The organism is Gaetbulibacter aestuarii (assembly GCF_039537665.1).
Taxonomy (GTDB): domain Bacteria; phylum Bacteroidota; class Bacteroidia; order Flavobacteriales; family Flavobacteriaceae; genus Gaetbulibacter_A; species Gaetbulibacter_A aestuarii.
In genome coordinates this window covers 346,028-461,370 of record NZ_BAABAY010000002.1, presented here as the reverse complement: position 1 = coordinate 461,370, position 115,343 = coordinate 346,028, and the positions used below count along the sequence as shown (strand labels likewise).

The following is a 115,343-nucleotide window of genomic DNA, read 5'->3' as shown; positions in this document are numbered from 1 at the left end:
TCGATGGAAATCATCAAATATCGAAGAGAATAAGTCTTAAGACAGGCTTGCAGCTACGCACCTTCGAGCCCCTGGACAACATCAATTTGATGTTCTATTACACCGGCGTAAACTATCATCTAAAGAACAAGTCTATGTTCACCCTGGCCTATTGTTATCTGGATATTGACAAAACATTTAGCAGCGTTGGTACCAGTCATTTATTTGAAAACCGTTTTTACGAGCAATACTACATCAAAAGTACTGCTTTACTCCCCATAAATCATCGCATTCGATTAGAACAACGGATCTTTAATTACCAACATAGTCATAATGTAAAACATAGAATGCGTTATCGCATTGGATCAAAAATTATACTGAATAAAAGTTTATTTATATCGGCATCGAATGAATTCTTTTTTAATTTCCAAGACCAGATCATGGATGAAAACCGGTTTCAAATTTGCCTAGGATTCAACATATCAAAATCCGCCAATATACAATTGGGATATTTAAATCATGAAATTCACCAAATGAATTTAAACCGGATGCTGGTAAGCTATTGCTTTAAAACCAATTGGATGTCTGATAAAAAAGAAAAATGAGCGGTTAATTTTTATCCCGAAGTGTCCTTTCAATTCTACGATCAGGTATTAACCACATGATCGCAACAGCTATGAACAAGGCACCGGAGATCCAAATATTTACAAAAGCTGTCGCAATCCCGGTGATATAGAGAATCGGCGAAGCCTTTCCTTTAAGGTCTTTACCTAAAGCCCGGGCTAAAATGGAGGTCTTTCCATGACTTTTAATAATAGTCGTTTGAAGAATAAAATAAGCCAAGGCAGCACCAAGTAATACAATGCCGTATAAAAACACAGACGCCGAAGAAAAATGATTTTCCCCCATCCAACCTGTGGTAAATGGTACTAAGGATAACCAAAACAACAAATGCATATTAGCCCAAAGTATTGTTCCGGTTACATGTTGCACGGTATGCATCATATGATGATGATTATTCCAGTAAATGGCGATGTAAATAAAGCTTAGAATATAGCTTCCAAAAACCGGAATTAGCGGTTTTAAATCTTCAAAAGCACCGCCATGAGGCACTTTTAGTTCTAAAACCATAATGGTTATAATAATCGCTAGTACACCATCTGTAAAAGCTTCTATGCGTCCTTTGGTCATCATACGAAAATTGTTCGTTCTAAAATTACAATTAAATTTTTTAATTTTTAACCATGTTATTCCTTGTAAGAACTTTGTTGTAAGAAGGTTATACAATTCCGTATCTTCGCAAAAAATTTACTATGGTTAAAGCCGTGATTTTTGATATGGACGGGGTGATCATTAACAGTGAACCGCTGCATCGCTATGCTTATAATCGCATGTTCGAGGACTTACAAATTGATGTTCCCGCGGCGCTTTATGAATCGTTCACCGGCCAATCTACCATAAACATTTGCAAACGTCTGGTGGAGCATTTTGATCTGAATGAAGATCCGGAATCTCTTGTGGCTATTAAGCGTAAGCACTTCGATTACGTTTTTGATAACGACAATGACTTTGATCTTATCGAAGGTGTTTTAGATCTTATCAAACATTATCACGACGCCGGGATCACACTGGTTTTAGGTTCTTCAGCCTCCAGGGCCGGAATCGAACGTATTTTTGAACGTTTTAACCTGAATCCCTACTTTAAAGCGAAACTTAGTGGCGCAGAGCTTAAAGCGTCCAAACCGCACCCCGAGATCTTTTTAAAGGCAGCTGATGCCTCTGGACATGCTGTTTCAGAGTGTGTGGTTATTGAAGATTCTACGAATGGTATTGTTGCAGCTCAAGCGGCCGGTATTTTCAGCATTGCCTATGATAGCTTTCATTCAAAAAATCAGGACTATTCAAAGGCCAATCTGGTAATCAAGGATTTTAAGGAGATCACTCTCGATAAACTTCAAAAGCATTTTACCAATATTTAAAATGGCTCTGTTCTTGATAACTTTTTATTAAAATATTACCGTTTTTGGATATATTTTGAAATATTACCGTTTTTGGATATATTTTAAAATATTGCCGTTTTTGGATATATTTTTTGTATATTTGTTATTCGATTTTTATTTGATTACGAATGATATGACGAGCATCATCACAGGAGATATCATAAACTCCAGGGCAGAAAACCCTGAAAAATGGCTCCCAGCTTTAAAGGAAACCTTAGCCTTTTTTGGAAAATCTCCGAAACAATGGGAAATTTATAGGGGAGATAGTTTTCAGTTGGAAGTGTCTCCAGATAAGGCACTATTGGCCTGTGCGCTGATAAAAGCCACCATCAAACAATTCAAAAACATTGATGTTCGCCTGGCCATTGGCATTGGTGATAAAAGCTATGATTCAGACAAGATTACCGAATCGAATGGCACTGCTTTTGAACATTCGGGAACTTGTTTTGAAACCATGAAGCAGTCTACACTGGCGATAAAATCTCCAAACAACACATTTGATGATACACTAAACACCATGTTTGCTCTGGCACAATTAACGATGAACAGCTGGAATACAACGGCTTCAGAAATCATCAAAATAACATTGAAACAACCTGAATTGGATCAAAATGATCTGGCTGAACTTTTAGGAAAATCACAAGGGAATATCAGTAAAGTGCTCAAGCGTGCAGGCTTCGACGAGATCTCTAAATTATTAAACTATTACAAAACACAAGTCCAAAAGTTATGATGAGTCTTTTTATAAAAATATTCCTTGCGCATATTATCGGCGATTTTATTTTCCAACCTGAGCATTGGGTAAATCATAAACAAGAACATAAACTCAGATCAAAGTATTTGTATGCTCACATGGTGGTTCACCTTTTGGCTCTTGTAATTATCCTCCAGTTTAACACAAACTACTGGCTTGGAATACTGATTATTTTATGCTCGCATTACATCATCGATGGTATAAAATTGTATCTGAATTCAAAATTTAACCCACGGTGGTTATTCGCTTTAGACCAATTGGCACATATTGCGGTTATAGCATTTGTAGTTCAAATGTACACGGATATAACCTGGAATATTCAAGCCTTATTTGCTCCGGAAATATTACTCACCATAACCGGGCTTCTTTGTGTTACCAAGGTTTCTTCTATCATCATGAAAATATTGATCTCGAAATGGGATCTAAGTGCCTTCACTAATGAAGCTTCTCTAAAAAATGCGGGTGCTTATATTGGCATGTTAGAGCGCCTGTTCGTTTTTGCTTTCATTATTACGAATCACTGGGAAGGTGTTGGCTTTTTAATTGCAGCTAAATCTGTTTTTCGATTTGGAGATCTATCAAAAGCAAAAGACCGTAAGCTCACCGAGTATATTTTAATAGGTACCCTTTTAAGCTTTGGTTTAGCTATAGCCTTTGGGTTAATCTATCTCTATGTTATAGAAATGCTATAAATTATTTTTTATAAAATTTTGCATAGCCCCGGTAAGAGACAAAACCTAAAAGCGCCACAACGGCACAGGCAATTCCTATAAATTTCAAACTTACAATTTGATCACCACTGGCGTAACTATGAAGTCCGGATAAATAAAAATTCACTCCAAAATAGGTCATCATAATACTCGAATACGCTACAATGGACATGAGATTAAAAAACCAGCGTCCGCGGAGTCCCGGAACCAAACGCATGTGCAATACGAAAGCGTAAACCATGATACTGATCAATGCCCAGGTTTCTTTCGGGTCCCAACCCCAATAACGACCCCAACTCTCATTAGCCCACATACCACCTAAAAAGTTTCCAATAGTAAGCATTACGATACCAACCGTTAAGGCCATTTCATTAATGATAGTAAGCTCCCGAATATTGAGATCCATTTTCTTTTTATTCTTTTTGCCGGTGAAGGTCATCAGTAATAAAGAAACGGCGCCCAGGATCATTCCTAAGGTAAACGGACCATAACTTGCCACAATAACTGCCACATGGATCATGAGCCAATAACTATTCAATACCGGCTGTAAATTGGCAATTGCCGGGTCCATCCAATTCCAATGGGCTACCATTAAGATCATAGAAGCAACAAAGGCTGTTGAAGCGATGGTTAGGTCACTTTTTCGGCCGAAAGCCAAACCAAAGAACATGGTTGCCCAGGCCACATAGATCATCGATTCATAAGCATCGCTCCATGGTGCATGACCAGAGATATACCACCTCGCGATCAAGCCAGCTGTATGCAATATGAACAAGCCTAAAATGATGAATTTAAACAAAGTAACACCGCCATTGATGAGTTTATTCTTGTCATTAAAGATCTGAACGATCAAAAAGATAAACATTAAACTACCGGCGTAGATGTACCAACTGAATAGCTTTTTAAAGATATCGTACTTGTTATACAATATCTCTGTGTTTATCTTTTTATCACTCAACATTACAGAACCACCATATCTGTGCTGCGTGGTTTTAAATGCTTCTAATAATTTGTTGGGTTGTGAGAAATCGCCTGTTTGCTTTGCCTGATCCAGCGTATATAAGTAGGCAGAGAATCCACTATTTATGAAATTAGCGTACAACGAATCCTTTATTTTGTAATCGCCGTTTCGATAATCGTATGTGGAAATCCATTTATTATTGTCATCATCCGGTAAAGGAAATATTTTTAAGGACATTCCTTCTATGGTATTGAACAACAAATTCACACGTTCATTAGTTTCTTTGAATTCCTTTTGAAACGCATTTGGCAATGTAGTACGATAAGCTTCATCCAGATATGGTCCTAATTTATATTGTCCGGTACTTGTGAAAAAATCTGCAAGAGTCACATACTTTTGAGATTTAGGAACCCCAATGATCGAACGAATGGAATCGTCTTTTCTGGTTTTGAGATAAACGATAGGAACACTGTACCACAATTGTGGGTTTTCCTGCATGGAAAGAAATACCTGATTGGCATTAAAGTCTTTGTAAGTATCACTTTTGCTGAGTTTTCTAAGTAACTCGGAAGCGTAAGTGTTCACAGGCATCATACGACCACTAAGATCCTGAATTACCAAATGACCAAATTCATCTGCATGTTTCGCAGGTGTCATGTTGGCTTTTAGAATGGAATCGATCTGTGCCTGAGATGCGCTCATATGATTGTGACCGTCATCAGCAGAATGGTCCTGAGCCTGAACCTGTAGGGCGAAACAAAGCACGAGTACTGAAAGCACTTTGGCTTTTTTGGATTTTACTTTTTCGAGCATCCGTTTGAGGTCGCCAAATCGAGAGCCTTTCACGAACAAGATGAGCATTAGTCCAGTATACAAAAGCATATATCCCAAATAGGTAAAGAAAGTTCCCCAGGCATCGTGATTTACCGAAAGCACGGTTCCTTGTTCATCGGGATCAAAACTCGATTGGAAAAAACGATAACCTCCGTGATCCAAAATATGATTCATGTAAATATTATAATCGAAGTCACCATCCTTTTTATCAAAAACTGTGATCTTACTGGAATACGATGAATACCCTTTTTCAGTTCCGGGATAACGCTCCGCTTCAAAATCATTCAACTTAATGGAAAACGGTAATTTCAGAATTTTGGAGCCGTAATCGAAGGTGAAATCGAGACCTCCAACGCTTACTTCTTTATAATTTCCTGCCGTACCCTGACCTCCGATAATTCCAACGGTTTTGGTCTCTCCCCCGGTTGTGATCTGAAGTTTCACACCGTCCTTATCGTTCTTAAGAATTCTTGATTTTTTAACAATATCAAATTTCCCTTTAACCACGGGTTTAGGAAAAACCAATTGGGTGTTTCCTATAATATAACGAGAGCGCAGGTGTAATGGTTGAATACTATCTTTAACCAACTTACCTTGTGTCTGGGTTGCCATAGTTAAATATTCACCTTCAAATGGCGATTGAATCGTTAATGAATCACCTTGAAACGTAATATTTACGGCACCTTCGGTAGGATTATTCAAAGTGTATAAAATGTTGTGAATACTTTGAACCGGGCCTCCAACCTTTAAAAAATGATTATGCGGGGAGCCACCACTGGATTCAACTAATTTTAAATAGGATTCGCCATTTTCATCGGGAATAATATCTTCTTCTGCTCCTTTTATAAAATCGACCAACTTGATCGTTACCGGTTGCTTATTGTAATCTGTATTAACTTCAAAATCGTTATCCAAACGTTCTGAAAAATCCACTTGACTTTCAAAAGTACGACGTTGTGCAACGCCATTAATTTCATAATTTCCATCTATAAATCCAGTCAAATAGGTTTTCTGTGAATAGAAGGTATCCTCGGTAGCACCTTCGCGAATATGCATCATGCCTTCAAAACTGATGTAACGGGTAATAAATGCCCCAAGTAAAATGAAGATAAATGCCAAATGGAAAATTAAGGTCGACCACTTTTCTTTCTTGTACAAGCGATATCGATAAATATTTCCAATAAAATTAATAACGAAGAATACCATAATGGCCTCGAACCACCAGGCATTGTAAATTAAATTTCTAGTGAAAGCTGTTGGCGACTTGTCGGCTCCCGCATCGAGAAAAGTTCCGGTAGCCATGGCCGCGGCAAAAAGAATGAATAAAACAGCTGTAAGTCGCGTAGAGAAGAGAATCTTAGCTAGTTTTTCCTGCATAATTGTAGCCCTTTTTTGGGTTCTGCAAATTTACGTATTAAACTTTACTTAATAGTGTTAAAGTAATCTAAAAAAGTATGGTTTTTATTGAAATCTGTAATTTTAAGGTTCTATACGTTTATGTCGTAATTCATTAGTATTTTAGCAGTATGATATCAGTTGTATTACTTGGGTCCGGAAATGTGGGCACCCATTTTTTTAAAGCTATTGAAAAGGCCGAAAACGTTCGGGTGGCGCAATGGTTTAGTCGTCAGATAGATAGCATCAAAGGCTATAAAAACAAGACTGCCATTACTGATAATTTATCCGAACTTATGGAGGCCGATCTTTATATTCTTGCTGTGAGCGATGACGCCATAGCTACATTATCTTCTGCCCTTCCTTTTGAAAACAGATTGGTTGTGCATACCTCGGGAAGTGTTAATGTTCATGATCTGGATAAAAAGAACAAGCGCGGAGTTCTCTACCCGTTACAGACATTCAGCAAAGGCGCAGAAATGGATTTTAAAAATGTACCTATTTGCATCGAAACTCTGGACAAAAAAAGTTATCCTATATTGAAAGAAGTGGCCACGAGTTTGGGTAGTCCTACAAAACGCGTAAATAGTAATCAGCGACGCGTTTTACATCTTTCAGCCGTTTTTGTGAATAATTTTACGAATCAGCTGTATCGCATCGGGCATGAGATCACGGAAAGTGAAGCGGCAGAGTTCGATCTTTTGAAACCACTGATCATGGAAACCGCTAAAAAAATCCAAACCCTATCACCTTATATGGCACAAACCGGACCGGCAAAACGTCACGACAAAAAGACCATTGAAAAGCATTTGGATTTGTTGAAGAATCCTGAACACAAAGCGATCTATAAACTCTTAACAAAATCAATTCAAAATACCCATGGAAGATAAAAGTTATAAAGAATATTTAGAACATATTACCACCTTTATTTTGGATATTGATGGCGTTTTAACAAACGGAAACGTTATTGTAATGACGAATGGTGATCTGGTTCGAACCATGAATATCAAAGACGGTTATGCTTTAAAAACAGCTCTGAATCACGGTTATCATATATGTGTGATTTCCGGGGGAAGTAACGAAGGCGTGCGTTTTCGATTGAATGGTCTTGGCGTTAAGGATGTGTTTTTGGGCGTTCAGGATAAGATTAGCTGTTTGGACGATTACATGAAGACCAATAAAATCAAACCTGAAAATGTATTGTATATGGGTGATGACATTCCTGATTTTGAAGTGATGCAAAAGGTTGGATTACCATGCTGTCCGCAAGATGCTGTTCCGGAAATAAAAGCCATTTCAAAATATGTTTCTCATAAAAAAGGTGGAAAAGGTGCTGTACGCGATGTGATCCAACAGGTCATGAAAGTTCAGGGTAAATGGGCCCTAGATGTGAATGCAAAATATGATTAATTAAAACTACGAGAGTTTGGCACCAGTCCGAAGAAGACATATTATGGGTTTTGGTTATGTTGGATTTAAAAACACCCTGAACGTATTTAGCCAAACCAAAAAAATTCCATTTTCTGATTTAAAAGAGAGCCTCAATCAAAAAAGTCATGTACATCACCAATGTGATTTCACGCATAAATCATTAAGCAGAAGCGCCAAAGAACATCTTAAAGAGACCATCCGAAAGGAAGAAAAAGTACGTAACAGAAAAATTTATATTGTTTTTATATTGAGTGCTATCCTGGTATTATTTATCATCTATCAATATATTTTGATGGTATTCCGGGCTCAAAACTAAATTCAAATTACAATGTCAATAAACTAAGACTATGCTTCAAGACCGACTTAAAGATTATCATATCATTTTAGCATCGGGATCGCCCAGGCGACAAGCATTTTTTAAAGATCTGGGCTTGGATTTCGAGATTCGTCTCAAGCCTGTTAAAGAAGAATTTCCTGATCGCTTAAAGCACTTTGAGATCAGTGATTATCTGGCACAATTGAAAGCCCTGCCCTATTTAGAAGAATTACAAGACAACGATATTCTTATTACAAGCGATACTATAGTATGGCATGAGAACGAGGCTTTAGGAAAACCTTGTGATGCTCGGGAAGCTTACGAGATGCTTCGATCTTTAAGCAATAAAACCCATGAGGTTATCACTTCGGTATGTTTTACGACTAAAACCTTCAATAAAACCTTAAATGAGGGTACCAAGGTGACCTTCAAAGCACTTTCAGATGACGAAATCTGGCACTATATCGAAACCGCTAAACCCTTTGATAAAGCCGGGGCTTATGGTATCCAGGAATGGATCGGTAAAATTGGAGTAATTAATTTGGAAGGTTCTTACTTTAACGTGATGGGCCTACCCACCCAACTTGTTTATAAAACGTTAAATGACATGGTAGGCCGCTGAGATGTTCGTAATTTTATCAAAAATGTTTATGAAATCGAACTACATCAAGATCAAAACTACGGTTTTGTTTTTAGCAGCGTTACCGATTATTTTAAGCTCTTGCAACCAAAAGACTTCCTCTGAAAATCAGCCTAAAAAGGAAGCATCTCAAATAGATAAATCCTCTCAGAAAAAAGACTTAAGCGAGGCATTCAAAGCCTACTGGTATCGTGGTAAAGCGGAAGTAACTTCCTATAAATTAGAACAAGCCCGATATGGTGAAATGCGCGATGGCCATGCCGTTTTGGTTTACGTTACAGAGGACTTTCTACCGAAAGAACAGGTTAAAGCCGATTATCGAAACCCTGAAAATATTTCAGTCTTAAAACTCAATAGCATAAAAAAATTCACAACGGGAATTTATCCTTATTCGATCATGCAAAGCACGTTTTATCCCGTTAATAATGAAGAGCATGCTATCAAGGTTTCTGCCTCGATTCAGGAGTGGTGCGGACAAACCTATATGCAGCTAAACAACAGAACCGACTTTGAAGCTACGATCCATTCTTATTTTCAATCCGAAGGTGATCAAAATTTTCATTTACAAAAAACGATTCTGGAAAATGAATTATGGACGCAACTTCGCATAGACCCAAAGTCGCTGCCGGTGGGTGAACTCGAGATTATTCCGTCATTTGAATATCTGCGATTAAAGCATGAAAAACTACAAGCTTTTAAAGCAAATGCCAGTTTACACCAAGGCGTTTACAGGATTTCATATCCTGATCTACAGCGTGAATTGGAGATACATTTTAGTCCGGATTTTCCCTATGATATTTTGTCCTGGGAAGAAACGTATCCGGATAATGATAAAATGTTAACCACAAAAGCCACAAAATTAAAAATGCTAAAAACAGCGTATTGGCACGAAAACAGTAATTCATATGAAAGGCTTCGAGATACCTTAGGCATTTAATAAATCCTCTTAAAATCCTGTAATTAGTTCGCTACTCTACTGTATATTTGCAGTAATTCAAATTAATTTAGGTTTATGCTAGAATTTTTCAACAACAACCAACAGCAATTAATCGTTTCAGGATTTGTATTATTAGCTTTGCTCATCATACGTTATGTCCTGCATTTTACGATTCGCAAGATTGGAAAAAAAAGTCATATTAACGACGCCCGAATTCGCCTGATCAATCGTTACATTTCGGTAGCACTTTTTCTTATCGCTATTCTTATCGAATCCTATGTGTTCGGTTCAGAATTCCAGAATCTAGCTGTGGTATTTTCAACAGTTTTTGGAGTCATAGGAATCGGACTTTTTGCCATCTGGTCCATCCTTAGCAATATTACTTCGGGTATCATAATGTTCTTCAATTTCCCATACAAAGTAGGCGATAAAATTAAAATTAATGATAGCGATTTTCCTGATGCTGCCATCATTGAAGATATTCGCGCCTTTCAAGTGCATTTGCGTTTAGAAAATGGCGATCTGGTAACCTATCCAAACAACCTTTTAATTCAAAAATCAGTGACACTTATTCAAAAAGACGCGATCGAAGATTTCGAAGTTGAGGATGAGATTTAAAAATTAAGTATCTTTAAAGCACAAAGGATACTATGGGCAAAAAAAAACATAAACGAAAGAATAAAACGGGGCTAATTCCCGGTTCCATTGTTTACACAGGACAGAAAGAAAGTCAGCAGTTATTCATCGAAGTTTTTGATTATAAAGCCGACAATTACATTGAGGAAAATTTATCGAATATTGAAGACACCTTCAAATTCAAATCTACCGATGCCATAACCTGGATCAATGTAAATGGGTTGAACCATGTTGATGCCATTGAGAAATTAGGGAATCATTATGACATTCACCCTTTGGTTCTGGAAGATATTGTAAACATTTCACAACGTCCTAAAATTGATGAGTACGAGAATTACCTTTATGTGGTTCTTAAAATGCTCTACATCGACACGAGCAATAACGATGCCGTTGTATCAGAACAAATAAATTTCGTTCTTGGCGATAATTACTTATTGTCCTTCCACGAATCTGATCTGGATATTTTCGATATGGTAAAAGACCGTATTCGTACCTCAAAAGGACGTGTTCGAGATATGGGAGCCGACTATTTGCTCTACATTCTTATGGATACCATTGTCGATCACTATGTGAATTTAGTTGACGTGTTGGGAGATACCATTGAAGATTTCGAAAGCGATATTTTGGCAGGAAATATTGCTAACGATGCGAGTAAAACGATCCTCAATCTTAAACGCGAAGTTTTAAGAGCCCGACGCATTGTGTTTCCGTCCAGAGAAGTTATTAATCGCATAGAAAAAAACGAAAATAACCTGATTGGAAAAAATGCACTCACATTTTACCGAGATATTTATGATCACCTTGTTCAGGTTTGTGAAGACATTGATGTGTATCGCGAAATGGTTTCCTCATTGATGGATATGTATATGTCGTCCATAAGTAATAAAATGAATGAAGTGATGAAGGTACTTACCATAATGGCTTCCATATTTATTCCGCTTACCTTTATTGCCGGGGTTTATGGGATGAATTTTGAATATATGCCTGAGTTAAAGTATCACAACGCCTATTATATCGTCCTTGGCATTATGGCTGTTATTTTAATTGGAATGATCTTATATTTCAAACGAAAGAAATGGCTGTAAAGCCCTGAATTTAAAGTTCTGTCCTTCAAATTTTAATAAAAATTTAGCAATTTAAAATAGACTGATTATTCTATTTTTTGGTAATTTTTTGATCGGAAATTCATGTCTCATTTAAACTTTTTTAAAAATGAAAAAAATCGTTTTAATTCACGTTTCAATACTATCTTTTCTGTTAGGCCACGCCCAGGAAAAACAAATGAAACAAACTGATTCCGTTATGCCGAAAGAGAATATTCAGGTGAATAAAGAATATGATGAAAATGGGAATCTCACGAGGTATGATTCGATCTATAGTTACAGTTATTCCAGTTCCGATAAAATGAATGATAGTTTGAAAACTGTTTTTGAACGTTATTTCAAAAATAACCACGTTATGCCCGATAACTTTTTTGACGATTTCTTTAAAAAGGATTCTATAAGTGGTAGGTATAACATGGAGGAATTATTCTCACAAAGTTTTGGACAGCAACAAGGCGAGATTAAAAACATTATGAAACAAGTTGATTCTTTGCAACGCTTGTTTTTTGAAGACAAAGGAAAAGCAATGCCTTCAGTAGCTCCGAAGACTTCAAATTAATGAAAAAACGAACCTTTAGAAACCGTTAAAGAAAGATTAAAACCAGTGCTTTTGCTGGTTTCTTTTTTATATTTGGTGAAAAGCTAACACCATTACTATGAAAAAAATCATCCTCGGTTTCTTTTCCCTGTTATTCTCATTTTCATTTTCTTACGCACAAAAACCAAAAGCACCTGCTTCAAATGACATTTATGAAGCCATTCAAAAATTAAACTTCTTAGGCACCGTTCTTTATGTTGCTGCCCATCCTGATGATGAAAATACCCGACTTATATCTTATATGTCGAATTATGAAAAAGCACGCACCGGTTATTTAGCGTTGACTCGTGGGGATGGCGGACAAAACCTTATTGGTCCGGAAATCCGTGAGCTTTTAGGTGTTATTCGAACCGAAGAATTATTAGCTGCACGACGTATTGATGGAGGCGAACAAATGTTCACCAGAGCCAATGATTTTGGCTATTCCAAGAATCCGGAAGAAACGCTACAGATCTGGGATAAAGATGAAGTTTTGAGTGATGTGGTTTTAGCTATTAGAAAATTTAAACCGGATGTGATCATTAACCGATTTGATCACAGAACGCCCGGAACAACACACGGGCATCATACAAGCTCAGCGATGTTAAGCGTCGAAGCCTTTGATCTGGCCAATGATAAATCAGCTTATCCGGATCAATTGGATCGGACCACTTTATGGCAACCCAAACGAATATTTTTTAATACCGGATGGTGGATGTATGGCAGTCGCGAAAACTTTGATAAAGCAGACAAAAGTAATATGCTCAGTTTGGATATTGGTGTTTATTACCCAACTAAAGGCATGTCGAATAACGAAATTGCATCGCTGGCGAGCAGTCAGCATTTATGTCAGGGTTTTGGACGTTTGTCACAACGTGGTTCTCAGGAGGAATATATTGAGTTTTTGAAGGGCGTTCCGCTTCAAAATAAAAATGATGTTTTTGCCGGAATCAACACCACATGGACACGCGTTAAGAATGGCGAAGCTATTGGTACCATTCTAAAGCAGGTAGAAACTCATTTCAACTTCAATAATCCTTCAGTCCATATTCCGCAGCTTTTAAATGCTTATAAACTGATTCAACAGATCGATGACGACCACTGGCGTAATTTAAAAACCAAGGAGATCAAAAACATCATTACCATGTGTGCCGGACTGTATTTAGAAGCTTCCGCAGCAACAAATTGGGCCACTCCGGGAGAAGCTGTACCGGTTTCCATTGAAGTTTTAAATCGAAGTGCTCAGAATGTCACTTTACAGAGTTATAATTTTAACAATTCAGAACCGAATTTAAAAAATCAACAACTGGCTAACAACGTAGATTATAGTTTTGATGCCACCTTACAAGTAGATCCAAACCAAAAACCAACGAGTCCTTATTGGTTAAATGAAAAAGGAACCTTGGGTATGTACAAGGTAGATGATAAAAGTTTGATCGGTTTACCGGAAACGCCTAGAGCCTATCAGGTGGATTTTAATTTGATCATCGATAATGTTCCCTTAACCATCACCAAAGATGTCGTTTACCGCTTTGCCAAACCTGATAAAGGGGAATTGTATCGTCCGTTTGAAATTATCCCTGAAGCCGCTGCAAAACTCCCTGAAAAAGTGATTATTTTCGATACCAATAAGGCTCAGGAAGTATCGGTAATCGTAAGATCAGGACGCGATAATTTAGAAGGCACTTTGGAGCTAAGACATCCTCAAGGGTGGACTGTCATTCCGGAACAGCAAAAGTTTAACATCAAGAACAAAGGAGAAGAACAAACGCTGGTTTTTTCTGTTATCCCCCCGGACTCCGAAGATGAAGGCACTATTGCTCCCCTGGTTCATGTAGGTAACAAAACGTATACCCGAGAGTTAGTTGAAATTAATTACGAACACATCCCCTTTCAAACAGTTTTATTACCAAGTGAAAGCAAAGTGGTTCGTTTGAACATCAAAAAACGTGGTGAAAAAATAGCATACATTCAAGGTGCCGGCGATGTGGTACCCGAAAGTCTGCAACAAATTGGGTACAATGTACGCATTCTAAAACCCGAAGAGATCAATCCTGAAACATTGAGTTTATTTGATGCCGTTGTTGTTGGGATTCGTGCTTACAATGTGGTAGATGCTTTAAAATACAAACAACAACAGCTCTTTGATTTTGTTAAAAATGGTGGTAACATGGTGGTTCAGTACAACAATAGTTATCGCCTTAAAGTAGATCAACTGGCGCCCTACGAGATAAATTTATCACGCGATCGGGTTACCGATGAAAATGCGAAAATAACGTTTCTCGACCCAAAAAATCCCGTATTAAATTATCCAAACAAAATTTCCGAATCCGATTTTGAAGGGTGGACACAGGAACGTGGGCTGTATTTTCCGGATTCCTGGAGTAATAAATTCACCCCGATACTTTCCATGCACGATAAGGGTGAAACGCCAAAAAACGGAAGCTTATTGGTAGCCAAATATGGAAAAGGTCATTTTGTTTATACCGGTTTGAGTTTTTTTAGAGAATTTCCCGCCGGCGTTTCAGGTGCCTATCGATTATTTGCGAATATGCTATCTTTAGGCAAAGAAGATCTGAGGAAAGAAGATAAATTGAAGCAATAACGAATAATGTCTGAGAAGGAAAACCATAGGCAGCCCTGGCAAAAATTATACACCATTGTTTTGGTGGCCAATGCTGTGTACATCATTCTGTTTTACATTTTAATGCAATTATATTAAAATGGGGGCACTTAGTTGGATAGATTGGACCATTCTCAGCATTACATTAATCGCTATCGTAGCCTATGGTACGTATCAAACAAGGGGTAGCAAAAATGTTCAGGATTATTTAAAAGGAGGTAACACCTCAAAATGGTGGACCATTGGCTTATCTGTTATGGCTACACAGGCCAGCGCCATTACCTTCTTATCTACACCGGGCCAGGCCTTTCATGATGGTATGGGCTTTGTCCAATTTTATTTTGGTCTTCCCATTGCCATGATCATTATTTGCATTGTTTTCATTCCATTATACACGCGATTAAAAGTTTATACGGCCTATGAATTCCTGGAAAATCGGTTCGATCTAAAAACAAGAACCTTAACAGCGCTCTTATTTTTAATTCAACGCGGTTTATCCGCAGGAATAACAATTTATGCCCCAGCTATTATTTTATCCGTAGTGTTGGGATGGAATTTGCTCACATTAAACATTATCATAGGTGTTTTGGTTATTATTTACACCGTTTCCGGTGGAACCCGAGCCGTTAGTGTTACCCAAAAACACCAAATGGGTGTCATCTTCGTAGGTATGGTTATTGCCTTTATTCTTATTGTTCAGGGTTTACCTCAGGACATCACTTTTACCAAAGCACTTGATATTGCCGGTGCCAGTGATAAAATGAATATTCTGGATTTTTCATTTAACCTTGATAATCGCTATACCTTTTGGAGCGGCATTATTGGAGGAACTTTTTTAATGCTTTCTTATTTCGGTACTGATCAAAGTCAGGTACAACGCTATCTTTCAGGAAAATCGGTAAAGGAAATGCAGATTGGCCTTCTGTTCAATGGCCTGTTAAAAGTCCCTATGCAGTTTTTTATTCTACTATTGGGTGTTATGGTATTCGTGTTTTATCAGTTCAATGAATCACCTTTGAACTTTAATCCTACAGCGACTGAAATGGTTATGAATTCATCGCATGCCAAAGAATATGAAGCACTTCAGAAGGAACAAGATAAGGTATTTCACGATAAACAAACGTTGATCAAAAATTTTGCGACATCAGAAAGTGCCAAATCAGCGCAGTATCTTAGAATCGCTGAAAACGTGAATAGAGAAATTCGTGAAGATGCACGGAAACTCATTGATAGAGCTGCCGAAGAAAAGGATCTAAAAGTAGAAAGTAACGATAAAGACTATGTGTTTATTCATTTTATTTTGAACAATCTTCCTCGAGGATTGATCGGCCTGTTATTGGCGGTAATTTTAAGTGCAGCTATGTCGAGTACCGCCAGTGAACTGAACGCTTTAGGCTCTACCACAACCATCGATCTTTATATTAGAAATAAAGCTGAAATCACCGAAGAACAGAAGGTAAAAGCCTCGAAATGGTTTACCTTTTTATGGGGCATAATGGCAATTCTGGTAGCAGGAATTGCGAATCTTGCTGAAAATTTAATTCAGTTGGTAAATATTATTGGTTCCATATTTTATGGCAATGTTTTAGGGATTTTTCTGTTGGCTTTCTTTTTTAAATTCGTAAAAGGCCGTGCCGTGTTCATCAGTGCGATTATCACTCAAATTGCAGTAATTGGCCTTTACTTGCTTGATCTATACGATAAAATAAATTTGCCATTTTTATGGCTTAATTTTGTAGGCTGTGCTATTGTTATTACTATTGCATGTATACTACAATTCTCTTGTAAAAATGAACAACTCAGAACAAACTAAACCGATCCAATGGGGCATTATGGGTTTAGGACATATTGCTACAAAATTTGCCAATGATCTGTTATATGTTAACGATACCGAATTATGTGCTGTAGCATCCAGAACACAAAGTAAAGCGGACGAATTCGCTGAAACCTATAAAGCAAAGAAAGCTTACGACAGCTATGAAGCTTTAGTAAAAGACCCGGATGTTGACGCTGTTTACATTGCTACCCCACATGCTTTACATCAGGAAAACACACTTTTGTGTTTGAATCATGGAAAAGCCGTTTTATGCGAAAAACCGTTTGCCATGAATGCCGAAGAGGTTGAAACCATGATCACAACAGCTCAAAATAAAAATGTGCTGCTTATGGAAGCTTTATGGACCTATTTTTTACCTCATTATCAATTCGCATTAAAAGAGATCCAAAATCCTCGTTACGGTAAATTATTAAAACTAGAAGCTAATTTTGGTTTTTTCAGAGCATTTGACGATGCCTCCCGTTTGTTTAGAAAAAATCTGGGCGGCGGTAGTTTATTAGATATTGGCATCTACCCTATTTTCGCTGCATTATCTACTTTGGGCAAGCCAAACCACATAGATGCTCAAGCTACTTTTTTTGATAATGGAGCCGATAGTTCCTGCAAGATGATCTTTAAATACGCATCCGGAGCAGAAGCCTTTTTAGAGAGTAGTTTGATTGAAGACCTTCCAACCGAGGCGACGTTTACCTTTGAAAATGGCCTGCTTAAAATTAACCGACAATTCCATACGCCAAGTTCAGTTAGTATCACCTACAATAGGAAGACAGAAACTAAAACTTTTGAAGAAGATACTTTTGGTTATTTTCATGAGATCAATCATTTTAATGCCTTATTGAGAAAGGGTAAAACTGAAAGTGATCTTATGACTTTCGAATTCAGCAGAAACCTGATCAGTTTACTGGACCAGGTTCGTAATCTCATTCAATTGGAGTATTAAAAGTCTGGTTTTATTAACTTTATGTTAAATAATTTTGTCTTTATGTAAAGTTTGTTTTACTTTTGTAATATCAATTTTAAAACAAACAGTTATGACAACATCTTATTTATTACCGCACAAATGGAAAACCCTGGGCTGGGTTCTCTTGATAATTGGTCTCATTGGCGGCGTTTATTTACTTTTTAATGATCTTGAAAGTAATTTATTAAAAGTTCCTGTTTTCAGTATTTTTGACGAACCGATCATAGGTCAAAAAGGAAACTTCCATATCATCGAAAATAGTTTTATGGACGAACTTACTTCGATTTTAATCATTATTGGCGGACTCATCGTAGGTTTTACCAAAGAAAGGATCGAAGATGAATACATTGCTAAACTTCGAACAGAGTCACTGATCTGGGCCATTGTGTTCAACTACGCTGTTCTCTTTTTGGGTATTGTATTCGTTTATGGCCTAAGTTTCTTCCAGGTTTTGGTTTTCAATATGTTTACCCCCCTGCTATTCTTCATTATAAGATTCAATTTTTTAAAATTAAAATCCAATAGCGATGAAGAATAATTTAAAAGTACAACGGGCTATTCACGATATGACTCAAGCCGATGTTGCAGAAAAGATCGGAGTGAGCAGGCAAACCATAAACGCTATGGAAAAAGGTAAATACGTACCTTCAACTGTTTTAGCTTTAAAACTTTCAAGACTTTTTGAAACGCCGGTAGAGAAACTCTTCGAATTAGAAAACAATGATTAATAAAAAAGCCACCGCAAAAGGTGGCTTTAAATTTTTATAGAAGTACGGCATTACATAGCTCCCCATTCCTTTAAGGAATCCTTGTTCATTTTTACATAATCAGCATTTCCGGCTGCTTCGGCACCGGCTAAAGATTTTTTAGCTGCATCAATGGCCGCGTTCTTATCACCGGCTTTAGCATAGATCAAGCTCATTTGACGGTAGTGCCAAAACTGGGGTTTCATCATGCTCATGGCTTTCTCCATCCATGCTTTAGACTTATTAATATCTTTATCACTGGAATAGTAATACACAGCTGCTGCGTAGTAATCGCCAGCACCCGGACCATTCATAACCTTATCAATAGCGCTTGTTACCATTTTATCTGTAGGCACTTCAAATGGAACGCCAACATAGGTATTGGCCCATTTGATACCTAAAGTTGCACCATTATTAGATAGATCATCAAAAGACAGTGTAAATGTTTCTGTGGTCATGGCATCTTCCAAGGAAGGTACATTAATCATGGCAGCTACCTTAGAATCATCCCATTCTTGCGGAGTTCCCCAATTGTTGGTATCTGTATAAAAGTACACATCCCATGAAGATTCACCCGGTTTGGTGTAAATAGCATAAGATCCAGCCTTAAGTTCTGTGCCTCCTACGGTTACCGGCTGGCTGAATGTAATTTTAGTATTACTGTTTGCACCGGTACGCCATAACACATTGTAAGGCACCAGATCTCCAAAAATAGTTCGACCGCGCATGCTTGGTCTGGAATATTCTAAAGTAACATCTGTGAGGCCCACTTCCTGTTTGATTGTAGTGGTTGGACTAGGTTGTGGGATTTCAATTTGTGCATCGACCGTTAAGGATACTGATACAACGAGTACACATAATAATAGATTTTTCATTGTCTGTCGTTTTGTTAGTTTTAAGTGAATCCTAAAATAAGGATTCCCACATTGTAAAACAATACTTTAAGAAAAATCTTGAAAATTGAGTATTTAAACTGGACCAAATAAATATTGATCCAGTTTTAAAAATTCTGTTTTACTTATATATTATTGAGAAACAGCAGTAATTGTTATTGGTGCGCATTGGTTGATATTTCCTTCGCGGTCGCTGGATTCAATTTGAACGGTGTGAACACCCTCAGACAAAACAATATTGAAAAACTCATAAAGACCGAAACTTCGTGCACTGGTTTCGGATTCTGGAGTCAGAGGAAGTTCGCTAGAGTTTGTTTTTGTTTCTACGACTACTCCATCTATTTTCAGTTTTACCCATAAGATGCCATTAAGATCGTCTAAGCCATGCTCATTGTCTTCTACTAGAAAACCGCCATCCGGATCCATACTATCAACTCCAATGTACAAGGGAGTTCCAGCTTGTACCTCATCACCGTCTTTAAGGTTAATATAGCCCTGGTATGTCGGGATAATTCCCATTTGAACATTGCCCGGTTCGTGCGCAAAATTATCGATATAAAAAATTTTTTCACTGACTATAAACTCCCCATTTTCGGTTTCCATTTCAATGCGATAATCACGCAAAGCACCACCTTTAAATCGCCTTTCGAAGTAGAAATAACCGCTCTGCGGATTGAAATCATCGGTCCAATTTTCAGCTTCGTTTTTTGCATCGATACCAACTAATCGTATTTGTTTGACACCATCCGGATGATGTACTTCAAACATCATTTCAATGTTTTCTACATCAACAGGAAAATAATCTACATCAGTATCACCTGGACGAATTATTTTGAAGACAACTTCTTCATTTTGATCAGTAGTTTCAGCAGTATTATCTGCAGGATTTTCGGGAGTACCATCCGAAGGATTTTCGGGGTTTGCTGCTACCGGGTCTTCTGGAGCAGGATTTTCAGAATTTGCAGTGCAACTTGATACAATAAGTACAATGGATAATAAAATTAATTTTTTCAAAGCAGGTCATTTTTAATAGTTAAGGGATTGCTAAAATAATGAATCATAATATGTTACCAAAGTTTTTTCGGTAAAGTTTTTTTCGATTTCTTAACAGTTCTTAGATCACGGCGATCAAAAAAATTAAAAAAATACAATATGGACTATTGGTTGATACTAAGGTCTCTTTATTATAATTAAATTTATTTTGTTTAACTTTTTAAGTATTTTGCTAAACATTTTGTATCTTTGACCTAAAATTAAAGGATATGGCAGCAAAAAAGAAAATCTCAAAAAATAAAATTATAGACCAGTTCATGGCTTATGTATTAGAGCATAATGAAGCTCCAAAATCAGTGTTTATTTTCGCAAAGAACAATGATTTTGAAGAAGCAGAATTCTACAAGTACTTCGCTTCATTTGATGCTCTGGAACGCAGCATTTTTGAAGCTTTTTTTGAAAATGCTATAAAGCTGCTTGAAAAAAATGAAGATTACACAATCTTTGATGCCCGAAATAAATTATTAAGTTTCTACTATACCTTTTTCGAAATCTTGACGGCCAACAGAAGTTATGTAGTTTACACATTGAGTAAGCATAAAAATACGTTGAAAGACCTGCGAATACTTACAGGACTTAAAACTCATTTTACAGATTACATCGAAAAACTTGGTATTCAGCTTTTAGATTTCAAACAAGACCAATTGGATAAAATTCAGGACCATTCTCTCAAGGAATCTGCCTGGTTCCAACTTTTAATCACCATGAAGTTCTGGATGGATGATACATCGCCGTCTTTTGAAAAAACAGATATTTTCATTGAAAAGTCTGTGAATACGACATTCGATGTTTTAGATGTCGCCCCGTTAAAAAGCATGATCGACCTGGGAAAATTTTTATTCAAAGAAAAAATTAAAATGAGCTAAACATTGCCAATGAAGACCATAGATAAAATACCTACTTCCAAAATTTCCCGCGCCAGCAAACTTGTTAAAACAGGTGCCAAGGTGGGCGTAAATTACCTAAAATATTACGGTGATAAAATATCAAAATCGGAACTGGAAGCGCGAGAACGCCTGAATCAAAGTAATGCCGATGATATTTATGACAGCCTGAAACAGATGAAAGGAAGTGCCTTAAAGGTGGCTCAAATGTTGAGTATGGAAAAAAGTATTTTACCTAAGGCCTATGTTGAAAAATTTTCGTTATCACAATTCTCGGTGCCACCATTGTCTGCGCCACTCGTAATCAAAACTTTTAAAAAATATTTTGGGAAACATCCCAATGAACTATACGATACTTTTAACGCAACTTCTGTTAATGCTGCCAGCATCGGTCAGGTGCATGTCGCAGAAAAAGATGGGAAAAAACTTGCTGTGAAAATCCAATATCCGGGAGTTGCGGAGAGTATTGCTTCAGATTTGGCTATGGTAAAACCTGTAGCCATGAGTATGTTCAATATCAAAGGAAAAGATTCGGATAAATACTTTAAAGAGGTAGAAAATAAACTAGTTGAAGAAACCAATTATATATTGGAAGTGCAACAAAGCAAAGAGATCGCTCAGGCTTGTAAACACATCCCTAATTTGAGATTTCCTGAATATTACGAGGAGCTTTCATCTGAACGCATTATCACCATGGATTACATGCGTGGTAAACATTTATCGGAATTTACTGCCGTGAATACCGATGAGGAAAAAGCCAATCGTCTTGGACAGGCCTTATGGGATTTTTATATGTATCAAATTCACACCTTAAGAAAAGTACATGCCGATCCGCATCCGGGAAATTTCTTAATATCTGAGGAAGGAGAACTTATTGCACTCGATTTTGGTTGCATGAAACAAGTTCCAGATGATTTTTATAAGCCCTATTTCGATTTGGCAAAGAAAGAAAATATCGAAAATGAAGCTTTCTTCAAAACCAAATTATACGAACTGGAAATTTTAAAAGAAGATGATACCGAGGAGGAAAAAACCTTCTTCACGGGTATGTTCTATGATATGTTGAGTTTATTTACGCAACCCTTCCATGCCCAAACTTTTGATTTCTCAGATCCTAAATTCTTTGGAAAAGTGGCTGAACTCGGCGAACGCTATTCCAAAAGTACAGAACTGCGTAAAATGAATGGTAACCGGGGATCGAAGCACTTTATTTATATCAATCGTACCTTCTTCGGACTGTATAACCTCATGTTCGATCTCAAAGCCAAGAACGTTAAAATAAATAATTTCATAAATCTATAATGACCTATTTTAGTGATACTGACATTGAAAATCTGGAACATATTTATAAGATCAATCTTATTAACAGTTGTTCCGGTTTTAAATCGGCCAACCTTATCGGAACCAGATCGAAAGATGGTATCGAGAATGTGGCTGTATTCAGCTCAGTAACACATTTAGGTTCCAGTCCGGCTTTATTAGGCTTTTTTCTGCGGCCAACAACCGTATTACGAAACACCTATGTTAATCTCAAAGAAACCGGCGAATACACCATAAATCCAATTCACCACGATATTATCAAAGATGCACATCATACGTCTGCAAAATACGATGCATCTATTTCAGAGTTCGACGTCACCGACCTTCAGCCAGAGTATAAAGACCCGTTTTCAGCGCCGTTCGTAAAAGAATCACCACTTCAACTAGCAATGGAATTTGTAGAAGAATATCCAATTAAAGCAAACAACACCATTCTCGTAGTTGGGAAAATTAAAGCTTTGTTTGTGAATGATGATCTTATTGAAAGTGATGGCTTCATTAATTTGGCCAAAGCTCAGATTGCCAGTATCAACGGTTTAGACGGTTATGCTATTCCGGAATTGAAAGCCCGTTTTGGCTATCAACGCCCTAAATCCTGAGCCTATGAAAATTCTTGTAACAGGAGCAACGGGTTACATAGGAAAGCGCTTAATCCCCATATTAGCAGACCAAGGACATCATATTGTTTGCGCAGTTCGTGATACACTTCGCGCAGAGAAAAGTTATATTGAGGATGAAGATATTGATGTTATTGAGGCCGATTTTTTAAATCCGGATACCTTAAAGAATATTCCCGACGATATTGATGTCGCCTTTTATTTGATCCATTCCATGTCGAATACCTCCAAAGATTTTGAGACGCTGGAGGAACGCTGTGCGATCAACTTTAAAAAGCGTTTAGAACAAACCCATGTTAAACAAGTTATCTACTTAAGTGGTATCACTAATGAGGAAGAACTTTCTAAACACCTGCGGTCCAGAAAAAATGTTGAAGAACACCTGAGCTCATCCAAATATGCGCTTACTATATTCAAAGCAGGAATCATCGTTGGTTCAGGGAGTTCCTCGTTCGAAATTATTCGTGATTTGGTTGAAAAGTTACCGTTTATGGTGGCGCCAAAATGGTTACACACTAAGTCCCAGCCTATCGCGGTGCGCGATGTTCTTAGGTTTTTAATAAGAAGCGTAGGGCGTGAAGATCTGTACAACAAATCCTTTGATATTTTCGGACCGGAAACCCTTACTTATAAAGACATGTTGCTTCAGTTTGCGGAAGTCCGCGGATTGAAACGCTACATTCTAACGGTTCCGGTAATGACGCCACGCCTTTCCTCCTATTGGCTGTATTTCGTCACATCTACCTCTTATAAATTAGCGGTTTCATTGGTGGATAGCATGAAGGTTCAGATCATTGGAAAACCTAGTGACATAAACAAAACCTTAGATGTTCAACCCATTTGCTATCAGGAAGCAGTAAAACTCGCTTTTGAAAAGATCGAACAGAACAGTATTATTTCCAGTTGGAAAGATTCCATGGTTAGCAGTGGCCGTTTGCGAACCCACATGGATCGCTACATTAACGTACCAAAATATGGTTGCTTTAAAGATTATAAGGAACGTAAGGTGACAGACATTAAAAAAACTTTGGATAAAATATGGAGTATCGGCGGAACTAATGGTTGGTATTACGGTAACTTTTTATGGAAGGTTCGCGGTTACCTGGATAAACTTTTTGGCGGTATTGGTTTACGTCGCGGGCGTACGAGTCCAACGGAACTGGATGCCGGAGATGCTCTGGATTTTTGGCGCGTCATTTTTGCCGATAAATCGAAAAAACGCCTTTTGCTTTATGCTGAAATGAGACTGCCTGGTGAAGCCTGGCTGGAATTTAAAATTGAAGACGGTCTGTTGAAACAAACCGCTACGTTTCGACCTCGTGGTTTATGGGGACGCTTATATTGGTTCAGTGTATTACCGTTTCACGGGTTTATTTTCAAGGGCATGATAAATAAACTGGTTGATGTCGCATCATAAACAACATTTACCGGAAAAGATCTGTCCGACCTGCGGATTGCCATTCAGCTGGCGTAAAAAGTGGCGCAACAATTGGGAAAATGTAAAATATTGTAGTGAAAAATGCAGACGAAACAAGACAACATCGGATTAGTTTGGTTTAGAAATGACCTCAGAACACAAGACCAGGCCGCTTTAAAACAAGCTCTGGAAAACCACACAAGCATACTGGCCCTGTATTGTTTCGATCCCAGACATTTTGAAGACACAATCTTCGGATTCAAAAAAACCGAAAAATACCGCGCCAAATTCCTTATTGAAACGGTTCAAAATTTAAAGAAGGGTTTAAAAGATCTCAATATCGAATTATTCGTTTTCTATGATCGTCCGGAAATTAAAATTCCTGATCTCATAAAAAGCTACAATATAAAAGGTATTTATGCACAAAAGGAATGGACACAGGAAGAAAAAGCGGTAGAAGACGCCTTAGTTTCCAATGTAGGCGAATCTGTAAAACTACTTACTTATTACGATCAATTTTTATTTCATCCGGATGATATTCCCTTAGCTTTTTCTCAAATTCCACAGGTGTTTACAGTTTTCAGAAAAAAACTGGAAAAAGAAGCTTCGGTTCGACCGGAACAAATAACCAAAGCTACTGAAGCCATTTCAGATATTAGAAATGATACTGAAATACCGAGCCTCGAAGATCTTGGATTTGAATCTTTTGAAACCCACCCAAATTCAGCTTTTCCATTCCAAGGTGGTGAAGAAGCAGCAGAAAAGCGACTTCAAAATTATTTTTTCAAAACAAAAAAATTAGGGGTTTACAAAAAAACACGCAACGGTTTAGTTGGAACCAATTACAGCTCCAAATTCTCAGCCTGGCTGGCTAACGGAAGTATTTCCCCCCGCCATATTTATTGGCAGATCAAAGCTTTTGAAAAAGAGCATTTTAAAAACCAGTCCACCTATTGGCTCATTTTTGAACTCATCTGGCGGGATTATTTTAAATATATCAGCCTGAAGCACGGCGATACTATTTTTTATCTGGGTGGAATTTTAAACAAGAACTATTCCTGGCGAACCAACGAAAGTGATATTAAAGCTTGGATCGAAGGTAGAACTTCCTCCGATTTTGTAAATGCTAATATGATAGAATTAGCCGAAACAGGTTGGATGAGTAATCGCGGCCGACAAAATGTAGCCTCTTATTTTGCAAAAGACCTTGAACTGGATTGGCGTATTGGTGCTGCTTATTTTGAATCGCTACTTATGGACTACGATGTTCATAGTAATTATGGCAACTGGATGTATGTTTCCGGAGTAGGCAATGATCCAAGAGATCGTAAATTCAATGTAAAACTACAGGCCGAGCGCTACGATCCGCAGGGGAAATTTCAAAATCTGTGGCTACAAAAAACCCTTTTTTAATTTGAAGACACTCCGACTCATATTAGGCGATCAGCTACATTGTAAACACTCCTGGTTCAAAACTCAGGACGACATGGTTATTTATGCCATGTTTGAAATGCGTCAGGAAACGGATTATGTAACCCATCATATTCAAAAGGTTATTGGTTTTTTTGCTGCGATGCGTCAGTTTTCAGAAGATTTGAAATCTCATGGCCATGAGGTTCAATATTACAAGATCAATGATCCCGAAAACACTCATAATCTGAACAAGAATCTCAAAAAGATCATTTCAGAAAATAACATAACGTGTTTTGAATACATCGCTCCGGATGAATATCGATTGGACCAGCAACTTTCAGAATTTTGTCAGGCACTTGATGTAGAATCAAAATGTGTTTCCGCAGAGCATTTCTACACGGAACGTAATGATCTCGCCAAATTCTTTAAAGGCAAGAAACAATACCTCATGGAAAATTTCTACCGTGATATGCGTAGAAAACATGATATTTTAATGGTTGGTGATCAACCTGAAGGTGGTAAATGGAATTATGATAAGAGCAACAGAAATAAATGGAAAGGCGACGCTCCCATTCCACCCTACAAATATTTTCAAAATGACGTCACAGAAATTGTAAAAGACATTGAAAACGCACAAATAAAAACCATTGGATCCTTTAGCTCAAAAACCTTTCACTACCCCATTACACGAGAACAAGCCCTGGATCAATTAAAATATTTTTGCGAAAACCTGCTCATCCATTTTGGGGATTATCAGGATGCCATGCATACCGATCAGGAATTTTTGTTCCACTCCAGATTATCCTTTGCGATGAACTTGAAACTCATCAGTGCGCAGGATGTCGTAAAAACGATCCTTAATTACTATCGGAAACACGGCGAACACATTGATATCTCCCAGGTTGAAGGCTTTATTCGTCAAGTTATTGGATGGCGCGAATATATGCGCGGTATGTATTGGGCGTTTATGCCGGAGTACAAAACCTTGAACGCTCTGGAAAACACCAATAAATTACCTGAATTTTTCTGGACCGGGAATACCAAAATGAACTGTTTGAAACATGCCATCACCAACTCCCTGGAAAACGGCTATGCGCATCATATCCAGCGTTTGATGGTTACAGGAAATTTCGCCTTGTTAGCACAGATCGATCCGGACGAAGTCGATGCCTGGTATTTAGGTATTTATGTGGATGCGATTGAATGGGTACAACTACCAAACACACGAGGTATGAGCCAATTTGCTGATGGCGGTAAAATAGCAACCAAACCTTATGTTTCCTCCGGATCTTACATTCATAAAATGAGTAATTACTGCTCCGGTTGCCATTATGATAAAAGTAAAAAAACAGGAAAAAATGCTTGCCCATTTAATAGTTTATATTGGAATTTTTTGGACGATAAACGACCTCAATTGGAATCTAATTTTAGAATGAAAATGATGTACAGTTTGTTGAATAAAATGGACTCCAAAAAACTTTCTGAGATCAAAGAGAAGGCAAAACATATAATTGAAAACCCCGATGACTACTAAACCGGATTTACATGTAGTATGGCTGAAACGAGATCTTCGATTGGAAGATAATGAGGCAATATACAATGCCCTGGCTTCCGGTAGTAAAGTGCTGTTGCTATACGTTTTCGAACCTTTACTTATAAATGATATTCATTACAGCCAGAGACACTGGGATTTTATCAAACAGTCTATAGTCGACATCAACGAGCAATTAAAACCATATAATTCCAAAATTCTAGCCGTGAGTTCTGATATTATCGCCGCCGTGAATCAATTACTTTCCAGTTACAACGTAAAAAATATCTATTCCCATCAGGAAACCGGTATTTTGGTAACCTATGAGCGTGATAAATCCTTCAAACGCTTTTGCAAGAATAACTGGATCAATTGGCATGAAAACATCAATAACGGCGTGCAGCGAGGTTTAAAGAACCGCGACCATTGGAAAGACCTTTGCGATACCTTTTTCAGTATGGAAACGCTTACATTCAATCCGGGAGAAGGACAATTACTTTCTATTGAAGCTGTAGCGGAATTAGAACGGTATTTCAATGTCACGAATCTGGCTACTAACATGGATTCGCCATTTCAAAAGGGAGGCCGCTCCACAGGCTTGAAATATTTAAATTCATTTTTTGAAGAGCGCCATGTGAACTATATGTTTCATATTTCAAAACCGGAATTAGCTAGAATGAGTTGCAGTCGAATTTCGCCTTACCTGGCCTGGGGAAATCTATCCGTTCGGGAGGTTTACCAATACGCCTATAGAATTAAAGATCAGGCAAAAAACACTAAAGCCATCGAATCCTTTATGTCGCGCTTGCGCTGGCAGTCCCATTTCATACAAAAGTTCGAAATGGAACACACTATGGAAAAAGCCAGTATTAATAAAGGATTTCATCGTTTGAAAAAATCCATATCTGAGCAATATCAAGAGGCATGGCGAAAAGGATTAACGGGATATCCGCTTGTTGATGCCTGTATGCGTTGCTTAAATGAAACCGGATATCTTAATTTTAGAATGCGTGCCTTGGTAGTTTCCTTCTTCACTCATAATTTATGGCAACCCTGGCAAGACGCTACAACGCATTTATCTCAAATGTTTTTAGATTTTGAACCGGGAATTCATTATCCACAGTTACAGATGCAAGCCGGTGAGACCGGCACTAATATGTTGCGTGTTTACAATCCGGTAAAAAATAGTTTAGAACACGATCCTGAAGCGAAATTCATTAAAAAATGGGTGCCTGAACTGAAAGATCTTGAAACACCTTTTGCCCATCAGCCCTACTTGATGACTGACATGGACCAGGAGTTTAATAACTTCCATCTTGGAAAAGATTACCCCTATCCAATCGTGGATATTGACGAAACCCGAAAACGTGCTACAGATGTATTATGGAAAATGCGAGAAGATCAATTGGTCAAGTCAGAAAGTAAAAGAATTCTTAAAAAGCATACTGTTTCTAAAAATCGTAAACAGCAGTAAATCAATAACTTTACTATTTTAAAAAGAGTTAAACGGCTTCAAATTGTTAATTTTGTTTAATTTTTTAGAAAAAACTTTAAACATTTTGTATCTTTGAGTAAATAAGTTCCACCATGATACTCAATAGCACATATAAAAATAAGGAAGAAAAGCAGTTACTGGAAGATCTTGTTGGAAAACCATTTTCTTTCTTAGAGTCCTTTAAAATGGGAGGCATCGGATCGAAACGCATGATCATTAGAGATGTGAGTCCGAACCTTCAAAACTTTATAAACAAAGTATCTGATATCAATTATGCTAATATAGAGCTGCGAAAAAGCGGCATATTAGTTTACATCAATAAAGGCCTTCAGAATTTTACCTGGGCCATCCCTTACTACCAGTTGGTAATGTACAAAACCAATGGAGCTAGCATTCACGCGCAGGGTCGGTTTATTCAATTTAAAAATAATAAGACGTTTAAAGAAAATAAATCGTTCTTCGAAAAAATGCTTGACCAAAAAATAAAATACGATATGCAATATAACTTCCAATACGTATGAGTTTAAGTATTGAAGATATTGACAGAATTATCGAAATGGCCTGGGAAGATCGTACCACTTTTGAAGCTATTGAATTTCAATTTGGTTTGAATGAACAAGAAGTGATCGAACTGATGCGCCGGGAAATGAAACCGAGCAGTTTTAGAATGTGGCGAAAACGCGTTCAGGGCAGAAAAACAAAACATGAAAAACTAAGAACTTTTGAAAAAGGACGGTTAAGGTGTAGCCGTCAAAAACAAATAACACACAACTCAATATCAAAACGATAACGTGCTTTGATTAAGGTTTTGAGTTCCTTAAGACAGCACATAAAAAAGACAAAAATGATTACAGAATCTTTGAAAAAGAAAAACAACGGCCACCAATTAAACGGATTTACACCTGAAGAAATTGGCGATGATCACCTTTATACCGGATTAGAAACCCCGATGAAACCTGATGCATTCAAAATCTCTGATGATGAGAAGAAAGAACGTATTGCCATTTTATTCGAGGAAATAATGGATGTTATGGGCTTAGACCTTACTGACGATTCATTACAAGGAACTCCGAAACGCGTGGCGAAAATGTTCATTGATGAGATCTATTCCGGATTAAATCCTAAAAACAAACCGAAGGTAGCCTTGTTTGACAATAAGTACAATTATAACCAAATGCTTGTTGAAAAGGATATTACCTTTTACTCTAATTGCGAACATCACTTCGTTCCAATTATTGGTAAGGCTCATGTAGCCTATATTTCCTCGGGAAAAGTAATTGGTTTATCAAAATTGAATCGTATTGTACAATACTATGCGAAGCGACCACAGGTTCAGGAGCGATTGACAAACCAAATTGCCAACGAGTTAAAAACCATTCTTGATACTGAAGATGTTGCGGTAATTATTGATGCCAAGCACTTATGTGTATCTTCCAGAGGTATCAAGGATGATACATCAGCCACGGTAACAACCTATTACGGAGGGAAATTTAATACTCCGGAAAAAATCAGAGAATTACAAAATTATTTAAATCACTAAGTTATGGATGTAATAGATAAAGCTTTAGAATTTGAAAAAACAAGTTTAAGATCGTTATCGACCAGTGACCGCGTTAAAATTTCGCGTGAAGCCAAAGCCTTGATTTTAGATTTAAATGAAATTTATAAAGAAGATCATGACGCCGATATTATGGATCTTATGAAACGCTTAACCGCAATGAAACGGAAGGTTGAAAAACGCTTAAAAGGTGCGTTAATGGTTGCTTAATCAAGGATTAAAACCTTAAAATTTCCTTAATAAATAGTCCTTAAAAAAGTAAGCGTCCTTTATTTTGTTATCTTGCAAATTGGCCAAAAAAATAACCAATTTTGGATTACAACAAACAGATAAAAAGACATACGAAATTATGGAACTTATTGAGAAGGCTTTAGAGTTTGAAAACCGAAAGCATACGTTTAAAACCACGAGCGAGCGTATAGAATCTTCTAGAGAAGTAAAAGATTTAATACTGAGTTTGAACACGATTTATAAAAAAGATAAAGATCCTGATATAATGGATCTTATGAAGCGTTTAACGGCAATTAAACAAAAAATAGAAAAAAGGCTCAAGGGCAGGCCATAATGAATTAAAAATGCCCTGACACTTTATGAAAACACTTGTAATAATAGGTGGTAGTAAGGGTATTGGCAAAGCGATCCTTGAAAAACACCTCGATCAATTTAAAATCATTAATATCAGCAGAACGTCTCCAGACATCACTCATGAGAATCTGGAACATCATTCTTGTGATGTATTGAAAGATGAGCTCCCTGAAATCGATCGTATTGATAAATTAGTCTACTGTCCGGGAAGCATCAATTTAAAACCCATAGCACGTTTAAGCACTGACGATTTCAGAGAAGATTTTGAGATTAACGTTATTGGAGCTGTTAAAGCGATTCACAAATATTTACCTACTCTAAAACAAGGCGAACATCCGGCGGTGGTACTTTTCAGTACCGTTGCCACTAAATTAGGTATGCCCTTTCACAGTAGTGTTGCAGCAGCAAAAGCCGGTGTGGAAGGATTGGCAAAATCCCTAGCAGCCGAGCTGGCACCTACCGTTCGCGTTAATGCCATTGCACCAACCGTAACGGATACGGATTTAGCATCTAAATTGTTGCGAAATGACAAGTTGGTTGATAATATGAAAGAGCGTCACCCTTTAAAAAAATATTTGGACCCTAATGAAGTAGCTGATATGGCAGCGTTTTTACTGTCCGAAAAGGCGGCAGCACTTTCGGGGCAGGTATTTGAAATGGATTGCGGTATTGTAAATCTAAAAATTTAAGAATGAATCCATTGAAAGCCTTCGTTTCAACGTTATTTTCAAAAAATACCATGGAAAAGAAATTAGACACCACCAGTATTTACGACATCGAAATTAATAGTTTGGATGGTAAGCCATTAGATTTAAAAACCTTTCAAGGTAAGTTTATGCTTATTGTAAACGTGGCCTCAAAATGCGGATTTACTTCGCAATACAAGGAACTTCAAGCGCTATCCGAAAAGTATTCAAATGACCTGGTTGTTATCGGCGTACCTTGTAATCAGTTCGGACATCAGGAACCTGGCACTGCCAGTGATATTCAATCGTTTTGCGATGTGAATTTTGGAGTGACTTTTCCGATGACCGAAAAAATAGAAGTTAAAGGCAAAAATCAACATGCTCTTTATACCTGGTTAACTCAGGAGATCAATAATGGGGTTAAAGACTCGAGTGTACAATGGAACTTTCAAAAATATTTGATTGACAGAAAGGGAAATTTAGTTGATTATTATTCCTCGGCAACAAATCCCTTAAGTAATAAAATTACGAATCATATAAGTTGATCAAACCACGTTTAGTTTACCAATTTTAAGTAAATATGAAGTTTGCAAAATACCTTACCCTATTTTTGATTATCAATTTCGGAGCTCTTGGTTTGGGTACGATCTTAATGAATAATGGTCCGCAAACCGCCTGGTATACCAATTTAAATCAAGCACCCTGGACACCACCGGGATGGTTCTTTGGTGTGGCCTGGACTACGATAATGATCTGTTTTTCAATTTACCTGGCCTTCTTATATCCCTTAGTTGACAAAACGAAATTGCTATCACTATTCGCTGTTCAATTTTTCTTTAATGTCATTTGGAATTATATTTTTTTCAATCAGCACCTCATAGGTGTCGGACTTATCAGCATCATATTGCTTACCATAGTTGTTGGAAAGTTCCTTTTCGATTATCGCCATGTTTTAAAAACTAAAACCTGGTTAATTGCTCCGTATTTTATTTGGCTTTGCATCGCCTGTTCCCTGAACGCCTATATCCTTTTTAATAATTAATTAATTTGCCTTGAAAATTTACACACTACATAAAAAACAAAATTTACCCATCAGTAAGGAAACTGCCTGGGAATTTTTATCTGATCCTAGAAACCTGAAGACCATTACACCTGATTATATGGGGTTTAATATCCTATCAGGTGCTGACAGACCGATGTTTTCCGGCCAGATCATCCAATATATCGTAACACCTGTTCTGGGTATTAAAACCAAATGGGTTACAGAGATTACCCATGTTCGCGAAGGTGAGTATTTTGTTGATGAACAACGATTTGGACCTTACGCATTATGGCATCATAAACACTTCATTAAAGAGATAGATGGCGGTATTGAAATGGAAGATATTATAGATTATAAAATACCCTTCGGCTTTATTGGTAGATTGACGCATCCAATCCTGGTTAAACCAAAGCTAGAAGAGATTTTCTCCTATCGGAAAGAAAAATTAGAAACGCTTTTCGGGAAGTACAAAAAGTAACAATACAATGACTCAAAAAGTAACTGTATTTTGGTTTCGAAGAGATTTAAGACTGGATGATAATGTTGGGTTCTACGAAGCTTTGCGAAGTGATTATCCAGTATTGCCCATATTTATTTTTGATACTGAAATATTAAATAAACTTCCGGAAAACGATGCGCGCGTGAGTTTCATTTACAAAACGCTTCAAAGCATGCGTGATACGCTTCAGAAAGAGCATGGCAGTAGCATAGCCATGTATTTTGGAAAACCTGAAACCGTTTTTAAAGATCTTATTGAAACCTACGACATTCAGGCCGTTTATACCAACCATGATTACGAACCTTATGCAAGAGAACGCGACGCAGCAATTAATGATTTATTAAATGAACACAAAATTGGCTTCAAGACTTTCAAAGATCAGGTAATTTTTGAAAAAGACGAAGTGGTAAAAAATGATGGGGATCCCTATGTGGTTTATACGCCTTACATGAGAACATGGAAAGAAAATTTCAAGTCTCATAATCTGGAAATATTCTATACAAATTCCTATCTCGACAACCTGATTCAAAATTCACGACTTCCTAATTTGTCGCTTTCCGACATGGGTTTTAAAAAATCATCTCAGGAAATTGCAGATTATGATGTAAGGCCAACACTGATCCAGGAATATGAAGCTACACGTAATTTTCCCGCTGAGAACGGCACTTCACGCTTAGGCCCGCATTTAAGATTTGGTACCGTGAGTATCCGAAAAATGATCAAAAAAGCAATCGCTGAAAAAAATGAAATCTTTTGGCAGGAATTGATCTGGCGCGAATTCTTTATGCAAATTCTTTGGCATTATCCACAAACGGCAACCAAAAGTTTTAAATCGAAATACGATCGCATTCAATGGCGAAATAATGAAGCAGAGTTTAAAGCCTGGTGTGAAGGTAAAACCGGATATCCATTAGTGGATGCAGGAATGCGCGAACTCAATGAAACAGGTTTTATGCACAACCGTGTTCGTATGCTTGTAGGTAGCTTTTTATGCAAACATCTTTTGATTGACTGGCGCTGGGGTGAAGCTTATTTTGCTGAAAAACTTCACGATTATGAAATGGCAAGTAATGTAGGAAACTGGCAATGGGTTGCCGGTTCAGGTGTTGATGCTGCTCCTTATTTTAGAATTTTCAATCCAACAACACAGATCAAAAAGTTTGATAAAGATCTGAAATACATAAAACAATGGGTTCCTGATTTTCAGGAATTAACTTATCCTGATCCCATAGTAGATCATAAAGCAGCTCGCGAACGTTGTTTAAAAGTGTATAAAGAAGCTTTAAATTAATTTCAAACCAAACTTATTCATAGAGAAGAACATAGCTTTTTTAAATTGTTACCATTCATCGATTTTTTTTACACTTCATCATTTTGTTTAACTTTTTTTAAAATTTATTAAACAATTTTATTATCTTGGAAGGGCAAAAAAAATTGTAAAATCATGAAAACTATCAAGTTAACTAAGACTCTCCCGAATCTATTGAAACTTTCCCTTCTCATGATTAGTTTATTGTTATTTACCTTTTCTTGTAGCGAAGAACCTGTAAATAATGCTCCTGTAAACGAACAAGAACCATCAATTGTTGAAACCCTGGCTTCTTTCAATGCTACGGCCAAACATGGTAAGTCAAAATCCTATTCAGATGACGAAGACGATGCAGATGATGATAACTACTCTGAAGACGGTCCTACATTCGAAATATTAAGTCTAGCCTTAGCTAAAACAAAATTAGCAAGTGTAGTCTCCAAAAATCGACTCACCGTATTTGCTCCAACTGATGAAGCTTTTATGGCCGCGGGTATTACGAAGCAAAATGTAGCCGATATACCAAATATCAAGAATATTCTATTATATCATGTCCTTCCTCAAACCGTGTTTAGTTATGACCTTAGTTCAGGTCCGGTAACGACAGTTGAAGGTACTGATGTTGTTGTTAATGTAAGTGACATGGGCGTTATGGTGAATGATGCTCAGGTAACCATGGCGGATATTGAAGCTCGAAACGGAGTCATTCATGTGATTAACAAGGTACTTACACTACCTTCAGGAAATTTAGTTGAAACTGCTTTAAGTCAAGCTCCGGAATTTTCTGTTTTGGTTCATGCTGTCCAAAAGGCAGGTTTGGTTGAAACCCTGGCTAATGGTGGACCATTTACGGTTTTTGCCCCTACAAATCAGGCGTTTATAGACTTTTTAGGTGTTACCGATGCAGATGAAGCTATGGCGACTATTGACGGGCTCGATGCAGATACTGTAGGATCAATTTTATTGTATCACGTTTTGCCGGGCTATGTTTTCAGCTTCCAGTTATCAAACGGTTTTGCCACAACAGCTAATGGTGCAGCTGTAAATGTGAATCTTGATATGGCACCCAAAGTTTACATAAATGATTCTGAAGTTATTGGCGCCAACGTACAAGCAACTAACGGATTAATACATGTTATTGATAAAGTTTTAGTGCCGCCAACACTGAATTTAGTTGACACTGCCGCAAGTTATGATCCTGAATTCTCAGTGTTACTTGCCGCTGCCACAAAAGCCGGATTAGTAGATGTTCTTAAGGGTGAAGGTCCTTATCCACAACTCACGGTATTCGCTCCAACCAATCAGGCCTTTATTGACCTGTTAGAGGTTGCTGACGCAGATGAAGCCATCGCAGCAATTGATGGTCTTCCTGTTGAAGCTGTGCAATCCATTTTATTGTATCATGTTGTTGAAGGGCGTGTGTATTCCAGTGATCTCATGAGTGGTCCTGTAACCACCTTGAACGGAGATTTCAACCTGGATCTTGGTACGCTAACAATAAATGGTTCGGTACAATTAGTGCCAGAACTATTGAATGTTCAGGCTACTAATGGCGTAATTCATGTCATCAACGGTGTGCTAACACCTTAAAATATTAAAGCTAAGTAATTGATTAATAGCGATTTTGTAAATTTCCTTTTATAAAAAACCAATTGACTTAGTCCAAAGGTATAACTGACTCCCTGGTTATACCTTTTTTTATTTGGAAAAGATGAAATTTAAATGATGATTGGAATTGCTATTTAGGCGATCCGTTCAATATTCGCACCGATAGCACGCAAACGGGTATCTATATTCTCATAACCTCTATCGATCTGCTCAATATTCATGATGGTTGAAGTTCCTTTCGCAGAAAGTGCAGCGATCAACAAGGAAACACCGGCACGTATATCAGGTGATGTCATGGTAGTCGCTTTTAAAGTAGATTTAAAATCATGACCAATAACTGTGGCACGATGCGGATCGCATAATATAATCTTAGCGCCCATATCAATCAATTTATCCACGAAGAATAACCGACTTTCAAACATTTTTTGATGGATCAGAACACTCCCGCGAGCCTGTGTTGCTACAACCAAAATAATACTTAAAAGGTCCGGCGTAAAACCAGGCCAAGGCGCATCAGAAATGGTTAAAATGGAACCATCAATAAAACTTTGAATTTCATAACCATTGGTATGCGCAGGAATATGAATGTCATCACCGCGTTTTTCAACAGTAATCCCTAACTTTCTAAAAACGTTAGGAATCAACCCTAAGTCCTTCCAGGAAACGTCAGAAATGGTCAGTTCACTTTTTGTCATGGCGGCTAAACCGATCCAGCTACCTATTTCAATCATATCAGGCAGCATCGTATGTTCCGTTCCGCCTAAAGCATCAACACCATCAATGATAAGCATATTTGATCCCACACCGGAGATCTTCGCCCCCATGCGGTTTAACATCCGGCATAACTGCTGTAAATAAGGTTCACAGGCGGCATTATAGATCGTAGTTTGACCTTCCGCCAGAACAGCTGCCATAACAATATTGGCAGTTCCGGTTACAGAGGCCTCTTCAAGTAGCATGTAAGTCCCCTTTAATTTTTTGGCTTCCACACCGTAAAACTGATCTTCACGGCTGTATTTAAAGCTTGCACCCAATTTAATAAGGCCTTCAAAATGAGTATCCAAACGACGGCGACCAATTTTATCACCACCTGGTTTAGGAATATAGCCTTTACCATATCGTGATAATAACGGACCAACGATCATGATCGAGCCACGTAAGCCACGACCATCTACTTTGAAGGCATCGGATTGGAGGTAATCCAAATCGATATCATCGGCCTGAAAGGAATAACTGGAGTGTGATAACTGCTCCACTTTAACTCCCAGGTTCTTTAATAATGTAATGAGTTTATTAACATCAACAATATCCGGAATGTTGTGAATAGTTACCTTTTCCGGGGTAAGTAATACGGCACATAAAATTTGTAAGGCTTCGTTTTTAGCTCCCTGTGGTTTTATACTTCCTTTTAGTTGATGACCACCTTCAATTTTAAATGTTCCCATAGATTATTTAGTAACGCTTGCGATGTTTGCCAGATCCTTTTTTGTGATGTTGCTTTTTCGTGTGTTTTCCTTTAGACCTCATTAAACTTGAAGCATCGGACAGATCTTCATCAGTATTCTTTAAATTAATTTTCCCACCTGAAAGTTCATATAAGTGATCATAAATCACATCATCCTCAACGGTATCTTTATTCCAATTCAGAAAACACTTTTTCATGTGGTTGGCAATGGTATAAACCAAAGCTTCTTTTAAATCGCCATCCTCCCACGTATTAGCAACGTCGATCATGGTTTTTATATTGTTCCCGTAGAAACGATATTTTGGAAAATTTTGAGGATATTTCAAAGGATCAGGTCGTTCTTCAAAAATCTCTTTGGTAGGTTTCTCGTAAGGAGAATCTACATCCAATTCGAAGTTCGCCATGATAAACAATTGATCCCAAAGTTTATGCTGAAAATCGGGAACATCGCGCAAATGCGGCTGCATGTTACCCATAACGGCAATAATGGCTTTGGCCAAATTGTTGCGTTCGTCTCTGTCTTTAACTGTTTTAGCGTGGTTGATCATTTTTTGAAGATGTCTTCCGTATTCGGGAATAATCAAATGTTCACGCTCTGTGTTGTATTCTAAATCGTCGATCAAAATAAATGTGTAGCTTAAAAATTAGTGCATGTAGTATTGTGCCCTCGCAAAATACAAAAAAAAGAACTAAAGGCTAATAACGCCTTCAACTTTTTCTGCGACTTCCTTGTATTTAACAATAACGGTTTCAGGATCCTTCATTTCAACATTTACAGAAACACTAATATAATTGCCGTTTTTAGATTCAGTAGTTTGAATTACAGCTCCCATATTATCAAAAATATGCTCAATTGTATTTTTTTTGAAAGCATCTGATTTAATAATAAATTTATAAAGATATTCAGAAGGCCAGCTGCTCGTATCGTAAAGTTGTTCTTTCAGTTTCTTATAAAAAGCTTCAGTTTTTGAAGATTCACTCATAGTCGTTTTTTAGGTTACAAATATACAGTTTCATAGCTTAAAATTCCTATTTTTACAGCTAAATTAACACCTTTTGAACACAAAACGCATTGTTATAACGGGAGGTCCCGGAACAGGAAAATCAAGTATAATAAAGACCCTTATGGATCGCGGTCTTACCTGTCTTGAAGAAATTTCCAGAGAGGTTACTTTGGAGGCTCAAAAACAGGGGATTGATCAGTTGTTTTTAAGTGATCCTTTACGATTTAGCGAAGCCCTTTTAAATGGCAGATTAGAACAGTATCATCACGCCAGGAATTTAAAATCTGATACGGTCTTTTACGATCGCGGCATTCCGGATATTGTGGCCTATATGGATTTTGCTAACATGAAATATCCCGATACTTTCGTTGAAGCCTGTAACGAACATCCTTATGATGCTGTTTTTATACTAAAACCCTGGAAAGCGATTTACAAAACAGATAATGAACGGTATGAAAATTTTGAGGAAGCCAAAGTGATTCATAAACACCTTGTTAACACGTATCAATCCTATAACTACCAACTTATTGATGTCCCTTTTGATACCGTTGAAAAGCGAACAGATTATATTTTAAATATTATCAATTTGTAACATGGAGCATCCTGTAAAGCTACTGGAACGCTATTGGAACTACACGGAATTCAGACCGCTTCAAGAAGAAATTATTGAAGCAGTGCTTTCCGGGGAAGATACTTTTGCACTGCTCCCTACAGGTGGAGGAAAATCGCTTTGCTTTCAAATACCGGCGCTGGCAAAACCGGGAATCTGTATCGTAATATCACCTTTAATCGCCTTAATGAAAGATCAGGTGAAAGCCCTACAAAATAAAGGCATTAAAGCTCTAGCACTAACCAGTGGCATTGGAACTGCGGAATTAGATACGCTTCTGGATAATGCCATTTACGGAAATTATAAATTTTTGTACCTCTCCCCGGAACGCTTGCAGCAGGAATTGGTTCAGGATCGTATCAAACAAATGCCGGTGAATCTCATTGCGGTTGATGAAGCCCATTGTATCTCGCAATGGGGAAATGATTTCAGACCGGCTTACAAAAACATCTTAAGCCTCAGACAATTGCATCCAGCCGTAAATATGGTGGCACTTACGGCTTCCGCGAAACCAAAAGTGGTGGATGATATTATTACGGCATTAGACTTTATGAATCCTAAGGTATTTAAAAGTTCTTTTTTCCGTCCTAATTTAGCCTATATGGTTTTTCATGAAGACGACAAGCTCTATCGTTTAGAGACCATCCTTAATAAGAATCCGGAGTCTTCGATCGTTTATGTTCGCAATAGAAAAAGCACTTTGGAAACCAGTGCGTTTCTAAACGATAAAGGTCTTTCTGCAACGTATTATCACGGCGGTTTGTCGTCTGTTGAAAAAGACCGAAACATGCAGGACTGGATGCAAAACCGGAAACAGGTCATGGTGGCAACCAATGCCTTTGGCATGGGCATTGACAAACCGGATGTTAAAACGGTAGTTCATTTGAATTTACCCGAAAGTATTGAAAGTTATTTTCAGGAAGCCGGTCGCGCGGGCCGAAATGGTAAAAAAGCATTTGCAGTAATTTTAAAAAATAATAGCGATCCGGATCTTGTAGAAAATCAATTCTTAAAGGTTTTACCCGATGTTAAATCTGTGAAATTTGTGTACAAGAAGTTGTGTAGTTATTTTCAGATTCCCTACGGAGAAGGCGATTATAATACCTTTAATTTTGATTTTACAAGTTTCTGCAAAACCTATAAACTCAACACCTTATTAACTTATAATGCTTTATTGGTTTTAGATCGCAATAGTGTCATTAGTTTATCAAGACAATTCAAAAACAAGGTCAGTCTTCAATTTAAAATTCCAAATAAGGTTTTATTGAAATATTTGGAAAACGATGGGAAAAAAGCCCTTATAGTTAAGGCCTTACTAAGATTGTATGGTGGCGTTTTTGACCAGGAAACACGTATTAATACGAACAAGGTATCTGATAAAGCAGGCGTTTCGGAGAAAGAGATTATTCATATTTTAGAAACCCTTGAAAAAGATGATATCATCGAATTCAAACATATAAAAACAGACGCTCAAATCACCTTTATTGAACCTCGTGAAGACAGAATCACCATAAACCGAATCGCGGAGATCATAGAGCAACAAAATAAAGTAAAACAGGATCAGGTTCATGCCATGCTGGAATACATTGAAAATGAAAATGAATGTAAAAGTGTTCAACTATTACGATATTTTGGTGAGGAAAAAACAGAGGAATGTGGTATTTGCTCGGTATGTATTGAAAGAGAATCGCAATCAAAACCTTCAGATCTAAAGCACCTACAGAAGGAAATTGTTTTGCTTTTAGAGCATTCTGATTTGTCTTCCAGAGCAATTATTTCGAAATTAGATGCCGCGGAAAATGATACGAAACAGGTCCTTAAATTCTTGTTGGAAAAGGACATTATTAAAATAACAAAAACCAATACATATTCCCTGAGTCATTTATAAGTAATGACTTCCGGACTAAACAATAAAAAAATGATGAGTGATCTAAGAATAGTTTTTATGGGAACCCCGGAATTTGCCGTAACACCCTTGAAAGCACTGGTAGAACAAGGGTATCGTATTGTTGGAGTAGTTACAGCACCGGACAGACCTGCAGGACGCGGACGAAAGCTTCAGGAAAGTGCCGTAAAAATCTATGCGAAATCTCAGGATTTAAAAGTTTTACAGCCTACAAACCTAAAAGACCCGGAATTTTTAAAAGCACTCGAAAGCTTAAATGCAAACTTACAGATTGTTGTGGCCTTCAGAATGCTACCAAAAGTAGTTTGGCAACTTCCTGAACATGGAACTTTTAACTTACACGCCTCCCTCCTGCCCAACTACCGTGGTGCTGCACCCATAAATTGGGCTATCATTAATGGTGAAACAAAAACGGGAGTTTCCACCTTTTTTATTGATGAAAAGATAGATACCGGAGATATGATCCTTCAGGAAGAAATAGATATTGATCCGGATGAAACTGCCGGCAGTCTTCATGATAAACTTATGAACCTTGGTAGCCATTTGATCTTGAAAACAGTTGAATTAATAAGGAAAGGTGAAGTATCCACCAGCCCACAGCATGATTCTGCAAACATTAAACCTGCACCAAAATTGGATCGGGATAACACCAAGATCGATTGGAATGCGCCTATTGACATCATTTCCAACCTCATCCGAGGATTAAGTCCATACCCTGCAGCATGGTGTACCCTGAAAAATGATTCTGAAACCCTGGATGTAAAAATATATGCTGCCAAAAAAATGAAGGCAGCTCATAATGAAGCCCCCGGAACTATTTTCACCACCAAAAAAGAATTAAGAGTGGCAGCTCCAGATGGTTACATCATAATAGAACAAATAAAACTCCCCGGGAAAAAATTAATGGACACGATTTCATTGTTGAATGGTTATAGCTTTTCTACCGACGCGAAAATGCTCTAAACCCTTGATAACAGTGATAAGTTTAAAAAATGCGGCAAATAATCTAGGCTTTATTAACAAATATTCGAAGTTATCAACAAAACACGTGATTTCCCTTGCTATTACTTGCATGATTGCATAATCCGTATAAATTTGTAGAGGATTTAACAAAATTGTTTAACCAATTAATAACTAAATTTAATATTATGAACAAAACAGATTTAATCGACGCAATGGCAGAACATGCCGGAATTACAAAAGCTGCTGCTAAAAAAGCTCTAGAATGTATGCTTATTGAAATTGAAGGCGCTTTACAGAAAGGAAACAGAGTTTCTTTAGTAGGTTTTGGATCTTGGTCAGTATCTAAAAGAGCTGCAAGAGAAGGAAGAAATCCTCAAACTGGTCAAACTATAAAAATAAAAGCTAAAAAAGTTGTTAAGTTTAAAGCTGGTTCTGATTTAGCAAACGCGGTGAACTAATTTAAACCACCTATTTAACATAAATCAAGCCTTCAGTTTCTGAAGGCTTTTTTTATATCTCAGTAAAACTTTTGTTTTTTAAGAAATAAATATTAGATTTAGTAGCAAAATTCCTCATAATATGGTGCAAATCAAGCCGAAAAAAGGAGATCTGCTTATAGCTGAACCAGCTATAATAGGCGATGTATCGTTTAACCGATCTATCGTCTTATTAGCAGACCACACTGAAGACGGATCTATTGGTTTTATTTTGAATAAACCTTTAGAATATACCGTTCAGGATCTGATTCCTGAGCTGGAAGCTACATTTAAAGTCTACAATGGCGGCCCTGTGGAACAGGACAATCTGTACTTTATTCATAAGGTACCTGAACTCATTCCTAACAGTATTGAAATTTCGCTTGGAATTTATTGGGGTGGTGATTTTAATAAAGTGGCTGAACTTATTAAAAAAGAAGCTATTAAAGAAAACGATATCCGCTTTTTCCTGGGATATTCCGGTTGGGATAAATCGCAACTTGAAAGCGAACTCAAAGCTAATTCCTGGGTTGTTACTGCAAATGTTTACAAGAAAGAGATCATCGAAAAGGATTACGAATCCTTTTGGAAAGAAAAAATGTTGGAATTTGGTGGCGAATACAGCATTTGGTCTAATGCCCCCGAAAACCCAAGCTATAACTAATTAAGCTAAAATTTTCTCATTTAAATTTATTATCAATTTTTCTCCAATTGTTGAGGAAAATGTTTTTTTCCTGTATTGGCTTATGGGCTGGATACCTGTGATCACATTCGTGATAAATAATTCATCAGCCTTTTGAAGTTCAAAGGGAGAAATTGAAGCCTCTTCGATAGTAAAATCTTCCAAAGATTTCCCCAATTCTAAAATTTGCTGGCGCATAACACCCTTTAAGCAACCATCAGCTAATGGCGGTGTTTTAATGGTCTTATCTTTCACTAAAAACAAGTTACCATTTAAAGCTTCAACAATTTGCTTATCAGTATTCAAAATGAGGCAATTATTCAAACCATTTTCTTTAGCATAAATACTTCCAACCACATGAAGTGCTTTGTTGTTCGATTTTAAGGTTGATAACAAAGAAGGTGATACATAATAATCCTTAAAAAGATCAACCTCATAATGACCTGTATTCAAATGATATTCAGTATTTTCCAGTTTATTTGTTGATATCACGAAACCTACATCATTGGATTCCGGCGTATAGTAGCCACCTTCTTCCCGATATACAAGTAGTTTTATACGAGCAGTATCATCTTTAAGTGCATTGGCCTCAAGCGTTTTTAAGATTTCATCCTCTAAAAATTCCATGGTAAAGTTCATGGGAATTTCCATCCGCATTATACGCATGGAAGCCATTAATCGAAAGTAATGATCCTCCCAAAACAACAGTTTACCCGAGGCGTATTTCATCGTTTCGAATAAAGCGTCACCATAATTTAATCCCCGATTTTCTGCTGAAATAAATTGTTCGTTTTCCTGAATTGTACCGTTAAAATTTTTCATAAAAAAAGCTCATTCTTAAGAATGAGCAAAGATACTTTATATTATATAATTTGAAGGCTTAATTAGGCAGAACCTAAAACTTGTTTCAGATCAGATATTTGATTTTCCCAAAGCATTTTTGCTTCATCAATTTCATCTTCTTCCGCAAAGTCAGTAACCATTAAAGACACATCCTTTGTAATCTCATCAACCTGAATTCGAATTTCAAAATAATAAATTTCCTCTTCATCCTCTACCCAACGAAATTTTACACTTTCACCACTCTTTTTTCTGATCAAACGGGCCTTTTCTTCACTCCCATCCCAGATAAAGGTAAAATACTCACCTCTGGAATTTACATTGTCTGAAAACCATTCCGATAATCCGGAAGGTGTGGATATATATTGGAAAAGTAATTGGGGGGAAGCATGTATAGGGAATTCTAGTTCAAATTTAATTTTGTCGTCCATAAATAGTCGTAAAATTTAATGATGCCCAATATATACATTAATTGATAAGTTTTACAATTATTTTCTAGAATATTTTCAAGAATTTATGTTTGCACGGATTAATAATGTTATTATCTTTGCAGCCTTAAATATGGCGAGGTAGCTCAGTTGGTTAGAGCGTCGGATTCATAACCCGGAGGTCTCGAGTTCAAATCTCGATCTCGCTACAACAGCAAAAGTTCAACACTCAGTGTTGGACTTTTTTTATGCACGTTACCGGGAGCTTGCTCACGAGTAAAAGTGGATAAAAATAGTAATGCGCTAGCATTTAGACTTTTGATATTATCCAGCTTCCCAAAAAAGATTATTAAAATCTCGATCTCGCTACAACAGCAAAAGTTCAACACCTGGTGTTGGACTTTTTTATGCACGTTACCGCGAGTTAGATTCCTGCCTGCGCAGGAATGATAAATTGTATTTAATATATTGATAGTACTTGTCATTCCCGCAAAGGCGGGAATCCACATCGTTCCTATTCTGGTAATGAAAAAATGGATTGTCATTCAGAGCGAAATGAAATGAAGCGAAGAATCTCAAAACAAGCGTATTTAAATCCTAAACATGCTATCAAAATGATATTCATCATTTTATCTCCCTTCAACATTTAATAGCTTTACTAAGACCCTTAAAACTTGAGGGTAAACCCCTTTAGTTTACAAAGTAAAACGCGTTTCATTTAATCTCTTTTAAGGTGAAAATTTCAGCAAAAATTCGGATCACAACCGGTTATATCATTAATCTTGTTGTAATTATTGCAATCGGTATCATTTATCTTAACCAGATCGCTTCACTAACTGAAAACGTAGCCTGGCACTGGGTATTATTCGGACTTATTATACTTTCCATCGGTATGCTCACTACCGTTTTTTTTATGCTGAAACACCAATTGAAGATTAAAAAACAATATGAGTTAGACTTAATAAAAAGTAAAAAACTACTTCAGTCTATTATAGATAATACCTCCAACCCCATCTCTGTTAAAAAATTGAATGGCGAATACCTTTTGGTAAACAATCAATACCAAAAATTGTTTCAGTCCAAAGCCGAAGACCTTATTGGAAAAACCAATCACGATTTTCTGCCGAAAGCTGTTGCCGATCGCTATCGAAATTCCGATATGGAGGTCATCAAGGAAGAAAAAGAAATTCACATAGAGGAAACTATGGAACAACAAGATGGCGAGCATATTTATCTCTCTGTAAAATTTCCATTATTCGACAACACAAACCGCATCTACGCCATTGGATCGATCTCAACCGATATCACCGAGCGAAAAAAAACAGAGCAGTCTCTTAAGGCCGCCAACACGTTCTTTGACCTGTCCATTGATAGTCTTGTTATTGCCGATAAAACTTCCTTCGTAAGAGTGAATCCTTCATTAAGCAATATATTGGGATACACGACTTCTGAACTATTAGCAAAGCCTTTTTCATCCTTTATTTTGTCTGAAGATCTTACGCGAACTTTTGAAGAGATTAAGACTTTGGATGAAGGTAAGGATATTATCAATTTTAAAAATCGATGGATTTGTAAAGATGGTTCAACCAAATGGCTTACCTGGAATGCAACCCTGGATAAAAGTACCGGACTCATTTATGCCGTTGTTCGGGATATTACCGAAGAACTTGAATTAAAACAGGAAGCTGAGGAAGAACGCAATGAATTACTAGAAAGTCAGCAAAAACTGAATATGATCCTTGAGAATATCAGTGATGGCGTTATTGTTGCTAATTCGGATAAGCAAGTGCTTATGGCAAATTATAGTGCTAATGAATTGTTTAAGATCGAAGATGATTACAGTATCTCCTTTGATTTTTCCGATCATTTTGAAGTATTCTATCCGGATGGAAAGACCACATTTCCATCTCAGGAATTGCCTGCACAACGCGCTTTAACAGGTGAGATCACCAATGATGTTGACGTGATCCTCAAAAATCTGGAAACCAAAGAGAAACGAAGAGTTTTACTTAGTGGTCGACCTATAGTCAATAGTCAGAATATTGTGGTTGCCGTTGTTGTTACCATAAAAGACATCAGCGTGTATAAAAAGTTGGAAGAGGATCTTGAGAGAAAAGACATGGAATCGCGAACTGTGATAGGTTATAAACGATCTCAGACCAAAAAAGGTAAGACCAAGACCTCCAAATCAGCTGAATAACGTTTAATAAGTCAGACTAAAAAAATTAAGTATGAAAACGATAGAACACCAATCCATTAAAATACCCGTTGGAGACAAGGAACTTCAGGGTATATTAACCATTCCCGTAGATGCCAAAGGATTGGTTATTTTTTCCCATGGAAGTGGCAGTAGCCATTTGAGTCCACGAAATCAATCGGTATCAAACAAATTAAACGATCATGATTTTGCTACTTTACTTTTTGATCTTTTAACGCCGGAAGAGGATCAAATTTATAGCAACCGATTTGATATCCGGATGTTAAGTGAACGTCTTATAACGGCTACGGAATGGGCCCATAATCAGGAACCTCTTAAAGATCTTCCTATTGGATATTTTGGAGCAAGTACCGGCGCTGCATCAGCCCTGAACGCAGCCGGCGCTTTAAGATCGCACATTAAGGCGGTAGTATCTCGTGGTGGCCGCCCGGACCTTGCCGATGCTCAGCTTATAAAAAATGTTTCGGCTTCCGTACTGTTATTAGTTGGCGGTTGGGACCGGCAAGTAATTCCACTAAATCAGGTTGCCTTTCGATTGTTGCCCAATAGTGCCAAACTTGAAATTATACCCGGTGCTACCCATTTATTTGAAGAGCCCGGAAAACTGGAACAGGTTACCGAAACGTCGATCAGATGGTTTCAAAACTATTTAACTCCTTAAAAATTAAAATTATGTTTACTGATAGAATTCAAGCGGGCCATTTATTAGCGGCGGCTTTAGGCGATTATAAGAACACAAATTCAGTGGTGTTGGCTGTACCCCGCGGCGGTTTACCCATAGGTGCCATTATTGCCAGAGCCCTCAATCTTCCCTTAGATATTGTTCTTACTAAAAAAATAGGACATCCATATAACCGGGAATATGCCATTGGTGCGGTAAGTTTAAAAAGTAAAATTCTTGATCCCGAAGCCTCCAGATCAGTATCTCCGGCTTATATCCAGGAAGAAATAAAACATCTGCGAACTGCCTTAAAAGACAAAATGAATTTGTATTATCAGGGGGATGAACCTTTGAAACTTAAGGGCAAAACCCTGATTGTTGTAGACGATGGTATTGCCACGGGAAATACCATTTTAGCAACGGTAAAACTACTGGCTAAAGAAAAACCAAAAGCGATCATTATTGCCATACCTGTGTCGTCTAAATCAGCGTTGACAAAACTTCAAAACTCCAATGATGTTTCTAAGGTGGTTTGCCTGTTGCAACCTGATAATTTCTATGCTGTAGGGGCATTTTACCAGGATTTTTCAGCGGTTTCAGATATGGAAGCCATTCAACTTTTAAAAGAGAATAAGAACAATCAAAAGATGAATTATACGCCCCAGGGATAAGTTTCCGGTATTTGATGTCCGTCGGGTTCTAGATGCACCGGATGTAATGCAGACGTTTTGTCTATATGAATAAACGCATCGTATCGCAAAGGAATATCACTAGGAACATAATTACCAAATTGCTCGTATTCCGGTTGATAGACCACACCAATAGCCCGATGTTTAAATCGCTTATCAAAATCGTGATCATCATGCCAGCCTTTGGTGGTAAATACCAGGTTCTCTCCTGCTCCGGCTTCGTGTAAAATAGACTCCCAACTATCTTCGGAGGCTTTAGGAACTTCCATGATCTCCATAGGATCACCCCAGTTCCTACCGGCGATTACCGTGCCTTTATAAGTTCCAAAACCAATCTTGAAGACCTCATCCGCATCATGATATACCGAAACCAGTTCTCCAATGTTAACCATGCCTTGCTTGCTCATATCAGTTGCCCGGGCATCACCCACATGGGTATTATGCGCCCAAACAATAGCTTTTGCATCATCGCCATGAAAATCCATTAAACGCTCCAAGGTTTCTACCATATGCCGATCTCTAACATTCCAGGAAGCACCGCCACCCTTCATCATAGTGCGATAATATCGCTCCGCATTCACGGCAACCATGGCATTTTGTTCCGTATTGAAAACGGCTTCAGGATCGGTATTATAAGTTGTTATTTTACTTCTAATATCCCGCAATAAATCAACCACTTCTGTTTCACAGGTCTTGGGGATAAGCCACGTCGCTCTGGCATAATCAGTACCTTCAAATCCAAAGGGCTCAAAGCACTTCACAGCTTCCATCGCTTTTAAATAGGCTTTAATATCTGTGTTTTTGAGGTATTTCATTAAAGCATCTAGCGATTCCCCTAAACTATAAACATCAAGACCATAAAATCCAACTTTATGCTTGGTCGATTTTTTATTGTTGAAATCTTTCAGCCAGTCAATAAACTCAATAACCTCCCAGTTCGCCCACATCCAGGTTGGCCAGCGGTTAAATTCACGAATGGTCTCATAAGCATTCTTAGCATGACCATCATAGTGCTTAACATATCGGTTAACGCGATAACAATCCGGACTATCCCCTTCAACCCCAACAAAAGAAAAGCCTTTTTCTTCTATCAACCGTTTGGTAAGGATAGCCCGCCACAAATAAAATTCATGCGTGCCGTGTGTAGCTTCTCCTAAAAGTACATATTTGGCATCGCCTATTTGTTCTATTAATGCATCCAGATCTCGGGGTTTGTTCAGAGTTTGAGCACGCCCTTTGATTTTATTAATTACAGCTTCGGATCGCTTTACAGCGCTTTTCGAATTTTCAGTTTGAGTTCTCATGATAAAAACATGTTATTTTATTGGTACAAAATGGCGTTCCATGATGAAGCGGAAAATGGCAGATCTTCCCTATCTAATTCATAGATTTTTCTGCCTTGCAAAAACAGGGTAACGCAAGCCAAATTGGTTAGGCTTACATTGGGCGACACATGTTTTTTGGCAATAACCAGATCATTGGTTTCGGGATTGAAAGTTCCCCAACTTTCATAGCCTTTTTCTAAAAATAAAATGGCCACTTTTTTGTGGAACATCGCCTTAAATATCGTTTTCATATCAAAGGCTGTTTCAGGGGTGTAGAGCTTATCTTTAAAAGATTTTAGGTCATTTTGGAAACGTGTTCTTCTTAATGGCGCCAACACGTGTTGCGCTTTAGCTTTTAGAACTTCTAAATTTTCATCTGGTTTTAGATTCGGTAGGAATTTATGAAACAAACCTGGATACGAATTGATCTTTTTATACGTTGCACATAAATGCTCCAGACCGCAAATAACAAGTGGTCTTTGCGCCGTATTCAATATCGGTAGAATACCTTTATTCACAGCTCTGAAAAATTTTTGAATTTCCAATCCTGAATCATCTTTTCCAGCACCCGAACCATGCATTTGTAACGTTTTGCTGCCTTGCTGCACACTGTGGTATTGCAAATGGTTCTCTTTGAAATCATAGCCTACTGTTTCTTCAAGAACCAAAGGCATAAGATCCTCTATCACCCGTTCTGTGATCGTGTCATTTTCAATTTCAAACAATTTTGCCTTATCAGATTCAAGCTGTAAAATATAAAAATCGAAAGGCTCAGCATAATGCACGATCAGTGGTTTTAAATAAAATGAGGCATTCACATACACGAAGGATTCCGGTGAAAAATTGAGCCTGATGGTTTCAAAAACAGTATCAGATAAAAAAATAGCTAGTCCTGCAGATTGTTCGCGCCAAAACGCATTGTCATCTATCAGCCTGGTTATTGGTTTTATTTTTTCGGTAATTACCTTATCCTGAAAACCTAATGCTTGTAAAATATCTTTTAGGTTTCGCAGTTCATTTTTCAAACGCAAATGATCTTCCTGTTCCAAAACCGCTGATCCGTAGCGATGGGTTGGGATATATACAGAAATACATTCAGCATGATGTACTGAAGCCAGATCTTCTATGATTTTTTTATTTAAATTTTTCATGGAAACAACTTATTTGGGTTACACAATGATGTCCTTTAAAGTTAGCTGAGATTCCCTTGAAAACATAGGACATAAGTCTCATTCTGAACCACTTTTATCACGGTTCATTTCATTTAAAAAAGTGACTTCCGAAATGATTTTTAGTGATATAAATCAATTAGTGAACAACTAAAATCAGGTAACTTGATGATAATCATTTTAGGATCAGGAGCTATTAAATATCTTTAACGACATCACCAAAATTGCAAGATCATGTGGAAAACAGAGGAGACACTATCCATAAATGGTTATTCGGACGAATCTGAAAAGACCTTGTTAGAATTTGATCTTTTTGAAAACAAGGATACTTTGGTATTCAAAAAAGGTCAGGTTGTTTATTTTGAAGGCAGTTCGCCTCAGGGTATTTATTTGATAAAAAAAGGTAAAGTAAAAGTTAGCAAATCCAGTTGTGGTGGTCGCGATTTTATTACTCATATTGCCACTGAAGGCGATATTCTGAGTTATGGCGACCTGGCACTAAATAGCCGTCATTCCGGCTCTGGTGTCGCATTGGAAGAAACCATCATATTTTTTATTTACAAAAGAGATTTTCAGGAAGCCTTGAAGGAACACCCTGAGTTTTTTGAACATTTTCTGGATAAAATGATTATTTACGTACGACAAATGGAAGCCAAGGCTTCTCAAATTGCCTACAAACCGGTTCGAGGTCGGTTAGCAGATGCCCTATTATATTTGGATACTAAATTTAATGGCATGCATCAAGATGCCTCCGAGATCAGTATTAACCGAAAAGATCTTGCCGGACTTATCGGAACCGTGAGAGAAACTGTCAATCGTTTATTGTCGGAATTTAGAGCTGATGGCTGGATCGATACTGATGGCCATAAAATTCATATTCTAGATCAAAAGGCCTTGAAGAAAACCTCTCAGATGTATAATTAACTAACGAATAAAAACCATTAAATATCCCACATCAGGACTATGAAAGTCATTCGTTTTAAGAAAGATAAGACCTAACTTACTGTAAAATTAAAAGTTTCATAAAAAGTAAAGAAGTCATGACAAAGCGCATTGAAAATTTAAAAGACGTTTTCCTCGTTAGAGGACGCGAATTATATAACGCATCAATAAAGGAGCAAAAAGAATTGCCAAAGATGCAAAAACAGGTTACAAATGAAGGCTTAAAACAGATCATTGATCTCGAATTGAGTTCTGCATCAAAACAAAGTCTGAGATTATACGATTTTCTGTCAAAATTTGAAATTAAACCCAAAGGTGAAAAGGATGAGTGCTGTCACTCCATCATCAAAGAAACCAATAAATTGTTGGCTAAAACAACCGATAGTTTTGTAAAGGATGTCGTTGTTTTGGAATCTATCCAACGATTGAACCATAACAATATGGAAACCCTGGGCACCCTGGCCACCTATGCAGATGAAATTGGAGAAGGGAAAATTGCAGCGTCTCTGCACGAGTTAGTCGACGAAGAAAAACGAATCGACAAGAAGTTGTCGGAATTGGCAAAGCTAAAAATCAATAAAAAAGCTGCTTCAGTATTCTAAACGTTTTAAAAGGTGAGTCTGTGAATGAGAGGCAGTTATAGAGCAAGTTATTTTATATCCTGGTTACATTGTTCTTCATGATTAATTAATAATGATGGATACAAAATAATCACTTGTTCGTAAGAGGGCGGTTTAAAAACCGCCCTCCGTATTGAAAATGTTTTGTAAATCAAAGAGATACATCCTGCTTTAAGGTGAGGACCGGTTTAAAAATATCACCAATATTTTGCAAGCGTTCTGGCATGTTCTTTATCGTAAAATCTGCCGGTGTTATATGGGCTTTGGCTACTTCCTCCCAGGAAATTGGGGCGGAAACAGGAGCTTTTTTGAAGGCTCGCACCGTATACGGTGCCGCGGTATTCCGGCTAATCACATTTTGCATATAATCAATAGTTACTTTATCTCCGGCATGGGTTTTTTGACCCTGTCGTTCTGAGGTAATTAATCGGGGATAGCGATCCATTAATTCCTGATCGATGGTTTTTGCCCATTCCCGAACAAATTCAAAACTGTATTTTGCTTTGATCGGAACATAAACATGCAGCCCCTTGCCTCCTGAAGTTTTGGAAAAAGATTTCAATCCGTGCTCCTTCAACAAATCGCGGAGATGTAAGGCGGCCTCGAGCACCTTTTTAAAATTGGTTTTCGGACTTATATCCAGATCGAAAATAACCATATCAGGATATTCATAATCCGGCATTTTTGAACCCCAGAGGTGAAATTCTATACCACCTTTTGAGGCTAGCCATAACAAACCTATGGCCTTATCTAATAAAGGAACCTGAATACTTTTATGCTGACTGATCTCATCGTAGGATGCCGTAGTAAAATGATCATAATGATCGGATTCTTCATCAAAATTTCGTTTGTAATAGGAGAAATCGTTGATACCACGTGGAAAAAATTGAACCGTAAAAGGGCGTTCTTTGAAATATGGTAAAAGTGTAGGCGCCATCGCCTTGTAGTACTCTAAAAGCTCAAGTTTACTAATGCCTTCACCGGGCCAATAAATCTTTTTTGGATTTGAAATGACTAAGTCATGATCGTCTATCTGCCATACTAATGGCGAAGTAGCAGGTGATTCCATAATTTCTAAAAAATATTGACACCTTTAAAACAGTAAGGGGGAATCCAAGATTCCCCCCTAATCTAAAATCCCACGTATAAGGTAAAATTTTAAACTTCAAGCTACAGTTATTACGATGTTATCTTCCAACCTAAATCTTCTGACGACCATCACAGAAAAACTAATTCATCCCAGAGGTTATTTTCGAAAAAATAAACCAAGTTTCAAAATCAGAATTAATGCAATCCAACTGTTTCCAGTTAATCCTTTATCGCTAACTTGATACATCAAATGTATAGCGAAACTATGAGGTTTACAATGACCTACGTGTGATGGTTAAGTGATTATAGTCACTTCAAATAGTTTCAACCAAAATGGGTTAACGTTTCAATATTTTGAAAGCGATCTCACGACCCTGACCCTGGAACATGGCCAGATTGATCCAAAACCAGGCAAATTGCTCCATAAGCTGGAATTTATCATTACCTCCAATATCATAACACGTTTCAAAACCAATATCAAGCGATAGTTTTTTAGCAACTTCCTTCGCTTTATGACTATCGCCGGCAACAAAATTATCAATGCGATGACCACCATAAACCGGATTTTCCATATTGTTAAATCCCGTTGTATTAAAACATTTTACCACATCCCGTGTTTCCGTATTGTTCAAAATAGCATCCGTGGTATTCGTAAATCCCTGAGGTCCTTTGCCCATGATGATATTCATGGCATCTATAATAATTTTGCCGTTGGTATTCCCAAGGGATTTAGCCACTTGATCAGCTAAAAATGCCGGCGTAGCCAGTACAATAATTTGAGCTTTATTCACGGCTTCTTTTATGTCATGTACCGTGGTATTGGCATTTTGTAACAAAGATGCTCCCTTAAAATCAGAAATGTTTCGAACACCGAGATAAATAGTATGTCCGGCCTCAGAGAACTTTGTAGCAAGAGCTCCGCCAACATTTCCGGTTCCTATGATTGCGATAGTCATCATTTAAATTTTTAATTGTTCTACAATTTTTTGGGCAGTAATTTCACCACTCATGTTTTGTTGTCCGGTAATAAGGTTTCCGTCAACAATAGCGAATGGTTTCCAGGCCTCCGACTTTTTAAAGATAGCACCTTTTTTGATCAATTCATCTTCAATACGCCAGGGCATGACCACCGCATTAACTGCCGCATTAGCCTGATCTTCTTCGGCATTGGTAAAACCTGTTATTTGCTTGTTCGCAACCAGAAATTGTCCCGATGCATCTGTTATGAAATTCAATACCGCAACCCCATGACATAAGGCTGCTGCAACCTTGCCGGATTCGTAGAAAGATAAAAATAGTTTGTGTAAATTTTTAGCACCTTCAAAGGTAAACATAGGCGATTGTCCACCGGCTACCATGATCGCATCATAATCATCCGGATTTATAGCATCCAGCGATTTGGTGTTTTCCAACTGTTTCATGAAAACAGCATCATCAACAAATTTTTTACTTAACGCGTCCCAGGCAGAATATTGACTGCTATCATTGGGATTACTCATCGGGTCCATAATCACCTGACCTCCCGCCGGACTTGCAATATCCCAGTCTATGTCTGAGTTATTAAAAACAGAAATTGGGTGAAACAATTCGGAGGCCCAAAAACCAACCGGATAATGAAGCGTAGGGTGTTCGGATGGATTGGCTACAACAATTAATACATTTTTTTTCATAGTGTTTTATTTTGTGAAACCAAATGTCGAATTAATACTTTATTTTTCCATGTAATACACTTTTAAGTATGATACATACTTTTTGGAAAGTATTAGTATTTAAAGTACTTTTGAGTATGCCGGACTTCATTTACAATGGTAAAACATATTATAATCCAGTAGAATTTGCCATGGATCGGATTGGTGGCACCTGGAAAATGCCTATTCTTTGGCGTTTAAAGGATCGTGTTATGCGCTACAGCGAACTCAAACGTGATATCCCGCATATTTCTGATAAAATGCTAACCACGCAATTACGAGAACTGGAAGCAGATGGGTTTATACACCGAAAGGTTTATGCCGTTGTACCACCGAAAACGGAATACAGCATGACGCCAAAAGGCATGGAATCCATTACCATTATTGAAACCATCCGCTCTTATGGATTGAAACTCATGGAAGAATCCAAAATCAAAACAGGATAAAGGCTTAACTTGAATTTCATGTTGAGGCCAAATTTCACTATTTCCGAAGAAATTCAGTCTTGATGATTTGACGCGTTTTATGCCTTTCAAATTAAAAAATTTCCTCTAGAGCCTCGTATTTTACTTTATCTAAAATATCAGGGACATCACTATCAACTTTCGTACTAAACAGATCCTTACTCACCGGATAATAATCTAAACTTTTATCTGGATAAGGCGTTGCTAAAACAGAGGCAATAACCGATTCATCTTGCTCATCCGACAGCCAATTATGAACCTGTACATCCGTTAAGATCACCGGCTGACGCTTTTTAACATTATGGATCTTTTCGAAAAGTGGACTTGCCTTTTTAGTCAAAATACTAAAGGTCACATAAGTCCCAATGAGCGTGTAAATTCCCGCTAATGACAAGCCTTGATCACTTTTATCTTTGATGAAGAAGGGATACTTTTTCTTTTGATGATCATGGGGTTCAAAAAAACCATTTACCGGGATCACACAGCGTTTTGTTCTGATGGAATTACGGTATAGAAAATGATTGAATACTTTTTCGGATTGCGCGTTTAGTCCACCGCCGAACTTCACCGCTTCTTTGTAATAGGGTTTAATGTCGTCCGGCTGTTTGTTTTCCGGTACAATACCCCAGACGCCCGGTGCCAGAACCTCAGGTTTTTGCTGCGGAATGAGTAACACATTCGGATGCGCAAAACCATTCAAATGATAATGCGGTTTATCAACTATAGTTCGAATGGATTCGTCACTCAGTTTGACCTGATACCGTTTTTCTAAAGCGCGGCTATTTCTGGTGGTGGAAATATGAAAACACATGGTGGTTGTTTATACCACGGAATTTACAAAAATTTTAATTCAATCGCGGATCGGGTTTAAGAGCCAGTTTTCGGGTACGGATCACTTCAATACTGTAAAAACCGAATTCTTCGATCACCTTTCCAAAGCATTCATAAACCCCGATCCCGTGAATGGGATACTTTTCCACCACATGGTGAAAATGCACTGCATCAAAGTAATCGCCCTGGGCATCAATAAAGGTTGAAAAACGCATGATCTTATTGTTGGATGCCTTGTGATAGCGTGTATTCACAAGTTTGCCATACAACAAAACCGGTTTGTTCACCTGGGTTTTCATATCCTTCGCAAAAATATGCGGCTTAAAGGCTTCATTCACCAAACTGAAATAATCAAACAAAGGAAAGCCCAGTAATTCCATCTGATCATAAGCATCTTCCACCCAACCCGACACCAGTTCCGGAAGCGTAAAATTCTTATGATTAGGGCGAAACAATTGCTTTTGTTCGGTATGCGGTTTGGAAACATTCAGTTTGAACATGGCATGCCATAACAAGGTTGCTTTTGGTACGCCCGTAAACCGAAAGGCTCCGATACGGATCAGGATCGTGAGCTGCTCGATACTGATGGGAACCCGATCGATAAAGTCATCGAGAGATTCATAGGGTCCGTTGAAATTCCGTTCCGTCAACAGGCGTTTTACGGTGTAATGCTCCAGATTTTTCAAATAGCCTAAACCGAGATAAATAGTGTCGCCCACAATGGTATTCGGGTGATCGCTGTTATTGATGCAGGGCGCTTCGATATGCGCACCACACTGCTCCGCTTCGTGAATGTAATGCTCGGTGCTGTAAAAGCCACCGCCATTATTGAGCACCGCCACCATAAATTCCAACGGATAATAACATTTGAGATACAGACTCTGGTAACTCTCCACAGCATACGACGCCGAATGCCCTTTCGCAAACGCATAACCCGCAAAACTCTTGATCTGGTTCCAGACCTCAAAAATGAGATCGTCGTGATAGCCTTTAGCCCGACAATTGGCTATGAATTTTTCTTCCACGGCCACGAATTCTGCTCGCGAGCGGAACTTCCCACTCATCCCGCGTCGCAACACATCAGCTTCGCCCAGCGTGAGTCCGGCAAATTGATGCGCCACTTTCAACACATCTTCCTGGTACACCATAATGCCATAGGTTTCCGGCATGATCTCCAGCAATACCGGATGCCCTTCCTTACGGCGTTCGGGATCGCGCTGCCGTTTGATGAATTCCTGTTTCATCCCCGAATCAGAAACGCCTGGACGAATGATCGAGCTCGCCGCCACCAAACCCAAATAATCCTGCGTTTGCAGCTTTTGCATCAGACCGCGCATGGCCGGCGATTCCACATAATAGGCCCCCGTGGCTTTGCCGTTCTTCAGCATAGCATTCACCTTCGGATCTTTTTTAAAAGTTTCCACATCAGTGATATCGATAGGCGGATCGTCGGGTTTGTTGTATTTGATGATCTCCAGCGTGTCCTTGATCTTCGCCAAACCACGTTGCCCCAGAATATCGAACTTAAAAATGCCCACATCTTCCGCGATGATCATATCAAACTGCACGGTCGGAAATCCTTTAGGCGGCATATCGGTGGCCGAAAAATAATGTACGGGTTTGTCCAGGATCAAAATACCACAGGAATGCACACTCACATAATTGGGAAAACCCTGGATGAGTTTGCTGTATTTCAACACCAGATGCCCAAACTCGTCCAGCTCCGGTTTTTCGTATTTCCCCACGCTGATCTTATCGATCTCCTCTTTCGGTAAACCAAAGACCTTCCCCAGTTCCCGAATCACAGCACGATACTTAAAGGTGTTATACACAGCTAAAAGCGCCACATGTTTAAAACGTTTAAAAATATACTGCGTGATCTCTTCACGTTCTTTCCAGGAAAAATCGATATCGAAATCCGGGGGCGAACTGCGATACGGATTGATAAAACGCTCGAAATACAGATCCAGTTCGATGGGATCCACATCCGTGATCCCAATGAGATAGGCCACAATACTGTTGGCGCCACTGCCCCGCCCCACATGTACAAAACCGCGGCGTTTCGAAAAATCAACAATATCATGATTGATCAAAAAATAGGATACAAAATTCATCTCCCGGATCGTTTTCAATTCGGTTTGCAAACGGTCCTTGATCTTTTGGCTGGGATTTTTATAACGCTTCGGCAAACCTTGTTCGCAAAGCATTTTTAGTCGTTCAAAATCGGCATCTTCGTTTTCTAAATACACACTTTGGTTCTGCGAGATCCGATCATTTCCAAAATCAAAATGGATCGTACATTGCTCCAACAACGCTTCGGTATTTTCCAAAATAAAATGGAAATTCTGAAAGACGTCCTTTAATTTTTCTTTGGAATACATCACATCGGTTTCCAGACATTCCTCCGTTTTCGGGAGTTTGCTCAACAGCGTATTGTTATCGATCGCCCGCAGCAAGCGATGCGCATTAAAATCGCGTTTCGCCCGAACGGTCACCTGCTGTTGCAGCACCAGTTTATCTTTAAAATCCTTGTAAATGGTGAAGGGCAAGCGTTTCATTTCTTCCACAGAAACCCCAATAAACTCATGGGCTTTGAAGCTCTTTTTTTCCAATTGCAGCACTTGCTCGAACGGATACACCACAAACACGTCTTTAAAATCGGGAGCACCTTCAGGAATCTTTTTTTTCGCATGCGAATGCTCCGATAAAAACCGATTCAACTCATAAAACCCTTCATTATTCTTCGCGATACCCACAAACTGCTGTTTCGCACCATTCCGAAAATCGATGCCTACCACGGGTTTGATGCCGTAATCTTTCGCTTTGCGTATAAAATTCAAACAGGCTGAAGTATTATTAATATCGGTCAGCGCCAAAGTTTTAAAGCCAAAGGCCTGCCCCAGTTCCAGAAGGTCCAGTTCTGAAAAAGTGCCGAAGCGTAAGGAATAGTATGTGTGACAATTCAAATACATTACTGATTGCGATGTGCTAATAAGGTTGGTGGTTCGCCGCTGAACGGATTGTGAAAACGCCCGATGGTTCGTGCGCCCATGCCAGCCGCTTTTTGGATGCTGAGTTCGCCGTAGCGGTTTCGGATGGTGTCCATAGCGTCGTACAGCCGGAGCATTTCTTCGGTATCATCGAACAAATTGATCTGGTAATTCCCCGTTACCAGATCGCTGAATTTCACGCCCACCAAACGGATCAACAGGCGGCGTTGGTAGAGTTTATCAAACAATTCCATCACTTTAGGGATCAGGATATGATCGGCACTGGTATAAGAAATCTTTAGCTGTTTGCTATAGGTATTGAAATCGGAATAGCGGATCTTGATACTGATACAGCCCGTTAATTTCTCACCGCGACGCAACTGAAACGCCAGGTTTTCCGCCATGGCGAAAATGGTGGTACGCAGTTTGGTGATATCGGTGGTATCCTTCCCGAAAGTGCGCTCCGTGGAAATAGATTTACGCTCGTGAAACGGTACCAGCGGCGGATTGTCCAAACCATTAGCCCGCAGCCAGATCGTTTTGCCGTTCTGTCCCAAAACACTGGTCATCATTTCCAAAGGCATCTGCTGCACCACACTTACCCGATCGATCCCCAGATTCCGCAGCACCTGAAAAGTTTTATTGCCTACGGAAGGAATTTTTTTAATGGACAAGGGTGCCATGAACGGCTTTTCAAAACCTTCATCGATCCGTAATTGATTATTCGGTTTGGCTTCACCGGTAGCGACTTTCGATACGATCTTGTTGGCCGACAAACCGAAGGAGATCGGCAGACCGGTTTCTTTAATGATGGTCGAACGTAATTCGGAGGCATATTTATAGGTTCCAAAGTAGTGATCCATACCACTCAGATCGGCATAAAATTCATCGACACTCGCTTTTTCGAACACCGGTACTTTGTCTTTGATGATATCCGTAACCAAACGCGAATATTTGGTGTAAATGGAGGAATTTCCACGGATCACCACCGCTTCCGGACAGAGCCGTCGCGCCAGCTTCATCGACATGCCCGAATGCACCCCAAAACGACGCGTTTCATAACTGCAGGCCGCCACCACACCGCGATCGCCCGTACCGCCCACCAACAAAGGTCGCTTCTGTAACTTACTGTCTATCAAGCGTTCACAGGACACAAAAAAGGTATCCAGATCAAGATGTAAAATCTGTTGTTTCATATCACAAAATTAGCTACATTTACAAGCAATTATTGCCAATATTTGTAGCATTATGAAAACCATCTCAAAAAATCTCCGACATCTTCGGCAGCTCCGGGGTGTAACGCAGGAACTCCTGGCGGAAGACCTCGGCGTCACCCGCTCGCGTATCAGTTCGTATGAAGAAGGCCGCTCGGCACCCACCATCGAATTTCTCATCCAGCTGTCCGATTATTTTAAAATTCCGATCGATATTTTATTGCGAAACGACCTCAGCAAGGCGCAGGATACCTCCTTTATTGAAGTGGGGAATAAACGCGTGCTTTTCCCCATTATGGTCGATTCGGATAACGAGAACCTCATCGAAGTGGTGCCCGTAAAAGCCTCTGCCGGCTATCTGGACGGTTATGACGATCCGGAATACATCGAGCAGCTGCAAAAAATAAAACTGCCTTTTTTACCTACCGGAAAACATCGCGCGTTTCCCATTAAGGGCGATTCCATGCTGCCCATGAAAGACGGTTCCTATGTGGTGGGGCGTTATATTGAAGACCGCCGCGACATCATCAGCGGGCGCACCTACATCATCATCAGTAAGAGCGACGGGATGACCTACAAACGCGTGTACAACCAGATCGCCGAGAACAACACCCTGCTTTTGGTACCCGATAACCAAACCTATCATTCGTATGAGATCCCGATAGACGAAGTGCAGGAGATCTGGGAATTCACCTGCAGCATCAACACGCAGGAATACGACGAACAGGAGCTGAAACTCTCCAGCATCATCACGATGTTCAACAGTCTGGGTGTAGAGTTGAAGGCCTTAGAGAAGTTAGTGAAATGATGTACACCATTATCGATATTGAAACCACCGGCCGCGGCAATAAGATCACCGAGATCTCTATTTTTAAATACGACGGCGACACTGTGATCGACGAGTTTACCTCTCTGGTAAATCCCGAAGCCCTAATCCCCACACACATTACCGCGCTTACCGGGATCGACAATGCCATGGTAGCCAATGCGCCCGTATTTGGCGACATTGCCGAACAGGTATTGACCATTACCGCAGACTGCGTATTCGTGGCGCATAATGTGAATTTTGATTACAATATTATCCGCAGCGAGTTCAAAGTGCTTGGGATCAATTTTACACGACGTAAGCTTTGCACCATCCGTTTGGCGCGCCAACTGCTGCCCGGTCACCGCTCCTACAGTTTGGGGAAATTGTGTGCTGCTGAAGGCATTCCTATTGCCGATCGCCACCGAGCCCGCGGTGATGCCGAAGCGACCGTGATCTTGTTTGAGCGATTGCTGAACGCAAAAAATGCCGAGCAGGTGATCTCCACCTTTTTCAAAAAGAGTTCGAAGGAAGCCACGCTCCCGCCCCACTTACCTGCGCCGGTATTTGAGAGCATTCCTGAGGCGCCAGGCATCTATTTATTTAAGAATAAAAAGGGTAAGATCATTTATGTGGGCAAGGCGAAGAACCTGAAAAAACGCGTACTGGGGCATTTTTACGACAAGTCGGATAAGGAACTGCAGTTGTGCCGCGAGATCGCCGATATCGATTATGAACTCTCCGGCAGCGAACTCATTGCCCTGCTGATGGAAGACGCCGCCATTAAAAAACATTATCCCTATTACAATGTGCAGGCGAAACGCAACCCCATGGCCTATGGGATCTTTAGTTATGAAGACCGCAACGGTGTGCTGCACCTGGCCTATAACCGTTTGAAGAACTGTCCACAGCCCTTTATGACCCTGTACACCATTACCGCCTGCCGCAACTTTTTGGAACGGCTTTGCGAGACCTACACGCTCTGCCCGAAATACTGCCATTTGCAGGAAGGCGTGGACCAGTGTAACCACTATAAAATAACAACTTGTAAAGGCGTATGCCGCGACGAAGAAGCCCCACAGCAGTACAACCAACGCGTTAAAAAAGCGATCGTGCAAACCACGGCTACCCTGCAGGACAACATCATTAAACAACCGGGGCGCACGGCGGACGAAGCCGGCTTTATTTTAATAGCCAACGGCGTGTATAAGGGTTATGGTTTTATAGACCATACGCTGCAAATAACGCATACGGAAGCTTTAGAAGACCATTTGATCCCGCAGCAGGATAATGTGGATGTGCGGAAGGTTTTGCGGAGGGAGTTGTTGCAGCTGCGTTAATAAGTGTTTATAACTTTTCGCTAAGCCTTGTAAGGGGTTTTGTATATTTGGAGATAAACATAGGGTAGCTAAAAGCAATTGTGTTTAACTGACTGTTGTAAGCAAGCTGAATGAACAACATAGAAACATACGAATTCAATGATTTTAAATACGTCAAAGATTATAATTCTTCTGACCATAAAGCGATTATTGAACACAATAAGGAAAAGCCAAAAAACATATTTAAGTTTTATGCAATTTCGAGATTTAGTATAGATGCATTAATTAAAGGCTACTTCTATGCATCACATCCGATTGAATTAAATGACACTCTTGATTGTAGTCCTTTTTTATGGTATACAAGTAAGCCGATTGATATTGAACAGTATAAGAGACTTTGGGGTAATATTCTTTCTGACAAAGAATTAAATGAGTATTTCGAAGAAGATTGCAATAAGGAAAACTTATGTAAAGGATTTATTTCCAATGTTTATGATACTGCTACTAACTTGTTTGGAATTATTTCTACAACTGGTAAAGAAAATAATCCTTTAATGTGGCCTCATTACACACAAGAAAAGGGTTTTCAAATTAAGTTCAATACTTCTAAATTAGAAAAAAGCATTGAGAGTAAAATAACTGACGACGAGGAATATTTGGGCTTATATCCTTTAAATTACTCTCAAAAACTATCGCCAATTGATGTTAGTGCTTATAGAACAATGCTTGTTCCTTTATATTATGCCACCAATATTAAATCAGAACAATGGAAATATGAAGATGAATGGAGATTTATTGTTGGAAAACAAAATATGGGAGTTCCCTACACTAAATCAGGACTTGTTCAAAGAGAAGATTATATTGTTGATAAAACTAACAGATATGTGTTTTATGACAGAGACCTTGTTGAAGAAATTTGTCTTGGTCAAAATTTTTTTAATGCTCGTGAGTTCGAAATAGAATGGTTAGATAAAAAAAACATAAGAGTTAAACCGAGAGATATTGAAAACAATTGGGAATATAAAAACCAAGTCCTACTTTTAGAATACATTGTTGAAAATTTAAACGATAAACTTTATTACTCTGGAGTAAAATATGAACTTGACGACAATGAAGAGCATTTTCTGATACGAACTAAAGAAAAACTTGAAATTAAAAAGACTGATAACGATTCATTTGTTATTACAAGAACTGATGATATAATAAGACTAATGAATTAAAAAGCCAGCTTAAAACAATGGTTATAAATAATTGCCTTTTCTCGTCTACTTCTGAAAATCCGCGAGGATTTTCAGTTTGGTGTGTACTTGCAAAGTTAAGCACTAACCCACGCAACTACTCATAGCCGAGACCGCTGTGCAACATTTAGAAACAATGCCTAGAGGATTACCAAAAGCAGTAAAAAAGTGTCTAGAAAAGTCGAGAGATTCGGCTTTACTTGCAGTGGAAACATACAATAAACCTGCAATTAAATTTAAATCAGGAGGCTATATTGTTCTAATGGTAATTTCTTGGACAGCTTTATTTCACGCTATTTTTTTCAGACAAAAAAAGAAACCTTTCTACAAAAAAAATAACAGATTTGAAAAAAAAGATGGAGATTATTGTTATTGGGAATTAAGCACTTGCGTTTCAAAATATTTTGTAGCAGACACAAATAATCCAATTAGAAAAAATTTAGAGTTTTTTATTCCATTAAGGAATATGGTAGAACATAAATCAATCCCAGAAATTGATTCTGATATTTTCGCAGAATGTCAAGCAATGCTTCTAAATTATGATAAAATAATGCTTAAAGAATTTGGTAATAAATATTGCCTAAGAGAGTCACTTTCTTTTGCGCTTCAGCTTTATCCATCATCGAAAAGTTTAAATAATGCTATAATCGCTAATCCTTCAACTAAACCAATTGTAGACTTTATAAAGGCATATCGTAGCGGAATTACAACTGACATAATGAATAGTGGTGAATATTCGTTTAAGGCATTTCTAATTCAAGTTGCCAATCACCAAACAAAAAACACTTTACCAATTCAATTTGTTGCTTACGACAAATTGGATGATACGCAAAAAACCAATGTGAATAGAGTTGCTGCATTAGTTAAAAATAAATTCGTACAAGTCCCTGTAACAAACAAAGATTTACTCAAACCAAGTGTTGTAGTTAAAAAAGTACAAACAGCATTAGGCAATCCTAAAATAAATAAAAACGGAAAGGAAAAAGACAAGTTCAATATGGACACGCATACTAGATGTTGGAAGAAATATCAAGTTAGACCTGAAAACGGAAATGAGAACCCTGAATTAACAAAACCTGAATACTGTGTTTATGATCAACCAAACGACACTTATCTTTATACAGAAGACTGGTCTGATTATTTGATTGAGGAAATGGCAAAAGAAGATGAATACAATAGTCTTTATGAATAAAAAACATTATACAACAATGTATAGCCTCAATTACGACGGATTCGACTACGTCCGAATCCACTCGGAATTACTAAAGCCTATGCTAAACCTAAAATTAACACATATTAACCCGTAACTGACGGTAATACGAGACCGTTGTAGGTGAATTGTTTTCCAGAAAACAACTATGAAAAGGAAGTGTATTTGGTGTCTAAAAGATGAATCAGCAGAAACATTTGAGAAAAAAGCACATACAATACCAAAATCCTTGGGTGGTGATAATTACTATAAAAACATTTGTGATAGCTGTAATTCTTATTTTGGCAATAGAGATAGCACATTAACCACCTATTCTATAGAAGAAGCTTTAAAAGAGGCTTTTAACATTTCAAGAAAAAGGCTTTTAGTACCCGAAAGAACAAAAAGAAAAGTTGGAAGATTCAAATCAAAATTTTTTGAAATTAAAGAGAAAAAAGGTCGATTAAGTTTAAATGTAAAAACTTCTTTTAGATTTACTCAAGGCTTTCAATCTCAATTATGTAGAAACTTTAAGAGAGGTCTATATAAAATGGTATATGAAGAGTTACATCGTCAAAATAAGATCGATGAATATTTAAATTATAATATCATTAGAGAATTTGCTAGATACAACAAAGGTGAACTACCTGTAATTTATTTTTTTAGAAGTTTTGGAGCAATAATGTTAATGGAAGAAGAGCCCGCCAAAACAATTCTATACTTTGAGCGAATGACTTATTTATTTTCAAGTGAAAAATTTATTGAAATTGAATTTTTAGGACACGTTTTTGGTTTTCCCATAACAAATTTTTCCGAAGAAGATTTTAAAACCTACTTAAATCAATCAATAGCCTTAAAGAAAGGGCATTTCAAAAGTTTTGTACTAATAAAAAAATTGACTGACATTGATATCACATTAAGTATTTTAAATTAATAAAAATTAAGAACTATACCGCTCTGTGAAGTCTCCAAACACTTTAAGTAATTTTTTACTATTTTAGTTTTTAAACCAACCCAACTTGAAAAAAGCATTACTTCTCTTATTTCTTTTTACAACAACCATCACATTTTGCCAATCAAAAACGTATAGCGGCATTGTAAAAGATAAAAATTCTAAAACGCCAATTCCTGGAGTCGTTGTTAAAGTCAAAGGAACCGAAATAGGAACTCAAACAGACTTCGAAGGTAATTTTAAAATTTCAGTTCCGGATTCCTTAAACATCCTGGAATTTTTATTTGTAGGATATCGCACTTTTGAATATAAACTAGGTTCAAAAAAATCTATTGAAATTTTTTTAAAAGAGGATTGCAATAAAGATTTTTTTGATGCCTATGAGATTAGTTTATTGGCCAATAGTGGGCTATTTCACAATCCGATTGGTACGCAACTTGAAATAACATCACCTTATACGCGCATTGGTGTTATTAAGGGTTCGTATAGCTATCAAACCAATCGGGACACTAATACATTTCAATTTGGGGAATTAGAGCTTAGACATCCTATTTCCAATTGCGATTTTGATATGGACTTTCGATGGAACTACAAAGACATTTCATTTGAAAGGAACTTTTTCTCCCGCTCTTATGCGATCGAATCGCAACTAAATTTACATAACATTAACCTTATTGCGGGGTATAGCCATATGAACCTGAATAAAATTCCTGAGAACAAAATCAAATCATCATCGGGAATCCTCATGGGTCTTGAAAAAGAATTGTTCTTAGGACCTTTTTACGGCACGCTGTCTTCAAAAGTCGCCATGTTCAATGGAGCTACTGAATTTCAGTCAGAACTTCAAAGCAGTTATAAATGGTTTACATTTTTTCTAAGATATTACAGTTTGGACCGCTTCAACGAATTAAGTTTAGGTGTTGGTGTAACACTGAATTATTATAAATGGATAAAAAGTGGTTAAATTTTTAAATTTCAAGAAGTTCACGCTCTCAGAAGTCTCCTGAATTCGGAGCCTATTCTTTTAAACCATCAGCATGTTCGGTTTTATTTACTACTTTAGTTACTTAAAATTGTAACAACTGCACCCATGAAAAAATTAGCTTTATTCCTCCTGATCGGCTTTTTCACCTTAACGTCGTTTAAAGCGCCTTCCGCCTTATTCGGAACCTGGAACATTCAAAAGATCATCAATAAGAAAACGCATAAGCAGGACAATTTTCTTACGACGATGTCCTTTAAGGAAAATGATGTTTTCGAAGCCAGTCAGGGTGACCTGCATAAAAGTGGCGTTTGGTATTACGACGAAAACGAAAACATGATCACCGTAAATGTTGGCCAGGAAGATGGGCATTTTAAAATAAAGAAATTGTCTAAAAAGAAATTGGTTCTTGAAAATTCTGAGAGTAAGATGTATTTGAAGAAATAAGCATAGCCAAGAAATCTCTAGCTTCTGTAAGTTATTTTTTACTATTTTAGCTTATGCAACGAATTCTATAATAATCCAAAAAACCACTAATACCTATTTTAAAAAACCCCATTAATGAAACATTTTTTTATCGGCCTGCTTTGTTTGGCCCTGGCATTATTTGCTTGTTCCAGTGACCAATCATCAAGTATTAAACCAACACCTGAAAACCCAACCGCACCTACTCCGGTTGAAGAGAACTGCCTGATCAAAGCGATCAGTTTTGCAACTTCGAAATATGATTTTAACTACGATAGCAATCAGATCCTTGATCAAATTAATGAAACCTACGGCAGTACCACAAATACCTATTATGTTAATCACATTTCAACCGACTCCATAGACATTGGCCTGGTTCAAAGTGATGGATCAAAGGGCACGCCCATTATCTCGGCAAAATATCAGAACGGAGATCTCATACAAGTAAAACGATTTTACAGCGCCACTAGGTACAATTATTTCATTTTTGAATACAGCGCTGATAAGATCACGGTAAAGCAGGACTATGTTAGTGGTTCAACCTACCAAAACATAGCTTATGCCGACTATTTTTTGGATGAAAACGGTAATGCTATCGCTACTAAGATTTATAAATACGATACCAGTTCAGCCAGTAATTACACACTTTTTAACGAACGTGAAAACACTTACGACATAGGAAACAATCCTTGGAAAGGCATCATTTATCCCACATTTTTATGCCAGAATTTGCCCAATGCCATGTTCTTTTCTCAAAATAATATGATCACGGAAATCGACAAAACCCGAGGGGCAACCAGTAATTATAGTTACGAATTTGACGCCAATAATTTAACAATTAAAGGTTTGAACAAACATCCGTATAGCGTTTGTAATGAAAGTAATACCCTAACCGAATACTATACCTATACGAATTGTTATAACTATTAAAAGAAAGGTTTCATTAACCCACTCAAAAATCACCTAGGGAAGATGTAAGTTATTTTTTACTATTTTAGTTATAGAAGCAACTTTTCGAAATCAATAGTCAAAATGGAATCAAAACAACATGGCATACATTAGCATCAAACTTATTTTACGCCTCGCTCCCGCCTCCGGGTTTTTAGTTCAAGAGGTCATTAAAAATGCTTACCAGAACACAAACAATATTTTCAGACCACAATTATGAGCACCGGATTATTTATTATAGTACTCGTTATCATTATAGTCATGGTGGTATTTATGGGTAAAAAGTCTGTTTTTAGACCAAAAAAATTCAAAAAGTCATCTCTGACTGAGAATCCTTATCGCGACTTCAGGGATCTGGCTATGCGGGTAACGCCGGAGCAACTCCATTTACAGCTGGAAAAGGATAAGGACCTCTACGGGATGATCATGGATTGGAATATGGGCAATGCCATTGCAACGGTTGTTTCCTTTAAAACCGGTGATGCCAGTGTTTATTTGAGTACAGGACAAGCGTTTATTGGAGGTTTCGACCATGAAAGCATACAACAGGCCGCGAAACATTTTTTAGCTGTCGGTACACAATACCTGATAAAAGCAACAAAAACGGAGCGCACAGAACCCACCAATGACCAGAAAATAGATTTTTACTTTCTAACCAAATCAGGCAGGTATTATCTAGAAGAAGACATTTACAAAATTAAGAATAGAACCTCCGAACTCCTGGAACTTTTTGAGAGTGGTAATCAAGTAACTACAGAATATCGACTACTTGAAGAAAAAAATGGATAATGCCAGCTCTACAAAGTCGCAAACTACTGTAAGTTATTTTTTACTATTTTAGCCTTTCAACTGTTCTCATAAATGATAACACGAACAGTAGAAACCAATTACCATGAAAAGACCCACACTAATCATACTTCTTTTAACTTTGGCTTTTTTATCCTGTTCCAAGGACAACATGGGCGGTAACAACTGTTTTCTTACTGAAGTTAAAAGTGAAACCGGATATACAAAATACGCCTTTGAATATAAAAACGCTGAGTTATCCAGATTAAGAGATTTCGCTCACAATTCGTTACCCGAAGGCATGATCTACAATGTAGATTATATTACAAGAGATTCTTTAATTATCCGTGCTGACTATCCCGGTTCCACCCCCATTTTATCAGCAAAGTATGATGGCAACTTGTTGGTAGAACTTCGGGAATTTACAGGCGACCATTATTTATATAAATTTAGTTACTATTCAGAAAAAATCCAGGTGCAACAATATTATTTTAGTTATGAATCTCCGGGACTTGTCAGGTATCAAAAAGTGGCTTATGCCGACTATTTTTTTGACACTAACAACAATGTTAGGAACATGAAAGAATACAGATATGACACTGCTAATAGCCAAATAGCCACCTTATATAACAACATTGTATTCACCTACGATACGGCTTATAATCCTCTAAAAGGAAATATTTACTTGAATTTTTGGGTTTATTATAACCAGGTGCCATTGGCCTCATTTTTTAATACCAATAATATTTTAAGTAAAACGATAAATGACCAAAATACCTTGAATTTTGATTATGAATATGACGCAAAGAACAATACTACAAAAGGGGGTATTTACCCAACTGTCGCAGAGTATTATGCTTTTGAATGTTTTTAATAAAAAAGGATTTACACGACAAAAACCTAAAATAAATAGATTATTTAGAGTCCGACCTGATGGGATTCTTAATCTTTTAAGTTATTTTTTTTTACTTCATAATTTCCATCAAAATTCATAAATCAATCTAAAACAATCCAATTGTAACAAAACATATGAAAAAATGGATTTTGACTTTTATACTTGGCATAAATTTAATTTGGACCTGTTTCTCCCAGAATAACATCCAATTAATTGAAAAAACGATCTCTGAATTAAAATCGAATTCACCGGGTCACGAAGGTGTTCTCGTAAATTCATATTGTATAAGAGATCTTGATAACGACGGTATTTTCGAAATCATTGAAACCAGTAACCGAATAGAAGCAGCGGTTATGGGGCTGTTAAATAGTGAAATTTCCGGGGCTTTTGATTATGACAAAGTTTATGTGCTTAAAGGAAAACAATATGTCCTCGCAACATCTGATATTGGGTATTATTTAAGATCGAAAGTTCCCCATTACCTACTTTGGAAACGATTGATTTCTGATCCCGAAAACCTGAGTACAGATAGTCAGCATTTAATTAAAGAAAATAAAGATTCTTTCTTAGGTGAAATCGATTGGATCTTAAATCAGATAAAAGCTAAAACAGAATAAATTAATCGGCAATAAAACAATTTTCATAAATGCATAAAAATACCCTATTCATCCTGTTTCTCGGATTCATTGTAAACCTCAACTATGCACAAGAAAGTCCTGATCTCACCGAAAAAAGGTTCGAACAAAAAATAGATACCATTGTAGAACAATTAGTATTTAATTACCAATACGATCAGGCGCTTCGGGAATATCTGCTGTATAAAACATTTGATAAATCAGTTACCGACAGTATTGAAAACCTGAAAAGCGAAACAGATCGTGTAAACTATATAATTTCAACAAATTTTAAATCTGATCTTGCCCGGAGTATTTGGGAAGATTTTATTCACCCGTCTGACGATAAGTTCACAGAAAATCTAATGGATTTGTGTAATTCGGTTGGATACCCCAGTTTAAATAGAATCAAAAAGTATTACAAACGCAAATTGCCTGATGAATTTAATCCCGTGATCTTTTTTGGTCATTCCAGAGAAAAATATTGGGATGCCGTCAGGGTCATAGCCAAAAGAGAATTTGAAAATGGCCATATGGGTAAATGTGATTTTGGCTATGTGATGTGGCACACCTCGGGCCGAAAAGAAAATGCCTATCTGGATGAAGGTGGTATTAAATATATCGCTAATTCTAAGGGTCGGGTCATTACTTTAAGTCTTTGTGAGGATGAATAACCGGGTTTGGCGAAGTTTCTAAAAATTCGAAACTAATTTTTAACTACCTTAGTTTCACAGGTCAATTAACCCCCTGAAGGAAACTAAATTTAAGAACCATGCTCACTCACATCCACCCGAAATTACCCATGCGTGACAAACGTGTTACGCGAGATTATTACGCAAAACAATTGGGGTTTAAAACATTTGGAAGTTCCAACTTTGACGGCTACCTGATGATGGAAAAAGACCAGATCCAAATCCATTTCTTCGAATTTAGAGACTTGAACCCGAATGAAAATTACGGGCAAGTCTATATCCGAACCAACGATATTGACGGGTTTTATCACGCCTTGCTTCAAAGAAATACGGAAATACATCCCCATGGAAAATTGGAGATCAAGCCCTGGAATCAAAAGGAATTCTCCATTCTCGACCCGGATAAAAATCTGTTGACCTTTGGACAACCTATTTAGTGAATTTAAAAAAATAATTTCCTATGAATGCCATCGAACAACAGATCATAGACACCTGGTACATAAACCATCGCACCAATTTGATTCTTTTGAACAACCTGACGGAAGAGGCTCTGAAAATGACCACATCACCACGCGGTGGCGGCACGGTTGGGCATCAACTGGCGCATATGTATAATGTACGTTTCTGGAAATTGGAAGGTTTTGATAAAACTCTAGTTGCTCATTTAAATACGATAAAAGCCGGTGATCCGAAGTCAATAGCCATGTTAATCGAATGCCACACAGAAACCGCCGATCTCGTGGCTCAAATGTTCAAAAATAGTATTGAAAATGATGGGAAAGTCAAAGGATTCAAACGTGGTGTGGTGCCGCTTTTAGGCTATTTCATTCATCATGAGGCCCATCACCGGGGCAATATTATGCTAACGCTTAAACGTTGTGGTTTTAAGCTTCCTACGGCATTGAAATATGGTATTTGGGAATGGAATAAAATTTAAAAAATTAACGAAGCCATAATTCTTCAATTTAAACGATCGTATAATCCTTGTTACTCAAGCCCTAATTTATTTTTAGTAATTTAGTATTCAAGCCCTTATATATTCAAAACGGTCTGAAAGTTTATGCATCACCACCATCGACTCATATTGCTGCTTTTCCTGATAACTTTTTCCTGCTCCAGGAGCAATGAAAGTTTAACGGAATCGGTGATCCTTGCCCGAATTATTTACGGCGACCCCATTGGTCTGGGAACCTACGAAGCTACGTATCAGGATGGCTTACTTACAGAACTTACGTCTGCCTTCAACGATGAAAAGATCATTTTTGAATATACGCCTCGGGGGTATATCGCCCTTCGGGAATTTTATAGGTTAAGTACCGGAAAGCTTTTGGTTCGCGATGTTTACCAAACCAACAGTGCGGGAAAAATTCTAGTGAAAAGGCAATGGCGAAGCGACCAAAACAACCTCTATTATGAAGGTCGTAAGTACTTTGTATACCGCAATGGCACGCTGGAAAAGATCGATTATTACGGGCCCGATGATATCTCAGTTTATAATACCATGGCATTTACCTAGCAGGATAATAATCCGGTACAAGTGAGATGGTACGGGCAAACCAGTACCCCACAATACACCACCGAGGTTACCTATGATCTTTCAAAAGAAAATACTTTCAACAGCACCTTTCCTAATTCTAGTGAGTTGTATGCTTTTGAATACGACTTTTTGTTGTGGCAATCCTTAAGTAAAAATATCCCAACGGGCTCAGTGACTTATTTTAATAGTGGCCCAAGCATTGTGAATTACAATTACACCCTTTTACCCAATAGCTTTACAGAGGCGATCTTCTATAACGATCAGCTTTGGTTGCAGTTTGAATATGAACCTTGATCCCGGAGATTCCAAATTTATTTCATACATTAGTAACTTGAAGTTGTAACTTATTGTTATTCTTTATTTTAACGAACCACCAAAACCTTCAGAATGGAACATTTAAAAAATTCATTCTCAAATCTTTTTAACCGACCTGAACAAAATTATAAAGTTATCGACGGCATTAGGGCCATCGCTATTTTATGGGTGATCATCCTACACGTTTGGTTCTTTCAACTCAATGTTTTTCCTGAAACCACACAAAGTATTGCCGACTTTCCACTATTGGCATGGATCACGCGTGGCGACCTGGGCGTGGATCTGTTCTTTGTGATCAGTGGTTTTTTGATCGGAACCATTCTTTTTAAAGAATTCAAGAAAAACGCTAAGATCAATTTTAAAAAATTCTACACCCGTAGGTTTTTCCGGTTGATCCCAGTATATGTGTTCTCCATGATCCTGGGTATTTATTTCCTCAAAGGCACCCCACTGCACAACTGGCAGGACGCCTGGATCAATTTATTGTACATTAACAACTATGTTACAGGATCGTACGTCCCATGGACCTGGTCGCTGGCCATCGAAGAGCAATTCTATATCGTAACCCCGTTTCTTATTGCTTTTATTTTGCCCTTGTTCAAACGGAAATACCTGTTGTTCTTAATTTCAGCTATTATTCCTATCGCCTTAACCTATTACTATTCCGCAGATATCTTAAATTTTTCCATACCCTTTAATAACCCCTACCCGAGTGAAGGTTGGCTTACCTGGTTTTGGGATTATTACATGCTCACTCATTTGAGGTATGGTGGCCTGCTCGCGGGTATTATAACCGCTTATTTAAATGTATATTACAGGGATAGGGTGCTTCAATTTTTTACGTCGAAAAGAACCTTAAATGCGATTCTTATTATCGTTTCACTCGTTGTTTTCTTCTTTATTTCAAATATAAAATTAGGGCAATCCATTGCTTTAGAAAACTCCATATTCTACCATTTACCGGCCTGGGTGGGTACCTGGTATGAGGTTTTACACCGGGAAGTCTTTTGTTATGCCGTAGCCTACCTGATCATGGCATGCATTTACTCTCAAAGTTTTGCGATTAAACCTGTAAATCGGTTTTTATCCCTAAAATTCTTTTATCCCATTGCGCAAATATCCTATTCCGCTTATTTATTCAGTGAAATGCTGATGATTTGGTATTACCCCAAAGCCGCAGAATTTTTTAAAAATTCTACCCTGTCAGATTGGGAGATTATTGTTTTAAACGGCATCATCACTATAGTGATCATACTCATCGTATCGAGTTTGATGTATATTTTTATTGAACAACCATTCCAGCGCTTAAGAAACAGGCTTACTCTGGGCGTTGTGAAAGCTAAGGTTAATGAGTTCTAAGCATGTCATCTTTTAAAATATGGAACATAAAATACGGGACTGAAAGGTTAAACCCTTAAGAACGCATTTGTACTATCGCTCTTCAATAACCAGCATCTGTTAGCTGAATACAAAAAGGCGATTATCATGATTGAGAACCTCAATGACTTTATTGATCAGGAAATGAAGTCAGATTAATTCATAATCTTTGTACCTTTGATACACTTAGTTATAAAATCATGGGCCTCGAAAAAGATTTTATGGAACGTGAACTGAAAAAGCTCGTGTTATTGCTAACCGGTTTAATAGAACAAGTGGGTGGTTTAAGCTCCAAAAATGCAAATGAAACCCTACCGGACATTGATTCTACGATTCAAAAGGAGTTCGGTTTTACTTTAAGGGATCTTTCAAAAATGGGTGATAAAGATCTTTTAGAAAATGCTGAAAATCTACATCCTTCAGCCTTAGAAAAATTATCGGAATTATTATTTACGCTAGTTACGAATGATGCCTTTTCCAAAATTGTTACCGATATTGATAAAAATGAACTCGCCCATAAAACTATTGTCATTATCGATTTTCTGAACGATCAAAGCGATACGTTTTCCTTGCAACGGATGCAAATGAGAGCAGTATTGGATCCAACTGATTAAATTTTTAAAGCTTGTTTGTTATGCCACGAATGAATACTTCCATAAAAACCGTTGATGCTTATATCCAGATGCAACCCGATACGCTTCAGCCAGTTTTGGAAAACATTCGAAAAACCATTTTAGAGCATGCTCCCGAAGCGATAGAAAGTATTTCCTACGGCATGCCGGTTTATAAGCTCAATAAAAAACCTCTGGTATATTTTGGTGCTTTTAAAAAGCATATTGGTTTTTTTGCAACACCTAAAACGCATGAGGCTTTTCAATCGAGACTTTCAAGTTATAAACAAGGAAAAGGTTCTGTACAGTTTCCCATTAATAAGCCTATTCCCTACGCTCTTATAACTGATATGGTAAAATTTCGGCTGAATAGTGTGAAATAATGAGTCGGGAAACCCAGGCAGTTCTTTTTAAACATGCTTAACCTGAGCAAAAAATAGTATCTTTAAATGCATTAAACTAAATCAAAAAAGTCTGATTAAACTGAGTTTACCGGGTATTCTAATATGATAAAGCCTCTGCATTCATTTCTAAAAAAAATTCTGGTAAAATTTAATTTCACCTTTAGTCTAAAGATCGATAATATCAAATATAAAGTTCCTGTTATTCATGGTTTGGGTATTTCACACAGAAACTTAAATGATCCCTGGATGTTGGAACTCTTGAAAATAATCCACCCAATTGCCGGACATAAAATGATAGATGTTGGTGCCAATATTGGACAAACACTACTGAAAATGAAGAGCATTGATCCCAAAATTAAGTACATTGGCTTCGAACCGAACCCCGGTTGTATTTTTTATTTGCATCAATTAATAAAAACTAATAAGATCGAGAATACCCAAATTGTTCCCGTTGCGGTATCGGATCAAACACAATTGGAATCTTTACATTTTTACAATGACAGTGCGGATGACGCCTCGGCAACTATAATTCCGGATTATAGGCAAAATAACATGTTTCACCAGGAATTGGTTCCGGCTTTTCATGTTAATGTCCTGAGAGAGCATATTGATTTTAAAGAAATGTCTATTTTAAAAATCGACGTTGAAGGTTCAGAATTACAGGTGATCAAAAGTTTTGAAAAAGAAATTGCCAGCTATCTTCCAATCATAATTATTGAAATTTTACCTGTTTATGATGAAAAGAAGGAAGTCAAGCGCTATAAGAATCAAAAAGAGGTTCAGAGCATCATACAAAATTTAGAGTATTCAATGTTTCGAATCATTAAAAGTAATGGTAAATTATCCGGGGTTTTAGAAATACAAGCCATCGGTATTCATTCCGATATTGATGCCTGTGATTATATTTTTATTCCTAAAACAAAAGTGCAATCCTTTCAGGGTTTAGTTACGCTGATTTAAATATTGTATCTTTATTTCTACTATTTTATTTTCCTTTCATGAAAAATTTTTATTTCCTTCTTGGCCTGATTATTATGGCAATTTCCTGTCAACCTTCAAAAACAAAAACCGATATTCTTATCACCAATGCTTCTGTAATTGATGTTGAAAATGGTACTACAATTCCGGATCAACTGATAAGCATTTCTAACGACACCATTAGATCGGTTGCATCGATGGCAGAGTTGGGTCAATACGACGCAGCAAAAACCATTGACGCTCAAAATAAATTTGTGATGCCGGGTCTTTGGGACAATCATGTGCATTTTCGTGGCGGTGATAGGCTGATTGGAGAAAACCGAAATTTACTGAAGCTGTTTTTAGCAGAAGGTATTACCACCGTTCGCGACTGCGGTGGCGATCTTGCTCCTTCAGTTATGGCCTGGAAGGATAGCATTCAAAAAGGCCTTCTTGAAGGACCAAATATTTTTACTGCCGGACCAAAACTCGACGGACCAAGACCGGCGTGGGCAGGTTCTATTGCGTTGCATAATAAGAACGAGGTAAGTAAAGCTCTGGATTCTCTCGAGAGTATTCATGTAGACTTTGTTAAAACCTATGACGGCAGTTTAACCCCGGAGGTCTATTATGAAATTATCCGCGAAGCGGAAAAACGCGGTTTGAAAGTGACCGGCCACATGCCTTTAAGCGCTGATATTCGAAAAGCTATGGATCTGGGTTTGGATGGCGTAGAGCACATGTACTATTTTCTACCCGTGACCTCACCTATTGGTGATAGCATCCGGAATCTCAACATCGGTTACAGAGCCATCGGGTCTTTGGTAGAAACACATGATCCAAATATGGTGAAACCCTTTATGGATGAAGCAGCATCAAAAGGCTTGTTTGTAACCCCAACGGTTTATATCGGTAAAGTTTTAGAAAATCTCGCAACAAAAGATCATAGTTCTGATAGTTTGTTGGCTATTATTGGTTCTGGCATTATTAAAACCTATGACGGTCGGATAGCCTCCGCCAAACGACGCTCTCCGGAGGGCCAGACCTCCTTTGAAGATATGGAACGCATGTTCAATGCCATGGTACTTCCTGCTTATAATTCAGGTTTACCAATTTTGGCAGGTTCAGATTGCGGTGCCTTCAACTCCTATGTTTATCCGGGATCCTCCCTTCATAGCGAATTGGAAATGTTGGTGAAAGATGGCCTATCCCCTGCCCAAGCCTTAAAAACTTCCTTTGTTAACGGTCCTAAATTCTTTGATCAGGAAGCTTATTACGGTAGTGTTTCAAGCGGAAAAGTTGCTGATCTTCTGATTTTAGATGAAAATCCGCTGGATGATATTCGAAATACACGAAACGTGAACACCGTGATACAACGATCCAGAGTTTATGATAATAAAGCTTTACATGATCTTTTAGAGCGCTTAAAGACGAATTAATAAGTGAAAAACAACTATTTATTCACTTCGGAGCGCTTAGGCTTCCGAGAATGGACTCTGGATGATCTGGACGATTTTGCTGCCATGAATGCTGATCCGGAGGTTATGGCTCATTTTCCAAAACCGCTGACTCGAGAAGAAAGCGAAGAATTTATCAACCGTCTTCAAAAGCATTATAAAACCTACGGACATTGTTATTATGCTGCGGAAATAAAAGATACCGGAGAACGCATTGGATTTATCGGTTTAGCCTATCAAACTTTTAATTCACAATTTACCCCCGCCACAGATATTGGCTGGCGCTTAAAACGATCGGCATGGGGAAAAGGTTATGCTACTGAAGGGGCGCAACGCTGTTTGGAATTGGCTTTTCAAGACTTACATTTAAAACAGATTTTTGCCACTTGTACGATCCAAAACAACAGATCGGAACAGGTGATGAAAAAAATCGGAATGACCAGGCTCGCAGAATTTAAGCATCCTAAATTAGCAGCTTATCCCGAGCATGAGAACTGTGTTTGCTACAGGATCACCAATTCGGAATGGCACTTACAAAACAACTTTTAATTATGGTTGTAAAATCACTTTCTAACACCGCTTTTGATACCATTGTAGATTGCTTTTTGAAGGCCTTCGAAAATTATTTTGTAAAAATGCCTTTGGAAAAGGACTATTACCGTAAGCGCTGGACCGCCGCTAAGGTTGATTTCAACTTATCCTACGGGATGTTTGATGGCAACAAACTTGTGGGTTTTATTATTCATGCCGTTGATAACCGACAAGGAATACGAACCGCCTTCAACACAGGAACAGGCGTTATCCCGGAATACCGCGGACGTGGTATTGTAAGAATGATGTATGACTTTGCTCTAGACGATCTAAAAAAACATGGTATTGAAAGAAGTCAGCTAGAAGTGATCACAGAAAATGCCATTGCTATTCATGCCTATCAAAAAATTGGTTTTGAAATAACCCGACAATATTCATGTTTTAGCGGAATTATAAATTGTAGTTCAGTTTTAAAACCTGAGGTACATGAGATCGCTATGAATGAATTGAATTGGGATGAACTACCAAATCAGGATGGCTATTCCTGGGACCATCAAAAAGAAACGCTTTTAGGAGGACCATATCACTATTTTGAAGTTCATTTTAAAGGAAACCGGGAAGCTTACTTCATTATTGATCCCGAACGTAACTATTTGGCACAGCTTGATGTTTTCAAGAATGACCCTCACGTTTGGGAACGACTTTTTAAAGCCATTCAACAGGTTTCAGAAACGATCAGGATTATTAATGTGGATGAAACACAGGAAACTAAAATACAGCAATTAAAAGCACATGGATTAAAGATCACGGTAAAGCAATATGAAATGGTCCTGGATGAAATTTTTTAACACCCTTAAATAATTTTAGTAAATTTATATTGAGCCAATTTAGCTTTAGGTTTTTAGTCTTCAGTCATTCGTAATTAAATACTGTACACATTAACGGAGATCAAGCACAAATCCTATGGAAAAAAGCAGCCCTGGCAGAGATATTAGATTAGGGATAACTGCAACTAAACAAAATTTACTACTTTAGTGATGTAAGAAAAAACGGTAATATCTACCTAATGTCCATTACTATGAAATATTTTGCTATCATTTTTGTCTTGCTTTTTATTGGGTGTTCTAAAAATAAAACATCCAAATACAGTTTCCCACCGGAATGGGAGCCTCATGAGGCTGTATGGACAGATTACGCCACTGAAAACTCTTATCCCACAAGTTATAACGACCGACTTAAAGTGATCGCAACACTTTCAAAATACGTAAAAACTAAGGTGGTATACGATAATGATAGTTTGAAATCGAGCGCTCTTGGAAAGCTGGATTCTCTTGGCGCCAAATGGACGAATGTAGAGTTTATTAAAACTGATTTTCCGATGAATTGGGTCCGCGATCCGGGTCCCATTTTCGCGACAAATGGAAAGCAATTACGATTAATTGATTTTAAATGGAGTTCTTACGGCGATGCCTATCCAGCATTTACGGAGTACGATAAACCACGTGGTGATGCGGATAACAAGTTAGCCTTGGATATGGGTATCGATATCGACTCTACCGGTATCTATTTAGAAGGCGGCGGTATTGATGTGAGCCATAATACTGTAATGGCTTACCGGGCCATGGCCGATCAGCGAAATCCGAATAAATCCCTAAAAGAAGTTGAGAAAACCATTTTAAAAGCGCTGAATAAAAAACAAATGATCTGGTTGGATGAATTTCCTCTTATAGATAAACCCCAGCATAAAATTGACAATATTTTCGGGAATGGTGCTAACGGGCATATCGATGTTTCTACACGATTCTTAAACGACAGCACTATTGTAGCTACGGTAATTTCAGAAAGGGATAAAAATAAATCAATCTTACAGCAAGAAGATTACCGCATTTACCAAAGTAATTTGGAGCAACTTAAAAAAGCCAGGCAACCCAACGGTAAACCCTATATCATAGTAACCATTGAAGCTCCGGATTATTCTTTGTATTATTATCCATCGGTTATAGATCAAAGCTATTTAGACAGACAGCGCGAAGAAACAAAGGAAAAATTTAAAGCCGGAGATAGCATTCGCTTTGTGCCTTGCCTGGAATACGCTAATTTTTTAATAACCAACGGTGCTGTAATTTGCTCAAAAACCTGGAAAGAAGGCATGCCCGAATCTGAGAAAATAAAAGATGAAAGACTCCAGACGATCTTAAGGAAATATTTTCCTGATAGAGACATTGTTCCTTTAGATGTTTTGGAAATTAGCTGGGGTGGCGGTGGTATTCATTGCAGAACGCAACAGGAACCAAAATTGGAATAATTCCCAGGCATAGCAAGCCACACTTAATTATCAAAAATGCATCGAAAACGTTTTCGGCTTGAAATTTTTTTATTTTTAGGCTTAAAAACTGAGAAATTTGCATAATTTCATACATTTAGCCCGTTCAATTTAGATTATTATTTAAAGAATTTAACCCATGAGAAAGATCGGTGTTATATTCGACCTCGACGGGGTTATTGTAGATACAGCAAAATACCATTATTTGGCCTGGAAAGATCTGGCAGATCATCTGGGCTTTACCTTCACCAAAAAGGATAACGAATTATTGAAAGGGGTTAGTCGTGTGAAATCCCTGGAAATATTATTGGATATTGGGAATATAACCATTTCTGAAACCGAAAAACAGCAGTATTTAAAAAGCAAGAACGATAATTATTTACAGTACATCTATAAGATGGATGCCAGTGAAATATTACCCGGTGCAGAGGCTTTATTGGATACATTAGACAGCCTGAATATTCCTTACGTTTTAGGGTCTGCCAGTAAAAATGCACCACTCATTCTGAAACAGGTTCATTTACACGACCGTTTCAAGGGTATTGTAGACGGCAACAGCGTGAGTAAAGCGAAGCCAGATCCTGAAGTATTTTTTATTGGCGCCAAAAAACTTCAGCTTCAGCCTGAAAATTGTATTGTTTTTGAAGATGCCATCGCAGGTATTGAAGCCGCCAACCGGGCCGGCATGACCTCTGTTGGAATTGGTGATAAAGGCACATTAAATGAAGCTGATTTTAATTTTTCAGACCTCAGGGAAATTCCTTCGGACTTTTTTGAACAATTCATCAATCCTTAAGTTCAAACTAAAAACAAACCAATGAATCAAGATTATATTAAAGCTGACCCGTGGTCGATTATAGAAGAAGGTTTTGATGCCAGGCGCGTTAAATCCTCTGAAAGTTTATTTAGTATTGGTAATGGCGCCATGGGACAACGTGCCAATTTTGAAGAACAATATTCCGGACCAACTTTCCAGGGAAGTTATATTGCCGGCGTTTACTACCCCGATAAAACCCGTGTGGGCTGGTGGAAGAACGGTTATCCGGAGTATTTCGCTAAAGTAATTAATGCGCCCAATTGGATCGGTATTGATGTTAACATAAATGGTGAAGCTCTTGACCTTAACAACTGTAAGATGGTTTCAGATTTCAAACGCGAACTGAACATGAAAGAAGGCTGGTTATCCAGAAGTTTTACCGCTACACTTCAAAATGATATTCAAGTTAAGGTAGAAACCAAACGTTTTTTGAGTCTGGATCTGGATGAAGTAGGCGCCATTGCTTACAACATCACACCTTTGAACTCAGATGCAACAATCGCATTTATACCGTATTTAGATTCTGGTATTACCAACGAAGACAGTAATTGGGATGATAAATTCTGGGATACCACGAATGTAAGTCATAAAAATGACCAGGCGTTTATTGAGGCTAAGACTATGAAAACCAATTTTCACACCTGCACGTTCATGTCGTCTCAATTATTCCTTAACAAAAAGCCATTAAGCTCGAGTCACAAAACACAAACAGATGCAACCCGCATTAACTTTCGTTATGAGCATACTGTAAAAGAAAATGAAACCTACGCCATTCATAAATTTGGAGGCTATGTGGTGGATAGAAATCACGATAAAAATAAATTGGTCGCCATAGCCCAGAATATTATTGAAAAATCTAAGAATAAAGGCTATGAACAACTTTTAGAAGACCAAAAAAAGGCCTGGGATGCCATCTGGAATATGTCTGATATTAGCATCGAAGGCGATGTAAAAGCACAACAAGGTATTCGGTTTAATATTTTCCAATTGAATCAAACCTATTTAGGTCGCGATGCTAAACTGAATATAGGACCAAAAGGTTTTACCGGTGAAAAATACGGCGGTAGTACCTATTGGGATACGGAAGCCTATTGCATTCCATTCTATATGGCTACGAAAGATCAAAAGGTGGCTCGTACACTTTTAGAATATCGTTACCATCATTTGGAAAAGGCTATTGAAAATGCCGCAAAATTAGGCTTTTCAAATGGTGCTGCACTCTACCCGATGGTAACAATGAACGGTGAGGAATGTCACAACGAATGGGAAATTACTTTTGAGGAGATCCATCGAAATGGTGCTATTGCTTATGCTATTTTTAATTATCAACGCTTTACGGGTGATTACAGTTATGTACCGGAAAAAGGACTGGAAGTATTGATTGGCATTGCACGCTTTTGGCAACAACGTGCGTCCTTTTCAACAGAAAAAAACCAATATGTTATTTTAGGAGTAACCGGTCCGAATGAGTATGAAAATAACGTTAACAATAATTGGTATACTAATTATATAGCCCAGTGGTGTATTAATTTTGCTATGGAATCCATAGCTATTGTTAAACGCGATTTCTCAAAGGATTACGAGAGAATCATTAAAAAAACCGCTCTTACTCAGACCGAAATCTCCTCCTGGAAAAGTGTAGCGGATCATATGTACTTACCTTATTCAGAAAAACATGAGGTATACTTGCAGCAAGATGGATTTTTAGACAAGAACCTGATCACCGTATCCGAATTAGACAAATCACAACGGCCTATCAATCAGAAATGGAGTTGGGATCGAATTCTAAGATCACCTTATATTAAACAAGCAGACACCTTACAAGGATTTTACTTTTTTGAAGATCATTTTGATGAAGGAACTTTAGAGCGCCACTTCGATTTTTACGAACCTTTCACCGTTCACGAAAGCTCCCTTTCGCCCTGCGTACACAGTATTCAGGCTGCGAAATTAAACCGGATGGAACAGGCTTATACCTTCTATTTAAGAACCTCAAGACTGGATCTGGATGATTACAATCACGAGGTTCATGAAGGGTTGCACATCACCTCTATGGCAGGAACCTGGATGAGTATTGTTGAAGGTTTCGGAGGTATGCGTGTTCGTAATAATACTTTAAGTTTTACACCACGTATTCCGGAGCAATGGAGCGCTTATTCCTTTAAAATTAATTTCAGGAATCAGATCATTAAAGTCACCGTAAATCAAAAGGAGACAGCTTTTGAGCTTGAAGGATCGGAAAAGCTTGATATTTTAGTAAATAATAAAATGTTGACTTTAGAACCGAATAAAAGTCTCAGTTTTTCATAAATCAAATACATTTTCAACCTGTTTTATTTCGAAATTTGAAATTGTAACATCGCTATTTATTTGGAATGCTGTGTAAGGTTCCGTCGGGAAAATTTGATTTGTTAATGCATAAACACCATCATTGATAAATAATTCAATGGATGAGGCATCGAGCACAATTTTAAAAGAAAGCGAATCTCTTACTCCAACAGGAATGGTTTGAAAAGAAAAGTTTTTATAGTTGGGATTGAAATCAACCAAACCGGACTGACTTCTGTCGGCAGACAAAACCCCGGAATCTTTATGATAACTGATGGTATAATGCTCTCCTTTTGAATTTGAAAATTGAATTTGAAGGGAATCTTTGATTTCGGCATGGAATGAAATAAAACTCTCTTGAAGTTTTTCATAGGTAAAATCATAGGGCAAATGCCCTGAAATACTTCCTTCTTCAACCGGTTTTATTATGGATTTAAATGTATCCAAAAGCTGACTTTTCAAGATATACCGGTTGTTACTTTTAATTAGTGAAAGGCTTCTTGGTAAAGTCATAGCACTGCGCCATGTTGTTGTTGGCGTGGTTTGAGCGTATTCCCAGTTACTCATCCAGCCTATAAATAAACGCTCATTATTTGGCACATTATTATACGTAACTCCTGCATAATTATCCGTTCCGTAATCGATCCATTGACTTTGTTTTTGATCCGTAGTAAACGTTTTTCCGTTATAATCGCCCACAAAATATCGCGTTCCTGAACCACCGTTTGGAGCGCTATTTCCACCATGGCTCACAATGAGTACCCATTTTTCTTCATCCGTGTCTCCTACCCTCATTTTGAAAAGATCCGGACATTCCCAAACGCCTAAGGGTGGATCATCCGGAAACCGAAAATCACTTAACTTCTTCCAATCTTTTAGATTTGCAGACTCATAAAATTCCACATGATCTTTGGCGACTAAAGCCATTTGCCAGGAATTTGTTTCATCATTCCAAAACACCTTAGGATCCCGAAAATCTGTAATACCGGGATTCTTGATCACCGGATTATGTTTGTATTTCGTCCAGGTCTCACCTTTATCTAAACTATAGGCAATCCCTTGAGTCTGTGTATCGATGGCTCCTTGCTTTTCTTTTACAGGATCGTGATAAGTAAAAATGGCTATCATCGCATTGGCACCAAAACCAGACGTATTTTGCTTGTCAATAACGGCACTTCCAGAAAAAATATAACCCAGACTATCGGGTTTTAAAGCGATTGGGCGAGGTTTCCAATGCAACATATCTTTACTTACGGCATGCCCCCAATGCATGGGTCCCCAAACCGTACTATCGGGATAGTATTGATAAAAAAGATGATAGGTTCCATGAGAATACACCAATCCGTTAGGATCATTCATCCAGTGTGCCTTTGGGGTAAAATGGAAACGCGGACGATATTGCTCTAAAGTATATGACGTAGCATCCTGAACGGACGAACGCTCTGTGTTCTTATCATCCGAATATTTACATGAAACAAAAGTAAATAACGCTAATGTGTAAATTAAAAAATGTCTCAAAGGTTATTCTTTTATTAGAGTTTTACTTAATTCTTCAAGGGTTATGCCCTTAGTTTCAGGCATCAGGAATATCACAAATAACAATTGAAGTACCATCATAATAGCAAAGATCATAAAAACAACGCCCGGCCCAATGGTGGCAAATAACACGGGAACTAATGACGGAATGACTGCCGCCAAAACCCAGTGTGTCGAACAACCAAAGGACTGACCGGAACCCCGTAAATGATTCGGGAACACTTCGGAAATAAACACCCAGATCACCGAGCCTTGACCAACCGCATGTGCCGCAATGAACATGAACAAGAAAATAGGCATAAGTCCGCCCTGCCAATTAAAAAAGAAGGCACAGGAAACCAAAGTCAAAGAAATAATATACCCGACGGATCCAATGTACATGAGTTGTTTTCGTCCCAAACGGTCGATCAAATAAATACCAATAAGCGTAAAAACCATATTAGTTACCCCAACGCCTATACTACTCAGTAAGGCGGCACTTTCACCAAGACCGGCAGCCGACAGGATACGCGGTGCGTAATACAAAAAGGCATTGATACCCGAAAACTGATTGAAAAATGCTATTAAAAAGGCTAAAATTAAAGGAAATCGGTATTTTTTCATGAAAATAGACTCATTCGGCACCGTTTTATCCATTTCATCCTTGATCTCATCTATGAGTATTTTAGGATCCTTTTCAGGACTGATGATCTGAAGCACCTCTCGAGCTTCCTCATTCCTGAATTTTGTTAATAACCAACGTGGACTCATTGGAAGCGTAAAGGCTAAAATAGTATAAATAGCAGCAGGAAAGGCCTCCACGCCAACCATCCAACGCCAGTCGTTATCGCCAATGCCATTTAATAAATAATTTGAAAAGAAAGCGATCAGAATCCCAAAAACAATATTGAACTGGTACAAACCTACGAGTTTCCCGCGATCGCCTGCCGGAGCAATTTCAGAAATATAAGCCGGTGCGGCAATGGTAGAGGCACCAACGCCTAAACCACCAATAAACCGAAATACTGCAAAAACCCATGGATCGTTGGCTAAACCGGAACCTACCGCGGAAACAGTATACAGAACCCCTATCCAGATCAAGGTTTTTTTACGGCCTAATTTGTTTGTTGGGAAACCACCAAAAATGGCACCCACAACGGTACCCCAAAGCGCCATACCAATTACCACGATGCCATGGAACATATCGGAAGTTTGCCATAAGAATTGTAATTTTTTTTCAGCCCCGGAAATAACAACAGTATCAAAGCCAAAAAGGAATCCGGCTAGTGCTGCCGTAATAGACCAGAGTAGTATCTTTTTATTCATAAGTTGGTTTTAGTTTAATGGTAACCAAAATCTATAAAACTGCTATTCCATAATTTTGAATAATAAAGATAGGAAGATTTTATTAAGGGAAATCCCAAATAAATAAAAATGGAGAACCTTTAAGCAGTAACCTCAGCGATCAATGTTTCTAAGGATACTTTTTCCTGAGCACCGGTTCTCATGTTTTTTAAGGCGTAACGGTTCATTTGCATTTCTTCGTCTCCAACAATCACTACGAATGGAATATTCCTTTTATTCGCGTGATTCATTTGCTTTTTCATTTTCGCAGCATCAGGATATAACTCTGCATTAACACCTTTTTCCCGCAATTGTTTAATGGCCTTTAAACTGAACAAAGCTTCTTTTTCACCAAAATTAATGAATAGTACATCAATGGTTTTAGAGATAGTTTCCGGAAAAAGATCCAGAGCTTCAAGAACCAGATAAATACGATCCAGTCCAAAACTGATACCTACACCACTCATATCTTTCATCCCAAATATACCGGTAAGATCATCATAACGACCACCACCACCAATAGAACCCATATCTACGTTCTCTGGCGCAGCAACTTCAAAAATAGCACCGGTGTAGTAATTTAGGCCGCGCGCAAGAGTAACATCAAGTTGTAAAGTTGCCGTCGCCAATCCAAGTTCTGAAATGGCCTTATCAATAAATTCTAGTTCTTCAATGCCTTTTTTGCCTTCGGCGGAATTTGCTAAAATACTCTTTAAGGTTTGAATTTGAGATTCAAAAGAACCCGATAATGAGAACAAAGGCTGAAGTTGAGAGATCCCAGCTTCAGAAATCCCTTTACTCAACATTTCTTCTTTAACCTTGTCTTCACCAATTTTATCCAATTTATCCAAAGCCACAGTAAAATCGATGAGTTTATCTGAAGCACCGATAACCTCAGCAATTCCGGATAATATCTTTCGGTTATTAATTTTGATGGTAACACCTTGAAGATTCAAAGCTGTAAATACCGTGTCGTATAATTGAATAAACTCTACTTCTTGCCAAAGGGAGTCGCTGCCTACCACATCGGCATCACACTGGTAAAATTCTCTAAAACGCCCTTTTTGCGGACGGTCAGCACGCCAAACCGGCTGAATTTGATAACGTTTAAAAGGAAGTTCTATCTCGTTTTGGTGTTGTACCACGTAGCGTGCAAAAGGTACTGTTAGATCGTAACGTAGGGCTTTTTCGGAAATGGAAGACGTGAGCGCATTACTATCTTTTTCTTCCAAAGCCTTTTCATCAGCTTTTGACAAATAATCCCCAGAATTTAAAATTTTAAAGATCAAGCGATCCCCTTCATCTCCATATTTCCCCATCAAAGTATCTGAATTCTCAAAACTAGGTGTTTCTATAGGTTGAAAACCAAAGGTTTTAAAAGTTTTGCGAATCGTATTGAAAATATAATTACGCTTTGCTACTTCTTCCGGATTAAAATCTCTGGTGCCTTTAGGAATACTGGGTTTTTGAGCCATAGGAAAGTAAGGTGTTTTTTAAAATTCCATGTTTACTGAAACAAAAATAAGTCTTTCATTTGATTTGGGTTTCGCTTTTTTTAAGAATGAGAACTCTAATTGATCAATTTATCAAAATAAGCATATAATTCTCCCTTGGTAATGACCGCGCCTTGTTCTATCATTTTGAATTTATCAAGGTTTTTGTCTTCTGTGTATGGTTTATCGGCTTGTAAGAACTCCACGCTTTCGTCCATTAAATTGTCACGAAGCCAGTTGTAACCTTCTTCTGTAGTAATATCAACTGCGTCATTTTTTATGTTCAGAACGATAGCGTGCATTTCTTCTTCATCTAAATGAAACAAATACAAATGTTGTGGTGCGATGTGTTCAAGATACTCAGCCTTGTTCAGTACACCTTCCCAGATCAGGTCACTAAAAACATCTAATTCGGTTTCGGCCAATTCAGGTTTATTCTTTTTAAGATTTTCCCATTCATCGGCAGTCACCTGTTGCGTAGCTAAAAAGTTGATGAATTCCTGGTGTAATTCTTCAAATTGTTCTTTTGTTAATCGTCTGTATTTCATAAAAATCCCTCTAAAAATTTGATTATAAAAAAAGCCTCAACATGGGTTGAGGCTTTTTTACTATTTGTTTTTTTATTAAGACTGTGCAATAACCTCAAATGGGAAATCAAAAACCACTTCTCTGTGTAAACGGATCACGGCATTATATTGCCCTAAACGTTTGATATTTCCTCCGGTAATGGATACAAACTTCTTATCAACAGTATGTCCTTCTTTTTCGAAAGCCTCTACTAGATCTGCTTTAGTAACCGAACCGAATAATTTATCACCGGCAGAAGCACCTTCAGTGGCTTTTGCAGCAATTTTAATATCCAATCCTTTTATAGCTTCAGCAGTTTTGTTTGCGTCTTCAATAATCTTTTTCTCTTTATAAGCGCGTTGCTTTAAGTTCTCTGCCAATACTTTTTTAGCAGAAGGCGTTGCTAACACAGCTTGCCCTTGTGGAATTAAAAAGTTTCTACCATAACCGTTCTTAACTGTTACAACATCGTCTTTAAATCCTAAATTTTCAACGTCTTGTTTTAATATAAGTTCCATTGTTATTGGTATTTTATTTTAATAAATCTGCTACGTATGGCATCAAGGCTAAGTGTCTTGCTCTTTTTACAGCAACAGATACTTTTCTTTGATACTTTAAAGAGGTTCCTGTTAAACGTCTTGGTAAAATTTTACCTTGTTCGTTTACAAACTTCAATAAGAAATCAGGATCTTTATAATCCACATATTTAATTCCTGATTTTTTGAAACGGCAATACTTTTTTTGTTTGCTTGTTTCAATATTCAACGGGGTTAAATATCTGATCTCTCCGTCTTTTTTTCCTTTAGACTGTTGTTCAATAGATGTTGTCGTTGCCATAATTACGCTTTTGCTTTAAGTTTTTCTCTTCGTCTCTCGGCCCAGGCGATGGCATGTTTATCTAACGCTACAGTTAAATAACGCATGAATCGCTCATCACGTCTGAACTCTAATTCTAAGGCTCCAATCACCTCTCCTGGTACAGTGTACTCAAACAAGTGGTAAAAACCACTTTTTTTGTTCTGGATTGGGTAGGCTAATTTTTTTAGTCCCCAATCTTCTTTAGCTATCATCTTAGCGCCGTTAGAAACAAGAAAATCTTCGTATTTCTTAACTGTTTCCTTTATCTGATCTTCAGATAAAACGGGATTTAAGATGAAAACAGTTTCATAATGATTCATAAAAATTGAATTTATTGTTAAAAATTGGCTGCAAAAATAACTATTTTCTGTATATTACACAACAAAATCGAGGGACAAAATTCCAAATCTAAGTTTTGTTAAAATTTTGTTAAAAACTACAGTTTACCGATGTTTTTTGGTTTTTAACGTAATTTTTTGTACTATTGTCGATATCTTAACCGAAATAATATAAAATGTTATGACTTTAAACTGTGTAGTAGTAGACGACTCAGCGATCCAAAGGCTGTCAATCGTTAAATTAGTGGAGAATCACCCCGCTCTGAATCTAATTGCTGAGTACAGCAGCGCGCTAGAGACAAAAAATGGTTTAAATACGCACCAGGTCGACCTTATCTTCCTTGATATTGAAATGCCTGTTTTAAATGGCTTTGAGCTTTTAGACGTATTAAACAAAAAACCTCAAATTATTTTTGTAACCGGTAAAACAGAATATGCTTTTAAAGCATTTAATTATGATGCTACCGATTACTTACACAAACCCATTACAAAAGAACGCTTTAACATTTCTGTAGAGAAAGCTTTAGAACAACATCGCTTAACACTGGACCACAGTGAAGAAGATGGAGAACACATTTTTGTGAAAAGTAATCTTAAAAAACGTAAAGTGTACATTAAAGATATTAAATGGATCGAAGCTCTTGGTGACTACGTAAAATTAGTTACTGAAGAAAATAGCTTAGTCGTTTTATCTACAATGAAATCTTTTGAAGCAGAACTACCTGCAGGAAAATTTTTAAGAATTCACAAATCCTACATTGTGAATTTGGACAAAATCGACCGATTTAATAGTAAAAACGTGGAAGTGGGGGCATACGAAATTCCACTAAGTAGAAATAAAAAGACCCAATTAGTTGATGCGTTAAATAACATTTAGAAGTTATCGACATTTAAATTTACTTTAACCACCCGAAAATCTTTTATACTTAAGAAGCTGTTATTAATTTTAATAATGGCTTCTTTAGTTTTTTGTAATGATTGCTTTTTAGGAATCTTGACCAAAATATTTTTGTGATACTGGTTACGAATTCTGGAAATTACCGGAGATTCTGGTCCTAACACGAAGTCGCCAAAAATTTGCCTCAAGGATTTTGCATACCAGATAGCTCCGGTTTCCACCTTACTGTAATCCTTGTGTTTAAGGGTAATTTTGATCTGCCGATAAACAGGTGGATACTTAAAGGTAAAACGCTCGTCCATTTGTTCCTGATACATCCCGATATAATTATTGGTGGATACCTGCTGCAATATCGTATGATAGGGGTTGTAGGTCTGGATTAAAACTTTACCGCGTTCCTTGGTGCGCCCTGCCCTACCCGAAACCTGAAGCAACAATTGAAAACTGCGTTCATGCGCCCTAAAATCAGGGAAATTCAGCATGTTATCCGCATTTAAAACGCCTACTAATTTCACATGTCTGAAATCAAGTCCTTTCGTGACCATTTGTGTTCCAACTAAAATATCGATCTCCTGTTGTTCCAGAGCCGTAATAATCTTTTCATAACCGTGTTTCCCGCGCGTGGTATCCAGATCCATTCGGCCTACTTTAAAATCAGGGAATAACTGTTTTACCTCAGCTTCAATTTGCTCCGTTCCAAAACCTTTGTTATCCAAATCCGGACTACCACAAGCCATACACTTCATTTGCATGGCCATGGAATAACCACAATAATGACAGCGTAATTGATTTCTGTATTGATGATACGTTAAGCTCACATCACAATTTGGACATTGTGGTGAGTGGCCACAGGTTTGGCAGGTTATAATTGGAGAATATCCTCTACGGTTCTGAAACAAAATAACCTGAAAACCTTCCTTAAGCGTTTCCGTCATTTCCTCGATGAGTGTGTCACTGAAATGACCTTTCATCCGCTTGCGTTTATACTTGTCTCTCAAATCTACCAGCGCAATATCCGGCATTAACACATTATTATATCGGTAATTCAGTTCTACAAGACCATATTTATTTTGTTGTGTATTGTAATAACTCTCTAAACTTGGCGTCGCCGAACCCAACAAGGTTTTCGCATTGAAAAAGGAGGCCAGCACGATAGCGGTATCACGGGCATGGTACCGAGGCGCCGGATCGAATTGTTTGAAAGATTGTTCGTGTTCTTCATCTATAATAATCAATCCCAACTTACTGAAAGGTAATAGTACGGCAGAACGGGCGCCTAATACAATTTTTGCCTTGGTTTTATTTTCCAGAATATTATTGTAAACCTCCACCCTTTCATGTGTCGAGTATTTCGAATGATACACAGCTACTTGTTCTCCAAAATAATCCTGTAAACGCGTGATAAGTTGTGTAGTTAAGGCAATTTCAGGAAGTAAATACAAAACCTGTTTCCCTTTTTTTAAAGTCTCTTCAATGAGTTTAACGTAGATCTCTGTTTTACCCGAAGACGTCACCCCATGAAGTAAAGTAACATCATGTTTTTCATTTGAAGATCTTATTTCTTCTAAAGCTGTGGCTTGATATTCATTTAAGGTTTTTGAGTCTTCATTGTCTTCCCCGTCGTATTGTATTCTATCCGTTTGAATGAAATATTCTTCTAAAATATCCTTATCGATAAGAGTTTTAATTATGGTTGAAGAGGCATCACTGGCCTTAGACAAATCAGTGACTTTTACAGGCTTTTTGGTCTGAGCCGACAATGAAAATAAGGTCAGCACCACCTCGCGTTGCTTTGGAGCGCGGCTTAACTCATCCAGTAGTTTGTGCAATTGTACTTCAGAATTATGATTTTTATGAAGTTTCACATAGCGAACTAATTTTGGCTTATAGGTTTCATAAATATCCTCCTGAATCGTAATCGCATCTTTTTCGATCAAACGGTTAAGAACCGAGAGCACCTGTTTTTTATCCAGAATATTCGAAATATCCTGAATTTTGAGTGACGATTGATGGTGCAATGCTTCATAAATTAAAAATTCATCATCCTCCAGATCGGTATCTTTAATTTCTTTCGAAGCATTTTTTACAATGATGGTCTCACTTTCTAAAATAAAACCACTTGGTAAGGCCGCCCGCATAACATCGCCCAGCGTGCACATATAATAATCTGCAATCCACTGCCAGAGTTTTAATTGCCAGGCATTCACCACCGGTTTCTCATCAAGAATTTGCTCAATATCCTTAGCGTCGTAAGCCGTTGGTGCATGGTTGTGAATATGATGTACGATACCTGTGTAAATTTTGGTCTTGCCAAAAGGTACAGCAACCCGCATACCGGGTTTTAGAAATTCTGCTTCCGCTGAAGTAATACGGTACGTGAATAACTTTTGAAGCGGCACAGGAATAATAACATCAATAAAATATAACATGCTCTATTTCCTGTTTCGAAGTTTATAAATGGATATGTTCAATTCATAGCCAAGTAGTAACACATTAGAATTCAGCCATAAATAAAAAAGCAAAATTAAAAGGGCACCAATAGAGCCGTAAAGTTTATTGTATTGGGCAAAATTCTCGATGTAAACTCCAAATAAATAAGAGGTTACAACAATGAGAAACGTCGTAAATAAAGCACCCACAGAAAAGAATTTGGATTTTCGCCCTTCCCGGGTGCCAAAATAATATAAGGTTGAAGTGGCAATGTAGATCATGACTACAAAAAAGACGTATTTCACCACATCAGGCCAAACCGTACTCTGAGTACTGATCTGATAGCCGCGCTTATCGAGAACATTAAATACTTCATCTAGCACATAGATTTGAAAATATCCAAGAACAGCAATGGTAAGAATGAGTAAAAAGGCCAGGATCAAGGCAATTCCTAAAGCGTATAAATACTGTCTCAATACACTGCGAGAGAGCTGGTCGTGATAGGAATTTTCAAACCCAGAAAAAATGGCGTTCACACCATTGGCCATCAAAATTATCGATAAGATAAAAACTCCGGATAATAAGCCTGCCTGTTGTGATTGATCAATATTTTCAAAAATATTGTTGAAGAAGAAGTCTGAAGTTGTTGGTGGTAAAAACGACTGCAAAAACGTTTGGAATTCTACTTTAAAATTTTGAATCGGGATGTATGGAATCACGATCAGAATAAACAACAAAAAAGGAAATAATGCAGTGAAAAAGCTAAAGGCAATCGCACTTGCTCGGGTTGTTAAAGCACCTTTAACAATGCCGGTAATGTAAAGTTCGAAAAGGTCGTAAAATGAAAGTCCTTCCAAACCCGGAAGTTTCACTTTCTTCAAAAACCTCACAATGATATTGATTACAGGAATTTTTTCAAGTCTATCTTCAACGGCTTTGGTCATTAATGGCAATACTTTTCTTAGTTAAAAGCAAAGTTATCAAATTTCGTTTGCTAAAACTATTACAAGAATTACTTTATAGCTTTCAAGCTAATGTCCATGTTGTGAACAGAGTGTGTTAAGGCTCCACAGGAAATGTAGTTTACACCACATTCGGCGTAGTGTCGTACGGTGGCTTCATTAATATTTCCTGACGATTCAATGAGACATTTACCATTAATCAGCTTAACGGCCTTTAAAGTATCTTCAAAATCGAAGTTATCTAGCAGGATTCTATATACGCCTTCGTTTTTTAGAATTTCTTCAACCTCAACCAGATCACGAGCCTCAACCATAATCAAAAGATCCTTTCCGGTTTCTCGCAAATAATCTTTGGTCATTTCTATGGCTTTGGTGATTCCGCCTGCAAAATCAATATGATTATCCTTTAGCATGATCATATCATAAAGCGCAAAACGATGGTTTTCACCACCACCAATTTTAACGGCCCATTTTTCCAGTACGCGAATGCCGGGTGTCGTTTTTCGGGTGTCTAATATTTTGGTTTTAGTACCTTTAATCAAATCTACAAAAGTTCTCGTTTTTGTAGCAATAGCACTCATCCGTTGCATAGCATTAAGAACAGTGCGCTCTGCTTTTAGAATAGACTGCGAAGGGCCTTCAATGTACATTACAACGTCGCCAAAAGTCACTTCGGATCCATCTTCGATCTTTACATCCAGCCGAAGATTCTTGTCTACATAGGCGAATACCTTTTTGGCAAAGTTAACACCGCCGATAATCCCCTTATCCTTTACCAAAATCTTGGCTCTACCACGAGCGGTGGCAGGAATGCAAGCTAAAGAACTATGGTCGCCATCTCCCACATCTTCCCGTATGGCATTGGCTATAATCATTTTGACCTCGTTGTCAAACTGTTCTTGAGTAATCATATTGAACTGGTTTCTGAAACAAAAATAAGAAATTGATTTACTTAACATTGATTTACAATTACGAATTTTATATTTTTTTTACTTCTGAAATAAAGCTTTCATAAATAGTAAATAGTAATTTTGCGATTATGACTATCACACTCATCACCATAGGAAAAACGGATAATCCCCAACTTCAAGAATTAATATCACTTTACCAGGATCGCTTAAAGTATTACATCAAGTTTGATCTGGATATTATTCCGGATGTAAAAAATGCAAAAAAACTCACGGAAACGTTGCAGAAACAAAAAGAGGGAGAACTGATTTTAAAGAAAATAAATCCGGGTGATGTTGTTATTTTACTTGATGAAAAAGGAAAACAATTCACATCTGTACAATTTTCAGAGTATCTACAGAAACACATGAATTCCGGAGTAAAACGCCTGATATTTGTTATTGGCGGACCGTATGGATTTTCAGATGAAATATATCAAAAAAGTAATGGGAAACTGTCATTATCTAAAATGACCTTTTCCCATCAAATGGTTCGTTTATTTTTTGTTGAACAGTTATACCGGGGATTCACAATTTTGAGAAATGAACCCTACCACCATCAATGATGATTAGTGTGTATTATAAACGTGCTTGCGTTTTTTTAACTGGCGTTCCAGATCACTAATGGTATCACGAACAGAGACTTCATAATTGTGCGTGTTCGAAGTTGCAAAAATTCGAGGGCCGGGTAAACTCAATTCTATATTACAAATTTTACCAGCCTCATGATCACTACCTTCTTGTTTAAAATGCACTGTGGCACTGATCAAAAACTCATATCTATTAAATAATTTTTCTAATTTCTCCTCAGTAAATGCTGATAATGTTTCACTTACATCCATATCGACATATTGAAAGTTTACTGTCATTTTTTATCTGTTTTTATTATTTATATCTTAGACTAATATACAGGTTTTTAATGGAGCTACACCTAACATAAATCATAAAAATGCCGGATTTTTATATTAGTTCGGCTTCAAAAATCACTTTGTCCTCCATCGCGAACCATCTGTAATAATAGGGTTTATGAATTTTTTCAATGGCATTGCGTTTTACCTTGAGTGTTGGGGTAGTTAAATTATTGTCAGGCGTCCATTCTTCTTTCATGATCACGACCTTTTCAACCCGTTCATGTTTTTCTAATTTAGGGTTTAATGCTCTTACGGTGGCCATCAAACTTTCAGCTAAAGCTTTTTTTGTTTTAGTCCGCCCTACTTCAGATAAAGTAATGAGAGCAATAGGCTGCGGAATCCCTGTGCCTACCAAACAAATTTGTCCGATATTTTCGTTTGCACTTAAAGCTAATTCTATAGGTGCAGGAATAATATATTTTCCCTTATCCGTTTTAAATTGATCTTTAACCCGACCCGTGATCGTAAGATACCCTTCGTGATCATACTCCCCGGTATCCCCGGTTTTAAAATAACCATCCTCAAAAACCGAAGCAGTTAATTCCGGGTTTTTATAATATCCCAGCATCATACAATCATTCTTAATTAAAATTTCGCCTTCGGCGGAAAGTTTTACTGACACTTCCTCATGCGCTTTACCCACAGTACCAACCTTATTCTCTTCATGCGTATTGGCATGCGACAAAGAACAATCTTCTGTCATACCATAAAGTTGTAAAATAGTAACGCCTATCTTTTGATACCAATGAATCAGATCTACAGATATAGGTGCAGCCGCTGAGCCTATAATAAGAGCTGATCCCATTCCTAAATTCTTCTGAAGCGTTTTCTTTAGGATCATATTTAAAACAGGAATTTTCAGCAACAGATCAAGACGCTTTTGTGGAATCTTTTCTAATATTTTCTCTTGAAATTTCGCATAAATACGGGGCACAGCAAAAAACAAATGTGGTTTTGCTTTTTTAAGGTCGGAAGCAAATGTATCAAGTGATTCCGGGAAAAAAACTTCTGCTCCTTTGCAAATACACAAGGTGGCAATAAGTCGTTCTGCAACGTGGGCCAGCGGCAAGTACGAAAAAAACCGAAAATGATCCGGCGCCAATAGTTTTTTAATGAAAATTTTGTTGCAGAAAACAAAGTTATAACTGGAATGCATCACACCTTTTGGCATTCCGGTTGTTCCTGACGTATAAATTATGGTAAATAAATCAATGGGATCTCTTTCAAAAGGCACCATAGGTTCATAGGCCTTCAGCCAGGATTCCCAGGTATTTTTTTCTTCGACCCCATACATCCCTATACTCAAAATTGGCATATTTTTTATTCCTGCTTTTTGAGCTTCATAACTATCAAGCTTACCAACAATAATTGCTTTGGCATCACTATGGTCTAAAATTAATTGAACACCATCTGCTGTCAGGGTTGGATAAATTGGAACCGAAACGTAACCTGCCATTTGGATAGCCAGATCGCTCATGTGCCAATGTGCACAGTTTTTTGAAAGTAATGCAATATGACTGCTTTCAGGTAATCCCAGGGCACGTAAACCACTTGCTATTTTTCTTGCTTCTTCACCGGCCTTTTTATAGGTATATTGAAGTATTTTACCATATATAGGTTGATTCAAAAATACCTGATCCGGGGTTTTCTTTTCCCAGTATAAAAAAGCCTCAAGTGGTGATTTAAAATCCATGAATTAAACTTAAATATTTTGCAAATCTTCCAAAGATGAGGCAATAAGGTTATTATCGCCAAGCATTATGGCTGCCTCGTTTATTCCTCGTAAAGGCAATAACCGTTTAGTTCCTCGTTTTAGAGCTTTTTGATAAAGTTCCAACGCCTCCGCCGGACGGTTTTGTTCCATTAAAAATTCGGCATAGAATTCCATCGGCGGTTTTTGTATGAAAGGCGGACCATAACTGTAACTCATTTGCTCATGGAGCGTCACCGAATTTTTAAAATGGGCTTCGGCCTGTTCCGGATCGTTTTCCTGCCAGGCTTGCAAACCCTGTAATTGCAGGAGCATAATTTTAGCTTCGTTAACATCAGATTGTGTTGGAAGCGAGCGCGACGCTGAAGAACATACAGCAAATCCCTTACTTAGGTTATCAGCAAGTAGCGATTCTTTTTTAATTTCGTATGATAGAGAATCTATGGCAATTTTCAGGTCTTCAACCTTATCCGTTTTAAAAGCCCGCATACCCTCTATAAAATAGTTTTGAGCACGAACTCCAATATTCAACCCGGAAACATCAACAGGAATTGAAGCAATATCGTGATCCCACAGATCAGTTTCTGCTAAAAATGTACCCTTTAAAAACATTAAATGCACACGTGCTACGCCGGAAGGCGTTTCTGAGCAATACTTCTGCATATCGTAAACCATTTTTTCAGCCTCTTCTACCTGATTTTTTTGAAGATATCCATACTCCAACCAATGATACGCATGGTAACCTCTGGCGTTATTATCTAAATTCTTAGCTTCCATGCGGTGCAAACTTGCCTGATAAGAATCGATGTTCGATTGTACAACCTTATCCCACATACCCAAAGCAACGTATATATGCGAAGGCATATGCAAAGCATGACTGGCATCAGGAGCCACTTGAGCATAAGCATCAGCTGCATCCAGGGCCATAAAGGCGTGTTGCGGATCGTCATACGAGTGAATCAGATAATGCAAAGCACCCGGATGTTGGGCGTTTTCCTTTAAAATACCTTGGGCTATTTTTGCCCCCATTCCATAAATGGAATCATTACGCCCTTCGGCCACCGAGCCTAATAATGATAAGGCATAGAACGCTGCCACCTCATGGTTTGAAGGATATTTATCATGCAAGATTTTCATGTAATCTTTATACGCTACATCGCGATCATTTTTAGCCGTTTTAGGCTGATAAAGAAGATCCAGACCTTTGATCAGATCAGACTCTAAAGAATTCAATGAAGTTGGCACATTTATATTTTTCAACTTTTCTAAAGTCGCAAGCCCGGCGTCATAATCTTGTTCACTCCACAAGCTGTGATTGTAAGTCATAGCTTCACCCCAATACGCCATAGGCATGGATGGATCGGCAGCCTGAGCCTCAAGAAAAGCTTCGCGCGCATCCTGATATTCGAAACTATGAAGTAATAACAGCCCTTTTTCAAAATGTTTCTTTGCAGCGTCATTTCCGGTAACATCCAAATGGACTACCCCAAGATAATCGTGTTTTTCCTGCTCCTTACAGGAAAAAAACAGCAATAGCAGGCCTAAAAAAAGTGATGATTTCATATGATTCGTTTAGTTTAGTGGATTGTCTTTTAGTTTTTTACGAGAGTTGAAGCTGTCTAAATATACATAATTTTTGAATGTCATTTAATTTATTTTAATCCCTTAATTTTACATCTTTAAATAAAAATGTGATGGAACTCGTTTTTGCAACGAATAACAAAAATAAAATCAAAGAGGTTCAGAAATTGATCCCAAACAATATTAAACTTCTAAGTCTTGAAGATATCGGCTGTTTTGAAGATATCCCCGAGACTCAGGATACAATTGGAGGTAATGCGATACAAAAAGCACAATATGTGAAAAAAAATTATGGCTATAATTGTTTCGCAGATGATACCGGTTTGGAAGTTTCGGCTTTAAATGGGGCTCCCGGTGTTTATTCCGCGCGATATGCCGGTAAAGCCAAAGATCCTGAAGCGAATATGAAAAAGTTACTTTCCGCTTTAAGCGGAAAAAATGATCGATCGGCGCAATTCAAAACCGTTATCGCTTTAATGGTAAATGATCATACCTCAACATTTACGGGTATTTGTAAAGGAAAAATAACCAAAGAAAAATTTGGGGATGGTGGTTTTGGTTACGACCCTATATTTAAACCGGATGGCTTTGAAGAAACTTTTGCCGAAATGGATCTGGAGTTAAAAAACCATATCGGACACCGCGGAAAGGCTACAAAAAAGCTTATCGAATTCTTATCGCAACAAAAGCTTTAAAAAATCCTATTAAATTCAGCCTATTGTTGGTTGTTTCTATTCTTTGTGCTATTTTTATTTTATGACAGCTGTAGAAATTGAAAAAGAAAACGCCGCTATAACGAAAGCCTACAAACAGCTTCTAAAAGTGAGTTATACCACTTTAACCAAGGAAGATAAAAAATTGATTCGTAGTGCTTTTGAGGTAGCCATGGACGGCCATAAAAACCAGAGACGAAAATCGGGTGAAGCCTACATTTTCCATCCCCTGGCTGTGGCCAAAATTGTAGCTCAGGAAATTGGTCTGGATGCTACCTCTATAGCTGCTGCCCTGCTCCATGATGTGGTTGAAGATAGTCCCGATTATACCATTGAGGACATTCAGCAAAAATTTGGCGACAGCATTGCTACTATTGTTGATGGTCTTACTAAAATTTCTTCCTTGAGTAAGGAAAAAGATATGGATGTATCGCTTCAGGCAGAAAACTTCCGTAAAATGTTGCTTACTCTGAATGATGACGTCCGGGTGATCATTATTAAAATTGCCGACCGTCTTCACAATATGCAAACCATGGATTCCATGGCGCCGGATAAACAGATAAAGATCGCTTCGGAAACCTTATACATTTATGCGCCACTCGCCCATCGCATCGGGCTTTATAACATAAAAACGGAACTTGAGGATCTGGGTTTAAAATACACCGAACCGGAGGTATATTTCGATATCCTGAATAAAATTAAAGAAAGTAAGGAAGAGCAGGATAAGTATATTGAACAGTTCAGTAAGGTTATTAAAAACTCTCTGGATAAAGAAAAACTCGAATATACCATTAAAGGGCGCCCAAAATCCATTTTCTCCATCCGAAGAAAAATGCAGAAACAAGGTGTTTCTTTTGATGAGGTCTACGATAAATTCGCCATCCGAATTATTTACCGTAGTGATGCCAATAATGAGAAATTCTTGGCCTGGAAGATCTATTCCGTAGTCACCGATCACTTCAGACCCAACCCCATTCGTTTACGCGATTGGATATCGTCACCAAAATCAACAGGATATGAAGCCTTGCATATTACTGTAATGGGACCCAAAGGACGCTGGGTTGAAGTGCAAATCCGAAGTGAACGGATGAATGAAATTGCTGAAAAAGGTTACGCTGCCCATTATAAATACAAGCAGGAACACGAAAAAGAGGACAGTTTAGATAATTGGGTCAACCGGCTTCAGGAGGCTTTGGAAAATCCACATACCAGTGCTGTTGATTTCGTAGAACAGTTCAAACTCAATTTATATTCTAAAGAAATATTTGTTTTTACCCCTGCGGGGGAATTAAAATCGCTTCCAAAAGGTGCTACTGCTCTCGATTTTGCATTTAGTATCCACACCGAAGTAGGTATGAAAACCCGCGGTGCCAAGGTAAATGGAAAACTGGTTCCCTTGAGTCACGAATTAAAAAGTGGCGACCAGGTGGATATTTTAACTTCCGATAGTGCAAAACCCAATGCCAACTGGCTGGATTATGCTACAACGGCGCGTGCCCGAAGTAAAATTAAATCAGCCTTAAAAGAGGATAAAAAACGTATTGGCGAGGAAGGAAAAGAGATTTTGCGTAGAAAACTGAGACAGTTAAAGATCACCCTTAATGAGGCTTCAGTAAATGAGTTAGTAAGTTATTTTAAGTTGAAGACCAGTTTGGATCTGTTCTATCGCGTTGGTTTAGGAACCATTGATAACACGATGCTGAAAGCATTTGCTTCTTCGCGAAGTAATGTGTTGATGAGTTTTTTCAAAAGCAAGATCTCAAGAAAACAAACAGCTACCAAAGAAGAGATTGAACGTGAGGAAGTTACAAACAAATTTGATTCTCTTGTTTTTGGTAAAGATGAAGAGAAACTAGATTATAAATTAGCCAACTGTTGCAACCCGATTCCCGGCGATGATGTGTTTGGGTTTTTAACGGTAACAGAAGGTATCAAAGTACATAAAAAGAATTGCCCAAATGCTTTAAGTTTACAATCTAACTATGCCTACCGGATCATGCCGGCCAAGTGGGTAGACTCCACCCAACAGGAATTCTCGGCACAAATTAAACTTACGGGTATCGATCATTTGGGTCTCGTAAACGACATTACCAAGGTGATCTCTGAAAATATGCATGTTAACATGAAAAGCATCAGTTTTGAAAGTGATGACGGTATTTTTTCAGGAAAAATAAATGTGGTTGTTAAAAACAATACTCTTATTAAAAAACTCATCGATAGATTGAAAAAAATTAATGGTATTGATAAGGTATCACGAGTGTAAAAAAAGTGTAAATTTGCGACGCAATTATGAGTGACAAGGTAGATACTAACAATCAAGAGATCGTAAAGAGTGTTTTCACCAACTTTTTAGAAAGTAACGGACATAGAAAAACACCCGAACGTTACGCTATCCTACAAGAAATTTACGATCATAACGAACATTTCGATATTGAGTCACTATACCTCAGCATGAAAAATAAAAAGTATCGCGTATCTCGTGCAACACTTTACAATACTATAGAATTACTTCTGGAATGTGGTTTGGTGCGTAAGCATCAATTTGGACAAAATCAGGCGCATTACGAAAAGTCTTATTTCGACAGACAACATGATCATGTAATACTTACAGATACCGGCGAGGTTATCGAGTTTTGTGACCCACGGATCCAGTCGATAAAAAAAACTATCGAAGAAGTTTTCGATATTGAAATCAATAACCACTCACTTTATTTTTACGGAAATAGAAAATCAACCAAATAACTAACTTTAACAATGGCAGTAGATTTACTACTAGGATTACAATGGGGCGACGAAGGCAAAGGAAAGATTGTTGACGTACTTACAAAAAACTATAACATTATCGCCCGATTTCAAGGCGGACCAAATGCAGGACACACCCTTGTTTTCAATGGAAAGAAACACGTTTTACATACCATCCCTTCGGGAATTTTTCATGATGATGCTATTAATTTAGTAGGTAATGGTGTGGTTATCGATCCTGTGATCTTTAAAGGTGAATTAGACAAATTAGCAGATCAGGGCATAGAATATAAAAAATCATTACTTATTTCGCGTAAAGCACATATCATATTGCCAACCCATCGCTTGCTCGACGCGGCTAGTGAAGCTTCGAAAGGAAAAGCAAAAATTGGTTCAACCTTAAAGGGCATCGGACCAACCTATATGGATAAAACCGGTAGAAATGGTATCCGGGTTGGAGATCTGGAACTGGAAGACTGGAAAGAAAAATATCGTGCTTTAGCAGATAAGCACGAATCGATGATCGCGTTCTACGATGTCGATATCCAATATAATTTAGCAGAACTGGAAGCCGAATTCTTTAAGGCTATAGACGTTTTGAAGTCATTAAAATTTATAGATTCTGAAGAATATATTTACCAGGCTCAAAAATCAGGAAAATCCATTTTGGCTGAAGGCGCTCAAGGGTCCTTACTGGATATTGACTTTGGAACCTATCCGTTTGTCACTTCAAGTAACACCACTGCTGCCGGAGCTTGCACAGGATTAGGAGTGGCACCGGGCGATATAGGTGAAGTATTTGGAATTTTTAAAGCCTATACCACCCGCGTTGGTTCGGGACCCTTCCCTACCGAACTTTTTGATGAAGATGGGGAAACCATGGGTCGTGTTGGAAACGAATTTGGCGCCACTACCGGACGCCCGCGACGTTGTGGTTGGTTAGATCTTGTAGCTCTAAAATATGCCTGCCAGGTTAATGGTGTAACGCAGTTGATGATGATGAAAGGCGATGTGCTTTCTGGTTTTGAAACCTTAAAAATTTGTACAGCCTATAAATATCGTGGTGAAGTGATCAAGCATTTACCATACAATATTGAACCCGAAAATGTGGAACCAATTTACACGGAATTTAAAGGTTGGCAAGCCGATCTTACGGGAATGACGGAAGATTCACAACTACCGGTAGCCTTAAATGACTATATTGGGTTTTTAGAACAAGAATTGGATATTCCAATTACTATTGTATCTGTTGGTCCGGATCGTAAACAAACGATTTTTAGAGAAAAGAAATAGTTTTTTTAAATATTCATTTTTAAATCTGTAAAAGACTGCTAATCAGCGGTCTTTTTCTTTATATTTGAAACCCATAATTTAAGCCTAAAATCCCTTAATCCATTAAACCTACAAACATGAAAAATCTATTATGTACCATTCCGTTGGCTCTATTTTTTTTAATGAGCCACTCCGTAACATCTCAAACCCAAACTATTTCTATCGAATACAAAAGGAACGACGATCACAGTGTTGAGTTTTATTACAATAAATCAGTGCCAGGAAGCTATTATTTAAGTTTGGAATTTAATCAGCTAGAAAATTCAGGTTATTCAGGAATTAGCCGCGTGGTTAGTAATAGCAAAGGATACCTTTTTAGACTGACGCCAATTAACCCGGAAAAGGGTATTGGATTTTCTTATGGATACTATTATTTCAGAGGTAATCCAGAACCAAAAGTAGATAGCCTTTTCACCTATTGCCTACCTTTTAAAAAGAATAAAGGTGTGGATATCAATGAGAGTTCAAATATTGGTAACACGTATTTAGGTTTTGAAAAACCTTCAAAATGGAAATCCTATATTGTTTTTAGAAAAAGTCCTGATACTGTCTGTGCTATGAGAAAAGGTGTTGTTGTTGACCTTGTTAATGATTTTAAAACAGACAAATCATTAAAATATGATTTTAAAAGCGATATGAATTCTATCCTAATAGAACATGATGATGGTACTTTTGCTTCATACAGAGGTTTTAAACAAAATTCATTTTTAGTGACATTAGGACAAACTGTTTATCCCCAAACCGAGCTTGGAACTTTGGATATGCTAGGTGAAGATGATTATAGGTTATACTTTAATATTCATTACACACAATTGAAGCGCGAAATTGAGGATCATTTAGAAAATAAAAAAAGTTATTCCGAATACCTCACACCGTATTTTATTACCACAAATGGAAAAACAAAATTAAAACAACATGAGCACTACATCGTTGATTGTAATGAAACTATTTTTCTAAAAGAATTTAGTAAAAGAGAGAAGAAGAAATATCGGAAAAACCCTGAATTGTATAAATAATTAAGTTAAAACATTTAAAGTTTTGACGCTCCAAAAAATAATTTTGGAGCGTTTTTTGTTACAACATACGCAAACCAGAGATTAATCGTTATTTTTGCCTCAAACATCAATACATTGAATTCAATACAACCCAAATATCTCCTACTTTTTTTTATTTTGATCACTGCAGTACAGTTAAGCGCTGCGCAGGAACAAAAGAAAATTGAAATTAAATATGCCGGTCGTTTAAATGTCGATGAGGCTAATTATCCCGGAGCGCGTATTTTAACACGTGATGCGTCGCAACAAGTTCATGTGGCACAAGGCAGTATTGATATTTGGTGTGATAAAGCCATTTATTACGGCGGTGAGAATTTTGTTGAAGCTTACGGTAATGTTTTTGCAAAACAAGGGGATACCATTAACTTAAGATCAAAATACATTGAATATAGCGGAAAAACCCAACTAGCCTTTGCGAGTGGTGATGTCGTTTTAACGGACCCTACTTCTGAAATTCAAACAGATACCTTGTATTTTGATCGTGCGAAACAACAATCGTATTACCAAAGTGGCGGTAAGGTTGTAAAGGATTCTTCGGGAACTATTACCAGTAGAGTTGGGACGTATTATATGGAAACTAAGAAATACAAATTCCAAAATAATGTTGTTCTGGTAAATGATGAAGCCACTATAAAATCCAATTTCTTTGATTATTATTCAGATACAGGTCATGCTTATGTTTTCGGACCGTCAACCATCACGACACCAGACAGCAAAACCTATTGTGAAAAAGGTTTTTACGATACCGAATTGAAAATTGGTTATGCCATGAAAAAGGCTAAAATCTATTACAACAATAAGATTATTGAAGGAGATAGCCTTTATTTTGATAACAATCGAAGTTTCGCCTCTTCAACAAATAATATAAAAGTTACTGATACCATAAATAATACCATTGCTAAAGGGCATTATGCTGAAATATACAAGGCAAAGGACTCATTATTCATAACCAAGCGGGCTTTGGTAATTACCGTTCAGGAAAAGGATTCTATTTATCTCCATGCTGATAAGATCATGGTTACCGGAAAACCGGATCACCGCATTACAAAAGCGTATTACAATGCTAAATTATTTAAATCGGATATTAGCGCTAAAGCGGATTCGATCATTTCGAATCAGGAAACAGGATTAACAGAATTGATTAACCTGGAACGTTTTTCCTCCGGCGGAGATGCCTTTTCTACTAAAAAACGTCCTATTTTATGGAATCTGGAAAATCAAATGACCGGAGATACCATTCACCTCATTTCCAATCAGGAGGTCAAAAAACTGGATTCCTTAGTAGTTTATGACAATGCTTTTGTAATAGCAAAAGACACTTTAACTGAAGATGGTTATAATCAAATTAAAGGTTTAAAACTTATTGGTTTGTTTGATGAAGATAATCGTTTAAAAGATGTTTATATCAATAAGAATGCAGAATCGATCTTCTATTCAAGAAATGAAGAACAGGAATTGATTGGTATAGATAAATCAAAATCCGGGAGTATTGAAATGGAATTTGCCGATGGCGAAATTCAAAAATACACCCGTTTTAATAATATCGATGCAACACTTTACAAGGAAACCGAATTCCCAGAAAAAGAAAAATATTTTAAAGGATTTGATTGGCGTGAAGACGAACGCCCCAAAAGTGTAGCCGATTTATTTAAGGACGATCCACCGTTGGAATTGCCTAAAATAAAAGGTTTGGATGACTATGTACCTCAGGATGACTTTTTTGACGAAGCCCTTTTAGACCGCATTCAAAAAGCAGATGACGAGAGTAATACGCCTGATGACGAAGAACAGAAGGCCTCAAGACACATACCCGACTCTTTAAAAACAAAACCGGCCCCTGTTAAAAAATCGCCGCAGAAGTTAAAACCAAAACCTGTTAAATAATAAAGATCTACCGATTTGAAATCTGATTTTTTAAAATATCAGGCACAAACCACCACCCACCCGTTGGCTATGGAAATTTCACATGCCGAAGGTTCTTATATTTTTGATAGTGAACAAAAGGCCTATCTGGATTTTGTGGCCGGTGTATCTGCTTGTCCGTTAGGGCATCGCCATCCAAAAGTGGTACAGGCTATAAAAGACCAATTGGATCGCTATCTTCATGTTATGGTTTACGGAGAGTATATCCAGGAACCAGCTGTGGCCCTAACGAAATTACTTGCAGACTATTTACCTAAAACACTTTCAAAAACATATTTAACGAACTCGGGAACTGAAGCTATTGAAGGCGCTTTAAAACTTGCGAAACGTGCTACCGGAAGAGGAGAGATCATCGCGGCACACCATGCGTACCACGGTAATACCATGGGCGCCATGAGTGTTATGGGTTATGAGGAACGCAAACGGGCTTATCGCCCATTAATTCCTGATGTAAAATTCATAAGCTTCAATGACGAGCATGAACTTTCCGAGATCACTGAAAAAACAGCCGGCGTCATTTTAGAAACCATTCAAGGCGGTGCCGGCTTTATAATGCCTGAAAATGATTATTTAAAAAAGGTGAAAGCACGTTGTGAAGCGGTTGGAGCACTTTTAATTTTAGATGAGATCCAACCCGGTATTGGCCGCACCGGTAAACTGTTTGGTTTTGAGCATTTTGATTGTATTCCGGATATTGTGGTTAGCGGAAAAGGTCTGGGTGGCGGCATGCCTATCGGAGCATTTACAGCCTCTGAAGAATTAATGGATCTCCTAAGCGATAACCCGAAATTAGGGCATATCACAACGTTTGGAGGTCATCCTGTAATCGCAGCTTCTGCTTTAGCAACTCTAAAGGAAATAACTGAAAGTAATTTAATGTCTGAAACGCTTGTAAAGGAGAAGCTTTTCAGAAAATATTTGGTACATCCATTAATTAAGGAAGTTCGAGGAAAAGGTTTGATGCTGGCACTAATTATGGAATCGGAAGCCATTACAAACAAGCTTGTTATGGAAGCCCAAAACCGTGGATTGATTCTTTTTTGGCTACTTTTTGAGCCTAAAGCCGTACGAATTACGCCGCCATTAACCATTTCTGAAGCCGAAATAATTCAAGGTAGTGAGATTATTTTAGAAATTCTGAATGGAATTAATTTATAGATAAAGCGCATTAAGCCTTTGAAAATCAATAAAAAACAATCTTAAAAAGTAATATTGTTCATTACTTTGTTGAAAACATTTAGCCCCTAAATGACTATTATTAACTGATAGTCTTAAATTTATTCTAGTTGAAATCTCACTTATCTGCTTATGGAGTTTAGTCATAATGACAACGACAATTTACCGCTAACAAAGTTTGAATCGATGCTAAAAACGAACAACGTTTTATTCTTCGATTCTGAAGAGTTTGAAAACATCATTCATCACTATCTCAACCAGGGCAAAATTGCCTTAGCTAAAAAGGCTATAAAATTAGGTCTTGAACAACATCCCTCATCAATAAACCTGAAACTTTTTAAAGTAGAAGTCTATGTTTTTGAGGATAAATTAGTTGAAGCAGATACTTTATTGAATGAGTTATACAGTTTAGATCCTACAAACGAAGAAATTTTTATTCAAAAGGCTAATATTTTTTCAAAGAAGGACGATCATAAAAAGGCTATCGAAGTTTTAAAACAAGCCTTGGAACTCACTGACGATGTTGTTGATCTGTATTCATTAATAGGCATGGAATATCTGTTTTTAGATAATTTTGAGGAGGCAAAAACGTATTTCATGAAATGTTTAGAAGCGGATCTGGAAGATTACTCGGCATTATATAATGTAGTGTATTGCTTCGAGTTTCTTAATCAGACTGAGGATGCTATAAGCTATTTGAATATCTTCCTGGATAAGAACCCCTACTGTGAAGTGGCCTGGCACCAGTTAGGTAAACAGTATTTTCATCTTAAAAAGTATAAAAAAGCGCTTGCTGCCTTTGATTTTGCCATAATTTCTGATGATTCCTTTATCGGAGCATACCTTGAGCGTGGCAAGGTATTGGAAAAATTAAAGCGGTATAATGAAGCCATTGAAAATTACAACATCACCCTGAAACTTGATGATCCCACGTCCTTCGCTTTATTGCGAATAGGACATTGTTTTGAGAAATTACACAAATACGATCTGGCCATTCAATATTTCGAACGTACCGTTCATGAAGATCCATTATTAGATAAAGGATGGATTGCCATTACCAGGTTTTACAAGAAAAAAGGCAATTATCAAAAAGCACTTTATTACATCAATAAAGCTATTAATATTGATACTGAGAATGTGGTGTATTGGAAGCTTTATGCCCAGATTAATATGCGTTTAAAGTTTTATGAAGAAGCCGAAAGAGGATACAAAAGAACCCTGGAACTTGGAAATTATGAGTTGAATACCTGGTTATCAAGAGCCGATATACTCATAAAAATTGGCGAATTCGAAGCTGCCATCTATAATTTAGATCAGGCTGTAGAATTTTATCCGGAAAACGCCGAAATAGAATATCGCCTGGCAGGACTGTATTTTTCACTAAATGAGGCCGATAAAGGTACTTTTCATTTAAAGAACGCTTTAAAATTTAACGAAGAGTTCTCCTTCATTCTTGAAGAACTTTTTCCTGAGGTTGCCAATAAAATATTTGTAAAAAACATTCTTAAAACAAATCATTAAGCCCGACTCGTTTTAAATACATATCTTTGATTTCTTGCTAAAAAATCATTCGCTATGCAGAGAAGCATCAAAGATTATTTCATTATATCATTGAAAGGTATTGCCATGGGCGCAGCCGATGCTGTTCCTGGAGTTTCCGGTGGCACGATCGCCTTTATTTCAGGAATCTACGAAGAATTAATTACCACCATTAGCAATGTTAATTTCAGTTTATTCAGAACGCTTTTTAAAGAGGGTTTTACGCCGTTTTGGAAACGCCTGAATGGGAATTTTTTGGTAGCACTTCTTTCCGGAATCTTAATCAGTTTTGTTTCCTTTATGCGTCTGGCCAAGTATCTATTGGAAAACCATCCGGTTCTCATCTGGTCGTTTTTCTTTGGGTTGATCGTTGCTAGCATCTATTTCGTTGGGAAACAAATTACCAAATGGAGTCCTTCTGTAGTTTTGTTTTTAATTTTAGGGACGCTAGCGGCCTATTATATTTCAAATTTACCTGCACTGGCTACGAATGATAACAATAGTTTTTTGTTTTTTGCCGGTGCCATAGCAATATGCGCTATGATCCTTCCGGGAATTTCAGGTTCGTTTATTCTCATAATTCTTGGGGCTTATAAAACGCTGAGCGATGCACTTCATGATTTTAATATTACCCGAGTGGCTATTTTTGCTTCCGGAGCTTTAATTGGTTTACTTAGTTTTAGTCATTTTTTAAAATGGTTATTTAAACACTATCATAACCTAACACTGGCTATCCTCACCGGTTTTATCTTTGGTTCTCTTAACAAGGTTTGGCCATGGAAAAAAACACTAACCTGGCACATGAATTCTAAAGGTATTAAGGAACCTTTACTGCAAAAAAGCGTTTCCCCTTTTCACTTTCAAGGCGAAAACCATCTGGTTTGGGCCATTATTTTAATGGCTATTGGTTTTTTAGTTATTTTTATTCTGGAAAGACTCGGTTCTAAAAAATAACCATGGAAAGTACCAGAACATTAAAAGACAAGATATTTTTAGTCCTTAAGGGATTAGGCATGGGTGCCGCTAATAAAGTGCCCGGGGTGTCTGGTGGTGTTGTTGCTTTCGTTGCGGGCTTCTATGAAGAGTTTATTTACTCCTTAAAAAAAATAAACAGAAAAGCTTTCAAACTGCTTATTAATGGGCGGTTTCGAAGTTTTTACCACTACGTTAACGGGCGGTTTTTAAGCCTCTTGTTTTCGGGGATGATCGTGAGTTATTTTAGCGTTTCTAAAATTCTTGATTACCTCATAAAATACTATGAACTTTATGTTTGGAGTGTGTTTTTTGGAATGATCATCGGATCTATTTATTACATCAACAAAGACTTTAAAGCCTGGAATTACAGAACCAAGATCACTCTGGCTTTGGGGATTATGATCGGGTTAAGTATTAGTTTTTTGAGTCCCGCCACACAAAATGATAATTTATGGTTCGTTTTTTTCTGCGGAATCATTAGCGTATCCGGAATGACGCTACCAGGATTTTCAGGATCCTTTATATTGATACTTTTAGGAAATTATGTCCTTCTTTTAGTCGATTCTGTAAATGCGCTCTACGACACCTTTTGGAATATCATTTCGGGTGATTTTCAGTTTATTTATGATCCTGAACGTTTGCGAATGCTGCAGGTATTAGCCGTATTTACACTGGGCTCCATTACTGGATTAGTTACTTTTTCACATCTTTTAAGCTATATTCTGAAACATTACAAAGACATCACCATATCAGCCATTATCGGATTTATTATTGGGTCTTTAGGCGTTGTTTGGCCCTGGAAAAAAACCATTTTTAAATTAGATCCTAACGGACAACTAATTTTCGATTCAACCGGCGAAAAAGTAGTTGAAAATTATCAGCGTTATTTACCGCATCTCAATATGGAGACCTTGTATGCCATATTTTATATTATTTTAGGTATTCTGATTGTTTTATTTTTGGAATGGTACGGTCAAAGAACCCGACGTGTAAAAAGTAAATGAGTATGAAAAAGTTAGGTCTTTTGGGTAAACATATTTCTTATTCTTTTTCAAGAAGCTATTTTAAGGCCAAATTTGAAAAGGAAAATATAAAGGATTTCACGTATCAGAATTTTGACATCGATACTATAAATGCGTTCCCTGAAGTTTTAAAAACCAATCCGGAATTGATCGGTTTGAATGTTACTATTCCCTACAAGGAGGAAGTGATTCCATATTTGGATAAATTAGACAAGACTGCTGCAGCCATTGGTGCCGTTAATACCATCAAAATATCAAAAGACAAATTACTAACCGGCTATAATACAGATTACTACGGTTTCAAAAACGCTTTGCAACCTGCTTTAAAACCACATCATCAAAAGGCTATAATTCTTGGAACCGGAGGTGCTAGTAAGGCCATTGCTTATAGTTTGGAAGAATTGGGCATTTCTTTCAATTATGTTTCACGCAGATTGAAAAAAGGTGTGAAATTCACCTATAATATGCTTAATGAAAGTATTATTCAAGACCATCAATTGATCGTTAATTGCACGCCTTTAGGAACATTTCCCAAGGTTGATGAATGCCCGGAAATACCCTATGAAGCTTTGACCGAAGACCATATTTTATATGATCTGATTTATAATCCTGAGGAAACAAAATTCCTGAAATTCGGAAAACAACAAGGCGCTACCGTAATTAATGGCCTAAATATGCTTAAATTACAAGCTGAAAAGGCCTGGGAAATTTGGAATGACCAGTTAAAAAACTCATAATTTAACTACTAAAAAACTTCTAAGCCTTTGTAAATAGTAGACTTGTTAGTATCTTTAAATGCTCAAGTCGTATATCGAACCTAAACATTTTTAAAATGTCTGACGTAAATAATAACTCAAAAACCGAAGCTGACAATAAGGTAGAGGAACAAGTTTCAAAACAAAATGAAACACTAAATACCCAAGGATCTCAGGTGGAAACTCCTGAACCTGAGGAAGCGCCTACCGTTTCTGAAGAAGAAAAGCAAGATTCTAACTCAGATGAAGATGCTATTGATCATGATGATGTGATCAATGAAATCGAAGCCTCCAATGCTGAAGATGCTGAAGATGAGGGGAATAAAGACAGGCATAAAATTGAGTTAAAAGATTATGAGTCGATGTCTTTGGAATCACTTACCATAGAACTTGAGCGTTTACTTCAAAACGAAAAGGTTCAAGCCATCAAAAATCACGTTAATGCCATTAATTCTGAGTTCAAATCGAAATATCAGGATCTTGTTGATGAGAAAAAAGAGGAATTTTTAAGTGATGGCGGTAATGAAATAGACTTTTATTATAGCTCCCCTATTTACAAACGCTATAAAACGGCTTACAGAGAATACCGAAAAAAACTCAACGAGCATTTTAAAAACATACAAAATAACCTCAAGGATAATCTCGAAAAGAAGCTCGAAATCATTGAAGAATTGAAGGGTTTGATCAATGTTGAAGAGAATATCAATACGACTTACAAGCATTTTAAAGAATTACAGGAGCGCTGGCGTAATACAGGCCCAATTCCAAGGGATAAATACAATAATGCCTGGAACAGTTACCATCACCATGTAGAGCGTTTTTACGATTTTCTACATTTGAATAGAGATCTTCGCGATCTGGATTTCAAACACAACCTTGAGAAAAAATTACTCATCATAGAACGTGCTGAAGAACTCGCAAAAGATGAAAATGTATTGCGTGCCTTTAGAGAGTTACAGGAACTTCACAAAATGTGGAAAGAAGAACTTGGACCTGTTGGCAAGGAACATCGTGAAGAAATCTGGGAACGTTTCAAAGCAGCTACAAAAATAATCAATGATAAACGACAGGTTTATTATCAAGAGATTGATAAGATCTACGAGAAAAATCTGGAGAAAAAATTAGAGATCATTGCAGATATAGATGCCGTTACCGAACAAGGCGCAAAAACGCATAATGAATGGCAAAAACAAATCAAAGCTGTTGAAGCTTTACGGACACGATTCTTCAATGCGGGTAAAGTACCTTTGAAAGTCAACGAAAGTACCTGGGCAAAATTCAAAGAATCCGTTAGATCTTTCAACAGAAAAAAGAATGCGTTTTATAAAGGTCTAAAGAAAGAGCAGTACAAAAATCTTGAGAAAAAGATGGAACTCATCAAAATTGCTGAGGATAATAAGGATAGTGAAGATTTTGCAGCCACAACACCTTTGATGAAGAAGATCCAGAGCGATTGGAAAAAAATCGGCCATGTGCCGAGAAAAGACAGCGATAAGATATGGAAACGTTTCAAAGCCGCCTGCAACCATTATTTTGATAGAATTCACACAAAACGCGACGAGGCTCAGAAAAAATTCTTTGAAGCTTTTAAGGAAAAAGAAGAACTGCTCGCCAAGCTTAAAGATTTTAAACCACCAAAAGACAAAGACAAAGCTATTGAGAAGGTTAAAGATTTTATTAATGAATGGAAGGATCTTGGTCGGGTGCCACACAACAAACGTTATATTGAAGGTAAATTCCAAAAAACTGTTGACGCCATTTTAGGTAATCTGGATATGGAGAAGAACGAGGTTGAAATGATAAAGTTTGAAAATAAACTGGATGCTATCAACTCCTCGGATAATTCGAATAACCTGGATAACGAACGAACTTTTATACGTAAAAAAATTGATGAGCTTAAAGGGAAAATCAATCAACTTGAAAACAATTTACAATTCTTTACCAATGTTGATGATGATAACCCGTTAGTTCAGGAAGTTCACACCAATATTAAAGAGCATAAAGACGCTTTAAAGCTTTGGAAAGAGAAATTCCAGAAGATCAAAGAGCTTTATTAAAAATAAAATCAAAATAAATAAAAACGCCCCCGCATGTAGCGGGGGCGTTTTTTATTGAAAATTATCTCAGTTTTAGTTTACACTCTTACATGACCGTCACCATAAACATAATATTTATTGGTAACCAGTTGTTTTAGGCCTAGTGGGCCTCTGTGGTGTAATTTATCTGTACTTATAGCAAGTTCGGCACCGGCACCAATTTGACCGCCATCCGTAAAACGGGTAGACGCATTGTGATATACGGCAGCACAATCTACCTGATCCATAAAAGTCCCTGCCAGCTCATTGTCTGTTGTCATGATGGTTGCGGAATGACCTCCTGAAAAAGTATTG

The 115,343-nt window shown here is 37.7% G+C and carries 118 protein-coding genes and 1 tRNA gene (2 of these 119 running past the window's edge); 88 read left to right on the top strand and 31 right to left on the bottom strand.

Annotation, left to right across the window (positions count from 1 at the left end; all coding sequences use genetic code 11):
* Positions 1 to 584, top strand: partial view of a DUF2490 domain-containing protein gene (locus tag ABD682_RS10860; protein ID WP_344741370.1) — the 3' portion only. Its footprint begins 100 nt before the window's first position; only the last 584 of its 684 coding nucleotides appear in the window; its start codon lies off the left edge, out of view; the stop codon is at positions 582 to 584.
* A 4-nt stretch (positions 585 to 588) separates the two neighbouring features.
* On the opposite strand, the gene ABD682_RS10855 is transcribed toward ABD682_RS10860, so the two are convergent.
* On the bottom strand, positions 589 to 1,173 hold the full coding sequence (locus tag ABD682_RS10855; protein WP_344741368.1) for a TMEM175 family protein: 585 nt from the start codon (positions 1,171 to 1,173) through the stop codon (positions 589 to 591).
* A gap of 119 nt (positions 1,174 to 1,292) precedes the next feature.
* Between ABD682_RS10855 and ABD682_RS10850 the strand changes: the two genes are divergently transcribed.
* The 3 genes from ABD682_RS10850 to ABD682_RS10840 all read left to right on the top strand — a co-directional run bounded on the left by ABD682_RS10850 (position 1,293) and on the right by ABD682_RS10840 (position 3,425).
* A complete protein-coding gene (locus ABD682_RS10850; protein ID WP_344741367.1) occupies positions 1,293 to 1,958 on the top strand; it encodes an HAD family hydrolase in 666 nt (221 codons plus the stop codon).
* A gap of 100 nt (positions 1,959 to 2,058) precedes the next feature.
* On the top strand, positions 2,059 to 2,712 hold the full coding sequence (locus ABD682_RS10845; RefSeq protein ID WP_344741366.1) for a SatD family protein: 654 nt from the start codon (positions 2,059 to 2,061) through the stop codon (positions 2,710 to 2,712).
* Complete coding sequence (locus tag ABD682_RS10840; protein WP_344741365.1) at positions 2,709 to 3,425, top strand: DUF3307 domain-containing protein; 717 nt, start codon at positions 2,709 to 2,711, stop codon at positions 3,423 to 3,425. The genes ABD682_RS10845 and ABD682_RS10840 overlap by 4 nt, the downstream gene beginning before the upstream one ends.
* A 1-nt stretch (position 3,426) precedes the next feature.
* Here the strand turns inward: ABD682_RS10840 and ABD682_RS10835 are convergent, their stop codons facing one another.
* Complete coding sequence (locus tag ABD682_RS10835; protein ID WP_344741364.1) at positions 3,427 to 6,615, bottom strand: cytochrome c biogenesis protein CcsA; 3,189 nt, start codon at positions 6,613 to 6,615, stop codon at positions 3,427 to 3,429.
* Between the two features lie 149 nt (positions 6,616 to 6,764).
* On the opposite strand from ABD682_RS10835, the gene ABD682_RS10830 reads away from it, so the two are divergent.
* The 13 genes from ABD682_RS10830 (at position 6,765) to ABD682_RS10770 (ending at position 18,422) form a co-directional block, all read left to right on the top strand.
* Positions 6,765 to 7,523 (top strand): Rossmann-like and DUF2520 domain-containing protein, encoded by a 759-nt coding sequence (locus ABD682_RS10830; RefSeq protein WP_344741363.1) that lies wholly within the window; start codon positions 6,765 to 6,767, stop codon positions 7,521 to 7,523.
* On the top strand, positions 7,513 to 8,043 hold the full coding sequence (locus ABD682_RS10825) for a KdsC family phosphatase (protein ID WP_344741362.1): 531 nt from the start codon (positions 7,513 to 7,515) through the stop codon (positions 8,041 to 8,043). The genes ABD682_RS10830 and ABD682_RS10825 overlap by 11 nt, the downstream gene beginning before the upstream one ends.
* Before the next feature lie 16 nt (positions 8,044 to 8,059).
* Positions 8,060 to 8,380 carry a hypothetical protein gene (locus ABD682_RS10820; RefSeq protein WP_344741361.1) on the top strand — a complete coding sequence of 107 codons (321 nt, stop codon included), beginning with the start codon at positions 8,060 to 8,062 and terminating at the stop codon, positions 8,378 to 8,380.
* A gap of 31 nt (positions 8,381 to 8,411) precedes the next feature.
* On the top strand, positions 8,412 to 9,002 hold the full coding sequence (locus ABD682_RS10815; protein ID WP_344741360.1) for a Maf-like protein: 591 nt from the start codon (positions 8,412 to 8,414) through the stop codon (positions 9,000 to 9,002).
* Positions 9,003 to 9,030: 28 nt separating this feature from the next.
* Positions 9,031 to 9,957 (top strand): septum formation inhibitor Maf, encoded by a 927-nt coding sequence (locus tag ABD682_RS10810; protein WP_344741358.1) that lies wholly within the window; start codon positions 9,031 to 9,033, stop codon positions 9,955 to 9,957.
* Between the two features lie 75 nt (positions 9,958 to 10,032).
* Positions 10,033 to 10,575, top strand: coding sequence for a mechanosensitive ion channel domain-containing protein (locus ABD682_RS10805; protein WP_344741357.1), 543 nt, complete (start codon positions 10,033 to 10,035; stop codon positions 10,573 to 10,575).
* A gap of 32 nt (positions 10,576 to 10,607) precedes the next feature.
* A complete protein-coding gene (gene corA / locus ABD682_RS10800; RefSeq protein ID WP_344741355.1) occupies positions 10,608 to 11,678 on the top strand; it encodes a magnesium/cobalt transporter CorA in 1,071 nt (356 codons plus the stop codon).
* Between the two features lie 127 nt (positions 11,679 to 11,805).
* Complete coding sequence (locus ABD682_RS10795) at positions 11,806 to 12,255, top strand: hypothetical protein (RefSeq protein WP_344741354.1); 450 nt, start codon at positions 11,806 to 11,808, stop codon at positions 12,253 to 12,255.
* Between the two features lie 97 nt (positions 12,256 to 12,352).
* Complete coding sequence (locus ABD682_RS10790; RefSeq protein WP_344741353.1) at positions 12,353 to 14,878, top strand: PIG-L family deacetylase; 2,526 nt, start codon at positions 12,353 to 12,355, stop codon at positions 14,876 to 14,878.
* A gap of 118 nt (positions 14,879 to 14,996) precedes the next feature.
* On the top strand, positions 14,997 to 16,709 hold the full coding sequence (locus ABD682_RS10785) for a sodium:solute symporter family protein (RefSeq protein WP_344741352.1): 1,713 nt from the start codon (positions 14,997 to 14,999) through the stop codon (positions 16,707 to 16,709).
* Positions 16,687 to 17,673, top strand: coding sequence for a Gfo/Idh/MocA family protein (locus ABD682_RS10780; protein WP_344741351.1), 987 nt, complete (start codon positions 16,687 to 16,689; stop codon positions 17,671 to 17,673). Before ABD682_RS10785 ends, ABD682_RS10780 begins: the two co-directional genes overlap by 23 nt.
* Before the next feature lie 91 nt (positions 17,674 to 17,764).
* On the top strand, positions 17,765 to 18,232 hold the full coding sequence (locus ABD682_RS10775; protein WP_344741349.1) for a hypothetical protein: 468 nt from the start codon (positions 17,765 to 17,767) through the stop codon (positions 18,230 to 18,232).
* Positions 18,222 to 18,422 carry a helix-turn-helix transcriptional regulator gene (locus tag ABD682_RS10770; RefSeq protein WP_344741348.1) on the top strand — a complete coding sequence of 67 codons (201 nt, stop codon included), beginning with the start codon at positions 18,222 to 18,224 and terminating at the stop codon, positions 18,420 to 18,422. Before ABD682_RS10775 ends, ABD682_RS10770 begins: the two co-directional genes overlap by 11 nt.
* Before the next feature lie 50 nt (positions 18,423 to 18,472).
* Here ABD682_RS10770 and ABD682_RS10765 read toward each other — a convergent pair whose 3' ends face one another.
* A complete protein-coding gene (locus tag ABD682_RS10765) occupies positions 18,473 to 19,315 on the bottom strand; it encodes a DUF2911 domain-containing protein (RefSeq protein WP_344741347.1) in 843 nt (280 codons plus the stop codon).
* Positions 19,316 to 19,465: 150 nt separating this feature from the next.
* Complete coding sequence (locus ABD682_RS10760; RefSeq protein ID WP_344741346.1) at positions 19,466 to 20,347, bottom strand: hypothetical protein; 882 nt, start codon at positions 20,345 to 20,347, stop codon at positions 19,466 to 19,468.
* A gap of 248 nt (positions 20,348 to 20,595) precedes the next feature.
* Here ABD682_RS10760 and ABD682_RS10755 point away from each other — a divergent pair, with 248 nt between their 5' ends.
* The 19 genes from ABD682_RS10755 to ABD682_RS10665 all read left to right on the top strand — a co-directional run bounded on the left by ABD682_RS10755 (position 20,596) and on the right by ABD682_RS10665 (position 36,332).
* Positions 20,596 to 21,252 carry a TetR family transcriptional regulator C-terminal domain-containing protein gene (locus ABD682_RS10755; protein WP_344741344.1) on the top strand — a complete coding sequence of 219 codons (657 nt, stop codon included), beginning with the start codon at positions 20,596 to 20,598 and terminating at the stop codon, positions 21,250 to 21,252.
* Between the two features lie 9 nt (positions 21,253 to 21,261).
* Positions 21,262 to 22,572 carry an ABC1 kinase family protein gene (locus ABD682_RS10750; protein WP_344741343.1) on the top strand — a complete coding sequence of 437 codons (1,311 nt, stop codon included), beginning with the start codon at positions 21,262 to 21,264 and terminating at the stop codon, positions 22,570 to 22,572.
* Positions 22,572 to 23,189 (top strand): flavin reductase family protein, encoded by a 618-nt coding sequence (locus ABD682_RS10745; RefSeq protein ID WP_344741342.1) that lies wholly within the window; start codon positions 22,572 to 22,574, stop codon positions 23,187 to 23,189. The genes ABD682_RS10750 and ABD682_RS10745 overlap by 1 nt, the downstream gene beginning before the upstream one ends.
* 4 nt (positions 23,190 to 23,193) lie before the next feature.
* On the top strand, positions 23,194 to 24,624 hold the full coding sequence (locus ABD682_RS10740) for an SDR family oxidoreductase (protein WP_344741340.1): 1,431 nt from the start codon (positions 23,194 to 23,196) through the stop codon (positions 24,622 to 24,624).
* Positions 24,611 to 24,757: a DUF2256 domain-containing protein gene (locus ABD682_RS10735; RefSeq protein ID WP_344741339.1), complete on the top strand. Its 147-nt coding sequence runs from the start codon at positions 24,611 to 24,613 to the stop codon at positions 24,755 to 24,757. Before ABD682_RS10740 ends, ABD682_RS10735 begins: the two co-directional genes overlap by 14 nt.
* Positions 24,727 to 26,037, top strand: coding sequence for a DASH family cryptochrome (locus tag ABD682_RS10730; RefSeq protein WP_344741338.1), 1,311 nt, complete (start codon positions 24,727 to 24,729; stop codon positions 26,035 to 26,037). Before ABD682_RS10735 ends, ABD682_RS10730 begins: the two co-directional genes overlap by 31 nt.
* 1 nt (position 26,038) lies before the next feature.
* On the top strand, positions 26,039 to 27,571 hold the full coding sequence (locus ABD682_RS10725) for a cryptochrome/photolyase family protein (protein WP_344741336.1): 1,533 nt from the start codon (positions 26,039 to 26,041) through the stop codon (positions 27,569 to 27,571).
* Positions 27,561 to 29,042, top strand: coding sequence for a cryptochrome/deoxyribodipyrimidine photo-lyase family protein (locus tag ABD682_RS10720; RefSeq protein ID WP_344741335.1), 1,482 nt, complete (start codon positions 27,561 to 27,563; stop codon positions 29,040 to 29,042). Before ABD682_RS10725 ends, ABD682_RS10720 begins: the two co-directional genes overlap by 11 nt.
* 113 nt (positions 29,043 to 29,155) lie before the next feature.
* Complete coding sequence (locus ABD682_RS10715) at positions 29,156 to 29,584, top strand: hypothetical protein (protein ID WP_344741334.1); 429 nt, start codon at positions 29,156 to 29,158, stop codon at positions 29,582 to 29,584.
* Positions 29,581 to 29,853, top strand: coding sequence for a TIGR03643 family protein (locus ABD682_RS10710; RefSeq protein WP_344741333.1), 273 nt, complete (start codon positions 29,581 to 29,583; stop codon positions 29,851 to 29,853). Before ABD682_RS10715 ends, ABD682_RS10710 begins: the two co-directional genes overlap by 4 nt.
* A gap of 54 nt (positions 29,854 to 29,907) precedes the next feature.
* Positions 29,908 to 30,603: a GTP cyclohydrolase I FolE gene (gene folE, locus ABD682_RS10705; RefSeq protein WP_344741332.1), complete on the top strand. Its 696-nt coding sequence runs from the start codon at positions 29,908 to 29,910 to the stop codon at positions 30,601 to 30,603.
* 3 nt (positions 30,604 to 30,606) lie between these two features.
* Complete coding sequence (locus ABD682_RS10700) at positions 30,607 to 30,831, top strand: hypothetical protein (RefSeq protein ID WP_344741331.1); 225 nt, start codon at positions 30,607 to 30,609, stop codon at positions 30,829 to 30,831.
* A 139-nt stretch (positions 30,832 to 30,970) separates the two neighbouring features.
* A complete protein-coding gene (locus ABD682_RS10695) occupies positions 30,971 to 31,186 on the top strand; it encodes a hypothetical protein (protein WP_344741330.1) in 216 nt (71 codons plus the stop codon).
* Between the two features lie 25 nt (positions 31,187 to 31,211).
* On the top strand, positions 31,212 to 31,895 hold the full coding sequence (locus ABD682_RS10690) for an SDR family NAD(P)-dependent oxidoreductase (RefSeq protein WP_344741328.1): 684 nt from the start codon (positions 31,212 to 31,214) through the stop codon (positions 31,893 to 31,895).
* Positions 31,896 to 31,897: 2 nt separating this feature from the next.
* Positions 31,898 to 32,437, top strand: a complete 540-nt coding sequence (locus ABD682_RS10685; protein ID WP_344741327.1) for a glutathione peroxidase — start codon at positions 31,898 to 31,900, stop codon at positions 32,435 to 32,437.
* A 35-nt stretch (positions 32,438 to 32,472) separates the two neighbouring features.
* Positions 32,473 to 32,934, top strand: a complete 462-nt coding sequence (locus ABD682_RS10680) for a TspO/MBR family protein (RefSeq protein WP_344741325.1) — start codon at positions 32,473 to 32,475, stop codon at positions 32,932 to 32,934.
* A 10-nt stretch (positions 32,935 to 32,944) separates the two neighbouring features.
* Positions 32,945 to 33,412, top strand: a complete 468-nt coding sequence (locus ABD682_RS10675; RefSeq protein WP_344741324.1) for an SRPBCC family protein — start codon at positions 32,945 to 32,947, stop codon at positions 33,410 to 33,412.
* A 7-nt stretch (positions 33,413 to 33,419) separates the two neighbouring features.
* A complete protein-coding gene (locus ABD682_RS10670) occupies positions 33,420 to 34,724 on the top strand; it encodes a cryptochrome/photolyase family protein (RefSeq protein ID WP_344741322.1) in 1,305 nt (434 codons plus the stop codon).
* A 210-nt stretch (positions 34,725 to 34,934) separates the two neighbouring features.
* Positions 34,935 to 36,332 (top strand): fasciclin domain-containing protein, encoded by a 1,398-nt coding sequence (locus ABD682_RS10665; RefSeq protein WP_344741321.1) that lies wholly within the window; start codon positions 34,935 to 34,937, stop codon positions 36,330 to 36,332.
* Positions 36,333 to 36,484: 152 nt separating this feature from the next.
* Here ABD682_RS10665 and murA read toward each other — a convergent pair whose 3' ends face one another.
* The 3 genes from murA to ABD682_RS10650 all read right to left on the bottom strand — a co-directional run bounded on the left by murA (position 36,485) and on the right by ABD682_RS10650 (position 38,798).
* Positions 36,485 to 37,795: a UDP-N-acetylglucosamine 1-carboxyvinyltransferase gene (murA, locus tag ABD682_RS10660; protein WP_344741320.1), complete on the bottom strand. Its 1,311-nt coding sequence runs from the start codon at positions 37,793 to 37,795 to the stop codon at positions 36,485 to 36,487.
* Between the two features lie 7 nt (positions 37,796 to 37,802).
* Entirely contained in the window at positions 37,803 to 38,438 is a 636-nt protein-coding gene (locus ABD682_RS10655) for a DUF4290 domain-containing protein (protein ID WP_344741319.1), read from the bottom strand.
* Between the two features lie 66 nt (positions 38,439 to 38,504).
* Positions 38,505 to 38,798: a DUF493 family protein gene (locus ABD682_RS10650; protein ID WP_344741318.1), complete on the bottom strand. Its 294-nt coding sequence runs from the start codon at positions 38,796 to 38,798 to the stop codon at positions 38,505 to 38,507.
* 73 nt (positions 38,799 to 38,871) lie between these two features.
* Here ABD682_RS10650 and ABD682_RS10645 point away from each other — a divergent pair, with 73 nt between their 5' ends.
* From ABD682_RS10645 to ABD682_RS10625, 5 genes are all read left to right on the top strand, one after another.
* On the top strand, positions 38,872 to 39,411 hold the full coding sequence (locus ABD682_RS10645) for an AAA family ATPase (protein WP_344741316.1): 540 nt from the start codon (positions 38,872 to 38,874) through the stop codon (positions 39,409 to 39,411).
* A 1-nt stretch (position 39,412) separates the two neighbouring features.
* Positions 39,413 to 41,317, top strand: a complete 1,905-nt coding sequence (locus ABD682_RS10640; protein ID WP_344741315.1) for a RecQ family ATP-dependent DNA helicase — start codon at positions 39,413 to 39,415, stop codon at positions 41,315 to 41,317.
* 33 nt (positions 41,318 to 41,350) lie between these two features.
* Positions 41,351 to 42,298, top strand: coding sequence for a methionyl-tRNA formyltransferase (gene fmt, locus ABD682_RS10635; RefSeq protein WP_344741625.1), 948 nt, complete (start codon positions 41,351 to 41,353; stop codon positions 42,296 to 42,298).
* Between the two features lie 185 nt (positions 42,299 to 42,483).
* A complete protein-coding gene (locus ABD682_RS10630; RefSeq protein ID WP_344741313.1) occupies positions 42,484 to 42,756 on the top strand; it encodes an HU family DNA-binding protein in 273 nt (90 codons plus the stop codon).
* A 121-nt stretch (positions 42,757 to 42,877) separates the two neighbouring features.
* Positions 42,878 to 43,438: a YqgE/AlgH family protein gene (locus tag ABD682_RS10625; protein ID WP_344741312.1), complete on the top strand. Its 561-nt coding sequence runs from the start codon at positions 42,878 to 42,880 to the stop codon at positions 43,436 to 43,438.
* On the opposite strand, the gene ABD682_RS10620 is transcribed toward ABD682_RS10625, so the two are convergent.
* Together ABD682_RS10620 and ABD682_RS10615 are read right to left on the bottom strand one after the other, a co-directional pair.
* Positions 43,439 to 44,278 (bottom strand): aminotransferase class IV, encoded by an 840-nt coding sequence (locus ABD682_RS10620; protein ID WP_344741311.1) that lies wholly within the window; start codon positions 44,276 to 44,278, stop codon positions 43,439 to 43,441.
* 62 nt (positions 44,279 to 44,340) lie between these two features.
* Positions 44,341 to 44,727 carry an START-like domain-containing protein gene (locus ABD682_RS10615; RefSeq protein ID WP_344741310.1) on the bottom strand — a complete coding sequence of 129 codons (387 nt, stop codon included), beginning with the start codon at positions 44,725 to 44,727 and terminating at the stop codon, positions 44,341 to 44,343.
* Positions 44,728 to 44,859: 132 nt separating this feature from the next.
* Here ABD682_RS10615 and ABD682_RS10610 point away from each other — a divergent pair.
* The 4 genes from ABD682_RS10610 (at position 44,860) to ABD682_RS10595 (ending at position 48,274) form a co-directional block, all read left to right on the top strand.
* Positions 44,860 to 44,933: transfer RNA gene (locus ABD682_RS10610), tRNA-Met, on the top strand.
* A 524-nt stretch (positions 44,934 to 45,457) separates the two neighbouring features.
* A complete protein-coding gene (locus tag ABD682_RS10605; protein WP_344741309.1) occupies positions 45,458 to 46,924 on the top strand; it encodes a PAS domain-containing protein in 1,467 nt (488 codons plus the stop codon).
* A 31-nt stretch (positions 46,925 to 46,955) separates the two neighbouring features.
* Positions 46,956 to 47,603 carry a dienelactone hydrolase family protein gene (locus ABD682_RS10600; RefSeq protein WP_344741308.1) on the top strand — a complete coding sequence of 216 codons (648 nt, stop codon included), beginning with the start codon at positions 46,956 to 46,958 and terminating at the stop codon, positions 47,601 to 47,603.
* A gap of 11 nt (positions 47,604 to 47,614) precedes the next feature.
* Positions 47,615 to 48,274: a phosphoribosyltransferase gene (locus ABD682_RS10595; protein ID WP_344741307.1), complete on the top strand. Its 660-nt coding sequence runs from the start codon at positions 47,615 to 47,617 to the stop codon at positions 48,272 to 48,274.
* Here the strand turns inward: ABD682_RS10595 and ABD682_RS10590 are convergent.
* Together ABD682_RS10590 and ABD682_RS10585 are read right to left on the bottom strand one after the other, a co-directional pair.
* A complete protein-coding gene (locus ABD682_RS10590; protein ID WP_344741305.1) occupies positions 48,256 to 49,596 on the bottom strand; it encodes an erythromycin esterase family protein in 1,341 nt (446 codons plus the stop codon). The two genes, ABD682_RS10595 and ABD682_RS10590, sit on opposite strands and share 19 nt — an antisense overlap.
* A gap of 17 nt (positions 49,597 to 49,613) precedes the next feature.
* Positions 49,614 to 50,768 carry a baeRF7 domain-containing protein gene (locus ABD682_RS10585; RefSeq protein ID WP_344741304.1) on the bottom strand — a complete coding sequence of 385 codons (1,155 nt, stop codon included), beginning with the start codon at positions 50,766 to 50,768 and terminating at the stop codon, positions 49,614 to 49,616.
* Between the two features lie 252 nt (positions 50,769 to 51,020).
* Here ABD682_RS10585 and ABD682_RS10580 point away from each other — a divergent pair, with 252 nt between their 5' ends.
* Complete coding sequence (locus ABD682_RS10580; protein ID WP_344741303.1) at positions 51,021 to 51,710, top strand: Crp/Fnr family transcriptional regulator; 690 nt, start codon at positions 51,021 to 51,023, stop codon at positions 51,708 to 51,710.
* Positions 51,711 to 51,826: 116 nt separating this feature from the next.
* Positions 51,827 to 52,330, top strand: a complete 504-nt coding sequence (locus ABD682_RS10575; RefSeq protein WP_344741302.1) for a YciE/YciF ferroxidase family protein — start codon at positions 51,827 to 51,829, stop codon at positions 52,328 to 52,330.
* Between the two features lie 169 nt (positions 52,331 to 52,499).
* On the opposite strand, the gene ligD is transcribed toward ABD682_RS10575, so the two are convergent.
* From ligD to ABD682_RS10560, 3 genes are all read right to left on the bottom strand, one after another.
* Entirely contained in the window at positions 52,500 to 53,417 is a 918-nt protein-coding gene (ligD, locus tag ABD682_RS10570; RefSeq protein WP_344741301.1) for a non-homologous end-joining DNA ligase, read from the bottom strand.
* 358 nt (positions 53,418 to 53,775) lie between these two features.
* Positions 53,776 to 54,396 carry an NADPH-dependent F420 reductase gene (locus ABD682_RS10565; protein ID WP_344741300.1) on the bottom strand — a complete coding sequence of 207 codons (621 nt, stop codon included), beginning with the start codon at positions 54,394 to 54,396 and terminating at the stop codon, positions 53,776 to 53,778.
* Positions 54,397 to 55,107 (bottom strand): type 1 glutamine amidotransferase domain-containing protein, encoded by a 711-nt coding sequence (locus tag ABD682_RS10560; protein WP_344741299.1) that lies wholly within the window; start codon positions 55,105 to 55,107, stop codon positions 54,397 to 54,399.
* 68 nt (positions 55,108 to 55,175) lie between these two features.
* Here ABD682_RS10560 and ABD682_RS10555 point away from each other — a divergent pair, with 68 nt between their 5' ends.
* Positions 55,176 to 55,571 carry a winged helix-turn-helix transcriptional regulator gene (locus tag ABD682_RS10555; protein WP_344741298.1) on the top strand — a complete coding sequence of 132 codons (396 nt, stop codon included), beginning with the start codon at positions 55,176 to 55,178 and terminating at the stop codon, positions 55,569 to 55,571.
* A 91-nt stretch (positions 55,572 to 55,662) separates the two neighbouring features.
* On the opposite strand, the gene ABD682_RS10550 is transcribed toward ABD682_RS10555, so the two are convergent.
* From ABD682_RS10550 to ABD682_RS10540, 3 genes are read right to left on the bottom strand one after another with little or no spacing between them, the layout of a single operon-like run.
* Positions 55,663 to 56,400, bottom strand: coding sequence for an SOS response-associated peptidase (locus ABD682_RS10550; protein ID WP_344741297.1), 738 nt, complete (start codon positions 56,398 to 56,400; stop codon positions 55,663 to 55,665).
* 34 nt (positions 56,401 to 56,434) lie between these two features.
* A complete protein-coding gene (locus ABD682_RS10545; RefSeq protein ID WP_344741296.1) occupies positions 56,435 to 59,392 on the bottom strand; it encodes a DNA polymerase III subunit alpha in 2,958 nt (985 codons plus the stop codon).
* Complete coding sequence (locus ABD682_RS10540; protein WP_344741295.1) at positions 59,392 to 60,606, bottom strand: DNA polymerase Y family protein; 1,215 nt, start codon at positions 60,604 to 60,606, stop codon at positions 59,392 to 59,394. Before ABD682_RS10540 ends, ABD682_RS10545 begins: the two co-directional genes overlap by 1 nt.
* Before the next feature lie 52 nt (positions 60,607 to 60,658).
* Here ABD682_RS10540 and ABD682_RS10535 point away from each other — a divergent pair, with 52 nt between their 5' ends.
* The 26 genes from ABD682_RS10535 to ABD682_RS10410 all read left to right on the top strand — a co-directional run bounded on the left by ABD682_RS10535 (position 60,659) and on the right by ABD682_RS10410 (position 84,148).
* Positions 60,659 to 61,432: an XRE family transcriptional regulator gene (locus tag ABD682_RS10535; RefSeq protein WP_344741294.1), complete on the top strand. Its 774-nt coding sequence runs from the start codon at positions 60,659 to 60,661 to the stop codon at positions 61,430 to 61,432.
* Complete coding sequence (locus tag ABD682_RS10530) at positions 61,429 to 62,769, top strand: exonuclease domain-containing protein (RefSeq protein ID WP_344741292.1); 1,341 nt, start codon at positions 61,429 to 61,431, stop codon at positions 62,767 to 62,769. Before ABD682_RS10535 ends, ABD682_RS10530 begins: the two co-directional genes overlap by 4 nt.
* A gap of 110 nt (positions 62,770 to 62,879) precedes the next feature.
* Positions 62,880 to 63,968 carry a DUF2971 domain-containing protein gene (locus tag ABD682_RS10525; RefSeq protein WP_344741291.1) on the top strand — a complete coding sequence of 363 codons (1,089 nt, stop codon included), beginning with the start codon at positions 62,880 to 62,882 and terminating at the stop codon, positions 63,966 to 63,968.
* A 136-nt stretch (positions 63,969 to 64,104) separates the two neighbouring features.
* Positions 64,105 to 65,178: a DUF3644 domain-containing protein gene (locus ABD682_RS10520; protein WP_344741290.1), complete on the top strand. Its 1,074-nt coding sequence runs from the start codon at positions 64,105 to 64,107 to the stop codon at positions 65,176 to 65,178.
* A 166-nt stretch (positions 65,179 to 65,344) separates the two neighbouring features.
* Positions 65,345 to 66,109: an HNH endonuclease gene (locus tag ABD682_RS10515; protein WP_344741288.1), complete on the top strand. Its 765-nt coding sequence runs from the start codon at positions 65,345 to 65,347 to the stop codon at positions 66,107 to 66,109.
* 85 nt (positions 66,110 to 66,194) lie between these two features.
* Positions 66,195 to 67,091 (top strand): carboxypeptidase-like regulatory domain-containing protein, encoded by an 897-nt coding sequence (locus ABD682_RS10510; protein WP_344741287.1) that lies wholly within the window; start codon positions 66,195 to 66,197, stop codon positions 67,089 to 67,091.
* Positions 67,092 to 67,217: 126 nt separating this feature from the next.
* The gene (locus ABD682_RS10505) at positions 67,218 to 67,556 is read left to right on the top strand and encodes a lipocalin family protein (RefSeq protein ID WP_344741286.1); all 339 of its coding nucleotides are present in this window, start codon (positions 67,218 to 67,220) and stop codon (positions 67,554 to 67,556) included.
* 114 nt (positions 67,557 to 67,670) lie between these two features.
* Positions 67,671 to 68,504 (top strand): hypothetical protein, encoded by an 834-nt coding sequence (locus ABD682_RS10500; RefSeq protein WP_344741285.1) that lies wholly within the window; start codon positions 67,671 to 67,673, stop codon positions 68,502 to 68,504.
* Positions 68,505 to 68,738: 234 nt separating this feature from the next.
* Positions 68,739 to 69,311, top strand: coding sequence for a hypothetical protein (locus ABD682_RS10495; protein WP_344741284.1), 573 nt, complete (start codon positions 68,739 to 68,741; stop codon positions 69,309 to 69,311).
* Between the two features lie 103 nt (positions 69,312 to 69,414).
* On the top strand, positions 69,415 to 70,182 hold the full coding sequence (locus ABD682_RS10490; protein ID WP_344741282.1) for a hypothetical protein: 768 nt from the start codon (positions 69,415 to 69,417) through the stop codon (positions 70,180 to 70,182).
* A 155-nt stretch (positions 70,183 to 70,337) separates the two neighbouring features.
* Positions 70,338 to 70,820, top strand: a complete 483-nt coding sequence (locus ABD682_RS10485; protein ID WP_344741281.1) for a hypothetical protein — start codon at positions 70,338 to 70,340, stop codon at positions 70,818 to 70,820.
* A 29-nt stretch (positions 70,821 to 70,849) separates the two neighbouring features.
* Positions 70,850 to 71,491: a hypothetical protein gene (locus ABD682_RS10480; RefSeq protein ID WP_344741280.1), complete on the top strand. Its 642-nt coding sequence runs from the start codon at positions 70,850 to 70,852 to the stop codon at positions 71,489 to 71,491.
* A 98-nt stretch (positions 71,492 to 71,589) separates the two neighbouring features.
* Positions 71,590 to 71,946, top strand: coding sequence for a bleomycin resistance protein (locus ABD682_RS10475; protein WP_344741278.1), 357 nt, complete (start codon positions 71,590 to 71,592; stop codon positions 71,944 to 71,946).
* Positions 71,947 to 71,969: 23 nt separating this feature from the next.
* Complete coding sequence (locus tag ABD682_RS10470; RefSeq protein ID WP_344741277.1) at positions 71,970 to 72,446, top strand: DinB family protein; 477 nt, start codon at positions 71,970 to 71,972, stop codon at positions 72,444 to 72,446.
* A 123-nt stretch (positions 72,447 to 72,569) separates the two neighbouring features.
* Positions 72,570 to 73,025, top strand: a complete 456-nt coding sequence (locus ABD682_RS10465) for a hypothetical protein (RefSeq protein WP_344741276.1) — start codon at positions 72,570 to 72,572, stop codon at positions 73,023 to 73,025.
* 21 nt (positions 73,026 to 73,046) lie between these two features.
* Complete coding sequence (locus tag ABD682_RS10460) at positions 73,047 to 73,340, top strand: hypothetical protein (RefSeq protein ID WP_344741274.1); 294 nt, start codon at positions 73,047 to 73,049, stop codon at positions 73,338 to 73,340.
* 93 nt (positions 73,341 to 73,433) lie between these two features.
* Positions 73,434 to 74,720 carry an acyltransferase family protein gene (locus tag ABD682_RS10455; protein WP_344741272.1) on the top strand — a complete coding sequence of 429 codons (1,287 nt, stop codon included), beginning with the start codon at positions 73,434 to 73,436 and terminating at the stop codon, positions 74,718 to 74,720.
* A gap of 218 nt (positions 74,721 to 74,938) precedes the next feature.
* Positions 74,939 to 75,352, top strand: a complete 414-nt coding sequence (locus ABD682_RS10450; protein WP_344741271.1) for a hypothetical protein — start codon at positions 74,939 to 74,941, stop codon at positions 75,350 to 75,352.
* 20 nt (positions 75,353 to 75,372) lie between these two features.
* On the top strand, positions 75,373 to 75,732 hold the full coding sequence (locus ABD682_RS10445) for an iron chaperone (protein ID WP_344741270.1): 360 nt from the start codon (positions 75,373 to 75,375) through the stop codon (positions 75,730 to 75,732).
* Between the two features lie 123 nt (positions 75,733 to 75,855).
* Positions 75,856 to 76,713 carry an FkbM family methyltransferase gene (locus ABD682_RS10440; protein ID WP_344741269.1) on the top strand — a complete coding sequence of 286 codons (858 nt, stop codon included), beginning with the start codon at positions 75,856 to 75,858 and terminating at the stop codon, positions 76,711 to 76,713.
* A gap of 38 nt (positions 76,714 to 76,751) precedes the next feature.
* The gene (locus tag ABD682_RS10435; protein ID WP_344741267.1) at positions 76,752 to 78,149 is read left to right on the top strand and encodes an amidohydrolase family protein; all 1,398 of its coding nucleotides are present in this window, start codon (positions 76,752 to 76,754) and stop codon (positions 78,147 to 78,149) included.
* Between the two features lie 3 nt (positions 78,150 to 78,152).
* On the top strand, positions 78,153 to 78,716 hold the full coding sequence (locus ABD682_RS10430) for a GNAT family N-acetyltransferase (RefSeq protein WP_344741265.1): 564 nt from the start codon (positions 78,153 to 78,155) through the stop codon (positions 78,714 to 78,716).
* Positions 78,692 to 79,546 carry a GNAT family N-acetyltransferase gene (locus ABD682_RS10425; RefSeq protein ID WP_344741264.1) on the top strand — a complete coding sequence of 285 codons (855 nt, stop codon included), beginning with the start codon at positions 78,692 to 78,694 and terminating at the stop codon, positions 79,544 to 79,546. Before ABD682_RS10430 ends, ABD682_RS10425 begins: the two co-directional genes overlap by 25 nt.
* 230 nt (positions 79,547 to 79,776) lie before the next feature.
* Entirely contained in the window at positions 79,777 to 81,003 is a 1,227-nt protein-coding gene (locus ABD682_RS10420; protein ID WP_344741262.1) for an agmatine deiminase family protein, read from the top strand.
* A 157-nt stretch (positions 81,004 to 81,160) separates the two neighbouring features.
* Positions 81,161 to 81,817, top strand: a complete 657-nt coding sequence (pgmB, locus tag ABD682_RS10415; RefSeq protein WP_344741260.1) for a beta-phosphoglucomutase — start codon at positions 81,161 to 81,163, stop codon at positions 81,815 to 81,817.
* Between the two features lie 21 nt (positions 81,818 to 81,838).
* Positions 81,839 to 84,148, top strand: coding sequence for a glycoside hydrolase family 65 protein (locus ABD682_RS10410; RefSeq protein ID WP_344741258.1), 2,310 nt, complete (start codon positions 81,839 to 81,841; stop codon positions 84,146 to 84,148).
* Here the strand turns inward: ABD682_RS10410 and ABD682_RS10405 are convergent.
* From ABD682_RS10405 to rpsF, 7 genes are all read right to left on the bottom strand, one after another.
* Complete coding sequence (locus ABD682_RS10405; protein WP_344741256.1) at positions 84,143 to 85,684, bottom strand: glycoside hydrolase family 32 protein; 1,542 nt, start codon at positions 85,682 to 85,684, stop codon at positions 84,143 to 84,145. The genes ABD682_RS10410 and ABD682_RS10405 overlap by 6 nt on opposite strands.
* A 3-nt stretch (positions 85,685 to 85,687) precedes the next feature.
* Positions 85,688 to 87,007 (bottom strand): sugar porter family MFS transporter, encoded by a 1,320-nt coding sequence (locus ABD682_RS10400; protein WP_344741255.1) that lies wholly within the window; start codon positions 87,005 to 87,007, stop codon positions 85,688 to 85,690.
* A gap of 119 nt (positions 87,008 to 87,126) precedes the next feature.
* A complete protein-coding gene (gene hisS, locus ABD682_RS10395) occupies positions 87,127 to 88,500 on the bottom strand; it encodes a histidine--tRNA ligase (RefSeq protein ID WP_344741254.1) in 1,374 nt (457 codons plus the stop codon).
* 95 nt (positions 88,501 to 88,595) lie between these two features.
* Complete coding sequence (locus ABD682_RS10390; protein ID WP_344741253.1) at positions 88,596 to 89,066, bottom strand: DUF6495 family protein; 471 nt, start codon at positions 89,064 to 89,066, stop codon at positions 88,596 to 88,598.
* A gap of 75 nt (positions 89,067 to 89,141) precedes the next feature.
* The gene (rplI, locus tag ABD682_RS10385; protein WP_344741252.1) at positions 89,142 to 89,603 is read right to left on the bottom strand and encodes a 50S ribosomal protein L9; all 462 of its coding nucleotides are present in this window, start codon (positions 89,601 to 89,603) and stop codon (positions 89,142 to 89,144) included.
* A gap of 13 nt (positions 89,604 to 89,616) precedes the next feature.
* Positions 89,617 to 89,922 (bottom strand): 30S ribosomal protein S18, encoded by a 306-nt coding sequence (gene rpsR, locus ABD682_RS10380; RefSeq protein ID WP_344741251.1) that lies wholly within the window; start codon positions 89,920 to 89,922, stop codon positions 89,617 to 89,619.
* A gap of 2 nt (positions 89,923 to 89,924) precedes the next feature.
* Complete coding sequence (rpsF, locus tag ABD682_RS10375) at positions 89,925 to 90,263, bottom strand: 30S ribosomal protein S6 (protein WP_344741250.1); 339 nt, start codon at positions 90,261 to 90,263, stop codon at positions 89,925 to 89,927.
* 199 nt (positions 90,264 to 90,462) lie between these two features.
* On the opposite strand from rpsF, the gene ABD682_RS10370 reads away from it, so the two are divergent.
* Positions 90,463 to 91,158: a LytR/AlgR family response regulator transcription factor gene (locus ABD682_RS10370; RefSeq protein WP_344741248.1), complete on the top strand. Its 696-nt coding sequence runs from the start codon at positions 90,463 to 90,465 to the stop codon at positions 91,156 to 91,158.
* Here the strand turns inward: ABD682_RS10370 and priA are convergent.
* The 3 genes from priA to nadC form a co-directional block, all read right to left on the bottom strand.
* Entirely contained in the window at positions 91,155 to 93,608 is a 2,454-nt protein-coding gene (priA, locus tag ABD682_RS10365) for a replication restart helicase PriA (protein ID WP_344741245.1), read from the bottom strand. The two genes, ABD682_RS10370 and priA, sit on opposite strands and share 4 nt — an antisense overlap.
* A gap of 3 nt (positions 93,609 to 93,611) precedes the next feature.
* The gene (locus ABD682_RS10360; protein WP_344741243.1) at positions 93,612 to 94,553 is read right to left on the bottom strand and encodes a YihY/virulence factor BrkB family protein; all 942 of its coding nucleotides are present in this window, start codon (positions 94,551 to 94,553) and stop codon (positions 93,612 to 93,614) included.
* A gap of 68 nt (positions 94,554 to 94,621) precedes the next feature.
* Entirely contained in the window at positions 94,622 to 95,482 is an 861-nt protein-coding gene (nadC, locus tag ABD682_RS10355) for a carboxylating nicotinate-nucleotide diphosphorylase (RefSeq protein ID WP_344741242.1), read from the bottom strand.
* 128 nt (positions 95,483 to 95,610) lie between these two features.
* On the opposite strand from nadC, the gene rlmH reads away from it, so the two are divergent.
* The gene (gene rlmH, locus ABD682_RS10350; protein ID WP_344741241.1) at positions 95,611 to 96,084 is read left to right on the top strand and encodes a 23S rRNA (pseudouridine(1915)-N(3))-methyltransferase RlmH; all 474 of its coding nucleotides are present in this window, start codon (positions 95,611 to 95,613) and stop codon (positions 96,082 to 96,084) included.
* A 3-nt stretch (positions 96,085 to 96,087) separates the two neighbouring features.
* Here rlmH and hpf read toward each other — a convergent pair whose 3' ends face one another.
* From hpf to ABD682_RS10335, 3 genes are all read right to left on the bottom strand, one after another.
* Positions 96,088 to 96,387, bottom strand: coding sequence for a ribosome hibernation-promoting factor, HPF/YfiA family (gene hpf, locus ABD682_RS10345; RefSeq protein WP_344741239.1), 300 nt, complete (start codon positions 96,385 to 96,387; stop codon positions 96,088 to 96,090).
* A 91-nt stretch (positions 96,388 to 96,478) separates the two neighbouring features.
* Positions 96,479 to 98,122, bottom strand: coding sequence for an AMP-binding protein (locus ABD682_RS10340; protein ID WP_344741237.1), 1,644 nt, complete (start codon positions 98,120 to 98,122; stop codon positions 96,479 to 96,481).
* A gap of 9 nt (positions 98,123 to 98,131) precedes the next feature.
* Positions 98,132 to 99,703 carry a tetratricopeptide repeat protein gene (locus ABD682_RS10335; RefSeq protein WP_344741235.1) on the bottom strand — a complete coding sequence of 524 codons (1,572 nt, stop codon included), beginning with the start codon at positions 99,701 to 99,703 and terminating at the stop codon, positions 98,132 to 98,134.
* Positions 99,704 to 99,834: 131 nt separating this feature from the next.
* Between ABD682_RS10335 and ABD682_RS10330 the strand changes: the two genes are divergently transcribed.
* The 12 genes from ABD682_RS10330 (at position 99,835) to ABD682_RS10275 (ending at position 115,010) form a co-directional block, all read left to right on the top strand.
* A complete protein-coding gene (locus ABD682_RS10330; protein ID WP_344741234.1) occupies positions 99,835 to 100,416 on the top strand; it encodes a non-canonical purine NTP diphosphatase in 582 nt (193 codons plus the stop codon).
* Between the two features lie 61 nt (positions 100,417 to 100,477).
* On the top strand, positions 100,478 to 102,697 hold the full coding sequence (locus ABD682_RS10325) for a RelA/SpoT family protein (protein ID WP_344741233.1): 2,220 nt from the start codon (positions 100,478 to 100,480) through the stop codon (positions 102,695 to 102,697).
* Between the two features lie 26 nt (positions 102,698 to 102,723).
* Complete coding sequence (locus tag ABD682_RS10320) at positions 102,724 to 103,176, top strand: Fur family transcriptional regulator (protein ID WP_344741232.1); 453 nt, start codon at positions 102,724 to 102,726, stop codon at positions 103,174 to 103,176.
* Between the two features lie 12 nt (positions 103,177 to 103,188).
* The gene (locus ABD682_RS10315) at positions 103,189 to 104,469 is read left to right on the top strand and encodes an adenylosuccinate synthase (protein WP_344741230.1); all 1,281 of its coding nucleotides are present in this window, start codon (positions 103,189 to 103,191) and stop codon (positions 104,467 to 104,469) included.
* Positions 104,470 to 104,585: 116 nt separating this feature from the next.
* Positions 104,586 to 105,524 (top strand): hypothetical protein, encoded by a 939-nt coding sequence (locus tag ABD682_RS10310; protein ID WP_344741228.1) that lies wholly within the window; start codon positions 104,586 to 104,588, stop codon positions 105,522 to 105,524.
* Between the two features lie 114 nt (positions 105,525 to 105,638).
* Positions 105,639 to 107,447: an OstA-like protein gene (locus tag ABD682_RS10305; protein ID WP_344741226.1), complete on the top strand. Its 1,809-nt coding sequence runs from the start codon at positions 105,639 to 105,641 to the stop codon at positions 107,445 to 107,447.
* A gap of 15 nt (positions 107,448 to 107,462) precedes the next feature.
* Positions 107,463 to 108,644, top strand: a complete 1,182-nt coding sequence (locus tag ABD682_RS10300; protein ID WP_344741225.1) for an aspartate aminotransferase family protein — start codon at positions 107,463 to 107,465, stop codon at positions 108,642 to 108,644.
* A 150-nt stretch (positions 108,645 to 108,794) separates the two neighbouring features.
* On the top strand, positions 108,795 to 110,183 hold the full coding sequence (locus tag ABD682_RS10295; protein ID WP_344741224.1) for a tetratricopeptide repeat protein: 1,389 nt from the start codon (positions 108,795 to 108,797) through the stop codon (positions 110,181 to 110,183).
* 54 nt (positions 110,184 to 110,237) lie between these two features.
* Complete coding sequence (locus tag ABD682_RS10290; protein WP_344741223.1) at positions 110,238 to 111,155, top strand: polyprenyl-phosphate transporter; 918 nt, start codon at positions 110,238 to 110,240, stop codon at positions 111,153 to 111,155.
* A 2-nt stretch (positions 111,156 to 111,157) separates the two neighbouring features.
* Complete coding sequence (locus ABD682_RS10285) at positions 111,158 to 112,180, top strand: DUF368 domain-containing protein (protein WP_344741222.1); 1,023 nt, start codon at positions 111,158 to 111,160, stop codon at positions 112,178 to 112,180.
* Between the two features lie 2 nt (positions 112,181 to 112,182).
* The gene (locus ABD682_RS10280; RefSeq protein ID WP_344741221.1) at positions 112,183 to 112,935 is read left to right on the top strand and encodes a shikimate dehydrogenase family protein; all 753 of its coding nucleotides are present in this window, start codon (positions 112,183 to 112,185) and stop codon (positions 112,933 to 112,935) included.
* Between the two features lie 95 nt (positions 112,936 to 113,030).
* Complete coding sequence (locus ABD682_RS10275) at positions 113,031 to 115,010, top strand: DUF349 domain-containing protein (protein ID WP_344741219.1); 1,980 nt, start codon at positions 113,031 to 113,033, stop codon at positions 115,008 to 115,010.
* Between the two features lie 77 nt (positions 115,011 to 115,087).
* Here ABD682_RS10275 and ABD682_RS10270 read toward each other — a convergent pair whose 3' ends face one another.
* A protein-coding gene (locus ABD682_RS10270; protein WP_344741218.1) for a glutamate-5-semialdehyde dehydrogenase crosses the window boundary here: on the bottom strand, positions 115,088 to 115,343 show its end. 944 nt of this gene lie beyond the right edge of the window; 256 of the gene's 1,200 nt are visible here — the last part of the coding sequence; its start codon lies off the right edge, out of view — the gene reads right to left on this strand; the stop codon is at positions 115,088 to 115,090.

Excerpts from the sequence above, each read along its gene's own strand:
- ABD682_RS10855 (WP_344741368.1), bottom strand. The coding sequence starts at position 1,173 with ATGATGACCAAAGGACGCATAGAAGCTTTTACAGATGGTGTACTAGCG.
- ABD682_RS10850 (WP_344741367.1), top strand. The coding sequence starts at position 1,293 with ATGGTTAAAGCCGTGATTTTTGATATGGACGGGGTGATCATTAACAGT.
- ABD682_RS10840 (WP_344741365.1), top strand. The coding sequence starts at position 2,709 with ATGATGAGTCTTTTTATAAAAATATTCCTTGCGCATATTATCGGCGAT.
- ABD682_RS10835 (WP_344741364.1), bottom strand. The coding sequence starts at position 6,615 with ATGCAGGAAAAACTAGCTAAGATTCTCTTCTCTACGCGACTTACAGCT.
- ABD682_RS10830 (WP_344741363.1), top strand. The coding sequence starts at position 6,765 with ATGATATCAGTTGTATTACTTGGGTCCGGAAATGTGGGCACCCATTTT.
- ABD682_RS10825 (WP_344741362.1), top strand. The coding sequence starts at position 7,513 with ATGGAAGATAAAAGTTATAAAGAATATTTAGAACATATTACCACCTTT.
- ABD682_RS10815 (WP_344741360.1), top strand. The coding sequence starts at position 8,412 with ATGCTTCAAGACCGACTTAAAGATTATCATATCATTTTAGCATCGGGA.
- ABD682_RS10810 (WP_344741358.1), top strand. The coding sequence starts at position 9,031 with ATGAAATCGAACTACATCAAGATCAAAACTACGGTTTTGTTTTTAGCA.
- ABD682_RS10805 (WP_344741357.1), top strand. The coding sequence starts at position 10,033 with ATGCTAGAATTTTTCAACAACAACCAACAGCAATTAATCGTTTCAGGA.
- corA (WP_344741355.1), top strand. The coding sequence starts at position 10,608 with ATGGGCAAAAAAAAACATAAACGAAAGAATAAAACGGGGCTAATTCCC.
- ABD682_RS10795 (WP_344741354.1), top strand. The coding sequence starts at position 11,806 with ATGAAAAAAATCGTTTTAATTCACGTTTCAATACTATCTTTTCTGTTA.
- ABD682_RS10790 (WP_344741353.1), top strand. The coding sequence starts at position 12,353 with ATGAAAAAAATCATCCTCGGTTTCTTTTCCCTGTTATTCTCATTTTCA.
- ABD682_RS10785 (WP_344741352.1), top strand. The coding sequence starts at position 14,997 with ATGGGGGCACTTAGTTGGATAGATTGGACCATTCTCAGCATTACATTA.
- ABD682_RS10780 (WP_344741351.1), top strand. The coding sequence starts at position 16,687 with ATGAACAACTCAGAACAAACTAAACCGATCCAATGGGGCATTATGGGT.
- ABD682_RS10775 (WP_344741349.1), top strand. The coding sequence starts at position 17,765 with ATGACAACATCTTATTTATTACCGCACAAATGGAAAACCCTGGGCTGG.
- ABD682_RS10770 (WP_344741348.1), top strand. The coding sequence starts at position 18,222 with ATGAAGAATAATTTAAAAGTACAACGGGCTATTCACGATATGACTCAA.
- ABD682_RS10765 (WP_344741347.1), bottom strand. The coding sequence starts at position 19,315 with ATGAAAAATCTATTATTATGTGTACTCGTTGTATCAGTATCCTTAACG.
- ABD682_RS10755 (WP_344741344.1), top strand. The coding sequence starts at position 20,596 with ATGGCAGCAAAAAAGAAAATCTCAAAAAATAAAATTATAGACCAGTTC.
- ABD682_RS10750 (WP_344741343.1), top strand. The coding sequence starts at position 21,262 with ATGAAGACCATAGATAAAATACCTACTTCCAAAATTTCCCGCGCCAGC.
- ABD682_RS10745 (WP_344741342.1), top strand. The coding sequence starts at position 22,572 with ATGACCTATTTTAGTGATACTGACATTGAAAATCTGGAACATATTTAT.
- ABD682_RS10740 (WP_344741340.1), top strand. The coding sequence starts at position 23,194 with ATGAAAATTCTTGTAACAGGAGCAACGGGTTACATAGGAAAGCGCTTA.
- ABD682_RS10735 (WP_344741339.1), top strand. The coding sequence starts at position 24,611 with ATGTCGCATCATAAACAACATTTACCGGAAAAGATCTGTCCGACCTGC.
- ABD682_RS10730 (WP_344741338.1), top strand. The coding sequence starts at position 24,727 with ATGCAGACGAAACAAGACAACATCGGATTAGTTTGGTTTAGAAATGAC.
- ABD682_RS10720 (WP_344741335.1), top strand. The coding sequence starts at position 27,561 with ATGACTACTAAACCGGATTTACATGTAGTATGGCTGAAACGAGATCTT.
- ABD682_RS10715 (WP_344741334.1), top strand. The coding sequence starts at position 29,156 with ATGATACTCAATAGCACATATAAAAATAAGGAAGAAAAGCAGTTACTG.
- ABD682_RS10710 (WP_344741333.1), top strand. The coding sequence starts at position 29,581 with ATGAGTTTAAGTATTGAAGATATTGACAGAATTATCGAAATGGCCTGG.
- folE (WP_344741332.1), top strand. The coding sequence starts at position 29,908 with ATGATTACAGAATCTTTGAAAAAGAAAAACAACGGCCACCAATTAAAC.
- ABD682_RS10700 (WP_344741331.1), top strand. The coding sequence starts at position 30,607 with ATGGATGTAATAGATAAAGCTTTAGAATTTGAAAAAACAAGTTTAAGA.
- ABD682_RS10695 (WP_344741330.1), top strand. The coding sequence starts at position 30,971 with ATGGAACTTATTGAGAAGGCTTTAGAGTTTGAAAACCGAAAGCATACG.
- ABD682_RS10690 (WP_344741328.1), top strand. The coding sequence starts at position 31,212 with ATGAAAACACTTGTAATAATAGGTGGTAGTAAGGGTATTGGCAAAGCG.
- ABD682_RS10685 (WP_344741327.1), top strand. The coding sequence starts at position 31,898 with ATGAATCCATTGAAAGCCTTCGTTTCAACGTTATTTTCAAAAAATACC.
- ABD682_RS10680 (WP_344741325.1), top strand. The coding sequence starts at position 32,473 with ATGAAGTTTGCAAAATACCTTACCCTATTTTTGATTATCAATTTCGGA.
- ABD682_RS10670 (WP_344741322.1), top strand. The coding sequence starts at position 33,420 with ATGACTCAAAAAGTAACTGTATTTTGGTTTCGAAGAGATTTAAGACTG.
- ABD682_RS10665 (WP_344741321.1), top strand. The coding sequence starts at position 34,935 with ATGATTAGTTTATTGTTATTTACCTTTTCTTGTAGCGAAGAACCTGTA.
- murA (WP_344741320.1), bottom strand. The coding sequence starts at position 37,795 with ATGGGAACATTTAAAATTGAAGGTGGTCATCAACTAAAAGGAAGTATA.
- ABD682_RS10650 (WP_344741318.1), bottom strand. The coding sequence starts at position 38,798 with ATGAGTGAATCTTCAAAAACTGAAGCTTTTTATAAGAAACTGAAAGAA.
- ABD682_RS10640 (WP_344741315.1), top strand. The coding sequence starts at position 39,413 with ATGGAGCATCCTGTAAAGCTACTGGAACGCTATTGGAACTACACGGAA.
- fmt (WP_344741625.1), top strand. The coding sequence starts at position 41,351 with ATGAGTGATCTAAGAATAGTTTTTATGGGAACCCCGGAATTTGCCGTA.
- ABD682_RS10630 (WP_344741313.1), top strand. The coding sequence starts at position 42,484 with ATGAACAAAACAGATTTAATCGACGCAATGGCAGAACATGCCGGAATT.
- ABD682_RS10625 (WP_344741312.1), top strand. The coding sequence starts at position 42,878 with ATGGTGCAAATCAAGCCGAAAAAAGGAGATCTGCTTATAGCTGAACCA.
- ABD682_RS10620 (WP_344741311.1), bottom strand. The coding sequence starts at position 44,278 with ATGAAAAATTTTAACGGTACAATTCAGGAAAACGAACAATTTATTTCA.
- ABD682_RS10615 (WP_344741310.1), bottom strand. The coding sequence starts at position 44,727 with ATGGACGACAAAATTAAATTTGAACTAGAATTCCCTATACATGCTTCC.
- ABD682_RS10600 (WP_344741308.1), top strand. The coding sequence starts at position 46,956 with ATGAAAACGATAGAACACCAATCCATTAAAATACCCGTTGGAGACAAG.
- ABD682_RS10595 (WP_344741307.1), top strand. The coding sequence starts at position 47,615 with ATGTTTACTGATAGAATTCAAGCGGGCCATTTATTAGCGGCGGCTTTA.
- ABD682_RS10590 (WP_344741305.1), bottom strand. The coding sequence starts at position 49,596 with ATGAGAACTCAAACTGAAAATTCGAAAAGCGCTGTAAAGCGATCCGAA.
- ABD682_RS10585 (WP_344741304.1), bottom strand. The coding sequence starts at position 50,768 with ATGAAAAATTTAAATAAAAAAATCATAGAAGATCTGGCTTCAGTACAT.
- ABD682_RS10580 (WP_344741303.1), top strand. The coding sequence starts at position 51,021 with ATGTGGAAAACAGAGGAGACACTATCCATAAATGGTTATTCGGACGAA.
- ABD682_RS10575 (WP_344741302.1), top strand. The coding sequence starts at position 51,827 with ATGACAAAGCGCATTGAAAATTTAAAAGACGTTTTCCTCGTTAGAGGA.
- ligD (WP_344741301.1), bottom strand. The coding sequence starts at position 53,417 with ATGGAATCACCTGCTACTTCGCCATTAGTATGGCAGATAGACGATCAT.
- ABD682_RS10565 (WP_344741300.1), bottom strand. The coding sequence starts at position 54,396 with ATGATGACTATCGCAATCATAGGAACCGGAAATGTTGGCGGAGCTCTT.
- ABD682_RS10560 (WP_344741299.1), bottom strand. The coding sequence starts at position 55,107 with ATGAAAAAAAATGTATTAATTGTTGTAGCCAATCCATCCGAACACCCT.
- ABD682_RS10555 (WP_344741298.1), top strand. The coding sequence starts at position 55,176 with ATGATACATACTTTTTGGAAAGTATTAGTATTTAAAGTACTTTTGAGT.
- ABD682_RS10550 (WP_344741297.1), bottom strand. The coding sequence starts at position 56,400 with ATGTGTTTTCATATTTCCACCACCAGAAATAGCCGCGCTTTAGAAAAA.
- ABD682_RS10545 (WP_344741296.1), bottom strand. The coding sequence starts at position 59,392 with ATGTATTTGAATTGTCACACATACTATTCCTTACGCTTCGGCACTTTT.
- ABD682_RS10540 (WP_344741295.1), bottom strand. The coding sequence starts at position 60,606 with ATGAAACAACAGATTTTACATCTTGATCTGGATACCTTTTTTGTGTCC.
- ABD682_RS10535 (WP_344741294.1), top strand. The coding sequence starts at position 60,659 with ATGAAAACCATCTCAAAAAATCTCCGACATCTTCGGCAGCTCCGGGGT.
- ABD682_RS10530 (WP_344741292.1), top strand. The coding sequence starts at position 61,429 with ATGATGTACACCATTATCGATATTGAAACCACCGGCCGCGGCAATAAG.
- ABD682_RS10525 (WP_344741291.1), top strand. The coding sequence starts at position 62,880 with ATGAACAACATAGAAACATACGAATTCAATGATTTTAAATACGTCAAA.
- ABD682_RS10515 (WP_344741288.1), top strand. The coding sequence starts at position 65,345 with ATGAAAAGGAAGTGTATTTGGTGTCTAAAAGATGAATCAGCAGAAACA.
- ABD682_RS10505 (WP_344741286.1), top strand. The coding sequence starts at position 67,218 with ATGAAAAAATTAGCTTTATTCCTCCTGATCGGCTTTTTCACCTTAACG.
- ABD682_RS10500 (WP_344741285.1), top strand. The coding sequence starts at position 67,671 with ATGAAACATTTTTTTATCGGCCTGCTTTGTTTGGCCCTGGCATTATTT.
- ABD682_RS10495 (WP_344741284.1), top strand. The coding sequence starts at position 68,739 with ATGAGCACCGGATTATTTATTATAGTACTCGTTATCATTATAGTCATG.
- ABD682_RS10490 (WP_344741282.1), top strand. The coding sequence starts at position 69,415 with ATGAAAAGACCCACACTAATCATACTTCTTTTAACTTTGGCTTTTTTA.
- ABD682_RS10485 (WP_344741281.1), top strand. The coding sequence starts at position 70,338 with ATGAAAAAATGGATTTTGACTTTTATACTTGGCATAAATTTAATTTGG.
- ABD682_RS10480 (WP_344741280.1), top strand. The coding sequence starts at position 70,850 with ATGCATAAAAATACCCTATTCATCCTGTTTCTCGGATTCATTGTAAAC.
- ABD682_RS10475 (WP_344741278.1), top strand. The coding sequence starts at position 71,590 with ATGCTCACTCACATCCACCCGAAATTACCCATGCGTGACAAACGTGTT.
- ABD682_RS10470 (WP_344741277.1), top strand. The coding sequence starts at position 71,970 with ATGAATGCCATCGAACAACAGATCATAGACACCTGGTACATAAACCAT.
- ABD682_RS10465 (WP_344741276.1), top strand. The coding sequence starts at position 72,570 with ATGCATCACCACCATCGACTCATATTGCTGCTTTTCCTGATAACTTTT.
- ABD682_RS10455 (WP_344741272.1), top strand. The coding sequence starts at position 73,434 with ATGGAACATTTAAAAAATTCATTCTCAAATCTTTTTAACCGACCTGAA.
- ABD682_RS10450 (WP_344741271.1), top strand. The coding sequence starts at position 74,939 with ATGGGCCTCGAAAAAGATTTTATGGAACGTGAACTGAAAAAGCTCGTG.
- ABD682_RS10445 (WP_344741270.1), top strand. The coding sequence starts at position 75,373 with ATGCCACGAATGAATACTTCCATAAAAACCGTTGATGCTTATATCCAG.
- ABD682_RS10440 (WP_344741269.1), top strand. The coding sequence starts at position 75,856 with ATGATAAAGCCTCTGCATTCATTTCTAAAAAAAATTCTGGTAAAATTT.
- ABD682_RS10435 (WP_344741267.1), top strand. The coding sequence starts at position 76,752 with ATGAAAAATTTTTATTTCCTTCTTGGCCTGATTATTATGGCAATTTCC.
- ABD682_RS10425 (WP_344741264.1), top strand. The coding sequence starts at position 78,692 with ATGGCACTTACAAAACAACTTTTAATTATGGTTGTAAAATCACTTTCT.
- ABD682_RS10420 (WP_344741262.1), top strand. The coding sequence starts at position 79,777 with ATGAAATATTTTGCTATCATTTTTGTCTTGCTTTTTATTGGGTGTTCT.
- pgmB (WP_344741260.1), top strand. The coding sequence starts at position 81,161 with ATGAGAAAGATCGGTGTTATATTCGACCTCGACGGGGTTATTGTAGAT.
- ABD682_RS10410 (WP_344741258.1), top strand. The coding sequence starts at position 81,839 with ATGAATCAAGATTATATTAAAGCTGACCCGTGGTCGATTATAGAAGAA.
- ABD682_RS10400 (WP_344741255.1), bottom strand. The coding sequence starts at position 87,007 with ATGAATAAAAAGATACTACTCTGGTCTATTACGGCAGCACTAGCCGGA.
- hisS (WP_344741254.1), bottom strand. The coding sequence starts at position 88,500 with ATGGCTCAAAAACCCAGTATTCCTAAAGGCACCAGAGATTTTAATCCG.
- ABD682_RS10390 (WP_344741253.1), bottom strand. The coding sequence starts at position 89,066 with ATGAAATACAGACGATTAACAAAAGAACAATTTGAAGAATTACACCAG.
- rplI (WP_344741252.1), bottom strand. The coding sequence starts at position 89,603 with ATGGAACTTATATTAAAACAAGACGTTGAAAATTTAGGATTTAAAGAC.
- rpsR (WP_344741251.1), bottom strand. The coding sequence starts at position 89,922 with ATGGCAACGACAACATCTATTGAACAACAGTCTAAAGGAAAAAAAGAC.
- rpsF (WP_344741250.1), bottom strand. The coding sequence starts at position 90,263 with ATGAATCATTATGAAACTGTTTTCATCTTAAATCCCGTTTTATCTGAA.
- ABD682_RS10370 (WP_344741248.1), top strand. The coding sequence starts at position 90,463 with ATGACTTTAAACTGTGTAGTAGTAGACGACTCAGCGATCCAAAGGCTG.
- priA (WP_344741245.1), bottom strand. The coding sequence starts at position 93,608 with ATGTTATATTTTATTGATGTTATTATTCCTGTGCCGCTTCAAAAGTTA.
- ABD682_RS10360 (WP_344741243.1), bottom strand. The coding sequence starts at position 94,553 with ATGACCAAAGCCGTTGAAGATAGACTTGAAAAAATTCCTGTAATCAAT.
- nadC (WP_344741242.1), bottom strand. The coding sequence starts at position 95,482 with ATGATTACTCAAGAACAGTTTGACAACGAGGTCAAAATGATTATAGCC.
- rlmH (WP_344741241.1), top strand. The coding sequence starts at position 95,611 with ATGACTATCACACTCATCACCATAGGAAAAACGGATAATCCCCAACTT.
- hpf (WP_344741239.1), bottom strand. The coding sequence starts at position 96,387 with ATGACAGTAAACTTTCAATATGTCGATATGGATGTAAGTGAAACATTA.
- ABD682_RS10340 (WP_344741237.1), bottom strand. The coding sequence starts at position 98,122 with ATGGATTTTAAATCACCACTTGAGGCTTTTTTATACTGGGAAAAGAAA.
- ABD682_RS10335 (WP_344741235.1), bottom strand. The coding sequence starts at position 99,703 with ATGAAATCATCACTTTTTTTAGGCCTGCTATTGCTGTTTTTTTCCTGT.
- ABD682_RS10330 (WP_344741234.1), top strand. The coding sequence starts at position 99,835 with ATGGAACTCGTTTTTGCAACGAATAACAAAAATAAAATCAAAGAGGTT.
- ABD682_RS10325 (WP_344741233.1), top strand. The coding sequence starts at position 100,478 with ATGACAGCTGTAGAAATTGAAAAAGAAAACGCCGCTATAACGAAAGCC.
- ABD682_RS10320 (WP_344741232.1), top strand. The coding sequence starts at position 102,724 with ATGAGTGACAAGGTAGATACTAACAATCAAGAGATCGTAAAGAGTGTT.
- ABD682_RS10315 (WP_344741230.1), top strand. The coding sequence starts at position 103,189 with ATGGCAGTAGATTTACTACTAGGATTACAATGGGGCGACGAAGGCAAA.
- ABD682_RS10310 (WP_344741228.1), top strand. The coding sequence starts at position 104,586 with ATGAAAAATCTATTATGTACCATTCCGTTGGCTCTATTTTTTTTAATG.
- ABD682_RS10295 (WP_344741224.1), top strand. The coding sequence starts at position 108,795 with ATGGAGTTTAGTCATAATGACAACGACAATTTACCGCTAACAAAGTTT.
- ABD682_RS10290 (WP_344741223.1), top strand. The coding sequence starts at position 110,238 with ATGCAGAGAAGCATCAAAGATTATTTCATTATATCATTGAAAGGTATT.
- ABD682_RS10285 (WP_344741222.1), top strand. The coding sequence starts at position 111,158 with ATGGAAAGTACCAGAACATTAAAAGACAAGATATTTTTAGTCCTTAAG.
- ABD682_RS10280 (WP_344741221.1), top strand. The coding sequence starts at position 112,183 with ATGAAAAAGTTAGGTCTTTTGGGTAAACATATTTCTTATTCTTTTTCA.
- ABD682_RS10275 (WP_344741219.1), top strand. The coding sequence starts at position 113,031 with ATGTCTGACGTAAATAATAACTCAAAAACCGAAGCTGACAATAAGGTA.